This is a genomic window from Ruegeria sp. B10 (assembly GCF_056539825.1).
Map to the genome: position 1 here is coordinate 57,672 of NZ_JBQFVP010000009.1, position 115,343 is coordinate 173,014.

Genomic DNA, 115,343 nt, shown 5'->3' on the forward strand with positions numbered 1-115,343 from the left:
ACCTCGTTGTGCAGCTGAGCGTTGTGTCGACCAGCAGCACAAATCCACCCGTCGCCCCGGAAAAGGGAGAGATTCATGGGCTGGGCTCGAACCCGACTGGAGATTGGGACGGTCATGCGGGTGAATTGGCCGCCTGGATTGATACTGCTTGGCACTTCCTGCTCCCGCAGACAGGCTGGCGAGCCTGGGATCAGGCCGATGGACAGGTGAAACTGTGGGATGGCAACGCGTGGGTCAACCCTCCGGTTGAGACGTCTAACTTGCCCGGTGTGGGTGTGGCGACAGGCTATGACAGCACCAACCGTCTATCCGTTCGCGGCCCTGCAACGCTGCTGAGCCATGAGGGCGGAGGCCATCAGCTGAAGATCAACAAATCCGGCTCTGGCGAAACCGCGTCGTTGCTGTTTCAGTCCAACTGGACGGGTCATGCCGAGATGGGGCTGTCGGGGAGCACCGGGTTCTCGATCAAGGTGTCACCGGACGGCGGCAGTTGGACAGACGCCCTGCGCCTTGATCCCACAACGGGTATCGCCAGCGGCGCAGCCGTTCAAAACAGCCCAACGGATACCACTAACGGACGTTTAATGCGGGCCGACTATGGGTACGGGCCGGGCAATCTGCTGGGATCGGTGTCGGAAAACGCGGGCTCTCCGACGGGTGCAGTGATCGAACGTGGCAGCACCGCAACGGGCGACTATGTCCGATTCGCCGATGGCACTCAGATTTGCACCACGACCCTGACCGCCACAGGTTGCACCACCAGTGACGGCGCTCTGTTTGCCAGTACTACCGAGACCTGGGCCTTCCCGGTCGCCTTTGCGGCGCCTCCGTCTGTCAGCGGCAGCGGTGGCGGCGCGGGACGGTTCGTCGGGGTCGACGAACCTTCGACCAGCCAAGTCGTTTGCAAGGTTCTTTCCACCACATCAGATACCACAGCCCGCGCGCCATCTCTGACCGCGATTGGACGTTGGTTCTGAGGGAATTGGCCCGGACCTTGGGGTTCGGGCCTCTATTTCGCGCGAAGATCGCCCTGAGATTGTTCAAGAAACCAGGCGTAGGTTTCGCGAATACCGTCCTCAAGCCCGATCGAGGCCGTCCATCCCATATCCGCCAGACGTGACACATCCATCAACTTGCGCAGGGTCCCATCGGGTTTTGAGGTATCCTGCGTGATCCGCCCCTTGAAGCCCGTGACCTGCGCCACCAGCGCCGCAAGCTCGGCAATCGAGATGTCTGACCCGCACCCGACGTTGATATGGCTGAGCATCGGCTGAGTGTTGGCCTCGTAAACGCCACGCGGCAGGTCCAGGACGAACAAAGACGCCTCGGCCATGTCATCCACGTGCAGGAATTCACGACGGGGTTTGCCGGTGCCCCAGATCACGACCTCATCCACTCCATCCCGCTGCGCTTCGTGGAAACGGCGGATCAAGGCGGGCAGCACATGGCTGTTTTCGGGATGGAAATTGTCGCCCGGCCCATAGAGGTTGGTCGGCATGACCGAGCGATAGTCAACACCGTGCTGCCGGTTGTAGCTTTCGCACAGCTTGATCCCGGCGATCTTGGCCACCGCGTAGGGTTCGTTGGTAGGTTCCAAAACACCTGTCAGCAGGGCGTCTTCGCGCATCGGTTGCTCCGCCGCGCGCGGGTAGATACACGAGCTGCCAAGCTGGAGCAGGTGTTTGACTCCGGCCTCAAACGCCTGATGGATTACGTTGCATTCGATCATCAGGTTTTTGTAAATGAAATCAGCCGGGTAGGCATTGTTGGCATGAATACCACCGACTTTGGCCGCAGCCAACACAACCACATCGGGCTTCTCGGCCTGCATAAAGGCGCGCACCGCAGCTTGATCGGTTAAATCCAGTTCGGAATGCGTGCGGGTGAGGAGGCTCAGGGCCTCGCCTGCGGCCTGCCGGTCCTGCAATTTGCGCAGGATGGCACCCCCGACCATGCCGCGGTGCCCTGCTACGTAGATTTTGCGCATGGTTGGGTCCTCAGCCGTTTTCCAAGCTCACGGGCATCTCGTAGCCGTGTTGCTTGAGCAATGCATGGCGCTGCGCTGTTTTGAGATCTTCGCGCACCATCTCTTCGCACATTTCTTGTACCGTTAACTCGGGCACCCAGCCCAGTTTCTGCTTGGCTTTGGACGGATCACCCAGCAGGGTCTCCACCTCAGCCGGGCGGAAGTAACGGGGGTTGATCCGCATCACCACATCTCCGGGCTTCAGCGCCGGAGCGTTGTCGCCTTCGACCGCCTTGACGATCGCAATCTCATCAACGCCTTCGCCGGTGAATTCCAGCGTCACGCCCAGCTCAGCGGCGGACCATTCGATGAACTGACGCACGGAATACTGCACCCCGGTGGCGATCACGAAGTCCTCGGGCGCGTCCTGCTGCAGCATCAGCCACTGCATGCGGACATAATCCTTGGCATGGCCCCAGTCCCGCAGGCTGTCGATATTGCCCATATGCAGGCAATCTTCGAGGCCCTGCGCAATATTCGCCAGACCACGCGTGATCTTACGGGTCACAAAGGTCTCGCCCCGGCGCGGGCTTTCGTGATTGAACAGGATACCGTTGCAGGCATACATCCCGTAGGCCTCACGATAATTCACCGTAATCCAGTAGGAATAAAGCTTGGCCACAGCATAGGGCGAGCGCGGGTGGAACGGCGTGGTCTCGCGTTGAGGTGTTTCCTGCACCAGCCCATAAAGCTCGGACGTGGAGGCCTGATAGAAGCGGCACTTCTCCTCCAGCCCCAGAAACCGGATCGCCTCGAGCAGGCGCAGCGTCCCAATCGCATCCACATCAGCCGTGTATTCGGGGGACTCGAAGCTAACCGCCACATGCGATTGGGCCCCAAGGTTATAGACCTCATCAGGCTGAACCTGCTGGATAATACGCGTCAGGTTGGACGTGTCGCTCAGATCACCATAGTGCAGATGCAGCTTGGGGTTCGGCTCGTGCGGATCCTGATAGATATGGTCGATCCGCTGCGTGTTGAACGACGAGGCACGCCGCTTGATCCCATGCACCTCATAGCCTTTTTCCAACAGGAACTCGGCCAGATACGATCCGTCCTGACCGGTAATGCCTGTGATCAATGCCTTTTTGGTCATAGCTGTGCCTCGTTTCCACAATTGCGTCCGTTTGAAGTCTCAAAAACAGTAAGAGCGTATGGAATGCAACCCAAGGCGACAATCTGGCATTGCACCTGACCACGATTTCTTTGATTGTGCAGGCGCATTTCGGCCTAGACAAAAAGAGGAATTCGAGCTTGCGTATTGCGATGATCGGCACCGGCTATGTGGGTTTGGTGTCAGGAGTGTGTTTTTCGGACTTCGGCCATGATGTGATCTGCGTGGACAAGTCTGAGCAAAAAATCCAGATGCTGCAAGCCGGTGAGGTTCCGATTTATGAGCCGGGGCTGGACACCCTCATGGCCAAGAATGTAGCTGCCGGGCGGCTTAGTTTCACGACCAACCTGCAAGAAGCCGTAGACGGAGCGGATGCGGTTTTCATCGCCGTCGGCACACCGACGCGACGCGGGGACGGTCACGCGGATCTGACCTATGTGATGGCTGCCGCCGAAGAGATCGCCAACGCGCTGACCGGCTATGCGGTGATTGTGACAAAATCCACAGTGCCCGTCGGCACCAATCGCAAGGTGCAGCAGGTCGTCAGTGCTGCAAATCCGAATGCGCAGTTCGATGTGGCCTCGAACCCGGAATTCCTGCGCGAAGGGGCCGCGATTGACGACTTCATGCGCCCTGACCGGGTTGTTGTGGGCGTGGAAAACGACGGCGCTGCCGAGGTGATGGCCGAAATCTACCGTCCGCTTTATCTGCGAGATTTCCCGATCCTGACCACCGATCTGGAAAGCGCCGAGATGATCAAATACGCAGCAAACGCCTTCCTCGCGACCAAGATCACCTTCATCAACGAGATCGCCGGCCTTTGCGAGAAAGTGGGCGCCGACGTCAAGGAGGTGTCGCGAGGGATCGGGTTTGACGGCCGGATTGGCAACAAATTCCTGCATGCGGGGCCCGGCTATGGCGGTTCGTGCTTTCCCAAGGATACCGCCGCTCTGGCCCGGATCGGTCAGGAACACGCGTATCCGATGCAGATTACCGAGACCGTGATCCGCGTCAATGACGGTGTGAAAAAGCGAATGATCGACAAGATCCGCGACGCCTGCGATGACAGCTTCAACCGCAAGACAGTGACCGTGCTGGGCGTGACGTTCAAACCCAACACCGACGATATGCGCGATGCCCCGTCCCTGACCATTATTCCGGCCCTGATCGGCGGTGGGGCCAAAGTTCGCGTGGTCGACCCGCAAGGCCGCGCTGAGGGAGAGGCGCTGCTGCCCGGCGTGGATTGGTGTGATGACCCATACGCGGCGGCCAAAGATGCCGACGTCGTTGTTCTTCTGACCGAATGGAACGAGTTTCGCGCCCTGAACCTAACCGAACTTGGCGGCGCGATGAAGACGCCGCGCATGGTGGATCTGCGCAACGTCTACTCTCAGGACAGTGTCGAAAAAGCGGGTTTTGAAACCTATGTGGGGGTCGGGCGTTAACCGCCCGTCTTACCCTGAATAGAGAGGAACCGACCCGTCTGCCCCTTCCGCCAGTGCTTTGCTCTGATCCCGCCGTACTTGCTCATACGTTGCTAATGCATCGGATGAGAACAATTCTGTAGGTGCTTGAACCGGCACGAAATTGCTGTGTTTGTCCGAGCCCCTTGCCAGAAGCGCATAGTCCCGATCCGCCACCAATTGTTGCGCGCCTGGGCTGAGATAGCGGATGGCCAGTCCGATCCGCCGGTCCTCGGACTGGTTCGGCCCTGAACCATGGATCGTCAGCCCGTGATGCAGCGACATCTGACCGGGCGCGAGCTCGATATGGGTCTTGTCGGTCTCGGCAACCTCGACAGCCACCTCTTGCCCGCGGGACAACAGGTTCGTTTCCGAATATGTATCGGTATGCGGCAAGATCGGGTTCTTGTGGCTGGCGCGCACGAAATCCATACACCCGCTACGCTCTGTCGCGGAGGACAGAGCGATCCAGGCCGTGACCTGATCCGGCGTTTCCCCCATGCCCCAATAGGTCAAATCTTGATGCATACCTACCGTTTGAACTGTGTTTGCCTCCTTGATGAAAAACTCGGCCGACCAGATCATGATATCAGGGCCCAGAACGCCCTCGATCACATCCAGAACGCGTGGATCCTGCGCGATCCGCGTCGCCAGTGGCATGACCAGATGCGCATTGACCCTTTTGTAGGTGTTCAAAGGCAAGGGCAGATCCGCATCCAGCCAGTCGCTCTCAATCTGTTCCAACTCGGTCCGGAAACCAGCAGCCTCGGCTTCGGAAAAGACGGAGAGGGGAAAGAGATAGCCATCCTCCCAATACTGGTTGAATTGTTGTTGCGTTAACGTTGTCGCCATGGGGTCACCTATTCGCTCTATGCGCAAAGGGTATCCGCGAGGAGACACGGGTCAAAACCAAACCTCTTGCCTGTCAGGGTAAGTCTAACTTAGCCTGCGCTACATGTTGCCTCGCATCCCATCCCTCAACTGGCTACGCGTGTTCGAAGCAGCCGCACGCACGGAGAGCTTTTCCCGCGCAGCATCGCAGCTGAACATGTCGCCAGCCGCCGTCAGCCAACAGATAAAGGCGCTTGAGACCCGGCTGGGCACGCCTCTGTTTCACCGCCATGCCCATGCAGTCACGCTGACGGAAGCAGGACGTGCCTATCTGCCCTCAGTCCAGCAATCGCTGCTGATGCTGGAAACAGCCACCACCGGGTTGTTCGGTGAGACGCGGGAACAGAGGCTATACGTTCAGTCGGTTTTGTTGTTTGCCCATGGTGTTTTAGCTAAAGGCCTCCCCGCGTTTCAGACCGCGCAGCCTCAGATCAGTCTTTCGCTGACCACCGGCAATGCGAATTCGGATTTCATCAATCAGTTCACAGATCTACAGATCGTGTTTGGCAATCCCGCGCTGTTTGGCACTGAAGGAGATGAACTGTTGCACGAGGTTCTGTTTCCCGTCGCTCCGCCTGAGGTTGCTGCACAGATCCGTACCCCGCAGGACCTACTGCAATTCACCCTGATCGAAGTATCGACCCACCGTGCCAGCTGGCTCTATTGGTTCGAAGCGCTGCGTCTGCCGGCAGGGCAGGCCCGGTTCTTCTTTGCTGACAACTCGATCATGGCGGCCGAGCTGTCCGCCAGCGGGCTTGGGGTCGCACTGGCCCGCGCGCCCGCATCCGACCGTATTATGGAGGGCTCAGGACTGGTGCCTTGCCTACCCGACCTGCAGGTCAGCGGGCAAGAGGCCTATCACCTGATCTATCCCTCTCGTACAGATTTGCGCCGGCCGGCCCGCCTGTTTCGCGACTGGCTGCTGGACTACAGCGCCGCCGTCCAAACGCGGTAACGCCCCTGACCGGTGACTTCGCGGACCAAACCGCGGCGGGTAAAGCGATCGATGTTGCGCTGTACTGCAGCGCGCGAGGCCTGGGTCAGTTCTTCGGCAAGCGGGGCGGATACCATGGGCCAGGCCCGCAGAGCGTCAATCAGCAAAGGCGGCGTTCGACCGCTGAGGTCGGTTGTTGCCTCCTTCGCCCGCGCCTCCCACGCATTGATCCGGTCCAGATGCAATAAAGCCGCGAGCGCAGCCTGTCCGGCCCCCAGAATCCAGGCAGACAGTTTTTCCTGGGGTGTCCCGACACCACGCAGCGCGCCCGGCCCGGACAGGGCTAACGGCATGAAAAGCGCCCCGCCCCGCCCCATCGAAGCCGCATGCCGCGCGGCAATGACAGCCGCTTCCGTATCCTGACCGGGGCCTTGAGAGACAGCACGCCATGCATGAAAGGCAATCGCGGCTTGCGTGACGGGGTGCAGCTCCTCGACACTGCGCATCACGTCCGACAGGTCTGCAATGGCCTCCGGCACCTCTTCGATCCCTTGCGCCATCCGGTCCAGAAAGGCGGTCAGCCCGGCCTCCCAGCCATCATGGGAAGGTGCCGCACCTGATGACAGGCGGCGCACCGCCCAACCTGCCCGATACAGGGACTGCACATCATCACCGGTCGCGCCGATCCGCAGACTCGTCCAAAGCGCCAAACGTTCGACACTGATCCGGTCACCGGTCCACCAGCCCAGATCGGATACATCCAGCAAGGCCAGACGATGGGTCCACCCTTCCGGCCCCGCCCGCAGCCGCTCATCCAGCGCGCCAAAGGTCACCGCCAAATCCGCAAGCTCATACGACAACCCGGATTGCGCGGCCTGCCACTCTCTGGGATCGAACAATTGCCGCTGATCTGCCCGAGGACCTGGGGTAAGGAAATCATCCTGTGGCGCGTCTTCCTCTGGCGGGAGAAACCACAGATCCTCCTCATCCTCGGGGTCACCATCATAGATGCTGCGCGGCCCGAGAGCTTCGGCCTCATCATCAGGTTCGGATGTGACAGGTTTGGGCTTCATACCCGCATTCTTCGGCTATTTCCGACCACTCACAAGGGGTTTTCCATTTGGATCACTAGCTTTCCCGACTTGTATTGGAAAATTCGACCAAATGGGCGCGCAACCAAGCCCGGTCGCTGATCTAAACCTTAAGGCAGACTTATCCCTGACAGCCGCCCATCGCCCACCGGCGTAGGTTGACCTTTAAACCACCGCCGAACGGGTGCTGCTTGGCCACGTTGCCTGCCGCTGGACGTTTGACATAGGTCTGAGCCTGATCGCACAGAGCCTCATGCGTCCACTGGTGGCAACTCGAACAATTCTGATCTTTCCACAACTCATCCGGCAGCCCATCAATCGGCGGGAACTGAGGCGAGCCTGCAACTAGCTCCTCGATCGACTTGCCCCGGACATGGGTGTTGCCGAACGTCAGGATGGATTTCATGGTGACCGCTGCCCCGGCGTCGATGCTGCCTGAATTCTGCGCCTCTGGCGCCTCGACATTGGCTTCGGCTTTGCGAGTCACGGTCTCGCTTTCCAACTGCAGGGCCGCCAGACGCTCGACCGCCTGATCGGCAAATGCGCCACTGGGAAAGCTGTGCAGGTAAACCTCATAGGAATGGATCGAATCGTCGACCTGCGCCAATTCATACATCAAACGGTCCGTCTCGGTCGCTTCCGGAGCCTCTTGCGATGGCGTTGGCGTGGGCAGAGTTCCAAAGGACTCGGCCAAAATCGTTTGCAACAGATCATTGGCCTGCGATGCATGAACACTGTCTGGATAGGCCCGCTGAAACAGCATGATCTTCACCGGGTCACGGCTGTTCACGGCTTCCTGCCACTGTTCTTCTTCGGTTTGTTCCGGTTTCGCGATTAGTGTTTCATTCGCGCGCGCAAAGGCGAAATCCTGCGTCAGGGACGAGGTATCCCAAGGCGTTTGCAACCCACGCGTTTCGCTGAGAACATCAACACGGACCTTCTTGAACAATTGCTCGATCGCCATGCCGGGCGTGTCGATATGCTGCGCAAGGCTCAGCGTGAACGGGCTGTTGCCGGTTTCGCCGTCCAGCGCAACGCCGCCGGGATCGGTGGCATAGGCGAGAAAAGTGCCGGTCGGAGCTTTCATCTCGGCCAGACCGTTGTCATCCATATCTGCCAGATCCTCGAACGGGTTGTTCCGGCAGGCATCCAGAATGACGATATTCGTTTTGTTGTTGGCCGAGGCCATCTGATGCAGAACCGAACGGGCCTCAACCGCCATCAGATCCAGATCGGCCGGATCGGACAGCGAAACATCCACGGGCAACAGGTAGTTCGATCCGAAAGACTGAACCCCGTGACCCGCATAATAAAACAGGCCCACGGCGGTTTCGCCGCCCTTGCGCAGATCTCGCCCGAACTGGGCAATCGCGCGTTTCATCTCGATCTGGGTGCTGTCGGACAGATGCCGCACCTCGAACCCGAGCGCGGTCAGCTTCTCCGCCATCAGCCGCGCATCGTTGATTGGATTGTCTAGGGCCGAGACCGAACCATAGTCGGAGTTTCCAACCACCAGCGCGATTCGCGGCTCGGCCCAAGCCGAACCGGTCCAGAGCATAGCGATCATCGCAATAAGGGTTCTAAGTACGCGTTGCACCTTTGGTTCTTTGCCTTTTTCTGGTCTCATGGTCCGTGACCCCTTGGGCACCACTCAGCCCCGAAATATTCTGATATTGTTTTTTGGCTTTCTTATGGCCGTGGCCTGAAATATCCCAATTAAAGTATCAAGACTAGGAAGAGGTTCACACATGCCGCGTTTAAACTTGGTGCGAAATGCTTTTGCTATGACGGCACTGGTATTTGCAAACACGGCGTGGGGTCAAAGCGCCGATCCTTTTGAGCATGGCTGGAAATTGGACTCCGAAGCCTCGGAGCTGCAGTTTCTGTCGGTCAAGAAGAACGCGATTGCCGAAAACAGCGGTTTTGCAACCCTGACGGGCGTTATCAGCCCTGAAGGTGGCGCCGATATTCGGGTTCAGATGGACAGCGTTGATACCAAGATTGACCTGCGCAATGTGCGCATGCGGTTCCTGTTTTTCGAGACCTTCAACTTCCCCGAGGCTGTGATCACAGCCCAATTGCCGCCCGAGCAGCTGGTTGATCTGCACCAGGCCCGGCACAAGATCATCGACCTGCCCTATAGCCTGTCGCTGCATGGGGTGACAAAAGACAGCGTGGCGCAGGTGGCCATCACTCTGGTCGACAATGACCGGGTGGCCGTGGCGAATACGACGCCAATTGCGATTGCCCTGCCCGACTTCAACCTTGAGGAAGGACGCGGCAAGCTCGAAGAGGCCGCCGGTGTAGATATCCTGCCCTTCGGCTTTGTCAGTTTTGGCTTCGTTTTCGACCGCGCCCAACCCGGCACGCCGCCTCAGCTTGAGGTCGCCTCGGCGACACCGGGGGCTGCTGCGCTGGAAACCAAAGGTGATCTGGATCGTGAGGCCTGTGAGGGGCGGATGGAGATCCTGTCGCGGACCGGCAATATCTACTTCAACTCGGGCAGTGCGCGGCTGACCAATGACTCGATCCCGCTGCTGAGCAATCTGCATGACATTGTCGACCGTTGCCCGGACCTGAAGATCGAGATCGGCGGACACACGGATAGCGATGGCTCGGATGAGGCTAACCGCGTTCTCAGTGAACGTCGTGCGCAGGCGGTCAACACCTATCTGGTCGATCAGGGGATCGCGCCCGAACGTCTATTGACGGTTGGTTATGGTGAAAGCCGCCCGGTTGTGTCGAATGACACCGCAGACGGCAAACGCCGCAACCGGCGGATTGAGTTTGTGCCGGTAAACTAGACTCAGTTCTCGGCCAGAATGATCGGGTCGAACCCACCACTGCGCCATTGCCGCAGGGCCGAAATGAAATTCGGCCCCGGCACACCGTCGATGGTGCTGTTGTAATAGCCTGCCTTTTGCAACAGCCGTTGAACCTCCATCAGGGTATCGCGCGACCATTGGTCTGAGGCGAGGGACAGCTGATCGAGGATCGCTCCGTTATCCTCAGCAGCGCCGCGCAGAAGCATGCGCGCGGCCTCCAACGGATCACGAGGCACGCCGCGCCCTTCGTCCAGAAGGATCGCGGCCGCGAGATAGCCCTGATATTCGCCATCACGCGCAGCTTTCTGGAAGTAGCCCAATGCCTGTTCGGGCTCACCTGCGGCACCATCTTGCGCCAGCACCCCAAGATTGAACGTCGCCTTGGCCGACCCACCGTCAGCGGCTTGCTGCAAAAGCGCGACGGCGCGCGCATCGTCTTTGGGAACGATCTGGCCTTCAAACAGGGTGACGGCGAGGTTGATCATGGCATCCGCGCTGCCCCCTGCCGCCGCGCGCTCGTACAAGTCCAGCGCTGCACCCATATCCTGAGGGACGCCGGTGCCGCTTTCATGCAGTTGCGCCAAAGACACCATCGCCCGCAAATCCCCTTCGGCAGCAGCCTGTTTGTAGAGGGTCACTGCACGCTCCACATCCCCCGCAGCAATCGTCGCGCGCGCCAGTAGCGCCACATAGTGCGACAGATCCGGTGACTGGGCTGCCGCCGCGCTGCACGCCTGAATGGCCGTCAGCGCATTTTCCTGCAACCGGCTGAAAGGAACGCCCGTGATGCTGGCCGTGCGGTCGCGGGGATGGGTCGCGAGGCGTTCGCAAATGCCGCCCGGTGTGCTGTCCTCGGGTCGTGGGATCGAGGCGATCAGCCGCTGCGCTTGCGCGGCGTGGCTGCCATCGGGGTATTGTTCAAGATAGAATTCCAGCAGAGGCCGCATCCGGCTGCGTTGAGCCAGTTTCCAAAGACGTTCGGCCTGTTCGTCCTGGTCTTCGACGCTCAGCGCGCGGGTCTGGGTGCCGCCCTGCCCGGCCTCATCCAGAAACGCAAAAACCTCAGTGGCATGCGCGCCCTGTGGGTAGCGGTCGATATAGAGCTGCATCAGTGAGGCATCCTGCGCATTGGCCGCAACCTGCCACAGTAAGGTCTCCTCAGAAGCTGTCACCGGGCTGTTGTCAAACCGGAACTGCCGCGTCAGCGAAGAGTTGTCCCACGGGATCTGCCGCCCCCCGGTCGACGCCAGAACATCCTTGCGGACCGAGATCAGCAGGTCCGAGATATCCTGACCGGGCGTGTAAATATGGCTCAGCAGCGCTTCGGTGAAAAAACTGTTCCGCCCGGTGCCATCGAAGGCCACGTTGTCCGGCTGCGTGGCGTAGGCGAACAGAAAATCCGCCGCGCTGCCGACGCGGGCCAACCCTTCGTCAACGCTCAGCACCCCGTCTTCGAAAGGGTTGTCGCGGCAGGCGTCCAGAAACACCAGACGAATACCGTCGGAACGTTCCATCCGAGAAACGAACTCCTCCATCGCCACGGTCTGCTCCGGAATATCCGCGGCACTGGTCAGGTTGGCATCGACCGGAACCAGATAGTTACGCCCGTCTACCTGAAAGCCGTGCCCGGCGTAAAACAGCAAAGAGACATCGGAATCCGCAGCCGTCGCGCCATAGGATTCGGCCAAAGACAGCATCTCATCCCGAGTCAGATCTGTACCCAGGAACACGTCGAACCCCAGCCCCTCAAGCGCGATGGCCAGATCCGAGGCATCGTTGATCGGATTGTCGAGCACCCCGACGGTCTGGTAATCCGAGTTCCCGATGATTAGCGCCACACGTTTGTCTGCCAGCGCCGCAACAGCGCTGAACAGGGTCAAAAGCATGGCCGCGCAAAGACGGATCAGGAACATGGGCGCAGAGCCTCCATGGGGTTAAAGACCGATGGCGCGCGACAGGCCAATCTCGGCCTGACCAACCGCTGCCACGATTGTATCTACCTGCTGGTTCTGGATACTGACAAGCTCGGGGTCGGTTGCTCGTATCAATGTGATCGCCTTGCGGATTTCGCGCTGCGCCTGACGGATTTGACGGCGGGCTTCCTGCACTGCCTCGCGGCGGATCGTCTCCCGCTCCTCAGCGGTGGTGGCAAGTGCCAGACGACGGTTCGCATCCTCGCCCGCTGCGCGAATACCAGCACTAGCACCTCGGATGATATCGCCAACGGATTCCAGACCCGGCGGCAAACCCTGAACGATCGCATCGAGGTCCGAGGCGTATTCGTCCATCGCATCGGCAATACAGGCCAGATAGGCGCTGACATTGTTGCCCTGTTCCGCACAGGAAGAGATTACCTCGTCAAAGTCCTGCGACGCATTCTCGACCGTGCCTAGCGCCGCTTCTGCTTCGGTTGTCGTTGTGGTCGTAGTGCCACCGCCGCCACCTCCGCCGCCGGTGATGGTTGTATCCACGGTCGGGGTGATTTCAATGGTTGGGGTCGGCGGGGTCGGAATGACAGTGTTCCCGATGATTGCCGTGCCAGGCAGCGCGGAAACGGTATAGAACACCTCCGAGATACTCAGGAGGGAACTTGTATCCACGGTATAAGTCGTGGTCCCATTTTCGGTGCTGGCAAACGTCAAAGTCTCAAAGATCGGCGACGTATCCAGCGAGTCACCCGACGGCCCGAACCGAAAGACAGACGGGCCACCAGAAATTGTACCCGTTCCTGTCGTCGTTTCAGCCTCTCCTTCGGGGATGAGAAGCGTGTCAGGCACCACGAACAGGACCGGCGAGGTCGTGTAGTGCAACGGGTTTGTCCCGCCTTCTGACCCGCTCGCTCCAGGCGCCCACGTGTTGGTAAAGTCCCAACCTTGAGCCGACGCAAGGTTAAAGAACCCAACGGTATCCTGAAGCTGCGCTGTGGTGAGTGCTGTTCCCCCGGCGCTGGTGGCCAGACCAGAGGTATCGGTATTCCAGAAGGAACCTGACACAGATCCAGAGTTTGAACCGACTAACCCACCAAGTGTGGGTGTATTGGGGCCGGAAAAACTGGCACCGCCCGTTGAATAGCTTCGGGCAACTGTGCCGCCATTGTTGAAGCCTACGAGGCCTCCGAGCGTCGCCGAGTCTCCGGGCGCCGAACTCTGGTTGGTACCTGAGACACTTCCGGTTGCATAGGAATCCTGAACAAGGCCGTTGTTGTCACCCACCAGACCACCAACGGAAAAATCACCAGCCGTAGAACCACTGACGGTTCCTGTAGCGTGAGACCGAGTTATTGTTCCGTTGTTTTCGCCGACCAAACCGCCCGCGACAACCAAGTTGGCCTCGGTCGTGGCCACGGTCACACTGGCTGTCGAAAAACTGTCTGTGATTGTGCCATCGTTGAAACCAACAAGACCACCGGCCTGTTCGTCACTACTGCTAAAGCTACCGGATACCGAAACGCCGGAAATCGTGCCGCCATTTGTTCCCGCCAAGATACCACCGCCCCCAGAGGAAACGCTGGCCCCGTTGATGCGCAGGTTTTGAACATTGCCATCAAGATTGTTGAACAGGCCACCGAACGAACTGGTCGAAATGGTGAGGCCGTTTATCGAAAAGCCGTTGCCTTCAAGTGTGCCACCCGCAAAGTCGATTGGATCGAACGAACTGAGTGGCGCGGCACTGATAGAATTTGCCAGGGCGTAGTTGTTGCCGTCCGAGATGCCTTGAAGGCCAAACACATCCGTCAGCAGAAATGGCGACCCGGCAGCACCCGTGCCACCTAGCGCACGGGTGAATGTTGCGCCAGACGCAATGTCAAGCGTTCCCGCTGAGAAACTTGGGAGCGTGGAACTTACCTGTGACCAGGCGCCATTCGTAAGTGTAAAGGTGTCGACGTTGATTGTACCTCCTGCGCCGGTACCAATCGTTGTGGCGGCGTTCAGTTCCAGCTCGCCGCTTGTCGCGGTGATCGCAGCGTTGATCGTGATCGAATCATTGGCAAGCAGTGTCAACCGAGAGCCGTTGCCCCACGTGATCGGATCGTCGACGGTGATCGTGCCAACTTGTGAATCATCGCCACCAAGGTCGATAGGGTCTCCATCCGGCTGCAGAGTGCCACTTCCCGCAGTCGTCAGAGTGACGTTACCGAAGCCAAGGTTCGTTTCAATTGTACCCGGCGTGACCGAACCCGGACCCGTTGCCGTGTCAGACACCGTAATGTTCGTGGGGTCCAGCAGCAGCGTGCCATACGCACCAAACGGTGCCCGCGTATCGGTCAGGCCATCGTAATTCAGGGCCAGTTTGCCCGACACTTCGACGAAACCGCCATCTCCGGCCAGATCGCCCCCACGGGCCGAGTTGAAGCCCGAGAACGATGTGTAGTCATCCGACCAGACGACTATCAGACCGCCATCGCCCTGATCTCCGCCATTGGCGCTGATTACCGTTGCGCTGTCGACCAGCGTGGTGCTTGCCCGCTGCAGATCACCGCCCCCTTGCAGGTCACCACCAACGCGGATCTCTCCGCCATTTCCAGTGCCCGCACCGTCTGCGCTCAGAGCCGCACCTGCCAATTCGATGGCTTCACCGGTAATCGTGATCGACCCACCGTTCTGATCTCGAGCCACCGGGCGCGGAGAGGCCTCGACCAATGTCACCCGCGCCGAGGTATCAATGCGGCCCGAAACCTGCACGGCCCCGCCGCTGCCGCCCAGAACAACTGCTCCGGACACACCACCGACCGAGCGCGCCTCGATCACTCCAGACATATTCACGACCCGACGCGCCGCATCACGAGCGCTGGCAGCCTTGAGGTGAACGACTCCGCCATCCGCCTCGATCCGGCCCGAATTGGTGACCAGAGCCTCCATCGCGGCGTCATCGCTGTTCGAGGGAACTGCAACCTGTAGAAACCCATCACCGGACACGTCGAGCGTGACTTGCTCACCTGCGCCAAGTCCCACTTTGCCCATTGGCACACGGATCACACCCGAGTTTGACACTTTGCCGCCGATCAGGGCCGCATAACCGCCGGGGACAACCTGAATCGTACCGGCGTTCTCGACCCCGGCCGAGGCCCCGTTGCCGTTATAGTGATAGCGGCCGTTCAGAAAGTCATCGTCCGAGATGTTCAGGGTCGAGGCCACAAATCCCCCAGTATTCACATGGCCATTCGGACCGATGAAAATGCCGTTCGGGTTGACCAGATGCACCTGCCCGTTGGCGTTCAGCTGACCGTGGATCTGACTGGTCGTATTGCCTGTGACCCGGTTCAGGATCACGCTTTGCGCTCCCGGCTGATTGATATTCACGGTCGAGCCGGAGCCAATCGAAAACCCGTTCCAATTCACGATGGCCGCATTCGACCCCTGCGTGATGTTCAACTGATTTCCGCTGGGTTGGCTGATCGCGACATCACCCGCAGCCACCGTCCCTCCGGTCGGGAGGGATTGCGCCAGCGCGGTCGTGCCCCATAGCACGGCCGAGGCCGACAGAAGAATGCGGCGTGAGACTGTCATGGCTGCGCTACCTTCAGAAGCGGCGGCTGGCAGTGATACTGAACCGGTTTCCATCTTCCCCGAGGTCATCACGTTCCCCCCTCCCATATTCCACTCGTACTGACCCGGACCGATAGGTCGAGTCCTCAATCGTAAACACATCAAAGCCCAGACCGTAGGCATATGCCCGGGTTGTGCCTTGTTCCAGAACAGTGGGTTGTTCTAAACCTAACACGCCGTAAGCCCCAAAAACATAGGGCTTGAAAAGGATCGGAAAGCCGGCCACTTGCGTCTGTTGTGACCGGCCAAGCTCGGCCCGGGCGACCCAGCCGTCATCTCCGCGCAGGTCGCCCGCGTCGAAGGTCGATAGCTCACTGGAGCTGGCAATACTGAACTGTTCCGAGGTCACCAGCGGATCGCCAAAGCTGGATTGAATCCGGCCATTCACGTTCACGGACCAATTGGCATTCAACGGGCGCTGGTACTGCGCCGACAGAACAAGCTTGGTGAATTGCGCGCTGGCGCCTTGCCGTGACAAGGGCGTATCCCCCGCCCCGACCGAGGTGCTGGCTCCGAACGCATCCAACCCGCGCGACAGAACAGCCCCGGCAGACAGAAACGCGCCATTGTCATAGGTCCAGCTTGCATCCAGCGTTGCCCGCAAGACACTGAGATCGTCATCATAAACCGGTAGCGACCCTGAGCTGGCAATCAAATCCTGCGAGTCGCTGATCCGGTCCAGGATCAGTTGCGACGACAGATTGTGACGCCGTGTGCGCACCCAAGGATAGTAGAGACGCAGGGAAAATCGCTCGAATTTGCTGGTATTTGGCACCAGCTCCGCATCCGGTTGCGCCTCACTCAGCGTGTATTCGGCGTTGAACGTCATCCCATCGTAACCGATCGGAAAAACCGTCCCCGCCGCCGCAATTCGGTACTGCGCATCGCTTGAGAAGAACCGTTTGGGCGAACCGCCGAAGCGGAAATAGAAGGTCTCTCCCATCTCCAGCGCGCCGTTGACCTCAAGGCCGAGGTTCAGGTTTCCCGGCCCAAGCTCATCCGACAGCGTATTGTCAAAGCCGTAAGAGCCGGTGATCTCTTTAAACTCACCATCCAGCGTCAAAATGGTACCGCCCCGCGCATCGCCCGCCGACAGGGTCGAGGCCAGTCGCACGCCAAACGTATCTCCGGCCAGCAGTAGCGCACGTTCGATCTGTTGCAGTTTGATGCCCCTTTTGCCGATCAGAGGTTTGGTAATCATCACCACCCGCTCACGCGCCTGCTGAGGCACTTTCTCGGCATCAATGCGTTCGATGAACCCGTCAATAACGACGATGCGCAACGTGCCCCCATCGCGCAGGGTCTGCTGCGGCAGGACCACTCGGCTAAGCACAAAACCAGCGTTGGTATAGGCGCTTTCCAATCGGTTGGTGGCGGCGAAAATCTCGGACACGGCTACGCGCTTGCCGGTCAGGCGCTCAATGAAAGCCGTATTTGCCGCCTCCATCTGAGGCAGACCATCTTCGATCCGCACCTGACCAACGGTCACAAACAGCCTGTCTGCGCCTTCGGGCACCGGCGCGCCCGGATCGCGCGCTACGGTCACAGGCCCGGTGCTGCGTTGGTTCTGAGGCTGAAAGGTGGAAGGGGCAAGGTTCGACGCGCTTTGCGCCTGCGCCACCGTGGAAAACACAGTCGACGCGATCGCGACGCAGGAAGCCAAAACCAGAAAACGACAGATCCGCGTCATGCCAGAAAAACACCCTTTACCCGTACCGGCCCGAACCAATGAGCCAGAAACGTATCGAGGAAATCCCATCGAAGGGACCATGGCAAGGTCGTTCTCAACATTCCGCAGCCCCCTTTGGAATAGATAACACTTTATTTACTTTGCACCCCAACGCGTCTGTGACGGACTTCACAAACCGCAAGAGAAGCGCAGTCAGAGCATCCCGGCCTCAAGCCACTCTTCGATCTTGTTACGGCTGACCTCGAAATGCATGGAGTCCTCACGGCCCCAGGCTGCACCCCATACCCAGCCTTCCTCGCGGAAGAAATCGGCCAGAATAGTCAGACCCAACTGGGTTTTTCCGTCGCCCAGCGTATCCAGAACACCGTCGATATTCAGGTCGACCGCAAGACCGTAAGCATGGGCCGAAGCCGAAGACGTCGCCCCGCGAATACGGCGCACACACAACGAACCGGCCGTATTGATACGCGCATAAAGGTCGGGGTCGGTGCGTTGAATGTTATCGAATACAGCCCGCAGTGAATCAACCGCAGGTTTTAGCATCCGCACCCGAACCGGCCCGACCTCTTCCAGCACCAATAGCTCCTCAAGCCGCGGGTTGGTCATCGACTGACATTCATCCGTCAGATCCTCGCGCGGCAGGCCGAATGTTTCGCGCAAGAAGGACGACCCGGCCAAGTCCAGCTCCCGGTTCACCTTGTTGCGGTTGGCGATCAGGACGACCTGCGCATAGGCGTCAATGATCTCATTGGGTGACGAGCGGTCAAACCCATAGTCATCCGCCGCCGAATTGTCTTGCGGGACGATCCCGGCACCATTCTGGGTGCGTGACACCTCAAGCGAAAGCCGTTCGACCTGTTCGCGCATATCATCCAGCTGCTGGCTGAGCATCTCAATCTCGATCCGGGCGCCTGAGTCGATGGCGGGACCTTCGAAATTCTCGTCAAGTGGGACGACCAAAGGAAAGACGTACCAGATGATCGGAGCCAGTATGATGGCCACTCCCAGAATGATCGCCGGAACGATGCGCATTTGCCTGATGTTTCCTGTATTCTGCCACCTTATAAGATGAACTTAAAAGGCTGGACGCGTGATGTCACGCTATTGACCTAAAAATGTCCAGCGCTTGTGTGACATTCTTCATTGTCGGTCGTCTGGTGGGGGGCTAATCTTCCCCTCAAACACGGAAAGGTTAGGGTTATGTCCGCATTTGCATCATGGAAGTTCATCGGGACCTCGGCATTCGCCGTCCTGTGTACCGCTCAGTTTGCTCTGGCGCAGTCAGGCGAGTTGACGGCAGACGAAATCACCGACGCGTTCAACAAGCAGAAGACGCGCGGCCTTGTCATCGTGCCGTCGAATTCCGGCGAAACGGCTGAGGCCGAAGCTGAAACCACCGTCGCCGCTGCACCGACGGAATACCAGCCGGTCGCAAGCGAGGATCAGGTCAATATCCAGATCCGTTTCGATTTCGCCTCTGCCGCGCTGCGTGAGGATGAAAAGCCCAAGCTTTCGTCGCTGTGTCAAGCGATGAAGAACGTGGATGTGAACGTCTTCCAAATCATCGGCCATACCGACAGTGCAGGCTCCGCCGAATACAACCAGAACCTGTCGCTGCTGCGCGCCAAAGAGGTCAAGCGCTTCCTCGTCGGAGATTGCGGTATCTCGGAACAGCGGCTTGAGGTACTGGGCGTGGGCGAAGCCGAACCTCTGAACAAGGACAATCCGCGCGCCGACGAAAACCGTCGCGTTGAATTCCAGGCCCTCGGCTGATTACACCACCACTCTAACTAAACCGAGGACAGCATGACGGACTCCCGCGCAGGCGACCTGTTTCAGCCGGGCGATCTGGTGAACAATACCTATCGGATCGAAGCGATACTTGGGCGGGGCGGTACTTCTGACGTTTATCGAGCCCGCTCCGAGATTTCGGGGCGGCTTGCCGCTTTGAAGGTTCTGAAAGCGGAGTTTTCCAGCAATGATGACTATCTGGTCCTGCTGACCCGCGAAGAAGAAATCCGCGACATCCGCCACGACGCGGTTGTCCGCTATTCTGAAAACAACCGAACCGCCGACGGGCATGTCTATCTGGTGATGGATTATGTGGACGGGCCGGGCCTCGACCAGAAACTCAAGGCTGGGCCTATGTCGGCGGGCGACGTGCTGACTGTGTGCAAACGGGTCTGCGAGGGGCTTGAGGCCGCACATGCCCGCAACATCGTCCACCGTGATCTAAGCCCTGACAATATCATCCTGCGCGATGGCGACCCGGCGCAGGCCGTTATCATTGATTTCGGCATCGCCAAGGACACAAACCCCGGGGCCGAAACAATTGTAGGCGGTGAGTTTGCCGGGAAATACGCCTATGCCGCGCCGGAGCAGCTTTCGGGCAAAACCGATCAGCGCACCGACATCTATTCATTGGGTGCCTTGCTGCTGGCCAATTTCCGGGGGCAAAAAGCCGATGCCGGGCGCAACCTGCTGGAAGTGGTCGAAAACAAGAAAGAGCCGCTGAACACTCAGGACGTACCGGAACCGCTGAAGTCGATCCTCGACAAGATGACGGCTCCGAACCCGGACGATCGGTATCAGAGCGCCGGAGATGTCCTCCGCGCTCTGGCGGCGGCCCGGAATGGATCGGCCGCGTCTCATGACGATCTGGACGATGCGACCGTGATCGCTCCGCGCGCGGCTCCCGCAACCGCACCATCCGCCGCCCCGGTTGCGAAACCGGACCCGAAACCCAAGGCCACCCCTGCTAAAGCTGAGCCTGCTAAATCCTCGCGCGGAGGCGTAGTTGCCGCAGTTGGCGTGCTTGCGGTCGTTGGCATTGGCGCAGGCGGATATTTCGGCGGTCTGTTTGACAGCTTCCTTGCACCGCAATACCCGACCGTATCGCCCTATACTCTGGTGGCAGATAAACGACCCGGTCAGGCTCCGCGTGCCGTAGGCTTTGTTCCGTCCGAGACCGTGCGGGACGCCATGACCGGCGAGATCACATCCGAAGGGGGCGACGTTGATCTCACATTGGCCTCGGGCGACATTTCCGACACCTGGGGAACAGCGGTGACTGGCGTCATCGACGCCGCCATGGATCTGGACGAGTGGCATTTCGTGGTCGAAGGCAATGAGGCCCGGCTGACCGGACAAACCACCAATCAGGCCCTGCATGCCGAGCTAGAGCAGCTCTACTCCGCCGGTCTGCCCGACGGGCTACAAGGCACCGCAGATATCGAGTTGGAATCGCTGTTCCTGTCCGCAGATGAGGTCCGACCCATCCTGTCCGGCCTAGCTGATTGCGGCGCGTTAAAACTGATCGACGCACCCAGCACGGGCTACGGCCCCGAAACACCGATCAAGGTTGACGGAACGCTGGCCTCAAGGGACAGTTTGGTCGGGTTGGACACCGCGCTGACAGCCCTCGCTGGTTCACGCCCTATCGATCTTGAGCAGGTCACGCTGCTGAACCCGACCCTGTGTCTGATCGAGAATTTCCTGCCCTCGGCACCTACCAGTGATATCTCCATCGCGTTCTTCAACGGAGAGCAAGGCAACGCCCCCAATCCGACCGGCGACTTCATTGTCGGGCAAAACCCGGTCATTGATGTCGACCTGCCCGATGATGTTCAGGATGGGTACCTGTCCGTCTCGGTCTTGGATGTGTCAGGCAATGTGTTCCACTTGCTGCCCAACGTCACCCGCCAAGACAACGATATCGCCTCTCTGCGCGACGGAGAGTCCGGGCCGATCTCCGTCCGTGTGGCCTATTCGATTGATGAAAGCCAAGACAATGGCGGCATCGCCTTTAAGGTCGATGACACCGCGTTGGGGAAAAGCAAGGTGATCGTTCTGCATACCGACAATCAACTGTTCAGTACCATACGCCCAACCGCGGAATCCGCTGCAGGTTATGCCGAGGCCCTGCGCGAGCAGGACCGCAATGTTGAAACGCAAATTCTATCTCTGGACAGCCGCATTCTGACAACGCTGGAGCAATAGGCTCCGGCGGCGTTCCTGCGTCAAAATGTGAAGTTAAAGGATGTCGACGACAATCACGGTAATGTTGTCGGCCCCGCCTCCATCCAGCGCGACCTGTATCAAGTGATCCGAGACGGTCTCGATCGGCATATCCGACAGTGCTTTTTCCAGCATCGGGAAGGTCGCGTATTTACTAAGGCCGTCTGAGCAGATCAGAAAACGATCGCCCGACTGCACTTCGCCACGGACTTTGTCCAATTCAAGAACATCCCCAACGCCCACGGCCCGTGTGATCGCATTGGATTGAGGGTGCTGCTCTGCCTCGTCCCAACTCATCTGACCGGCCAGAACCAGATCCGCCACGACCGAGTGATCGGTGCTAAGCATCTGGATCTTGCCCTCACGCAGCAGATAAATACGGCTATCCCCAGCCCAAAGCCCGACAAAGTGCCCATTGGCCAGCATCATGCACGCAACCGTCGTACCAATCGTGCCGCCACCTCGGGCATCTGCCTCTTGTCGGATCACGGCATGGGCGCGCTGGATTGCGTCCCGCAATGCGGTCAACCTATCTGCTGGGGCCAAACCGGGCGGGATTGCGGCAACCATATCCGCGACCAATCGACTGGCATAGTCTCCCGCGTCATGCCCGCCCATCCCATCAGCCACCAACCAGAGGCTTTCCTCGGGCAGCGCTAGCACCGCGTCTTCGTTGACCTTACGCCTTAGGCCCACATGGCTGCGTGCACTGTACCGAACGCGGTGACTTGAATTCATATTGGTCGTGCCTCGGTCCACAATGCGGCGTGTAAGTTGAACAAGCCTTGCATGTTTGCCCCATCCGGTAAACCTTCGCAGATCATCATTCGGGGGACGCCGCCGATTTCAGTGCTCCAAACGCTTGGGGTGCGATATCTTTGCGACATCAAGCCCGCCGCCAGATCAGGCAACAAGCTGTCGGAGACTTCCCCGCGGGTCAGCACCATCGTGTTCCCATGCGCGCGCACAGGCGCCGTCGGTTGCTGCGTTGGGGCTGGCAAAGCGGCCAGACCTTCGGCCAGCTTGTCGCGGGTCATGTCGTCTTCGAGCGCGGCAAGCGCCAGATCTTCAAGCTGTCGGTAGACCTCAGCCGCCCGGAAATGCGCCAACGCGGCGGACCCTTCGTTCGAGACCCCCGCGACCAGGGTCAAAGGAAACCGCCGTCCGACCCGATCCACCGAAGGCATCAAAACCCCCAGCATTTTCTGCGGGCCAGCCAGCCCCGGCGAAAGGCAAAACCGCCAGATCGGAGCAGACATGTAGTGGGAATCCCATGCCTCACCCAAAGCTTCTGACGCAGCCAACATGCTGCGCTGAATCCACTCATCCCACGGCTGTACAAACGCCTGCGACACCCCAAGTCGGAAGAAGTCTCCGACCGAGGGCATCTTGCCGAATGCACCAAACCCGCCAGTCTGCATCAGAACGACTTGGGGCAGCTGAATTTCTGCAGCGCGGGCAAAGCGAAGGGGTTGATGACCGAACCTGACTGCAACTGAAAGATTGCGATGCGCCCACCGACATTGAAGATCACCTTCTTGCGATCAGACACATTGGTGCGCCTTACCTCGGCCGCGTCCAGCAGGCGGAACCAAGCCCAGGGGCCGTCCTTGGACAGAACGCTTTCGATATTGCGCTTTTCCGGCTCAAAACTGACGCGCGCCAGCCCAACCGATCCCGGCCATGTCACCGCAAGGGGTGAGGGCAAACCGCCGCGATGTTTGAACTCCAGCACTTGGCCATCAATCTCAAGCTTGACGCCTTTGGCCTTGGGATCCAGCGCCTCGGGCATGATCTGGAACTGGATTTGCGGCTGCGGACCTGCAGCAAAGAAAGCCTCCTTGATCTCGGCTGCGTTCTGGAACTGGGTCAGAACCGCCTGACTGATGCCCAGATCGGTCGCATTGACCCCGGACTTCCACGACCATGGACGCGTGCGCATATCAACATGTTTGGCGAGGTTTTCATTGAAGAACGAGTCGATCAGACCTTGCGGGCCGAACAACTTGCCAAAGTCACCCATCGCGACATCCGCGCCCGAGCGGCGGTTGAACGGATAGCGATCCCCGACGACCTGCTCGCAGAACGGCAGAACCGTCGATTGCCACCGCGCGTTGATGGACGAGCGGGTGCTATCCGAGGTGATCCCGGACGAGCCGTCGATGATCTGCAGGGCCCAGCGTTCCATCGGGCCGGGAATACGGGCGGCCTCTTGCTGGAACTGCTGCAGAGCCTGCCCGGTTTCGCCACCCGAGACTCCGCTGAACGACATTTTGTTCAGCTCCTGATATACGCTTGTCAGCGACCCCATCAGCATGTCCAGTTGCGAAGGTTGCCCCTCTTGCCGCTCAACCAATTGATGCAACCAATCGAAGCGGTCCTCGACATACTGCCCCGGCTCTTGCACGGGTTCGCCGGCATTGACACCACTGGTTTTGGCCAAGGCTTCCAACAGGATCTGTGTCTGCGCTGAGGTGGCCGACTGCAACTCAATCGCGGCGGCCCCGGAAACGCCTTCGCTGATCGCATCGTTGCCCGAGAGAATTGACCGGTTTTCGGTCAATTTCGTCTCATCCGAGATCGAATTCAGGACATTCACGATAGGCGAAGTCGGACCTGACAGCACATTGGTGACCTCAACCGCGTGGCTGAGGCTTTCCATCGGCACGATGTCGATATCGCCCAGCATCGCATCATAGCGGGCGATGTAGTCGTTGTAGTAGAGGTCAAGAACATCACGGCTGAGGGCAGCAAGAGCCTGCTCGGTCTGTTCAGCCTCACCTCGGGGTCCCAGAACCCAGCTTTCCTTCTGCACGCGTTTGGCGACGCCAATCGCCTCACCAAGGAAGACGTTATTGAAGCCATTATAGGTGAAAATACCTTCAATCCCGTCGTTCAGAGGTTTCCCGGAGGACCGCACCAGAACGCGACCAACAGCGGGGCCGCCCACTTCGGTGATGCGCCACTCCGGCAGCGCTGTGGCCGCGGGGCTGGAGACGATGCCGTTATAGACACGCTGCGCCAGTGGGAGTTCCGACAGGATACCCTGAATCTGATCCACCATCGGACCATTCAGGGCGATCTCTTGCATCGGTTGGCTCAGCATGGCGTCGAGGTGATCGTTCAGATCCGCACGGAATTCCTCACGCGATGGGCCGGGGAAGGACACGCTCCAATCAATGTTCATCCATTCCTTGACCAAATCCTGGTTCATCGGCCCCTGCAGACCCAGCATCAGATAGACCTTCAGCGCCTCATAGAGCACATCAGGGTTATTGATGTTGGCGCTCATCTGCTCTTCCAGACGCAGCAGAAGACGCGGCAACAGGCGCTGGTTCAACGCCGCGCGATAGGTTTGCGCCGCCTGTGTGCCGATAACGTCGCCCTGATAGAGACCGTAGGTAAGACGTGTTTCAGGTTCAGGATCCGACAGCGTCGGGTTGGCCGGCAGGTCGCGCAGCGTGTTCAACGCTTGCACGACCGGAACCAGATCGGTGTCGCCAACGGGGCTGGGCGGCAAGGTGGCGGCGGCGGCCTGATAGGCCGAGACACCCTCCTGCGCCTCGGCTATCAGGTCGGTATTGCCCATGAAGCTGCGCACCAGCAAAGCCCCGACCGTGACGGCGGCAATGACAGTCGCGGCAATCGAGGCCCATTTGGTGATCTTGTAGCGCTTTTCCACCTTGTCATCGGCGCTGACCAGACCAGCCTCGCGGAAGATCACCTGATCGAACAGGCGCGTCAGGAAATAGGAGCGACCCGACCCCTGCCCCGAGCCGATAGCCTGACGACCGATCCCAAAGGTCCGCGCCATGCCCAGCATCAAACGGTCAATCGGCGTGCCTTCCTGCGTGCCGGAGGTGAAATACACCCCGCGCAGCATGTGGCGATGCTGATAGCGGCTGTCCTGAAACACCTCGGTCAGAAACTCGTGTGCGACTTTGCGTACCGAGGCGACCTGCATCGGGAAACCCGCAATTAGCGCCCGACGCTGCGGGTCTGTCTCGGTCTGCATCCGCTCCAAGGACTGCGAATTCAGACGACCCAGAAGTAGGGCGAACTCCTCATCAAAAGCCGCAACCGGAGATTGCTCGCTGCGCGATTTGTCCAGTGGCAGAGTAAAGCCCCAGACCTGCTCGCGGTCTTCTTTGCCCAGATTGTCGTGGAATTCGGCAAAACCTGCGATTAGGTCGGCCTTGGTGAACAGAATATAAACCGGGAACCGCACGCCCAATTTTTCGCGCAACTCTTCCAGCCTGCGACGGACGGCTTTGGCGTGTTCCTTTTGCGTGACCTCATCCTGCAAAGACAGGTCAGACAGCGAAATCGCAATCATCGCACCATTGATCGGCTGCCTTTTGCGGTATTTCTTGAGCAGGTTCAGGAACCCGATCCAGGCCGCATTGTCGACCTCGGCGTCGCTTTCCTGCGTGGTGTAGCGCCCGGCTGTGTCTATCAAAACGGCGTTCTCGGTGAACCACCAGTCACAGTTCCGCGTACCGCCGACACCGCCAATCGCAGTCTTGCCTAGCTCATCGGCCAGCGGGAAGTTCAGGCCCGAGTTCACAATCGCTGTCGTTTTACCAGCCCCCGGAGGGCCGATCATGACGTACCAGGGCAGCTCATTCAGATGGCGCCGCCCGTTCTTGGACTTGCGCAAAGCCGCCATCGCGGTTTTCAGTTTGCCACGCAGCTCGGAAATCTCGCTGTCGATCATATCGCCGCCATCGGCGACGGATTCAGTGATCTCTTCCGTCAGTTTCTTTTCGCGACGTCGACGCAGCAAGAAAATGGTTAGACCGATCAGGAAGAAGACCAGATAGATCACCCCGCACCAGATTAGGCGAGTTCCGACCCCGTCCAGTGGCCGCCACTCATCCGAGCCGATCCACGGGCCGAAATAGTACAGACACCCAGCCAGTACCGTCGCCGTGAAGAACAGCACGGTGTAGATCGACATGAAAACATATCTTAAAACGCGGCGGATCATCAGTTCTCCTCCTGAACCAGCAGGACTTCGATCCGGCGGTTCGTGGCCCGGCCTTCGCGGGTCGAGTTGTCGGCAATCGGTTCGCTATCGGCGCGGCCTTCGGCGCTTAGGCGGTCGGGATCGGAAATCTCACCCGCCATCTGGTTCATCACTGATTTAGCCCGTGCCAGAGACAGAGCGAGGTTGGACGGAAAGCGCGATGAGCGGATCGGCACATTGTCTGAGTGTCCTGTCACGATGACCCCTCCGGGTTCGCCGTCCAACGCAACAGCCACGCGGCGCACCGGCTCCTTGAATTTGTCCTGCAGATGATCCGAACCCGACCCGAACATGCCAGATCCCTTGATCCGGATAATCAGCGTGTTGCCCTTCTCAAAAACCTCAACCAGCCCTTCGTCGATCTCGGGCTGGAGGAAAGCAACGACCTTTTCGACCTGCGGCTGGGCTTGCGGCGGTGGCGGCGGTGGCGGCGGCGCGCGGCGCTGCAGCTCTGTCACCCGGCCAGCATCAATCACCGACATTTGTCCCACAAGGTTTTCCGTCTTGTTGGACAGCAGATAAGACAACCCGCCAAATTCGACCAGCAGCAGCAGCGCGGTCACCCCAACAGCGATCCAGACCGGCTTCCAAAGGCTGAGTGCGCGGTAGGGTTTGTCGACCCCTTCCCAATGCGGGGCGAGGTCACGTTCCACGTCACCTCGTTGAGCGCGAATGATCCGCGCCAGACCCTGACGGATCTGCATGTGCTTGTCCGCGCCGCCCTGTTCAACGCGCAAACGCCCCTCGAACCCAAGCGAAAGGCACATGTAGACGAACTCCAGAAGCTCAATATTGTTGGCCGGGTCCTGTTCGAGACGTGCCAGCAGGTCATAGAAGCGGTCACCGCCGACGGTCTCTCGATGGAAGGTGCCGACCAGCGACTGGGTCGCCCAACTGGATTGGCCACCCCACGGTGTATTCAAAACAACGTCGTCCAAAGTCGCGCACAAAGCATAGCGTGCGATCTTAACGGTCTGTGCCGCAATGCCTGCCTGCAAAGCGGCATTTTCAAACGCGCGCACCTCGGCCACAACGCTTTGGCGCAGCTTGTCCGGATCCATATGCTGCGCGCGATTGCGAATACGGCTGATCAACGAAAACAGCGATGCCGCGCAGGCGTTCAGCCGGTTCATACCCGTAGTCGCAACCTCTTCTCCGCCCGACGCAGGCCGGGATTGGGGCGTCTGGGATTGAGGCACACCATAGCCGGCGCCGCCCGGCGCAGGTTGCCCCACGGGCTCGGGCTGTGGCGCTTGCATCGGATCCGGGTATCCGGCCGGTTGCTGCGGAGCCGGTTGTTGCGGCATTCCACCCGCCTGACGTCGCCCACCGGGATTGGGGCGAATGACCGTCTTGTCGGTGTCGTCCGGTTCGGCAAATGGATCTTTGTCGGACATTCTTTGACCTGTTCCCCTAAGGCTTCCGCGTCACGAGTGTGACCCACATATCAAGCCCTATCAAATTGTTTTGGCACCGCCAGTGATCACGTTCACTCTTATTGGTTGCGGATCGCCCACAGCTCCATCTCAAGTCCCGGATATTGCCCCGATACATGAACCGCGATCCCACCCGAGGTGGTCATCTTGCCCCAGTATGGGCTGGCGGCATCCAGTTCGAAATAGACGACACCGGAGTGATATGGAATCTGCCGCGGGGCAACCGGCAACGGGCGCAAAGTGATACCGGGAAGCGCCGAGTTCACTAACTGACGGATTTCCTCAACCGGTCCGGTTTTGGCTTGCCCGGCGAAATGACGGCGTACGTCCTCAGCCGGGATATCCGCATTCACGGCCAGCACGAAACCGGCGTTGCCGATAAGCTTGCGGTCGGCAATCACGCCCACGCTGATGCCATATTTCCGCGCCTCCAGCGGGATTGAGACCGCTGTCTGCTCCAACACGGAACTCAGATACTGTCGCAGGGTCCGAATGACTGGCGCAAACGAGGCGGTCAGGTCGTCATGCTGGTAGGCCGGGAATTGCACGGCCTCTTTCTCGGTACTCATGAAGGTCGCCAGCTCACCGGCGAGCGCGGCGCAGACACGGTAGACATGTTCGGGATGCACGTTTTCGATATTGGCGAAATGGCGCACCAAGGGCAGGTTGCGGTTGATGGTCATCAACAGCAGGAAGTCCGAAATCTCGGCAGCCCCTTTGGCTGGCCCGCCATCCGAAAGACGCCCTGCCAAGGCCTGCATGCGGTGCGACAGCATCCCCTCAAGCTCATTCATGAAACCCGCCAACGCTGCAGCGGCGCGCACGTCCAGCACCGATGGGATGAAGCCGCGATCCAGAATGATCTCTTTGTCCGGACGCACTTCGATGATCTTGGCAATCGGGATCGCCAATTTATCCGCCAAATCATCCACTTCCAGCGCGAACTGCAAGCGAAGTTTGCCTACACCCAACGTGACAGGCTTTTTCTGCTGGCTCATCACATCGGTGATTTCCTGCTCGGCCGGGCGCAGACGGCTGACCGATTGCTCAGCCCCGCTCAGATCCACCTCTGAGGCACCCTGCCGCCGCTGCGGAACCGTCAGGTAAACCACACAATCCTTGATCGTCTCGGGCACTTCCAGCGCAGGCGGGTGATCTTCGGCCTGCGGCACGCGAAATACCTGTCCGTCCGGCGTCAGCCCCGAGCAGGATTTCAAGGCAAACTGACCGACCTTGAGCACTTCATCATCGATCTCTAACGCACTGACACCCCAAGCATAAGGCGTGACCCGGCGAGCGAGACCAGCCACCAGCGCCTCGGTATACCGATCCGCCTGCTGGAAGTGATGGGGCTGCAAAAACAACCCTTCGGTCCAAAGCACCTTGCTGTCCCAGGACAATGGCTGCCCTCCCTTGTTCTTGCCGCCCGCGATGGGGCGTTACTTCAGCTTTTCCAGCTGTTCTTTATACGCGCGCGCGAATTCCCGGCTGAAGAGATCGTGAAAGTCATTCTCTGCCTGATCCGAGATATCGGCATACATCTTCTCGTAAACTTCCCAGTATTGGGCCTTTTTACCTTTAAAAAGTGACCCAAGTTTGCCGGAACCTTCAATTTTTCCTGCCAGCACCTCGGGGTCCAGCCGGGCCAGAACGCCCTTGAGAGCGGCCTCCATGCCCGTGACCATCGCGACCTCATGCGCCTTGATATCGTTCAGCGCCTGTTCGGTCGCCTCTTCCGAGGCTAGGTAGCCTTTAACACGCGGCTTGACCAATGCCTCAATCGCCTGTTCGGGGCTGATCGAGAACTTCAACGGGTTGTTGCCGCCAGCATTGATCATGGTCTGTTCGATACGGAACTCGGACTTGATCGATGTGCGGGTCATCAGGATTTCCCGCAAACCAGTGATCATCACCCGCAACACACGGCCCATACGGCCCATTGTGGCAGGCAGATCAGCGTCGTCGATGCGCAGATCGTCGACCTCCAACGCCTCCAGCAAGGCACGGGCAGCGGATTGATCGCCACCGCTGGTCGGAACGGGATTCTCTGCCTCAACCGGTTCGGGGGGCGGAGCTACCTCGGCCTGCCCGCCCGGCTTTGGCTTGATCGGAGGCGGCGCGGTGGGTTCCGGACGCGCCGGTTCAGGCGCGGCAAATGGGTCCGAGGCAGAGCCGCCCGAGGGCGAAAGCAGATCATCGTCCCAGTCATCAGGGATCAGGTTCGCTCCGCCTGCGGAGGGTGCGGTAAACGCGTCGCTGGCCGAGGGGTTATGCATCGCATCGCTTGCGCCCATATCCGCATGCACATCCTTGGGCTTTGCAAAGAACGGATCGTCATCCTCCAAGGGCGGCAGCAGTTCATCCATCGGGTCGGGCGTGGAAATCTGCCCGGGCCCTTTGGCTTCACCGCCCAAAAGATCATCAAGAAAATCCCCGCCTGGAGCGGCATCGTCCAGCAACGCCATCGGATCCGGCGCGTTCTGGGACATACCCGGAGACACCCCCGCCTGTTGCGCAGGCTGGGGGATCGATTCTTCGAAACTGGGCAGGTCCGCCCCAATTTCGACAACCATCTCGTACCCACCCGCAACCAGCACGTCGCCATTGTTGAGCGGCGTCGGTGTCCGGCCTAGAGGTATTTTCGAGTAGTTCAGAAAAGTTCCGTTCGTCGACAGATCAACAATCACCACGTTTCCATTGTGATCTTCAATCACGAAATGGCTTTTGCTAAGCGTCTTTTCAGGGTCAGGCAGAACCAAGTCATTGGCCGGCCCACGCCCCACGGTCAAAGAGCCCCCCTGCATCGAGACCGGGCGCCCGTCGCCCGGCACCACGCCGGTGGATTGGAATTTCAAAGTGACCGTCATTCGTTTGTCTTCATCCTCCGACCAGTACGGTAAACTCGCCCTTGATGATCGGACCACCACAAGCGCAGGTATCCGTTACACGGGCGGCAGGCAGCTTGCCGATCAGGACGGTGGCCGAACCCTTGATGATCGGGTGCGGAAATGCCGGTGTCGCCATATCTGACAGACGCGCCGCGGGCAGTTTACCCACCAGAACCGTCGTACAGCAGGGCGGCATGATCGGCATCGGCACCGGAGCTGGCGGTGGCGGGGCTGGCGGAGGAGCAGGCAGCGTACACGCATGCAAATCCAAGATTCGTGCTTGCGGGAATCCCATGCTTACTCCTCTTTCTCAGCGCTGGCGTTCTCGCGGTCCAGCTTACCATTTCCACCCCGAGCAATATCGACCCCACGGTCAATCAGCAACTGCACGTAGGAGTCAAAATCCTCTTCATGTTTGTCCATTGCAACAACATTCATCGCAAAGGCCACAACTTCGGCCGCACCGAGAGGGGCCGGAACGTTGGCCAGATCACCCGAACCCAAGGTTCCGTCCGAGTATAACACGCCCATGGCGCAATTTACCGTCTCATCGTCTGGTTCGGCGAGATCAATCGTCGCGCCCGCCTTGTCGCGGTTTTCAGGCGTAGGGCGAAACACCCATTCCTCAGACGCCGCCAGTGCGGGCGTGTTGTTGTCCGGGGCCTCACCGATATAGTCGCGCGCGGCCAGACAAGACCACCACACGCGCTCTCGGGCAGGCAAGGCCACCCCCAGAAGGCGTAGGATATCGATCACTGCGCCTTTCTCTTCCAATTCAGTCAACACCACATCCAAAGGCGCACTGGCCGGGGCCTCTAGCTTGACGCTCAGGCGGGCATTGGCATCGGCCAGCATGCGCGCAGCGGGCATCTGGGGCGTTTTGGTCATTCCGGAAAAACGGTCTGTCATCGCGTCGCCCCCTTAGTTGATCATTGTCAGGCCGCCCTTGAGGGTCAGCATGGCGTCACCGTTGACCGTCGTCATCGGACTTTTTGCATCCAACTTGGCATTGGCCTGGACTTTGATCATCGTGCTCTTGATCGTAATGCTTGTCGGGTCCAGTTTGATCGATGAGCCACCAACCTTCAATTCGATCGACTTCATTGCGGTCATTGTGATCTTGCCCATTTTGGCATCGACCTGAATGTCACCCATCTTGACCGTCGTGGATTTGTCGCCTTCCTTGATCGTCTCGGCGTGATTGCCTGTGACGGTGCGGGTGGACTTGCCCTCGATAGTCTCGGTCTGGTCAGTCTTGATGCTGACCGTCTGGTTACCCTTCTCGATGGTGAAAGTATGGTCACCTTCCTTGATCGTCTCATCCACGTTCTTCTTGACCACTTGGCTGAGGCAGCCGTCACCGCCATTGCCACCCTTGTCCAGCTTGTCATAGCCAATGGTAATCGTGGACATATTCTTGACCAGCTTCTCGTGATCCTTCTGCGCTTGAAAGCGCACCAGTTCGGCGTCTTTCTTGTCCTCGAACATCAGTTCGTTGAACGTCTCGGCGCTGCCCTGTTTCGAGGACCGCGTCTTGATCCCTGTTTGCGTCTGGTTTGCGGGCAAGGCATAGGGTGGCATGGTGTCGGCATTGTAGAGCATGCCTGTGCAGATCGGCCGATCCGGATCACCCTCTTCGAACTGGATGACAACTTCCTGCCCAATCCGGGGGATGCTGACCATACCCCAGTTCTTACCCGACCAAGGGGTGACAACCCGCACCCAGCAGGTGGTCTTTTCGTCCTTCTTGCCTTCGCGGTCCCAATGGAACTGAACCTTGATGCGACCATATTTGTCGGTCCAGATTTCCTCACCGGCCTTGCCGGTCACAATGGCTGTGTGCAGACCCGAGATTTCGGGCCACGGGATCGTGCGCAGCGATTTGAATTCGGTTTTGCCGGGCTGGGCCTCAAACTCGACCATGAACATCTCATTGCTGTCCTCCGGAAACTCCAGCGCACCGGTGTCCAGATCCTTATCGTTCTTGGCAAATCCATAACCTTCGGTGGTCTGAAGAAAGTACCGCGCCTTGGTGATCAGGTATTCCGCGTTCTCGGCCTTGTCGGGATGATCCTTCAGCGTGAACTTGCGCCCGGTTTCCAGCGCCCGGACCGAGGCCCGCCCGCGCCGCCGGTCGAACAGAGCATCCTCGGCCGTCATCCGCACCTTGGCCAGCGTATTGCCCGGCCCGGTTTCCTTGTAGTGGCCTGGAATATCGTAAAGCTCAAGTTTGTCCTTGAACCCGTGCTTTGCGCCGGTCGGCGTTTTGGCCCGCGCATCCAGCGATGCCTTGGGCTTTTCGAAATCAAAATCGCCTAGCGAGACAACTCCGGGCCGGATCGTCTCGGACGCGGCCCATTCGGTGACCGAGTCACCAAGACGTTGGCTGTAGTCATCCCCGCCTCGGAATTCGACCTTTGCGTCACCGGCAATCGGCGTATGCGCGTTTGGTCCGTCGCACATGACCAGCGTCTCATTCTTGTCTTTGGCATTTGTGTAGTCGAAATAGTAGTAGATGCCCTCTTCCTGCATCAGGCGCGAGATAAAGTCGAAATCCGTTTCGCGATATTGCACGCAATATTCGCGCTGCTGGTAAGTGGCGCGCAGGCTTTTTCTGAAATCCGTAAGCCCGTATTCACCGAAAATCTTTTCGATGATCTGCACGGCGGTCATTTCCTGAAAGATGCGACTGTCGGTGGTCTGCGTCAGCAGCCAGAACCAAGGGCGCAATTCGGCCAGAAACTGTACATAGCCATCGCGCAGCGCCAGCCGCTCCACCCTCACGATCGTGCCAGTGAATTTACGCTCGGCCCCGTCAGCAGCCAGATGGATGGTCATCACCTTGCCCAGTAGCTTGTCCAACGCAATCGTCGTCTTTTCCGACAGGAATTCGACCTGAATTTCGGTCAGTTTTCCCAGTTCTTCCGAGACGACGGCCCGCCTGATGACAAGATCATCCTCACCATAGCTATACGACCCCGTTATCCGAAGCGGCCACTCTTTACTTTGCAGACTCTCAGCCATTTACCGTTCCTTCCAATTCTCGTTCACCGCGCCGTCACAAATCGTTCAGCAGTGCAGCAAGTTCGGGGTCCATATCTTCATCATCACTATCGTCACCGTCATCATCGTCGCCAAATGACGCAAGCAGATCGTCAAGATCGCCGCTGTCGTCATCTCCAAGGTCCAGATCGAGGTCGAAATCATCGTCGTCGCCCGTGTCGAGGTCCAGATCCAAATCCCGATCGTCATCCTCATCAGCCTCTGGCGCAGCAGGCACATCTGGCGACGGAGCAGGCGCGGGCATACCGGACCACGGGCCCAGAATCTCCTGCCCGGCAACCGAGTTGAACGAGCCAAGCCGGATTTCATCGCGGCCTTTGACAGACAGAACAGGCATATAGCCGCGCTGGACCGAGTGTTCGTGCTTTGCCAGCGTGATATTGCGTTCCGTACACGGCAGCGCCACCTGATCGCCGTAGCGGTCATTGACGAAATGGTACGGTATACCACCCAGGCTCATGACCGAGCCCAAATTCATCGCTTTGCCATTTTGCTTGAAGGACCGCGCCAACAAGATCGTCACCAGAACCGCCGGATTGGCCCAAAGCATACCACGCAGGCCTTCAGACTCGGTGAATTCCTCAAAATCGAACTCATAGATCGGCTCGGACTTCGCTCCGTAAGGCCGCCGCAGCAAGAACCTGGGCGACGCCAAACCAACATGCCCGGCTTCGGGCATCGCGCGCAGAGTATCCCAGGCTTCGACTACTAGCGGGTGGCGATCCTCGAGCTTAACATCCAGATAGGCCGGGGTGATTGCACTGACGAACGGCGCATCCACATGGGCTGCGACGCGGCCAATACGGCCCAGCAGTTCCGCATGTGGTGGTGTTTCCTCAAAGGTATAGAGCCCGATCAGCGCCGAATATCCGCCACGCCCGTTTTCTTCGTCCAGCGGCTCTTCGGTCAGCAACCGAACCAGACCGGTTTTCGCCAGATCTTCCTCGGCGGCCAAATCTGCCGCGATCTCTTCAGCCGAGACGTCATACAAAACCACGTCTAGCGTATCATCATCCTCGACGCTGCGCGCAATCAGATCGAGACTGCGCCACTGTGCTTCGACGGATTGGAACTCTGGGTGATGCAGAACCATGCGCATGGCTGCGCTCAGCGCCTCATCCACGGCCTTTTGCATCGCCTGCACATCGGGGCTGGGCAGTTTGCGAATATGCGGGCCGACCACGCGTTTCAGCAAGTCATCAACGGGTGAGGCCTGCGCCAGCTCTCCCGACGTATCACCAATCAGCTTCTGAAAATCGCTGAGCTTCAGGTCAGCACGAACTGTGTTACCGCCCGAGGATTTGCGTGGCGGCACAACCGCCTGCCCGAACTCTTCCCCCCAACCGATCAGCTGTTTGGCGGCGTGATCTGCAGTCCCACCCGCGCTCAGCTGGCTTTTCAGACCCGAGAGGCCATCGAACAGCTCGACCTTTTCATAGAGTTCGTCGGGATGCAGATCGTCCAGCTCTTTCAGTTTCACTTCGATCCCGGCCCCGTCCTTGCCGATCGGCAGCACGAGATCAGTTGCGAACCCCTCGATCACCTCTTCGACCGTATCGGGATCCAGAATGATCGGCTTACGTGCGGCCAAGGCGTCGCCGGTCTCGATTTGCCCACGCGCCGCGCGGCCCGAGAAATCGCCAAAGATCGCGATCCGGAACCGGGTGCGCTTCAGCCGTTCCGGGTCAGGTCGATCTGCGCTCATGCGGCCAAATGCCAATTGCGGCTCGTCGTTCAGATCCGCGGTTTCGCCTGACGCGTCATCCGCATCGAGGTCACCCAGCAGAGCGTCCAGATCATCTGTTGTTTCGTCAGAGGATGCCTCGCTATTCTCATCCGCGCCCAAATCGTTGAGCAGATCATCAAGGTCGTCTGAACCAGTTTCATCGTCTCCAAGGTCCGCCAATAGAGCGTCCAGATCGTCCGCTGCACCCTCCTCAGCCGGGCTGTCCTCGTCTGACCCTAGGTCGTTCAGCAAGGCGTCCAGATCATCCCCAACGGCATCCTCATCCTCAACATCATCGCCAAGGTCCGCCAGCAGCGAATCCAGATCATCTGTATCCACATCTTCGGTCTCATCACCGCCTTCAAGATCACCCAGCAAGGCGTCAAGATCGTCCGCGCCGGTATTTTCATCCTCTACATCGTCGCCAAGGTCCGCCAGAAGGGCATCGACATCATCTGTATCCGCATCTTCTGTCTCATCGTCGCCTTCAAGATCACCCAGCAAGGCATCCAAATCGTCTGAAGCGGCGTCACTGCCCGGCTCGGATTCCAGCGCATCCAAATCGTCAGACGCATCATCTGACGTCTCTTCGAGATCACCCAGCAGATCTTCCAGGTCATCGGCCACTTCATCCGTCGGTGCAGATGTATCCTCATCCGACCCGAGGTCATTCAAAAGATCATCTAGATCGCCGTCAGGCTCTTCGGCCAAATCTGCAAGAACGTTTTCTACGTCGGCTTCGTCGACCTCATCAGCTTCGGGTTCCACCAAATCCCCGAGGATGTCATCCAGAACATCCTCCTCTGGCTGTGCCTCGTCAGCAGAATCCGCCAGATCGGCAAGCAAATCATCTAGGTCGGACGATTCTGCCTCTGGATCAGGTTGATCGTCACTGGCCAGATCACCAAGAATGTCCTCCAACGAATCCGCCTCATCCGTGCGGTCCGGTTCGGGCACCGAGGCGAGTATGTCGTCCGCAGCAGGCTCATCAGCTTCATCGGGAGCCTTCTCCGCCAGATCATCCAGCAAACCATCCAGATCCACGTCCTCGGCCAACTCCTCAGGGGCAGTGTCGGCGAGGTCTGACAAAATGTCCGAATGATCTTCTTCGGCCTCTTCATCTGCATCCGGAAGCGATGAAAGCGCCGCATCCAGTGCGCCGTCCTCTTCCGTCTCCTCCAGCTCCAGATCGGCCAGTTCAGAGAGGATATCATCGCTCTGATCCGTCTCAGACGCGGCCTCAACCTCGGGTACTGAGGCGAGGACATCGCCGAGCGTGTCCTCTTCGACCTCAATGTCCAGGGCAGCATCTGCAAGGTCCGACAGGATGTCATCGGACCCATCAACCTCATCCGCGACATCAGTTTCCGGCAGAGACGCGAGGGCATCGGACACAGAGCTGTCTTCGACCTCTTCCGTTTCCAGATCGCTGAGGTCAGACAAAATATCCGAGGTCACATCCTCAACCTCGGTCGCCTCAGGCGCAGCATCGGCCAGAGCGGCAAGAACATCCGTGGAGTCTTCCGACACGTCGGGCAGCTCAACCTCTGGAACAGAAGACAGAGCATCCGCGACCGACGTATCCTCGGGCTCATCATCAGGCTCAGAACTGGCCAGATCGGACAAGATATCATCGGCCGCGTCCTCTTCCGCCGTAATCTCGACATCTGGCAGGCTGGACAGGATGTCATCTGCGGCGGTGTCTTCAACCTCATCCGCTGGTGCGGCGTCGGCCAACTCCGCGAGAATATCGCCTGACGTGTCGGCTACCTCAGTAACCTCGGTTTCAGGCAGCGAAGACAAAGCGTCCGTGAGAGAGGTATCCTGAGCCGTTTCCTCGGGTGCGGAGGCCGCCAAATTGGACAGGACATCTGCGCTGTCATCTACAGGCGCCTCGGGTTCAACCGAGCTGGGCAAAGAGGACAAAGCATCTGCGACGGTTGTATCTTCAGGTGCGTCTTCGGGAGCTTCAGCCGCCAGATCGGACAAGATGTCAGCCGATTGATCCTGTTCCTCGGCGGTCTCAACCTCGGGCAAGGACGCAAGCGCATCCTCCACCGAATTGTCGGCTGCGGCATCTTCGGGCATCATATCCCGCAAGGCGTCCAACGTGGCCTCATTGTCCTGCTCGGGGAGCGAACTGCCCGCAAGGGCACCCAGAAGGGCCGGATCGGCCAGCACTTTTTCGATCAGTGTCTCGGCCCCAGTCTTCCCATCCATATAGGCCATCAAGGTCGACAATTGCGTGCGGGCCTCAAGCAGTTTGCGCAGAGGCTCGATTTTTGACGCGATCTGGGCCGGGGTGAAATCAGCCATCTTCTCGAATGTCAGATCGACGGCCAGATTACCCTCGCCCGTCAGCGTATTGGGCACGGCAAATTCAACGCGCGGGGCCATGGCCTTCATACGGTCGTCGAAATTGTCGACATCAATTTCAAGGAATTTACGATCCGAGACTGCGGGCGTTTCGACCGTTGACTTGCCGGAGAGATCGCTCATCACGCCCATGACAAAGGGCAGTTGAACCTTTTTCTCGGCCCCATAAAGCTCCACATCATATTCAATCTGAACGCGCGGAGCCCGATTGCGGGCGATGAATTTCTGAGAGCTGTCAGCCATCGGTTTGACCTTTCAACTCGGCTACTTCGCGCCGCAGGGCGCGAACCTCGACCAGCAGTTCCTTCACGCGATCATCTACGATATCAGTCTCACTGCGCACCAGTTCTCGCAGGTGCGAGAACTCTTCAACCGACTCGTCCTCCACTGCGGATTGCATGGTGTTGACCAGCAGACCGATGAACAGGTTCAGAACCGAGAAGGCAGTGATAACGATGAAGGGTACGAAGAAGATCCAGGCGGTGGGATGAACCTCCATCACTGGGCGGACGATGCCCATCGACCAGCTTTCCAGCGTCATGATCTGGAACAGGGAATAGAGCGATTTGCCCAAGGATCCGAACCATTCCGGGAAATCCGGGCCGTACATCAGAGTCGCCATGACGGCAAAAACGTAGAACACGATTGAGATCATGATGATTACCGCGCCCATACCTGGTAGCGCGTCCAGCAAGGCCTGGACCACCGCCCGCATCTGCGGGATGACCGATAGCAAACGCATCGCCCGGATGACCCGCAACCCACGCAGCGCGGACAGCCCGTCGCGGTTGGGCAGCAATCCCAGCGTAACAACAACAAGGTCAAAGATGTTCCAGGCGTTGTTGAAGAAGCTGAACCGGTAAGCATAGAATTTCATCAACAGCTCGGCCACGAAAATGCCCAGCACGATCTTGTCGATCACAACCAGGGTCGGGCCAATACTCGATTGAACCGAAGGAGAGGTTGATAGCCCCAGCGTGATCGCGTTGAAAATGATCACACCAAGAATGGTGTTGGTTACAGCCTTACGCTCGACAAGCTCGCGCACGGTGTCGCGGAGCGTTTCGCTCTTCTCGATACCGGGTTCCACCAACACCTCCTGTTGCTTTGGGTGTCGGGCACGGCGATCCGCACCCGAAGATTTACGTGTTTAACCAACGACGTCGCTGATTCCGTCCACCAGTTTGTAGACCCCTTTGACCGAGGTAAACATTGTCTTGGTCTCTTTCAGAACCGTCATCTTGTCCAGCTTCTTCAGCTTGTCCATAATCGTGGTGTCATCCACTTTCAGACCGTTGCCTTCCATCAGGGCCTCCATCTCGGCCAGGAACTTCTGACGTTCCTCGAGCTTGGCGGCCATGGCGCTGGCCTCACGCTTGACGGCCATGCATTCAGCCCCCAGCTTGACGCCCTCTTTCAGGGTTTTCTGCGACTTCGCAGCCTTCATTAGCTTGTCAGCGGCCTTGCCCAGATCATCGACCTTGTGGCGCGTCTTCGTCGTATGCTCACGATAGAGCGCGCGCTTCTTGTTCGAGTCCTTTTGATAGACCTGATAGCCCTTGATCGCGAAATCCGCGATTTCCTTGGCGATCTTCTTGGCATCGCGGCCCTTGGTGACCTCATCTCCCATGGCGAGCGCCTTGGCGGTCAGCTTCTTGATTGCTTCCATCGGTTTCTTGACCGAGATACCGGACGTATCGGTAATCCCCTGCCGCTCAGCCGCCTGCATGATCGAGGTGCCACGCAGCTTTATATATTTCTGGATGGCGCCTTCCAGATCCTTGCGCAGCTTTTCTTCGCCCTTCAACTGCTGCTGAACCTCTTTGCCAAGATCGTAGACCTGTTTGACAATGGTCTTGTAGGCCATGACATCCGCGCCTGAGGTCGCCACCAGCCGCGTGACAGCCGTGCCGATCTTGATCACACCGGCAGTCACCTTCAGCGTCGTCTTGACCCGTGCTTCTTTCAGCAGTTTGTCCTTGTTCGCCTCAACCTTGATCTGCTTTTCGATCGCCACCTGGGCGGCTCCTTCGGCCGACCGCAAGGCGCTCTTGATCATCTGGTTGGTGGCCTGGATCATCTTCTCAGCTTCGGCCTGAGATTTCTGACCCGGCGTCTTCATCAGCTCGGCGACTTTCTTGTCGAGCTTGACCGCCTCCTGACTGATCACCGTCTCATAGCGCTCCAGCTCTTTCATACCGGCTGCTTCAAGACGTTTCAGCGTGGTCGACGGCACCGGACCTTTGGCCGTGACTTCGAATTTGACGTCAACGCGGTAGCTGGGGATCTCAATATACTGAAGCTTGGGCTTCGACCGGATGAGATCGACCACGTAAAACTTGTGAGGTGTAACTGTCTGCTTTGCCATTTTTTTCGCGCCTATATTCCGTTTCGTTCCTGCCGGATGAGGTCGGCGCCACGTAGCTTTGGGCCACGGGCGCCGCCCCGCCGCTTAGCCGATCGCTTCTTCCAGCTGATCCTTGCCTTCCGAGGCAATGTCGTTGAACAGCCCAAGCGCCGTGTTGACCGTATCAAGCGTGCTCGACGCTTCCTTGAAACCAACCCCGGCATTTGCACCCGCCAGCGTCAGGTTGACGACAACCGGGAATACCTTGTCGAAGATCTGCGCGTATTTCGGATTGCTCGAATTCAGCGCATCCAGCATCTTCTTGAGGTTCGGCGCGTTCTTATCCGCGTCCGAGACCCGCTTCATCATATCCGAACACCCATCCAGACCCTTCTGCAGCGAGGCACGGGCTTTCTTGAGCTTGTCCAGATACTTACCGGCCTTCTTCGCATCAGCCTGTTTCATCGCTTTCTCAAGCTTGTCGCATTCCTGCAGACCTTTCATGATCGCCTGAGACAGTTTGCGCCCACCAACTTCAAGCCCGGCGACTTTGTTTTGCCACAGGCCATAGTTCTTGTCGCATTTCGGCAGAGTGGCCAGGAACGGCGTATCGGTGCCCAAGATGCCCTTTAGGACTGAGGCACCAACCTCGGCACCGCCTTGAACCTGCTTTTTGGCCTCGCCTTCCGCGGTGCGATACCGTTTGAGCAGCGTATCGAGATCGCCTTTAAGGTTCTTTTCGACCTTCTCGGCCTCTTGCGCGGCGTCCTTGATCTTATCGGCCAGTTGCGCAACGCCACGCACCAGAGAGACGATCCCCAAGGCCAGCGACGCACCACCAGTTGCGGCCGCACCGGCCACACCTGCCGCCCCACCAACAACGCCCAATGCGCCAATCGCAATGTCGAAGCCGGTTTTGACCTTGTAGTCCTTGTACTGCTGCTTGCGCTTCACAAAGGCCAGCCAGCGTTTAGTCGGGATCGATTCATAGTGCTTTTTGGCGCCGTTCATGATGGTCGCCAACTTGTCGTCGAAACCCTTGATCAACGCCGCGCGTTTCTTTGCATCACTGGCCTTCTTGAACGCCGCATCCGTCGCCATCAGCTCTTTGGCGATCAAGGCAACCAGCTTGTCGGTCACCGCATTGGCGTCATCCACCATTTGCTGCGGCGTGACATAGTCGCCTTCATCTTCCAGAACATCCAAAAGATCATCGTTCAGCTTCAACTGGAACGCATAACCCTTCAGCTCTTTTAGCCAATCGGGCTTGTATTTCTTGGTAATCTCGGTGCCCAGGTCCTTCTTCCAGATGACAACCGACTTACCCAGTTTCTGCTTGGGCGCATCGGTCGAGGCCGACTTGGCCCGAGCCGCTGCGTCCTTTTTCTTTTCCTCGAGTTCCTTTTCTTTCTTGTCGATGATCTTGGGGTACTTTTTCAGGACCGTCACAGTATCCGAGTGCTTGCTTCCTGCGAGCTTCACAGCCTCGGCCACCTTACGCTTGACGTTGGACAAGGCTTTCAAAGTCTTGTCCCAATCCATCTGATCTTCGGCGACCTGGTATGCTTTCAAAGCATCGCCCAGGCCAGTTTTCTTCATCAGCTTCGGTTTGTTCTTGGACCACCATTTCTGATCCAGTTCCGGTGTCATAGTCGCCTTCATAAAGTGTCCCCTTTCTCGGTCAGACGCATCATGCGTTGCGCTCAATCAAACCCGTAAGTGAAGTCCCCGTCTGTGACGTCGATCACGACTTTGGAAACTTCTTCGCCCTCCATCATTCTTTTTAGGAATTCTGCCGATATATCAGGCAGCATTGTATTGGTCACGATCGCGTCGATCATACGACCACCGCTGTCCAGCTCCTGACAACGATTGACGATCTCGTCCACCACGGCGTCGGTGTATTCGAATGGTACACCATGAGCAGATTCGACGCGCTTTTTGATTCGCCCAAGTTGTAGCTTTGTAATCTCGCCCAGCATCTCGGGGCTGAGCGGATAATAGGGAATCGTCACCAAACGACCCAACAGCGCTGGTGGGAACACCTTCAGCAGCGGATCGCGCAGCGCCTTGGCCATGCCTTCGGGATCGGGCATCAGATCCGGGTCCGCGCACATATCCATGATCATCTCAGTGCCGACATTCGAGGTCAGCAAGATCAGCGTGTTCTTAAAGTCGATCACGCGGCCCTCACCATCCTCCATGACGCCCTTGTCAAAGACCTGAAAGAATATCTCATGCACGTCCGGATGGGCTTTTTCGACCTCATCCAGCAGCACGACGGAGTATGGCTTGCGCCGCACCGCTTCGGTCAGCACACCACCTTCGCCGTAGCCGACATAGCCCGGAGGGGCGCCTTTCAGGCTGCTGACGGTGTGGGCCTCTTGGTATTCCGACATGTTGATGGTGATGACGTTCTGTTCGCCACCATACAGAACCTCGGCCAACGCCAGAGCAGTTTCGGTTTTGCCGACGCCGCTGGTGCCCGCCAGCATGAAAACACCGATGGGCTTGTTGGGGTTGTCGAGCCCCGCGCGGCTGGTCTGAACCCGCTTGGCGATCATCTTCATCGCGTGGTCCTGACCGATGACCCGTTTGGCCAAACGTTCTTCGAGGTTCAGAATGGTTTCGATTTCGTCCTTGACCATGCGACCGACCGGGATGCCGGTCCAGTCGCCGACCACGCTGGCCACGGCCTGATGGTCGACGATCGGCAGGATCAGCGGGCTATCGCCTTGCAACTCTTCCAATTCGGCGTTCTTGGCCTTCAAGTCTGCCAGCAAAGCGGCGCGGTCGATGGATTGTGCCTCGGTCTCCGGTGCTTCCTCGGTCGCGGCTTCGCCTTCGACGGTACCGGTACCTTCGACCTCTTGCCCGCCTGCGCGCAGCTTGGCCCGCAAGTCGAGAATTTCTTCGACGACCTTCTTCTCGGCCTCCCACCGCCCGGTGAGTTCCTGCAGCCGCGCCTCTTCGGCCTCTTTCGCGGCATTCACGGCCTCGCGTCGGTCCGCGACGTCATAGCCTGCCGTCTCATCGCGTTCGATGATCTCCAACTCTGTCGTCAGCGCCTCAATCCGGCGTTGGCTGTCATCGACCTCGGCAGGAACCGCATGCTGAGACACTGCAACCCGTGCACAAGCCGTATCCAACAAGCTGACCGACTTATCCGGCAACTGCCGCGCTGGAATGTAACGCGCGGACAGGGTTACTGCGGCCTCGATCCCTTCGTCCAAAACCTGCACGCGGTGGTGTTTTTCAAGCATCGAGGCGATACCGCGCATCATCAAAACCGCCTTTGGGATGTCGGGTTCCTCGACATGCACGACCTGGAAGCGCCGGGTCAGGGCCGGGTCTTTTTCGATGTATTTCTTGTATTCCGCCCAGGTGGTTGCGCCGATCGTACGCAGCGTGCCACGCGCCAGCGCCGGTTTCAGTAGGTTGGCCGCGTCGCCGGTTCCGGCAGCGCCACCTGCCCCGACCAGAGTGTGCGTTTCATCGACAAACATCACAATCGGCGTCGGGCTGGCCTGCACTTCGTCAATCACCTGACGCAGACGGTTTTCGAACTCCCCCTTCATGGACGCACCCGCCTGCAACAAGCCCACATCCAGCACCAGCAGGCGCACATCCTTCAGCGCCGGTGGCACATCACCACGCGCGATCCGCAGGGCAAAGCCTTCGACCACGGCGGTCTTACCCACTCCGGCCTCACCCGTCAGGATCGGGTTGTTCTGGCGACGGCGCATCAGAACGTCAACGATCTGACGGATTTCCTCATCACGACCCACTATGGGATCAATCTCACCATTGCGGGCCTGTTCGGTCAGGTCGGTGCAGAACTGTTCCAGCGCCTCGCCCTTGCCCATCGCGCCGGGGGCCATTGCGCCACTGGCCTCGCCGGGTTCTGCGCCACCGCCCACGTTCGAGCCGTCCTGCGCGCCCAGCGTATCCTCGGGCGAGCCGTCGGTGGCCTCACCAAAACTGTCGGCCAGATCATCGGCACCGATCTTGGCCAGTTCCGGCGACATGCTGGCCAGAATGTTCCGCAGCGCAGGCGTCTTGAGCATGCCGAGGATCAGATAGCCCGTCCGCACCTTGCTGTCGGAATACAGCAACGAGCCCCAAACCCAACCACGCTCCATCGCGTCCATCAGATGATCGGACAGGTCCGAGATCGAGGACGCCCCACGCGGCAGCATATCCAAGCTGCGCGTCAGTTCCGATGCGATCTTGCCGGGATCCAGATCATAGTGCTGGATAATCCGGTGAATGTCGCTGTCCTGGCCGTTCAGTATCTGATGCAGCCAGTGTTGGATTTCGACATACGGATTGCCCCGCATCTTGCAGAACACGGTGGCCCCTTCGATGGCCTGATAGCCCAGCTTGTTCAGCTTGCCGAACAGCGATACGCGGCTGATTTCCGTCATCTTCAATACCTCTCGTTATGGGCCAGTTCTTCGGCCTCGAATTCTTGTGATACATATCCGGGATACAGGATCAGATCGTCCGCATCCGGGCGGTTCTGGTCAGGATCATCGCGAGTTCTTATCCAGCTGGTATGACCCAGCTGCGTCGTTCCACCCAGCGAGGCGCGCGGCACCTCATCACCGGCCAGCACCAGGTTGACCTCCCAATCCAAGGTGTCACCGGCATAGGTGCGGATGATCGCCTCCATCCGTTCCTGAGAAACGCCGCCGGGCAGCAGGCGTTTGTAGTCTTCCAGCGACAGTGGCCCGATTCGAATGCGGAACTTGGCCGCGCGCGACCAGACGCGGTTGCCGATGCTGGTGGATTGCCCCAATCGCGCGGGAGAGCCGAGCTGCCATGTGTCGTCCGGCTCCAGCTCTAGCCACGAGCCGACGAACTGCTGCACGTGCGCTTCGACCCCGAAATAGTCCGACAGGATCGCGATTAAGCCTTCGACCGTTTTCGTCCCTGACCCGAGATGCCCCGCAAAGAAACGGCGCAGCATGTCTGGCATCGCATCGCGGTCGCTATAGTCCGCACCCTTGAATCCAGCCAGCGCCGCCACGCGCTGTTCAAACGGATCATCGCCCCGGTCAAAACTGGGGGCAGGCTCTGCCGCGGCCCAGGCGCGATAGAGCAGGCTCATCATCCGGTGAGTCAGCATATCGGCAAAGGCCACAAAGGTCGGGTCACGGTGGTTGCGCTGTCGGTCGCGGGCGAACTCAGTCAGGTGAAGAGGCAGAGGGCCTTGCGGACCAAAAAAGCCAAAGAACAGATTGTTGAGCTTGCCCGGCGCGCCGTCGGTCGCCGGTTCAAACCGCGTCAGCGTGTTGGGCGGAAAGGCCAGTGAGACATCCTGCCCCAAACGCACGCGATCCTCGCGCGGGCGACGCGATTCACCCAGGCGCGGCGCATCCGCATAATGCGCTTCGATCACCCGTAACGCCTGAAAGACGTGATGCCTTTCAGGATCAGCCGCCAGCGCGGCAAGCAGGCTCAGATGATCCTGCCCAGTCCGGCCGCTGGTCGCCATCTGGCAATCTCTCCTCGTCGTTCGGTTTTTAGCACGGTTTCCGTGAAGCTGTTGATCGTGGTGTATTTGCGGAAGAACCGCTCGAGCACCGCGCCCAGCACATAGACGCTGGTGCCTTCGTAGAAACTTTCGTCGAAGCCCAGCGTGATCTCTAACCCGCGCACCGCCGTGCTGAGGACCTCGTCGCTCATCCGGCGCACGATGGGGCGGCTGGAGACCGAGACGACGCCCTCAAGCTGTTTCTCGGTCACGCGGTTGCCAAGCGGGGCATAGATACCGAGCAGTTCGCGTAAAGCGCCCGCCCCGCCTTCTTTCCCGTCGCCCGCAATGGACAGATAATTGAGGCTGAGATGGCTGATCAGCTTCCACGCAGCATCACCCTGAGCCAAGGTCGCATGTGGGCGCGTGGGTGTCACCGGCGTCCGGATTGTCTTGACCGGACCACCGTCCGGAAGATGAAAGACGTCATCTCCGCCTGCGGCCAGCAAGAGGGGCAAATCGCGGTTGGAGCACAGCGCCTCAACCGCCAATTGCTCCAACGATCCGGGATAAGGCGCCTGCGCCCGGTCAACCAAAGTCAGGTAAACCTCAGACCCCAGATACGAGGTCCGCACGCCCCGCAGCCGTTCCTTTTCATTACGCTGCCGCATCCGGCGTTTGATCGTGTAATAAGCCGAGTGATTGTCGCCCGCAGCCGTCAGGTCAGTGTCGCTATAGAAAGGGCGGAAAGGAATATCCCCCTCTTCATCCGATTGAATACCGGTGACGCGTTCAATCCCAAATATTTCATAGTCGAGACCCGCAGTGCGGTTCGGAACGACATGATGCTGCGTGTCCATTTGGGTGATATGCACCCGGTCGCAGCGGCGGTGGAACAGGTTCACCGCAGGCACCGCGTTCAGGGCAAAGGCCGCAGGGGTCACGGCTGGGGCGACATCGCGCATCCCGTCCTGCAACAGAATGTAAATATCTACATCCGTACCTGCCGATTTCTCAAGCGCGGGCCGCAAGCCGGTCAGTTCCACAAACAGAAACCGTTCCGGCATCGCAAAGTATTCCTGCAGCAGGCGATAGCCGTCGAAGGACTGGCGCGGGGTTGGCAACAGGGCCTCATCCGCGTCAAACCCTTTGGGCACGACATCCGCAGTCGTCAGCCGGGTGGTCCAGTCCGCACGGCGGTTAGTCGAACGCCCCGTCAGCCCAACACATTGGGTGGCCAGCAACTCATGCAGCGCCCAGGCCTTTCCGCTTTGGGTGTCCAGATGCAGCACGAGGCTGTCCATACCCAGCTCGGCCATCGGCTCGCCGTCGGTACGGTTCAAACGCAGGCGAATACCGGCGCGCGCGTCGGTGTCGCGCGCCACCCCGGCAGCCACCAGCTCTCCCCGGCCGTCAATGTACTCGGCTTCGGTGATTTCAATCGGCCAGAGGGTCAGGTCAGAAGAGGTGGTGAACTCACACGCAGTTTGTTCGCCCTCGGCCAGGCGCGCGCGCAAAGTGGTGCCGCGCGGGATTGGGTAGCCTTCTTTCAGCGCCGCGTTGCCGATGTCGGGCTCCATCTGCGCCACCATCATCGACGGTGTCGGGGCCAGGTAATGCGGATAGACAATCTCGAGCAGGTTCGAGGTGAAGGTCGGGAACTGCATGTCCAGTTCCAGCTGAACCCGAGCCGCCAGAAATGCGCTGCCTTCCAGCAGACGTTCGACATAAGGGTCGACAACCTCGATCCCTTCCATCCCTAGGCGCGAGGCGATCTTGGGGTAGGCATTAGCAAACTCGGCCCCCATTTCGCGCAGGAAGGCCAGTTCAGTTTCGTAGTGTTTCAGCAGACGTGTATCCATCGCGCCTAGCTCCGCTCGATCGAGACTTCGCCGGTGGTCACGTCGACCCGGCTGCGCAGATACAATTCCAAAGGCATGGGCTGCGCCCACATCACGGCGCGGATGTCATAATCCACATGCATCTCGCCCGATTGCTTTTCCGAGCGAAGCTCGACCGCGACCGACCCTTTCACGATCCGAGGTTCAAACACCTCGATGGAGTCCGCGATGGATTTCTGAATGCGCTGGGCCTGTCGCAAGGTTGAGAACGAGCCCGAAGTCTGGCGGATGCCATAGTTCAGGACAGACTTGGAGGCGTAAGGATAGACGTCCTCATCAATCAGATCGGATTGATCGGTGGTGTTGAGCAACATGGACAGATCGCGCTGAATGATCTCGCGCAGGCGCCCGACGTCAATCACGCGGGAATCCCGCCCCTCTTTCAACTGATCCGGCGCGTCATCTGTCAACCGATCCAGAAGCGAGGGTTGCAGGCGTTCGGCAAGAGTCTTCTCAGCCATCTCCTGCCGTTTCCCCGGCCCCGGCCGCCACGTCCAGAACCAGTTCGCGAATGTCCAGAAGCGCGATGTCGGACTTATCTGTCGTCAGCAAACGCTGGCCCAACCCGACAAAGGTTTCGCCGCCGGCATCGACCCAAGTGGTCGCCCGCGCCAGACGGGCGGCATCATCGCCCTGCTCGGTCGAACCGGCATAGCGAGTTGGGATCAGGGCGGCGAGTTCCCCTCCGCTGGCAACAGTCAGCGTGCAGGCTGTCCAGACCGCGTCACGCAGGTCGCTGGGCGGCTCGATGTCGACCCGCACGATCTGGGAAAACGGCAGCCAGAAATAGCGGCCATTCACGATTACTTCGAGGACCGGCCCCAGCCGCATATCGGCATCGGCGATCCATTCGAACGCTTCACCATTGACCGTGCCGGATGTCGCAGGCGCAGCGTCGAACGCTTTTGCGCGCAGTTCGGCGGCCTGGTCGAAATGCCCGCCAGCCGTCAGTTTCTGTGCCTCGATCAAATGGGCCAGCCACTCTTCTGGCTCGCCAAAAATCATTGGGGTCTTTTCCCCGGCAAAGACTTTTTCACGGTAGACCTCACAAATGATGGCCTCACGGTAGGTTTTGGCCATCATCGTGGCCGCTTCATCCATCTCCGCGCTCAGTTTCAACTGGGTGATCGCGCGTTTCCAGTCGCCCATCACACAGAGCAGCTGAAACAGAAAAATCCGCAGCTTGGCGTCTGCGGGATTGGCACGGACTTTATCTTGCAGAGTGGCCAATGTGGCCGCCAGATCGCCTGATTTAAGATGCTCTTCCGGCGTCATGTAACCCTCGCGCAGTCAGGATGGAAAAAGTGCAAAAGCCCCGGTGGCACATGCCACCGGGACCTGTAGTCGTTTGAAACCTTAGCTAACGTCGCCAGTTTCCAGGTTCCACAGGAACTCGTTGCAGTCGCTGAGCTTGCCGGTTTTGAAGTCGGCGATCTTGTACTTAACTGAGATGCCGCGATACGCGACGGTCCAGGTTTCCGACGGGATCGAATCTTCGCCGCCATCTACCGAGTAGCTGTCCACGATTGCGTCACGCAGCTTGATGATCAGATAAGGCTCCATGCCTTTCTTTTCGTCATCGCCAGACCGGCACATATGGATGAGCATTTCCGAGTTCGACTTGCCCGACGCAACATAAGTCATGATCTTGGCAGACGCTTTGCTGAGCTCGGTGTTCAGGGTCACTTTGCCGAAATTCGCGTTGGCATAGCCGCGCTGTGTGGTACCCATGTCGGACATGTCCAGCGTCCGCTCAACCTCCCACGAGATCGACTTAACCGCGATCCAATCTTTGTGCTGCTTTTCCCGTGCTTCGCCCGGGAAGTCCATCTGTACAAATACGTTTTCCATTTTAGCCTTCCTCTTTTCTAGTTTCTAAACCCGGTTTACCGGAGGGTCGTGACGGCGGCAGTGAAACACATCACATGCCGCCAATTTTTTTTGACCTTTATCCAGCTTTTTCGGACGGAAGTTTCGATACGAGACGCAGAGAGACCGACAGGCCTTCCAGCTGATAGTGCGGGCGCAGGAAGAATTTGGACGTGTAGTAGCCTGGATTGCCTTCGACATCTTCCACAACCACCTCGGCCGAGGCCAAAGGCTTACGTGCTTTTTCTGCTTCGGCCGAGATATCGGCGTTGAAGTCCACGTACTGGTTGATCCAGCCCTGCAGCCAAGATTCCATATCCTGACGGCTTTTGAACGAGCCAACTTTGTCACGCACCATGCATTTCAAGTAATGCGCGAATCGGCAGGTCGCGAACAGATAGGGCAAGCGCGCAGCCAGGTTGGCGTTAGCGGTTGCATCCGCATCATCATATTCCGCCGGCTTGTGCAGCGATTGCGCGCCGATGAAGGTCGCCGAATCGCTATTCTTGCGGTGGATCAGAGGCATCATGCCGTTCTTGGCCAGTTCCGCCTCGCGACGGTCCGAAATCGCGATCTCGGTCGGGCACTTCATGTCCACGCCGCCATCGTCGGTTGGGAAGGTATGCGCGGGCAGGCCCTCGACCGTGCCACCGCTTTCCACGCCGCGAATACGCGAGCACCAGCCATATTCCTTGAAGGACCGGTTGATGTTCACCGCCATGCCATAGGCCGCGTTAACCCAGTTATACTTGTCACTGGCTGCACCGCTGGTGTCTTCTTCAAACGCGAATTCCTCGACTGGTTCGGTTTTCGAGCCATAAGGCAGACGACCCAAGAAGCGCGGCATTGCCAGACCGACATATTTCGCATCTTCACTGTCGCGCAGCGACCGCCATGCGGCATATTCCGGTGTCTGGAAGATCTTGGTCAGATCACGCGGGTTGGCCAGTTCCGACCAGCTGTCCATCTGGAACAGGCTGGGCTTGGCCCCGGTGATCAGCGGTGCATGCGCGGCAGCGGCGATCTTGGACATCTCGCCCAGCAGCTCAATATCCTGCGGGCTGTGGTCGAAGTGATAATCCGCTACCAGCGAGCCATAGGGCTCACCACCAAACTGACCGAACTCTTCTTCATAGAGCTTTTTGAAGATGGGCGACTGATCCCATGCAGTTCCTTTGAACTTGCGCAGGGTCTTGTGCATGTCCTTCTTCGAGATGTTCATCACGCGGATTTTCAACATCTCGTCGGTTTCGGTGTTGTTCACCAGATAGTGCAGACCACGCCACGCGCTTTCCATCTGCTGGAAATCTTCGTGATGCAGGATCAGGTTGACCTGTTCGGTCAGTTTCTTGTCGATCTCGGCAATGATCCCTTCGATCGAACGCAAAGCGTCGTCCGAGATCAGGCCGGTATTGGCCAGCGCCTGTTCGGCCAGCGTCTTGACTGCGCTTTCAACAGCGGTTTTCGCCTGATCCGACTTGGGGCGGAACTCTTTCGTCAGCAGAGCCTCGAATTCCGAGGATCCAAACGCGGTTGCGCCTTCGGCGGCTTCTACCTTGGCTTCTTCTTCGGCCATCTTTTACTCCTCCTCGGCGGCGTCAGCGCCGGGTTTGGGCTGGGCCGCCAATGTCTTCAGCAGCGACGGGTCCTGCATGATCTTCGAAATCAGATCCTCGGCCCCGGTTTTACCATCCATATAAGTCATCAGGTTGGACAGCTGGGTGCGCGCATCCAGCAGCTCCTTGAGCGGCTCAACCTTCGCGGCAATCGCGGCGGGGCTGAAATCGTCCATGCTCTCGAACGTGATATCGACGGCCAGATTGCCTTCACCCGTCAAGGTGTTCGGCACGGTAAAGGCCGCGCGCGGCGCCATCGACTTCATCCGGTCGTCGAAATTGTCGACGTCAATTTCCAGGAACTTGCGGTCGGCCACGGCGGGCTGCTCGACCTCGGATTTCCCGGCAAGGTCGCTCATGACGCCCATGACAAAGGGCAACTGGACCTTCTTTTCGGCACCATAGAGTTCAACATCATATTCGATCTGAACTCTCGGAGCCCTGTTCCGGGCTATAAATTTTTGTGAACTGTCAGCCATCTGATGCTCCTCGATTCATCCATCAGTGTTTCTTTTCAATCCGGTGTTCGGCTTGCGCCCAAACGGATCAATAATCGTCATCGTCGTCTTCTTTTATGCCGCCGATCTGGCGCACCTCATCCAGACCTTCTTTTGCCATATCTTCGATAATTGTCAGAAAATCGGCATTCACAAGGCGCTTGGCACGCTCAAGCAAAATTGGCAGCGGGCTGGAGGGCTCGCACCGGGCATAATAATCCATGATGCGTTCCAACATACGGGTGACATCCTCGGGCGTGTTGATCGCCCCACCGCCGCCACCGCCCGACGCCATCGGCGCGGCCGGGGCACCCGATGGACTGCTTGGGCTGTCATCGTCGCCGGAGTCGACTTCTTCTGCATCACCGACATCGGCATAGCTGGCCAACGCCTGCTTAATGCTTTTCAACGCATCAGACAGAGGCGTCAGATCCGGACCTTCGCCTGGAGTTTTGTCGCTGAATACAGCGTCGATTGCCTCGACATCGTCCAGAGCCGCGGACGCCGCATCGGCATTGGCCTCCAACACCTCGTCATCGGTGTCTTTGAACGCGGCCGCAACCCCGGTCGCATCCGGCGCGTCGTCCAGATCTGCGGGCATATTGATGCGACCCTCTGCGACATCCAAATGGCGCAGGGTCATCCGCCCGAACATGCGGCTGTCTGTCAAAGCGGTCCGACGCAAGGCGCGTACCATCCGATCGGACGAGGCCAGACCGCGCACCGCATTTATGCGCATAGTGGCATCGCCGTCGTCTTCATCCAGCTCGGGGTGGCATGTGTCCCAATTGTCTTCCAGCAGGGATTTCACATAGCCCACGGCCGAAGCAAAGGCGGGAAGGCCTTTGGTGTGCAAAACAGCCTCAGCGAGATAGATGGCGGCGCGAAGGTCATGGCTTTTGTCCATGACGGCCAAGGCCTTTTCTTCGACATCGCGCCAGTCCTGTTCTTCGGCCGCGACGACCTCATCGCCCATCTGACGCTCTTCGCCCGGCTGAGCCGCGATCTCTAGGTCCGTAAAGGCCGGATCGTATTCCAGATTTTCTCCGCTGGGGGGTTCGTCGTCTCTGGGCTCCAGATAAGATGAAAGGTCCATTTTATTCCCAATACCGTCCTGTTCGATCGCAGCTTGTTGTTCTTGTTGAATCGCTTACAGCAGCACCTGTGATCTTGTGTATGAATTAGTTCACATGATGGCGAAACTCGCAAATACTTCCAGTTTCCTCTGCGGTTTGTGTGGTTAATCGGTCGCAATGCACAGACCAGGTTGAGATCAATATACACATTTTCCTGACCCGCCGTACCGTTTGTTTACGCTAGGGCAAGGTCATTGCTCCACCGCGAGCGCGCCCCATTGCAGAAAAATCTTCCCGCACGCGCCCTCTTTCTGCAATGTTCAGGGCTAAGACCCATGACGAAAAACACTGGATGTGGGTTCAACGACCGGCAACAGAGGTAGGAAGATGAGAAAATCCCTTTTCGGCGCAGTTGCATTGACACTGATGGCCGCAACCGCGCAGGCCGATGAGGGCCGCCTTGGCATCGAGCTGAACAAATTCGAACCGGCCGACAACGGCGGATGCCGCGCCTTCTTCCTGTTTCGGAACCAGACCGACAATAGTTTCGAAGAATTCGAGATGTCGCTGGCCATCCTCGACAACAATGGCGTGATCGACCGGCTGCTATCCATCGACGCGGCCCCCCTGCCCGTTCAACGCACCGTGCTGAAACTGTTCGAAATCCCTGAGATCGAATGCACCAATATCTCAGAGGTGCTGTTGCATGACCTGCCGGCCTGCAAGCCTCAGAACGCCGAGCCTCTGGATTGCTTCCCCCTGCTGGCGCTGGGCAGCAAGACCTCAGCCAATCTGGCGCAATAGATCATGTTCGGGCTCGAGACACTGGGCGCAGGAGGCCCAATCATCGCAATCCTTGGCGCGTTGTCGCTGCTTTCGGTCACTTTGATCGTCATCAAGGCGATGCAACTGGCCCCAGTTCGATCCGGCGGAGGCGCGAGGGACACAGCACTGGTGCAGTGGTCCAAGGGCGACAAGCAGGCGGCGCTGGCAGCCGTCGCTGCGGGGAAATCTCCGGCTGATCGCGTCTGCGCCTATGCCATGCAAGCGCTGAACGATGGGTTCAAGGGGCCCGCCTTGATGGCCGAGCTTACACGTCGCGGCAATCAGGAATTCGCTGCCATGAACACATGGATTCGTGTGCTGGAGCTGATCGCGATGATCTCACCCCTGCTTGGCCTGTTGGGGACCGTGACCGGTATGATCCAGTCGTTTCAGGAGCTGGAGCTGGCGCAAGGCGCGGCCAATGCCTCGGTCCTTGCGGGCGGGATTTGGCAGGCCTTGCTGACCACCGCCGCCGGTCTGTTGGTCGCTATCCCCGCCGCTGTTGGCGCATCGCTGCTATCGGGCCGCGCAGAAGCGGGCGCTCAGGCGATCGAGAACGCGGTCGGGCAGTTGATGGTGATCGAGGAACGCGGCACGCAGTAAGGGATCACACATGTCCGCCGAGCTTAGCCTGAACAGACGCAGACCGACACGGCCCCTGATCTCACTGGTGCCGATGATCGACGTGATGCTTATCCTGCTGGTGTTCTTTATGGTGACCTCGACCTATCTGAACCTCGACATGATCCCGGCCTTGGCTCAATCGGATCGCCCCGCATCCTCCGGCACCTCGGGCGAACCCGCCAGCGCCGTGGTGATCCGTATCGGAGGCGACGGAGCGCCCTATTACCGCGGGCAAGCGCTGACCTCTGAGGAGCTTGAGGCGCTGTTGTCCGACAGAATAGCGCAGGCCCCAGCAACTCCGTTCATCGTACTGCCCACAGGTAGCGCCCGCATGCAGGCGCTGGTTACCGTCATGGACGTGGTCACCCGCGCAGGCGCAACCAACATGCGTGTGGTCCGGCTGGAGGCACGACCATGAGGATCACTCGTCCCGCCCCACGCCATCACCCCGAAACCATCATCGCCCTGATAGACGTTGTCTTCTTCCTACTGGTCTTCTTCATGCTCATCGGACGCATGGACGCCACCGCGCCGTTCGACGTGACCCCGCCGGTGTCGCAATCCGGAGCTGATATGCCAGCTGGTGGATTGACTCTGTCGGTCAGCGCTGATGGCCAATTGGCCCTGGACGGAACAGAGCTTTCGGCGGATCAGATCGCGCAATCGGTCGAGGGGGCGCTGTCCGAACAGCCCGACCTGCTGCTCCGCATCAACGCCCATCAGGATGCCGCCTTGCGTGAGGTATTGCCCTTAATCGCCACGTTCGAGGCGATGGGCGCGCGGGATGTGGTGCTGGTCGTTACACCTCCGGGTCCGGTCCGGTGACGCGCACTCCGCTGATATGGGGCGTCGCGCTGTTCTGCTCGGTCACAATTCACGCCGTGGCTGCGGTCGTTCTGCTTTGGTCTACTGAGCCTGAACCCGTGATCGAGCAGCCTGTACCGGAAACACGGATGCAGCTTTCCGCGCATCAGGTCAAACAAAGCACCGCCGCGCAAGCGCAGCCGGATGCAGAGGCGACCTCAACCGAAGAAACAAGCGGCGCGCGATTGGCGCAGGGCGCTATTGCACAATCCTCGGCCCCAGAGATTGCCGCGAATGCTCTAAGCCTCGCGGCCAGCGACGAGGTGGCCAACCAAACGCAGCCTCTGGTGGCCGTTCCAGACAAGCCGCAACCCGTCGTTGCCAAACAGACGGTTGCCGCGACTCTGGCCTCGGCCGAGTTGCCGACGACCACCCTGTCATCCAACCATACGCAGTCGGATTCAGTGGCGTTGACACAGCCGTCCTTCGATGCCGCTCAGGCCGTGCAGACGCGGCCCGTCGCTTTGACCCAAACCCAACCGGATGTCCCAAGGGCTAAGGCGGCTGATGTGTTTTCGGCAACCGGCGATTCCCCGATTGATCCCGTAAGCCTCGCCGCCTTTCAAAGCTTTACGCGCCCCGAAGATGCGGGCCAGTCGGCTGAGGACCTGCGTGATGGTATTGACGGTCTGCTGGCCCAGGTACCGTGCTCACGCCTTCAGGTGCAGTTCCGCCCAGAAACAAATACCCTCGAACTGGTCGGTCACATCCCGGAAAACGGCCTGCGGGGGCCTGTCCTGTCGGCGCTTCAGGCGCAAATGGGGGCCAATATTCAGGTCACTGACAATCTGCTGATCCTTCCCCGACCCCAATGCGGCGCGCTCAGTGGGATTGTCGATGTTGGCTTGCCACAATCGACAGACCAAATCACCAACCCCCTGTTGGTGGGCGATGATATTCACACGCGGGAGTTTCGCTACGCCTCAGGTCAGCAACTGGTGCTTGATCTGACCGGAGCCGACTACGACGCCTTTATCTACGTCGACTATTTCGACGCCGACGGTCAAGTCATACACCTCAGCCCAAACGCATCGGTCCCGCTCGCCAGAACACCCGCCAAGTCTGCATTCAAAATTGGCGCTGAGAAACAAGGCGACCCCGGCCTTTTTATCACCATCGGCCCTCCATACGGACAAGAAATCGCGGTGGCCTTCGCGGCGTCGACCCCCCTCTTTGACGAGGAAAGACCCTTGATCGAACCGGCAGGACCTTACCTTGAGTTCCTCAAAGATCGAGTCGCCGGCGCCCGCGCCAACGACCCGGAATTCAAGGGCGAGTGGGTCTATTTTTTCATAACCACGTCCGAATAGGCCAGCCACGGACTACCAATCGACTCTTTCATAGGCCTCCGTCTCAATGCTCGTGATCTCGGAGTGTGATGGCGAGATCACGTCTTCATTTAGAACATCGTCAGCTTCGTCATGCGCGGCTTCCGAAGAATCTGCATCCCAAGATACTACATCCCCGTTGTGCGAGGCACTCGCGAAGAACGCGAATTCATCCGGCGCATCGAGTTTCGTAAGCGCATCAACATCACCAACATCCATCGAAAACGCGGTTGTCGATGTCACCGGCGCGCCGTTAAAGCCGGTATCCGAGATCACGATCTGGCCATCAATTGCGCCCTCAAACCCCGGGGGCGGCGAGATTTCAAGATAGCCGATATCCCAGCCGCTCACATCAACCGGCCCTCCATCCGACATCACCGCCGCCTCAGCACCGACGATTAGGCTGTTGGCTGGCAACCCCGCAATTGCCACATCCGCCTGATCGCTGGCACCCGTCAGGTCAATGCCAAGCGCCAAGGTCTCATTTTCCTCAATCGCCAACCCCGGATCCGCCTGGACTAGGGCACGGCCCTCGGTATCAGGGCCATCCCATTCCAGTTTTAGCCCCGCATGCCCGTAGTTTTCGAAATACCTGACCTCGATATCATGGATGCCGGGGGCGAGCTCGATCTGACCGGCTCGGGTCCTATAGGCGTGGAGACCATCATTCTCGATCACCTCGACACCATTGACGAATAATACGACGCCATCATCCCCTCCGGCAAAGAACGTGTATGTGCCGCCTTCTTCGACTGAAAAGCGCCCCTCCAAGCGGGCGCCGAATGTGTCTTTTGATCCGCCTTCCCAAAACGAGTCAGCGCTGTTTTTATAGTTAATTTCAGACACGATCTCCTGATGCGTCGGGTCGGCGCTCCAATCAATGTCGTCCAATTTCGACAGCCTACTTTCCACGTCGAAGTAACTGGCCTGAAATCCACCACTCACTTGCGCAGTCGGGGCAAAAACCTGTGCCGGATGAACCTCGAGTGACACTGTCTGGACAGCGTCTTGGCTACCACCGAATTCGGTTGGTGTTGAGGAACGTATCGCCACATCAATAAGGCCCGAAAAATCGAATGGAGGTTGTATGATCAGCAAATGCCCCTGCCAGCCGCCCAGTTCCACGGTGCCGTCTGCACCAGTGGCATGAGTCTGACCGTCCACTTCAATCTGCGTTCCGGGCGGCAATCCATCCAAGGAAAACAGGGTATCATGGCCAATTTCCAAAGCTGCTGTGTCAATATCGAAGGCCAGCGGAGTCCCCGCTACAACCTGCGCCTGAGCGACATCTGGTGCAGAAACAAGCTGCTGACCGTCGAGGCCGGGGCCATCCCACTCCAGTTTCAGACCAGCTTCGCCCGAGTTCTCAAAATAGCGAACCTCGATTGCATGCGCTCCGGGCTCAAGATCAATCTGGCCCGACCGTGTTTGATATCCATGTGAATCGTCCTCGTTGATGACCGGTACACCATCAACAAAAAGCACCGCACCTTCGTCCGCACCGAGATGGAAGGTGAATGTCCCGCCCTCAGAAACCTGTACCGTCCCGGTGATCTCGACGCCGAATGTATTTCGCGACTCATCTTCCCAAAAAGACCCGCGACTGACTTCGTGGTTAATCTCCGTCGTAACCTCTTGATGCGTGACGGGCGCGTCCCAGTTCACATCCTCAAGTCGCGATACGTTGTGGTCGGCCTCGAAATATTTGGCGTGAAACCCGGTGCTGATCGACATATCGGGCCTGTCTGCAACAGAGATCGAAAGTGTCTCGGTCGTGCTTAGCCCGCCTTCGTCGATGACAGTCACGTCAATGGTCAAGGCCTCAGCCTCACTGCGATCAAGCGCAACATTTGGTTTCAGACGCAACTGCCCCTCGATCACTTCAAACCTATCGTCTGAGACTTCGACCCGGTGAGTGTCACCGTGATCAGGATCGTCGAACCGGACCTGACCAATCACGGCACCCGCGACATGTTCAGCCACGGTCAACTGCGCTTCGGTCAGAGTGATATTGTCGACCAATGCGCCATAAGAGTCATTCTGGTCTTCGGCCTCACGCAGGTCCAGCTTGTCTTGCCCTGTACCGACAACCTGTAGTTGGAACGTCTCCCAATACGACGATTTGGGATCAAGTTCTGCAACCAGAGTGTCGTTCCAATACACCTCAACCGTATCGGTGCCATTCGCAAGGCGCTCGCGCAGGTCGAGGCCCAGATCATAGAGCTGCCCCTCTTGCGTCTGCACAACCTGAGAGATGCTATCCATGCCCCAGCCATGGTCCATCTCCATTACCTGATCACCGTCCGAGGCCTGCAGCCCTCCTAGGCGGTCCCAAATCTCGATCCCGTTGGCATCGGTCCAGGCACCGGATTGATCATCGTCAAACCCCCTCCACCGGCCCTGTGCAAGCTCGAATTCCTCAAAGCTGCCGTTCCGGATCAGGTTTTCTGTTCCGTTTTGAACAGTCAGATCAATCGGCGCTTCGTTGATATCCTGAACCGATATCGAGAAGGTTTCGGTGACGCTCAAACCTCCGGCGTCGGTCGCTTTGATACTGATTTCAATGTGATTTTCACCCTCGTGGTTCAACGAGGCACCCGGTCGCAAGCGCAATTGCCCGTACGAGATTTCAAAGCGTTCATCCGAGATCTCAAAACGGTGGGTGTCATTCAGATCAGGATCCACGACGGAAATGTTTCCGACCGTCGCCCCCATCGCGTTTTCGGCTAGGGTTGTGTTGTCCAAAGACACAGTTTCCGGGCCTTCGTTCACATCTGCAACGTCGATTGTGAAACGCTCAGTCAAGCTCAACCCGCCCTCATCCGTAGCGGTGACGTCCACCTCTACGCTGCTTGCGTCTTCATGGTCGAGCGCAACGCCGGGTTTCAATCGCAACTGACCGTCGAGGATTTCGAATCGAGGATCAGACACCTCAAACTGATTCGGCCCTTCCGAATCCGGATCAAACACCGTAATGGTCCCGACCACCGCGCCTTCATCGTTCTCTGTGAGGCTTGAGCCGTCAAGCATGACATCCTTGGGAGCTTGGTTTTGGTCTTCCAGTGGCTGAGAGGGCGAGGCCGCAGGAATTGTCGGAGGGGTGGGCGCGTTCGGCTCGACCGCTGGCATAACCTCAGGCAATTCGACCGATACATCGGAAGTAGGAAGTGGTCCGACAGTTGTGTCCGCAGAAGAGACCATCCCTTGGTAGCCCGATTGCCCACTTTCGCCAGATGGGTTCGTATTTAAGGGCGACCCAGCCCGTGCGACAACGCTTTGCGGTACGCTTGCTTTGCCTGTTTCAACACCTTCTTCAACTACCGTTTTCTCAGCGAAATTGACACCAGCCGAAGGTGCTCCGCCACTGGTCTGAGCTTCATCCAGCACCCCTTGCGCCTGTTCGCCGGTATGCAGAGTACTCCTGGTCGGGTCCTCAGCCGAACTTGCAGGTGCCCGTGAAAGATGTTCTGCAATATCCTGCTTTTCGCTTTGCGCAAACTTCGCGGAATTCGCTTGAAAATTCAGATTGATGTCCGGCTTTTTCATCGCAAAACCCCGATTTACCTACTGACGATTCCCAAAAACCAGTAGCACGCGGAGCTTTCTCGAAAGTTACTGAAATACATGCAATTTTTTCTAAATTCAGCGCATCACGCAACCTGATGTTTACACGTTCTTAAAAGCCTCGACCCCAGAACTTGGGGACAAATGAACGGGCGTGAACACATGAAAGCGAACAAAGCAGTCAAGCGCAGAACAAGGCTGCGGATGGGTATTTCGCTACTGGCGGCGTCGCTTTCCCTGAACATCTTGTCCCTTCTGGCGCCAATCACCATTCTGCTGATCTTCGACCGCATCATCCCCTTTCAGTCGACCGAGACACTGCGCATCCTGACCTGGGCACTGGTGATCGGGGCTGGGCTTGAGTTTTTGTTGCGTTGGGCGCGTTCTATTCTATTGACGACAGCAGCCGAAGAGAGTGCCGTCGCCCACAAGCGCCGGTTCCTTGAACAGGTGTTGAACGCAAACCCAATCCACTTCTCCCAAAACACCGCCAGCACCTATTTTGACCGCTACATGGCGATCAGCCAACTGCGAGAACACCAATCAGGTCAGAGTCAGACGCTCGCCATTGATCTGCCATTTACCATCCTGTTCGCCCTCATGATCGGCTTGATCGATGGGTGGTTGGCTCTGGTCCCGGTTGCCGCGTTCTGTATCGTTTTACTGTTTGCGAGCGTGATGAAACACCTGCAATGGTCCCTGTTCGAGCGTCGCAAGGCGCTGGATACCCGTCGCTATGCGTTCCTTTCGTCCCTGCTGTCCAGCCTGTCCACGGTCAAAGCCAATCGGATGGAGCCTCAGATGGCCCGAAGGTTTGAGTTGCTGGAGGACCAGACCGTAGAAGTCAGCCGCAAGCTGATCCTCTTCTCGGGTTTTGCACAGAGTTTTGGCACCGTTTTCGGGCAGATCATGGTTGCCGCAATGGGCTTACTGGGGGCTTATCTCGTCATCCAGAACGTGATCGGGATTGCCGAATTGGCGGCCTGTATGCTTTTGAATGGTCGTATCATTCAGCCGTTGACCAAGATCATGGCGATATGGGTCCAGTCAGAAAGCGTCGCTTTGTCCCGGCGGAAACTGCGCGAAATGGACAGTATCTCTCAGCAACCGCCAGGCTGGATCGGGCACAAAAAGCTCAAAGGTGATCTGCGGGTCGAAGGACTATGCCTGTCACACCCGCAAAACAAAGAGACCGCTAGTCGCCCCGTGATTTTTCACGTGCCAGCTGGCACTGGAATACTGATAGAGGCGGAAGAAAGCTGGATGGTCGACGCCCTCTTTGCGACCATTCTGGGCAACCAAGAGCCCAATGCTGGCTCGTGCCTGATAGATGAGGCTGCAACAACTGAAAGGCCCGCCCTTGTTGGTCGGGGCGGGATAGTGGCGCTGGAGCGCGATCCTGCGATCCTTTCAGCAACCTTGCTGGACAATCTGACCGCGTTTGGCGACGCCGAAACGGCTGAACATGCCAAACAGATCGCTGCCACGCTTGGTTTGGAGCAGCGTGTTCACCGGCTACCGGAAGGCTACAATACCCAGCTGGGCAAGGGTTCGAGTTTTGAAAGCGATCCGGTCAACCGACAGCTGATCGCGCTGACCCGAACCCTTGCGTTGCGCCCTCGGATACTGCTGATGAATGAACCCTCGTCTGTTCTTGACGCGCCAGACCGCCAGGCTTTGGCCACTTGTTTGAAAACGCTTTCACCGCGCCCCACTTTGTTGACCGCAAGCCCCGACCCCCGGATGCGCCAGCTGACAGATCAATTCGCTCAACTGGGCAACCCCCGGACCTCCGATCTGCTTCAATGGCAAGAGGATTCTCTCAGGGACACTGATGAAGCGTGCCGCATTAAGAGAGGTGCCGCATGACCACTTTGACGATTGAAAAAACCACTCAGCTTTTCCAATCGCTACTGCAGGCAAGTGGTTGGAAACATGACCGAGACAGCCTGATCGAAGCGTTTCCACACTTTTCCCAACGCTTGCAGCCGGGGGATATCAAACAAACCCTGGAAAACCTCGGAATACCATTCGCACAAGTCAGGTGTCGGATGCACAAAATCGCCGCCTCTGACTGCCCGGCCTTGGTCGTACCCGATCATGGGCCAGCCTTTCTCGCGCTGGACAGAAAAGGCGCGCATGTGCTGGTTGACGATTCAAAGGCGGAAAATCCACGGTTCCAAAAGCTTACCCGTCATCGGTGCACCCTATTTCGGATCGACCGTTTTGCCTTTAACCGAACCACTAAAACGCAGATCACCGTATCACAGGCCTTTCGCGACCTCCGCCCGATCCTGCCGGGTCTTTTGTTTGTCTCCATGCTCAGCAACATTTTGGGCCTTTTCACCCCGCTGCTCATCATGGCCGTATACGACCGGATCATCCCGTCGGGATCTGTTGACATGCTGCTGTCACTGGCCGTTGGGGTCGCCGTCATCGCGGCGACGGACATGGGCTTTCGCCACATGCGCACGCGCGCGCTGACATATATTGGCTGGCGCGGCGAACAAAAGCTGATGACAGCCTTGTTCCGAAAACTGATGTCCCTGCCACTGGGCCAAATGCAAAGCTCAGGCGTGAACCAACACCTTTCCCGGTTCCGCCAGTTCGAGGCCCTCCGAGAGATGTTTACCGGGCAAATGATTACCACGCTTCTGGACCTGCCGTTCGCCGTACTGTTCCTCGCCGTTCTGCTCTATCTTGCGCCAAGCGTTGGGCTTTGGACACTTGGGCTGGCAGCGGCTTTGGTGATAGTGGGATTGATCACGATCCCACGTCAAAAACAGCTCGAAAGGAAAGCCGCACAGGACGCCTCACTCAGCCAGCTGGCAGTACAAGACGCAATCGTCCATCAAGGCGCCTTCACAAATCTCGGCATGCAAACGCCTTGGCTCCAACGCTGCATGCCTTTGATCGAAACCAGTGAGGAAAGCACAAAGCACGCTCGGCAATTTCAAGCACTTGCGCAGTCATTGGGGCAAACACTTGCGGCCCTGGCCACAACCGGTGCAATTATATTGTGCGCCCATGCCGCGATGTCCGGAGCTTTGAGTTTTGGCGCTCTGATCGCCTCAATCGCGTTGGTGTCAAAGATCTTCGGTCCCCTTCAGGCGCTGTATACCGGATTTCCGCAGCTTATGTCTTTCCAAGCCAGCCGCGAGCAGGCAGACCGGGTGCTGTCCCTGCCACAAGAGATGGAGCTTGGCCTCGGCTGGTCCCACCAAAAAGCGCTGAACGGTTCCATCTCGTTTTCCTCGGTGACACATCGCCCGGACCCACTTCGCCCACCGATCCTGTCGCAAATCAGTATGGCATTTAATCCTGGTGAAGTCGTGGTCATGCTCAGCAGCGACACGGCCGCTCGGACTGCTGTTCTGGATCTGATCGATGGTCTGGCATCCCCGATTGGGGGAACGATCGAACATGACGGTATCGATATCCGCCAAATCGCACGGGACGAGTCGCGTAAATCGGTCACCTACGCGACTTACCAGAAATCACTGTTCTATGGCACAGTTGCGCAGAATTTCCGTTTGGCCGCGCCGTCCATTTCCGACATGGAAATTCAAGCCTCGCTGGATCGGATGGGCTTACGACAAGGGCACAGTATGCTGCCAGACGGTGTGCAGACGCGCCTTTCCGATGAAGCCCTTTCGCAAATGCCAGATGAGATTTTGAAATCTCTCACCCTCGCACGTAGCATGGCACGACCAGCCTCGGTCTACCTGTTCTCGGAACCGACAAACGGACTGAACGACACCCGCCGTCAAGCGTTCAAAACATGGGTCAAGGATAAGGCCGGGGGCCACACTGTGATCATCGCGACCGCAGATCGTTCGTTTCTGAACATTGCCGATCGATTCATCTATCTCAACGCGGGCCAGGTTGCTGTGAACGACACCGGAGAAGTCGGGCGCAAGAAGATGTGGGCCGCCCTGAAAACGCTTGGAGCTTGAAGATGGTTTTCCGAACACATTCCGCAAACCGAGAAGGACTGCTTGACCGCAGCGCTCGACGAAAGCGTGCCCGCGCGCCTCGGTTCGCGGCGTTTCTCGCGCTAGCTATCACCGGTTTTCTTGCCAGTCTGATCGCTTTGTCATGGCGGACCGATGTCCCACAGATCACGCGCGCGCCGGGCACCATCGTTCCCATGGGCCACTATGTTCAGATTGAAACCATGGAAGGCGGGATTGTCCGTTCAGTCCATGTGCAGGACGGTCAAACTGTGGAAATCGGTGATGTTCTTGTCCAGTTGCACCACCCGGAACTGACACAAGAGATGGAGGTCCTGTCCGCGCAAGCCTCCTCTGTCGCGCGGGATCTAGGAAATGCACAGGCCGTGCTTGCCATGCTTGAAGGCGATGCTCCGCAGAGGTCCACCCAGATACAAACGCTTAGAAATTCAGGTCTGACGACGGCTGCAGCCCGTATTGAACTATTCCTGGAAAGCCAGAAGGTTCAGCGCGTTTCGATTGAGCAGCAAACCAAGACACTGCGAATTCTTGAAGACGCCGCAGCGTTCGCGCGCCAAAGGGTGACAAAGAAAGAGCAGGTTCTGGACCGCTACGCGAAGCTGCAGTCGCAGGGTCTGAAATCACTCAGTGATTTTCTGGAAGAAGAAGACGAAGTCGACGCCATGCGCGCCGCTGCCGAGGACGCCCGTGTCCGAGTCGCCGAGGTACGAAACGCTTTGACCCTTGCAAAAGCGGCCCTTGCGGAAGAGGCCCTGACACTGAGAGAGGACGTGCTAACCCGCATCAACGCGCTGGAACATGAACATCATCAGGTGCAGACCTCACGGAAACTTGTGGAAACTAGGCTTGCCGACCTGCGCATGATCGCTCCGGTGCGTGGAGTGATCCAGTCGGTGGCCTCACCTAATCCGGGAGAGGTTATTGCCCCCGGCGAAACGCTTTATGAACTGCTTCCGACCCGGCAAAACCTGATGGTCGAGGCCCGCATTCCCAACTCCGAGGTGGGGCATGTGGCCCTGGAACACTCGGTGGCGATCAGCGTCGATACGTTCGATGCCCGCCGCTATGGTAAGGTCGAGGCACGATTGCAGTCGGTGCATCCTCTGCCCATGACAGACGAACAAACTGGCGAGACCTATTTCCGGGCCTCGTTCGTTCTGGCCGGCTCGACAATCGGCACCGGTGCGTTCAACCGTCCACTGCAGGCGGGTATGACCGTTGTGGCCGAAATGACAACGGGTGAGCAGACGCTTCTCAGCTATCTGTTGAAACCGGTCCAATTGACTTTGGAGCGGGCCTTCAATGAAAGGTAAGGCGCTCTAGCGCTTGTGACCTTTCCATCCCAACAGGCTGAAACAGGCAAACAGGATTGCCGCGACGCACACAATTGACGGCCCTGCAGGTGTGTCGAACACGTAAGCAGCCCGCAAACCGGCTACGGCGGAAACCGCCCCGATGGCCGCGGCGATCAAGGCCATGGATTCGGGCGATCGGGCAAGGCTGCGCGCTGCGGCGGCAGGAATGATCAGCAAGGCTGCGATCAGAAGAACGCCCACGACCTTGATTGCCACCGCGACGGTCACCGCAAGAGACAAGGTCAGGATCAATTGCTCGCGCTTTGGGTCATAGCCGCTGGCGTAGGCCAGCTCTTCGTTCAGGGTCGCAGTTAATAGCTGCGACCAGCGCCATCCGATCAGGGCAACGACCAGTGCTGCACCGCCCCAGATCACGGCGAGATCCGTGCGCGAAACGGCCAGAATATCGCCGAAAAGGTAGGCCATCAGGTCAATGCGGACACCTGAAAGGAATGACACTGCGACGAGGCCAAAGGCCAGTGCAGAATGGGCCAGAACGCCCAATAGTGTGTCCATTGCGTATCCCCGCCCGGACAGCAAAGTAACCGTCAACGCCATCAGCAGAGCTACGGCCAATGCGCCCGCGAAAATAGACATCTGGAAGGTTAGCGACAGCGCAACGCCCAGAATGGCCGCATGCGCGGTTGCGTCGCCGAAATAGGCCATTCGGCGCCAGACCACGAAACATCCTAGCGGAGCCGCCGCAAAAGCCACACCAATCCCGGCCAAAGTCGCGCGGGTCATAAAATCATCCAGCATTATTCTGCAGCGTCCTGAGAGCTATGATCGTGGTCGTGATGATGATCGTGGTCATGCCGATATAGCGCCAGCGCTCCTCCGGTCCCTGTCCCAAACAAGGCGCGATACTCAGGGGCTGAGGCCACAACGGCAGGCGATCCTTCGCAGCAAATATGACCGTTCAGGCAGATCACCCGGTCCGAGGCGCTCATGACCACGTGCAATTCGTGGCTGATCATCAAAATGGCGCAGCCGGTCTCGCGGCGCACGGTTTCAATTTGCCGGTAAAAGGCCGCTGAACCCGGTTGATCCAGACCTTGCGTCGCTTCGTCCAGCAAAAGGATATCCGGGTGGTTAATCAAGGCACGCGCCAGCAGCACGCGCTGAAATTGCCCGCCGGACAATTGAGTCATCTGTTGCTTCAACAGATCGGGAACGCCTGCTTCCTCAAGCGCCTCGGCACAGCGGGCGCGGCTGACGTGATTGGTCAGGCGCATAAAGCGCTCGACTGAAATGGGAAGGGTCGGATCGATATGCAGCTTCTGCGGAACGTAACCGATCCGCAGGCCCTGTTTACGTGTAATGCGCCCCTTTGCAGGTTTGATGGCCCCGATAATTGCGCGCAACAAACTTGTTTTGCCGGACCCGTTCGGCCCGACAATTGTCACGATCTCACCGGGTTCGATGATCATATGGACATGGCGCAGCACGGTATTGGCCCCGTAGCTCACGCTCAGGTCTTCAACGGTGACAAGGGACATTGCTAGGCCTTTTCGGTGCAGTCAGAGCAGAGACCTTCGGCTTCTACTACAGTACGTTCGATTTCAAAACCCACGGCGCGGGCGGCATCGCCAAGGGCCCCGCTATCGACGGCCGAGGAAGCTTCGGCCACCGCGTCGCACCCGCGGCAGATCATGAAGACAGGTGAATGCGTCGCCCCCGGATGGGCGCAGGCCACAAAAGCGTTCAGGCGTTCGATCTTATGGACAAACCCGTTTTCGACCAGAAAATCCAAGGCGCGATAGGCCACGGGCGGCTGCGAGCCGAACCCCTCATCCCGTAGGCGATCAAGGATGGCATAGGCACCAAGTGCCCTGTGTTCCTGCAACAGCATTTCCAGCACCTTGTGGCGCACAGGCGTCAGGCGTAGCCCCTCGGCTTTGCACTTTGCCTCGGCCATGGCAAGGCCGGTTTCCACGCAGGACACGTGGTCATGATCATGGAACCCCACCGGCGCAGCTTCGCTGGTCGAGTTCTGTTGCCTCTGACTTGTCATGTTATCTTATATCATATATGCCGCGATTAAATGTTATAAAATCACACAGAGGGTCCAATGTCCAGAAACCTCCTTTCCATTTCGATCACCGCTACATTGCTGGGCGGAACCGCCATGGCCGACGCCCCGAACGTTGCCGTTGACATTGCCCCGGTGCATTCGCTTGTGGCCCGTGTGATGGACGGCGTGGGTGAACCCAGCCTTATCGTTCAGCCGGGCGCCTCGCCTCATGAATATAACCTGCGCCCGTCCGAAGCGGCGGCTCTGCAAGAGGCTGATCTGGTCTTTTGGATCGGCGAAGATCTTACGCCATGGATGGAAAACGCTGTCGAAACGCTCGCTGGAGGCGCGGCTGTAACAACGTTGCTGGAGGCGGACGGAACCACTCTGCTGGACTTCCGCGAGGACGCGCTGTTCGAAGCGCATGATCACGGCGATGACGAGGATCATGAAGATCACGGTCATGAAGATCATGGCGATGATCACAAAGACGAACATGCGCATGATGATCATGACGATCACAAAGATGAACACGCGCATGACGATCACGACGACCACAAAGACGAACACGCCCATGATGATCACGACGATCACAAGGATGAACATGGTCACGATGATCACGACCATGACAAGGAAGATGAACACGCGCATGACGACCATGGCCATGAAGAGCACGCAGACCACGATGATCATGACGACCACGAAGGTCACGCGCATGGCGAACACGATCCGCATGCCTGGTTGTCGCCTGCAAACGCCAGCACATGGCTGAATGTGATCGCTGCTCAACTCTCGGCTGCTGACCCTGAAAATGCGGGCGAGTATTTTAAGAACGCAGCCGCTGCGCGCGCCGAGATGGAAGCGCTGTCAGCCGAGATCGCGGAAACGCTGGCCCTGGTAAAAGGTGGTAGCTTCATCGTGTTCCACGACGCTTATCAGTATTTCGAAAATGACTTCGACTTCCCGGCATCCGGTGCGATCTCGATCAGCGATGCATCCGATCCTAGCCCTGCACGCATTGCCGAAATTCAGGGACGCATCAAAGAAGAAGGGATTGATTGCGTTCTGTCCGAGCCGCAATTCAACCCCGGCCTGATCGCAACAGTCATGGAAGGGTCCGAGGCCAATACCGCCGTGATCGACCCGCTTGGCGCCGAACTTGAGCCCGGCGCGGCGCTCTATCCCCAACTTCTGCGCAATATGGCGAACACATTGGCTGAGTGCCTCTAAGGCACGCCAACGCCCGGCCGGATCAACGGCCGGGCATCGAGCTCAAGCAATGGGGCAGACCGTTTCAGGAAATCTTGCCCCAATGCGTTGGCCCTCTTCCCCTCTGCCAAAACGCTGTCTAAGAAGTCCTTCCGACCCAGTATCAGGAGGCCCCCCTTGGACCGTATCGCCCGCACAATCGCCACCGAAATCAACGCGCGCGCGGATCAGGTCTCGGCCGCCGTTCGGTTGCTGGATGAAGGCGCGACCGTGCCCTTTGTGGCCCGCTATCGCAAAGAGGCGACGGGCGGACTGGACGATACGCAGCTTCGAACCCTCTCCGACCGGCTGACTTATCTGCGAGAGCTGGAGGCGCGGCGGCAGACGATCCTGACGTCGATCAAGGATCAGGGCAAACTGTCGGATGATCTGGCAAAATCCATCGCCGGAGCCGAGACCAAGGCGCAGCTGGAAGATATCTACCTGCCCTACAAACCCAAGCGGCGCACCAAGGCGATGATCGCCCGCGAAAACGGGCTGGAGCCACTGGCCGACGCCATTCTGGCCGACCGCAATGCCGACCCGGAAGTCCTTGCTCAGGGCTATCTGTCCGAGGCTGTCGAAACGACCAAGGACGCCTTGAACGGCGCCCGTGACATCGTGACCGAGCGGCTGACGGAAAACGCCCTTCTGCTGGGTGAACTGCGCAATTTCATGCAGCAAGAGGCGCTTTTGTCGTCAAAACTCGTTGAGGGCAAAGAGAAAGAGGGCGCGAAGTTCAGCGACTACTTTGACCATTCTGAGCTTTGGTCCACCGCCCCCTCGCACCGCGCGCTGGCCATGTTGCGGGCCTCGAAAGAGGGGATCGTCACGCTGGATATCGCCCCTGAACCTGAGGTCGGCGCGGCGCGGGCTGAGGCAATTGTTGCCTCGCATCTACAAACTCGTGGCGATGGCCTCGGCGACAAATGGCTGCGCAAGGTTGCGGGCTGGACCTGGCGGGTCAAGCTGTCGCTTTCCATGATGGTTGAGCTGATGGCAGATCTGCGCAGCCGCGCGCAGGATGAGGCGATTCAGGTGTTCTCGCGCAACCTCAAGGATGTTCTGTTTGCGGCCCCGGCGGGCGCACGTCCCACGCTGGGTCTGGATCCGGGCATTCGAACCGGCGTCAAGGCCGCCGTGGTGGATGCCACTGGCAAGGTTGTGGCAACGGATACGCTCTATCCGTTTCAGCCGAAAAACGATCTGCGGGGGGCGCAGGCGGCGATCTTGAACCTAATCTCGGCCCATCAGATCGAGCTGATCGCCATCGGCAATGGCACCGCCAGCCGTGAAACCGAAAGGATGGTCGCCGACACGCTCGGCCTGCTGCCCAAATCGGTCAAAGCTCCCACCAAAACCGTCGTGTCCGAGGCTGGGGCCTCGGTCTATTCCGCGTCGGAGCTGGCCGCGCGAGAGTTCCCGGATTTGGATGTATCCCTGCGCGGTGCGGTCTCGATCGCACGCCGTTTGCAAGACCCATTGGCCGAGTTGGTGAAGATCGAACCGAAATCCATCGGGGTCGGGCAATACCAGCACGACGTGGACCAGCATCGCCTGTCCCAGTCGCTTGCCTCGGTCATCGAGGATGTGGTGAACGCGGTCGGTGTCGACCTGAACACCGCCTCGGCCCCACTGCTGTCGCATGTGTCGGGCCTTGGCCTCGGTTTGGCCGAGGCCATCGTCCAGCACCGCGACTACAATGGCGCTTTCCAGTCTCGCAAAGACTTGCTGAAGGTCGACCGCCTTGGCCCACGCGCCTTTGAACAATGCGCAGGATTTCTACGCATCCGGGAAGGAGAGGAGCCGCTGGATGCCTCATCGGTTCACCCCGAAGCTTATGACGTCGCCCGCCGCGTGGTCGCTGCCTGCGGCCGGGATATCCGGCAGATCATGGGACATGACGGGGCGCTGAAGGGCTTGCGGGCTGAACAATTCGCCAATGAGACCTTTGGCCTGCCCACCGTGCGCGATATCTTTGCCGAGCTTGAAAAACCGGGTCGTGACCCGCGACCCAGTTTTGTCACAGCGTCGTTCCGGGACGGCATTGAGGAGATCACCGACCTCAAACCCGGCATGCTGCTGGAGGGGACGGTGACCAATGTGGCCGCCTTCGGGGCCTTCGTGGATATCGGCGTTCATCAGGATGGGCTGGTCCATGTCAGCCAACTAGCGGACCGGTTCGTCAAGGACCCGCATGAGGTGGTCAAAACCGGTCAGGTCGTGAAGGTACGCGTTGTCGAGGTTGACGTCCCCCGCAAACGGATTGGCCTGACCATGCGCAAAGATGGCGGTGCGCAGCAACGGCGCGGGCCGCGCTAGGCTCAGCCGTTCTGGTAGTAAAAGGACAGTTTGCGGCTGACCCCATCGGGTGGCGGCGGGAACGGTGCGGCCCCCCTGACCTGCTCCTTCGCAGCCCGATCCACCTGGTCCGAGCCCGAGCTAGTGATGACCTCGACCCACGCCAATGAACCATCCGGGTCGATCTGAAAGAACACCTGCGCATAACCACGAACCGAGGCGTAAACCTGAGGCGCGCGGTTCAGATGAACCAGAACTTGCCCGGCATAGTTGGTCGTGTTGGAATTTCCCGGCCCTCGCCCGCCGGACTGGTTGCCCCGGTCATTGCGGGTGAAGGCATCAATCCCTTCGCGCTGATAGGCCGCCAGTGGGGATTCAATGGTTTGTTCTGGGAATTTCAGGTTGTCGAAGTTGCGCGCGCCGGGCAGAGTCGGCTGGACCTCGTCCGAGGGCGTCCGATTGGGCAAGCGCGGTCGAAGAGAGGTTGCGACCGCCTGTTCGGTTCCTTCGCTGTCCTCCACGGGGTCTGCTTCGTCTGGCACAGGCTCTACTGCGATTTCCGGCTCAACCGCGTCTTGTTCCAACGGCACAGGCGCGACCTCGACGGGCGGCAACGCGGCCAGTTGCTCAGCCTCCGGCGTTTCGACCGGCTCGACCGGCTCTGCGGCACTGGCTTGCGGGATTTCCACAACATCTGATGGCTCAGCCAAAGGGGTTGCGTCGACCTCATCACTTGCTGCCGTTTGCGTCTCGGACTGGTCAACGGATTCGGTCACTTCCGGCTCTGGCACCTCGGCCTGACCGCCGTTGGAGGGGCCGGTATCTGGCGCGAAAGCCTGCTCTTGCGGATCGGGCGAAGCAACCAAAGCTTCGGTTGTCGGAATCTCCGCCTCTTCAGGTTCGGGCGTGGTTTCGACCGGAGGTTCAGGCACCACCGCTTCTTCTGGCTCAATCGGTTCGGGTACCTGTTCGGCCAAATCCTCAAAGGCCGTGCCGAGGGTCACCGCATCTTCGTCATCGCCGACAACGCTTGGCGAATGGGTCAAGCTGGTTGTGGTCATGCTCAGCCCCAGAACGTGCAGCAGCAGCGAAACCAGAACGGCCACAGCGGCGATGATGGCCGAGGTTCGGATCATTCGATCGCCTGCTGCGTGACCAGAAAAACCGATTTCGCCCCTGCACGCCGCAGCGCACCTGTCACCTCTATCAGACGCGGGCCCGAGGCCGCGCGATCCGGTACGATGCGGACCTCTTCGCCCTCATGATCCGCCATGTAGGTCTCGGCGTCCGTGGCCTGCCCACGAAAGCTGAGCGATCCGTCTGCATGCAGGACCAGCGCATCCGGCGGCTCACGCCCCTCCAGTTCTGCGGTATCGACCAGCTCAAGGTCGGGATCCAAAGGGGGGGCCACGGTACCGGCGATCAGGAAGAAGACCAGCATCAGGAACACCACATTGATCAGCGGGATCGTGGAGTCGCGTCTGCGGCGTTGCGGTGTCTGACGGATCATCGGCCTACTCCAACACCGTTACGGTCAACCCGTCCCGGCCTCGCAGAGGGACCAATACATCGACAAGACGTTGCGCCGAGGTATCGGCGTCGAGGCTGATCAGAACCTGCCCGGTTTCAACTTGCGTCAGCAGATCATCCAACGTGATCGAGGCCCCGTTCAGAACCAAGCGATCCGGGCCAAGCTGCAGGAACACTCTGTCCGCCGGTGCCGAGCCCGTGCCACTGCCAGCAGCGGCCTGCGTTAATTCGATCTCGGAAAATCGCGAGAATGTGGATGAGAGCATGAAGAACAGCAGCAACAGAAAGATGACGTCGATTAACGGCGTCATCGACAAAGGGCGTCTGACAAAGGGCGCCGTGTTACGCATGTTCGGGGGCGGCGGTGCTCTGGGTCCGTGCCCCGGAGACTGTTTGCAGCGCGTGACCGGGCACCAGAATCGTCCGAAGCGCTTTGTCCGCAAAGACCCGCTCACGCGATGTGCGGCTTTCCAACCAGGACAGAACCATCGAGGTCGGCATCGCCACCGCAAGACCTACAGCCGTTGTCACAAGGGCGACCCAGATACCACCGGCCAGCAGCGACGGGTCCACCGAGGAACCGGCGGTTTGCAGGCTCTGGAACGCGTTGATCATGCCAAGCACTGTTCCAAACAAGCCAAGCAGCGGGGCAAGCTGCGCCACCGTGTCCAGCAGTCGAAAGCCGCGCTCCAACCCGGCAAGGGCAAGACCGGCTTCGGCATCGAGACGGTCATCCACGCCGGGGACGTCCACTCCATCCATCGCGGCGCCAACGATCGGAGCAAGGTAGCTGCTGCTGTCGTTCAATCGCGTGCGCGCCGCGGCGCGATCTCCTGCGTCCCAGGCAGCCAGAGCTTCGGACAGGACCCTATGGCGACCAACACCACAAGCCGCGAACTGCCACAGTTTATACAGCGTGACCGAAAGAGTCAGAACCGACATCACGATCAAGATGCCGACGACCGGCCCGCCAAGCGCCAGAATTTCACGCAAAGTGCCCAAGAAGTTCATCCCAAAAGCTCCACTTTGACCCGGCTGCTGAGGCTGAGCATATCGCGACAAATAGTGCTATCCGCATCGTCGACCACGCAGGTATTTGCACCGTTGATCAAGGCGCGGCCTACTTGCGCGCAATCCCTTCCCGGCAGATCAAACTGCCGCACGCGCGGGCGATCCGCCGGAAGATCTCGGAAATCGAACAGGGACAGGCTGACTACTCCGCCTTCAATGTCGAAAATCACGGTCTCGAACACGGCCTTGTCGATTGAGACTCCAGTTCCGTTCTGCACCAGAAAGGTCAGTCGGCAGGCGTTGCCCACATTCTGCGCTGTGTTCAATTCGACGGACAGCGCCTCAGACGGTGCGCTTTCTGATTGCGCCCAACTTACGGCTGGCAACACGGCCGCGAACAATGCCGCAAAAGCGGTGCGATGAAACGACATGGACGGGCTCCTGCTGTTTTCTTGCCATTTGAGACCTCATACCCGAGGCTGCGAACAGGTAAAAGGGCCGCTCAGCCTGTCGTCAATCAACGGGTGGTCCCAAGTTGGTGAGGATCATGTCGTCTGCCAAGGGGTTTGGTGGCGTTTTAAACACAGCAACACGGCATGAATTCTTGAAAATCAGCAATATTGACGCTATATACCGTCAAAGAAACAGGATTGGAGGGCAGCATGCAGATTGCTCAATTCGCCGAAGGAGGGCTGTTTGAGCCTCGGAAAATCGCGGCGGCTCTGCGTACATCCGCCGAAGAGGTCGCCTTGACCGTGGGGTTGGGCAAGGATGCCCTGCAACGCCGCACGCGCATTCAATCCGACAAGACCCAACGTCGCCTGCGCGAATTGGTCGAGGTTCTCAACAAGGTGCAACCGCGTTTTGGCTCGGATCTGATCGCCTATGCCTGGTATCGCTCGGAACCCCTGCCCGGCTTTGACGGGCGTACCGCCATGCAGCTGGTTCAGGAGGGCAAGGCGCAGCAGGTGTTGGAGTACATTGATGCCGTCGATGCCGGTGTCTATGCCTGATGCCGCTTGACGAGGGCTGGTATCGCGGGCCGCTTTTTCGCGCATTAAACCCGGTCTACGCCCGCGAGCCCCTGTCGGGTCGTGGAGCAGAGAAGTATGGTGGTCGGTTCAACGCGAAGGGAACACCTGCGCTCTACACGGCGCTGGACCCGGCCACGGCCCTGCGTGAGGCCAATCAGGTCGGGGATTTGCAGCCGACAATACTGGTGTCTTACCACGCGTATCTGGGCCCGCTCTTCGACACCCGAGACGAGGCCGCCTTGGCCCAATACGAAATGACCGCGCCCGCGCTGGCCGATCCCGGTTGGCGATCGGCCATGCTGGACCGACGCGCTGTCCCGACGCAAGACCTGGCCGCGCAATTGATCAAGGACGGTTTTGCCGGTTTGCTGGTACGCAGCTTTGCACCTGGGACGACACCGGCGAACCTCAACCTCGTCCTCTGGCGGTGGAACGGGTCGGATACGCGGCTGACTGTTGTGGACGACGAGGATCGACTGGGCAGGCTATAGAACTCCAATCTGTCTGTGCAGTCCAAAACCCATGCGCTAAGGTGACGGTATGACTCGGTTCCGATTTTTGCTGGTTTGCATAATGTCCTGTCTGGTTCTGGCGACAGGCTCGGCCCGGGCGGCTGATCGTGTGGCCTTGCTGATCGGCAATTCCGACTACCGCGCCCCGGATATGGCCTTGCGCAACCCAGTCAACGATGTCGAGGCTTTGGGCGTAGCGCTACGCGAGCTTGGCTTTGCCGTGACCGAGGCCACTGATCAGAACGCAGCCTCGATGGATCGGGCCGTCCACGCCTTTGGGAAAGCGGCGCAAGGCGCTGAAATGGCTGTCTTCTTTTACGCCGGTCACGGGGTTCAGATCGGCGGTCAGAACCACCTGATCGGCACCGAATTCTCGGGCAGTGACCTGACCGCCTTAAGCCGAAGTTCGATCACCATCGACCGCGTGCGCGATGTTCTTGCCAAGGCCGGGCCGGATGTCGGCATCCTTCTGCTCGACGCTTGTCGCAATAACCCGTTCTCGGACAAAGGGATCGTCGAACAGGGCCTCGTCCGCATCCGGGGCGGTGCAGGTTTGCTGATCGCCTATGCCACTGACCCCGGCAACGTGGCATATGACGGGCTGGGCGACAACAGTATCTTCACCTCGAGCCTGCTGGATCATATTGCAACGCCCGATCTGGATGTACGGCTGATGCTCGGTCGGGTGCGTCAGCAAGTGGTTCTGGATACCGAAGGCCGCCAGATCCCATGGGTCGAAGAATCCGTTCTGGATGAACATAGTTTTGCGCCGGGTTTGTCCTCGGCCAGTCCCACAGACGCTTTTGAGGCCGATATGGCCCATTGGCGAAGCATTTCCGCAAGCAGCGATCAATCTGACTTCAAGGACTATCTGCAAACCTATCCCGACGGCCTGTTCGCCGCTTTCGCGCGTGACCGGATTGAGCTGCTGAGGAACACCGCAACCGCCCCAGCCGCGCCGATCAGTGCAACGCTGGCTGCTGCGGAACCCGATAAGCTGGCCGCAGCCCTTTCCACCCTTGGGCTGATGCCAGATGGGCCAAGCCGGAACCTGGAACCGGCCCTCGATCAGTATCGCCGTCGCTTGCCGCTGCAGGAAACCGCAACGCCAGAGCGTCTGTTTGAAGACGCCGCCGAAGTCTCGGTCTTTCTGGCCGCCACGACATTGCAGAGCCTGCGCACAGATATCGTTGCACTGCGCAGTGTCGAACGCACTCTGGCTGTTGCTGAAAACGCCTTGGGCCAGATCGAAGAGATCGCCCGTTCGGATCCTGCCGCGCTGCCGGTGCTACAACAGGCCCGCAATGATATCTACGACATCTATCGCTCACGCGGTGTCATTCTAAGGCGGCTGGATCAAAGCCGCAGTTACTACGATGAACTTTTGACCCGCGCCGTGGTGTTCTTTCCATCCGAGCCAGGTGCAGATTTCTTTGACGCTGCGGCAACTTCGCGTAACCTCGGGCAAGCCCACGCGCGCCTGAGCGAGGATGCCGCATTGTTTCTGCGCCATGTGGCGCAGGCAGAAGATAGTAAAAAAGGGAGTTATCAATGGCTGGCAGATCTTATTCCACCCGGCTGATCGCCGCCGTGTTAGGGGCATCTTTGGCCCTATCCGCTTGCGGTGGCGGCAGCGAGCCGGAAACGCTGAGATCCGTAGGCGCTGGATCAAGCCAGGCCGAGGCCGATCTGGCGAAACAAGCCGCAGCATTGCAAAAGACGATCCTGCAAGGGGCGATTGCAGGTGGTGTAGCGGGGGGCGCGATCGGCTTTGGGCTGGGCGGTTCTGACGACGTAGGCACAGGCGTCGCCCTCGGATTGGGTGCTGGCGCTCTGGCAGGCACCTATGTGGCCTATGTGCAGCGCAGCTATGCCGGGCGCGAAAGACGGCTGCGTCAGATCAAATCCGATCTGGACCGCAACGCCGCCGAAATGCAGACCACGTTGAACGTGATGAACGAAGTTCTGGTGGCTCAAAAGGCTGAGTTGGACGCACTGAACGCTCGCGCCGCAGCGGGAACCGTTGATCAGGCCGAGTTGCAACGAGAACTGACCGAGGCCAATGGCAATCTGAAACAGATGGAGCTGGCCATTGACGGGGCAACCAAACGGCAGGCGGAATTTGCTGAGGCGCGCAGCCTGACGATCAAGCGCCGCCAAACCACCTCGCCCATTGACGGTGATCTGCAGGCTCTGTCCAACCAGATTTCGCAGATGCGCGGAATCGCCAGCGATCTGGCGTCGTCGCTGTGACAGGGCCGAATATGATCACGCGCATTGCTCTGCCTTGTCTTCTGTTGGCCGCCTGCCAAACCACCACGGACCCGGCGGACGGAGGGTTCTTCGCCGGTGTATCCGGCATCGCGACCGGGGCCTATGATGACCGGATCGAAGCCGCCGAGGGCGATGTGGCGACAGCTCAGGCCCGCAACGACGCATTGGCCGCGCAGATCAGGTCCTCGGAATCGGAACTATCGCAGCTGAAATTGAAAATCCTGCAACAGCGCGATGCAATTGGCGGCGGAGACCCCGCCACAGCCGCCAGAATCGACAGGGTGCTGAATGCAAAGCCCCAAGGCACCACTGCCGAGGCACAATTGCAGGCCCTACAGCGCAGCATTTCCGAGGCCCGAGCACTAAGCGCGGATTTGGCGCGGTTGTCAGGATAAGCCCTGCTAGCCCAGGTCAGGTTTTTACGTCGCTGAAAAGCCGCGATGTCGCAAATGCGCTAGCAGTGACGTAAAAACCGCCCGAGAATTCCTTATGACTTGTCAGTGCTTCCCAACTCGTATGGATCGCCGGGCCACCGGCTGCAACTTGGTGGCACCGCGTCGGTAACAGGCCGAACGGGCGCTATGCCCAAACTGTTACAGACGACAACGGACCCCTCCATGACAACTGCTCTGCGCCTCGCCATAGATATTGGCGGCACGTTTACCGATACCGTCCTCGTTTCAGGCAATGAGACGATACTGGCTTCGACCAAAACCCTGACCACTCACCAAAATCCGGCCGAAGGCGCAATGGAAGGGGCGCTGCGCGTTATGCAAAGCGCGGGACGGTCCCTGGCCGAGGTGACCGGCTTCGTCCACGGCACGACACTGGCCACCAACGCTCTGATCGAGCGGCGCGGGGCCACCGTGGCGACCATCGCCACTGAAGGCTTCCGCGATATCCTCGAAATCGCCTACGAACGGCGCTATTCGCAGTATGATATCAATCTGGAAAAACCCGATCTGCTTGTCCCGCGTGAACGCTCTCTGACCGTTCGCGAGCGAATGTCAGCGACCGGTGAGGTTCTGATCAAACTGGAAGACGGCGCTATTGAAGCGCTTGTGGCTGAAATCGACGCTAGCGGAGCGGATGCGGTTGCGATCTGCCTCATGCATTCCTACGCGAACCCCACGCATGAACGTCGGCTGCGCGATGCTCTTGCCGAACGACGCCCCGATCTGACCGTGTCGATCTCATCCGATGTCAGCCCCGAGGCGCGCGAGTTTGACCGGCTCTGCACCACGGTTGCCAACGCTTATATCCAACCCCTGATGGAGACATATCTGACCCGCTTCGTGAAAAAGTTCGAAGCCGAAGGGGTCAACTGCCCAATCCTGATGATGACCGCAGGTGGCGGGATGTGTACCGTCCAGACGGCTATGCGTTTCCCGATCCGGCTGGTCGAAAGTGGCCCTGCCGGAGGGGCAATTCTCGCCGCGCACATCGCCGCTCGGGCCGGGTTGGATCAGGTTTTGTCCTTCGACATGGGTGGCACGACTGCCAAGCTCTGCCTGATCGACAACGCCCGACCCCAAACCTCGCGGCAGTTCGAAATCGCACGGGCCGCGCGGTTCATCAAAGGTTCGGGCATGCCGGTGCGTATCCCTGTGATCGAGATGATCGAAATCGGCGCCGGCGGAGGTTCCATCGCCGGGGTGGACCGGTTGGGCCGCCTGACGGTGGGGCCAAAATCGGCGGGCTCAGAACCCGGCCCGGTGGCCTTTGGGCGCGGCGGGACCGAGCCGACCGTGACCGACAGCGATATCACTTTGGGCTACATCGCGCCCGACACATTTGCCGAAGGCTTCATCAAGATCGACCCCAAGGCGTCAAACGATGCGTTGCAACACGTAATCGGCACGGCGCTTGAAACCGACGCGACAGGGGCCGCTGATGGGGTCAGCCGCATCGTAGATGAAAGCATGGCCAGCGCAGGGCGGATGCACGCGGTGGAGTCGGGCAAAGACCTCGGGCCACGCACCATGATCGCTTTTGGCGGCAACGGCCCGCTACATGCCAGCCGCGTGGCTCGATCTGCGGGCGTTAACCGCATCGTGGTGCCTCCAAATCCCGGTGTTGGCTCAGCCGTGGGCTTTCTATTCGCACCCGTGTCGTTTGAGATCGTGCGCTCGTACTATTCTCTACTAGGTACGTTGGATTTCACGGCGATCAACGGCCTTTTTGACGATATGATCGCCGAGGCCAGCGCCGTTGTTGCCCAAGGTGCCGGAGATGCACCGACCGAAATCCGACGCTCAGCCTTCATGCGCTACAGCGGTCAGGGGCATGAGATTGAGATTCCGCTGCCGGACCGCGCACTTACCCCTGAAGACCTCGCCTCGCTGACAGAGGCGTTTGAATCCGAGTACCGCAAACAATTCTCGCGCCCTGTGCCGGGCATGCAGATCGAGATTTTGAACTGGGCTGTACAGGTCGCGACCCCGGACGCTGCCGTTCCTGAACTGCTTGCCACGCCGGCGGTGACCACGATGACGCCTTCAGAAACCCGACCCATCATTTGTGATGTAGACGGGCAGAGGAAACAGGCTGGTTTTGTGGCCCGCGCCAATCTCAACCCCGGCGACCACATCTGCGGCCCCGCGTTGATCCATGAGCCACAAACGACGACACTCGTCTCAGCCGATTTCTCGGCCCATGTGGACGCCATCGGAAACCTCGTCCTGATCCGCGACCAGAAAGGAGGCACGCATTGACCCCTGCCCGACTACAAGTAATGTGGAACCGGCTGCTGGCGGTTGTCGAGGAACAGGGCCAGACCTTGATCCGCGCGGCTTTCAGCCCGATTGTACGCGAATGCGGCGACATTTCTGCCGGGATTTTCGACGCAAACGGCCGGATGCTGGCGCAGGCCGTGACCGGGACGCCGGGCCATATCAACACCATGGCCGAAGCCGTTCAGCACCTGCGCGCCGCCTTCCCGGTTCAAACGATGAAACCCGGCGACATCTATATGACGAACGATCCATGGCTCGCCTCGGGTCACTTGAACGACTTCCTGCTGATGATGCCTGCGTTCAAGGATGGCAAGGTCGTCGGCTTCACCTCCTGCACCTCGCATCTGGTTGACCTGGGCGGGCTTGGAATGGGGCCTGAGGGCTCGGACATATACGACGAGGGCCTGCTGATCCCGCCCTGCAAACTGGTCGAGGAAGGCACGCCGAACGCCCTTCTACTTGACATCATCCGCGCCAATAGCCGTGAACCGGTGGCGAATGAGGGCGATATCTACGCCCTGATCGCCTGCTGCGAGGCTGGGGTGAACCGGTTGGTGTCGATGATGGAGGAATTCGACATAGACGATCTGGACGCACTGGGGGCCTACATCATCGAGACCTCGCGCCGGGGCACCTTGGCCGCCATCGCCGAGGTACCTGCTGGCGTCTACAAGAACATCCTGAAGATGGACGGCTATGAGAATGAGCTGGAACTGCACGCCACCCTGACCGTCAGCGCCGACGGGATGCATGTGGATTTCACCGGCACATCCGGCTGTTCCCGCAAGGGCATCAACGTGCCACTGAACTATGCCACTGCCTATACCGTTTTTGCCCTGCGCTGCATTGTCGGTTCGGACATTCCCAACAATGCAGGCTCACTGGAGCCGTTCACTGTCGATGGCCCCAAGAGCTGTATCCTGAACGCACAGCGCCCTGTGCCCGTCGCGATGCGCCATACGCTGGGTCAGGTGACCCCTGATTTGGTTCTGGGCTGCCTGCATCAGGCCCTGCCCGAACAGGTCCCCGCCGAGGGCGCATCCTGCATGTTCGATCTGCCCATGCGCCACGCACCCGAGGTCGCCCGTTACGGAGGGCGCGAATTCGCGGTTGAGCCTGTGCATAACGGCGGCACGGGCGCGCGGCCTCATGCGGACGGGTTATCGGCAACGGCCTACCCTTCGGGCGTGTTCGGCAGCCAGGTAGAGATCACCGAAAGCGTCGCCCCCGTCACGATCTGGCGGCGCGAGCTTCGGCCAGACTCGGGCGGTGCGGGCAAGTACCGCGGCGGGTTGGGGCAAAGGATCGAGATGACCTCGGCCAACGGAGCGCCCTTCATCGTCTTCCTCTCGGTCGAGCGGCTGAAATTCCCCGCGCTTGGTCGGATGGGTGGCCAACCCGGAGCACCCGGGCGCATCCGGTTCCGCGACAGCGACACTGACATCCCCGGCAAGGGCGAGCTGAGGGTGGAAGACGGCGATTACCTTATCTTTGAAACCCCCGGAGGAGGAGGCTTCGGCGATCCGACAGACAGGCACCCAGAGGCGCTGGCACTGGATCTCAAGCGCGGTCTGCTCAGCGCCGAAGGGGCCAAAGCATACGGAGATGGCTCATGATCCGGCCCGTCCCTCATGTTGGTGCCCTGGCCGCCTATGCACTGGCCGATCTTGGCGGTCCTCAGACGATTTCACTGGCCCAGAACGAAAGCGCTTTTCCCGCCAGCCCAGCCGCCATTGCAGCCGGACAGGCCGCGATGGCAAACATGCCACTCTATCCTGATCCGGAATGGCCGGACCTGCGTTTGGCGATAGCCGAAGCGCATGGGCTGGACCCGAGCAACATCCTTTGCGGCGCGGGATCGATGGAGCTGATCGGTTGCCTGATCCGCGCCTATGCCGAGCAAGGGGACCGCGTGCTGGGCACCGACTACGGCTACGCGTTTGTCGCCTCGGCAGCCGCGCAGGTGCAGGCGGATTATGTCAAGGCGCGCGAGGTCGATTTGACTGTTTCGGTGAATGACATCCTGAGCGCAGTCACTACAAAAACCCGCATCGTCTTCGTCTGCAATCCCGGCAATCCGACCGGAACGGTTATCCCGAACGCTGAGATTGTGCGCCTGCGGACCAGCCTTCCCAAGAACGTTCTGCTGGTCGTCGATCAAGCCTACGCCGAGTTCTCGGATGCCGAACATGATCCGGCAGAGATATTCGCTATGATTCAGCGCGGCGATACGTTCATCACCCGGACGTTTTCCAAAGCCTATGGGCTGGCGGGCGCTCGGGTCGGGTGGGCCTATGCTCCGCCCGAGATTGGAGCAGAGCTGCGCAAGCTGTTGAACCCAAACAATGTCTCGATCCCCTCGCAGGCAGCGGCTGCTGCGGCGATGCGAGATCAGGCGCATATGCGAGAGGTTGTGGCAAAAACTGCCGAAATCCGTGATGCGTTCATCGAAGATTGTCGCTCTATGGGGTTAACCGTCCCGCAAAGCCACACAAATTTCGCCTTGCTGCGTTTTGCCTCAGTCGATCAAGCGCAGCGGGCCGATGCCGCTTTGCGCGCAGAAAACTTGCTGATGCGCGGGATGGGCGGCTATGGCCTAGGCGATTGCCTCCGCGCCACGATTTGCACACCAGACGTGATGAACCGCGCCCGCGATGTGTTGGAAGGAGTTCTGAAATGACCGAGACCCGAACTGCGGCCAAGATCGGCGTTCTGGTGCCTTTCACCAACACAAATCTAGAGCCGGATCTTGCGTTGATGCGCCCGCCCAACACCACGCTGCATTTTCAGCGCATGGGTGGGTATGACGTGGACGAAATCCCCGGCTCGGATCAGATGGCCGGTTTGGGCGCGTCGGATATCAGCCATGATTTGCGGATGATCTCCGGCGTGCGGCCCGACATCGTTCTGTACGGCTGCACCTCGGCCACGCTGACCCACGGCCCATCTTTCGACGCAGAGTTGGCCGAGCAGATCAAATCCGGTGCCAATGCCAAATCAGTCACAGCCGCTAGTGCTCTGATCGCGGGCATTCAGGCGTTTGGGGCCCGCAAAGTCGGTTTTTCGTCGCCCTATCTGGGCGAGATCAATACGCAGGCCATCGCGTTCATGGCCCAAAATGGGGTCGAAACGGTCAAATGCGCCGATGTGGGCCGGGAACTGGGCAACTACGGTCAGGGAGAATTGACCCCGGACGAAGTCTTCGACCTCGCCTGCCAGGCCGACCACCCGCAGGCCGAGGCGATTGTTCTGAGTTGCACCGATATGCGGTCCGTCGAGGCCATCGAACTGATTGAATCCACGCTAGACAAACCCGTTGTAACGTCCAACCAGGCGATGATGTTCTGCTTGCTGCGCGAACTCGGGCTACCACGGCATCAGGGGTTACCGGGGCGATTGTTCGACTGTATTTGAGGGGCTAGGACCCGCACGGAGCGTCATAGATCAACGCGCCAAGATCCGAGAAAGCCGATGCCGGATCTCTCAGCCCCAGAACGGCGTCGCGTATGGCGGACGCCCTTGTTTCGCCGAGCGAGGGTGTTGCGAACTCCATGAATTTCGCGACCACTTCGGCCTGATCCATAGGAGCCTCGGGGCCGCCGCGCGCATGAACGTCGCCCGTCTCCAGCACCCGCCCGTCGTGCAAACGGATCGTGACATCGGCAATACGACACTCGGGGAAGCGGGCCGAGTGCCGCTCGTCTTCGGCAACGGAAATACGCTCCAACAAAGAGGCCACCAAAGGATCGGAAAGACCCGCGCCCGATATATGCTCAACCCCGATCCTCCCATAGGCCATCATCACTGCCACCGCGAATGGCAGCGAATACTGTGCCTTTGAGGTGTCGTCTGGCATGCCCTGAAACAAACAGGCGCTCTCGCGGAAGGTATTGACCTGCACCGAGTCGATATCTTCATGGCTCAGGTCATGGTCGCGCATGAGCTGACGGACAGCGTCGATCGCAGCGTGTGCCCAACGGCAGATCGGGTAAGGTTTCACATATTGATGCTGCATCTGCCAGAACTGGCCAAGGTCCTGCCAATGGATCGTGACCTCTTCGGCTTCGATTGTGATCGCCGGCGCGCCGGTAAAGCCTTTCTCGGCCAAAACCGCCGCAGACACACCGACCAAAGCCCCCCAGCCCGAGCCATCATGCAACATTGTGGGGTTCGCGATCTCGCGCATCATCTGGCTGCGGGGGCCGTGATATTCGGCAATGCCCATGGCCTGCCGCAAATGATCCGCACTCAACCTACGCATTCGAGCCGCAACGGCGACGACGCCCAAGGCGTTCCATGCCCCCGATGTGTGATAGTCACTGACCGTTTTATGCAGAGAAATCCCGGCCCGCCCGGCGACCTCATATCCGATGGTGACAGCGGTCAGAGCTTCGGGGCCCGAGAAATCCGGAACCGTATCAGCCAGCGCGCAAAGCGCCGGAACGACCACTACACCGATATGCCCTTTGGTCGGGTTGTAACCGTCATGCCCGTCCAGATTGTCAGTCTGCGTCGCAGCGGCATAGGCAGACCCGGCAGCACTGACCCGGCGGCCATCAAACAACATCCGCGCGCTGAGCGCCGGATCACCTGCCCCATAGAGCGCAAAAGCGGTTTCTCGGGCGATTGACCCCGCCGCCATAGGACCCGATGCAATCGTAATGCCCAACGTGTCGAGTAGCATCAACGCGGCTGCGTTCAGCGTCGCATCGGGAATATCCTCGGGTGTTAAACCAAGGGTGAAATCAGCAACTCTTTGGAAGGTATCTGTCACGGCCTGCTCCTAGCTCAACACCTCTCGAGGCAGGTTAGGAGGTTTCGAAGGGGATGGCACGAAAACAATTGAGAGCAGACGGTCCAGAGTCTTAGTGCCGGACCGCCCCATGTTTAAGGTCAGAGGGTTACTGCCCCATCGGATCAACCAGCTTGTTCAACACACGGTCTTTCGTGACCTGACCGATGATCGCCCCGTTCTCGATCACGCCAACCGGTGCGTTGTTCTGGTCAAAACCCTGAATGACGTCGCGAATATCCGTATCCGCATCGATAGAGCGGTCCGGCGTGCCGGTTGCAGGCTCCATCACATCCCGCGCGCGCAAAACGCCCAGAGGGTTCATATGCGCAACGAAATCGGCCACGTATTCGTCTTCGGGATTCGAGTAGATCTCGGACGGGGTGCCGCATTGCACGATGCGACCGCCCTCCATGATGGCGATGCGATTGCCGATCTTGAAGGCCTCATCAAGGTCATGGGACACGAAGATGATCGTGCGTTTCAGCTTTTCCTGAAGGCGCAGCAGTTCATCCTGCAGCTTGGTCCGGATCAGCGGATCGAGGGCCGAGAACGGCTCATCCATCAGCAGGATCGGTGCTTGGGTGGAAAAGGCGCGGGCCAGACCGACGCGTTGTTGCATACCGCCCGACAGCTCTCCGACCTTACGATCCGCCCAGTCGGACAGACCGACCAGAGCAAGTTGCTCATCGGTGCGCTGCAACCTCTCAGTGCGGGACATGCCAGACAGCTCCAGCCCCAGCCAGACGTTTTCGCGCACCGTGCGCCACGGCAGCAGGCCGAATTGCTGGAACACCATCGCAATATGGTTCTGGCGCATCAGGCGCAGGGTACGGGCGTCGGCGTTGGTGACATCAACCATCTCCGACCCGTCCGAGACCCGAACCGCGCCGCGGATCACCGGGTTCAACCCGTTCACCGCCCGCAATAACGTGGATTTGCCCGAACCGGACAGCCCCATCAGCACTAGCGTTTCGCCCTCATGCACGGTGAGCGAGCAATTGTGGACTCCCAGCACCTGCCCGCAGGCTTCTTTCACCGTTGCGCGGTCTTTGCCTTCGTCCATGAAGGGCAACGCGCTTTTGGGGTCGTTGCCGAACGCGATTGAAACATTGTCAAATTCAACTGCGGTCATGGATCAATGCTCCACTCTGAGGACGCGATCTAGGATGATCGCCACAACAACGATGACAAAGCCGGATTCGAAACCAAGGGCCGTGTTCACCTGATTGAGCGCCCGCACGACCGGCACACCCAAGCCGTCAGCGCCAACAAGAGCGGCGATCACAACCATCGACAGCGACAGCATGATGGTCTGGTTCAGCCCTGTCATGATCTGCGGCAGCGCGTAAGGCAGTTCAACCTTCCACAGAGTTTGGGATTTGGTCGCGCCAAAGGCCTCAGCCGCCTCAAGCAGCGGGGTCGGCGTCGAGGACACACCCAGATGGGTCAGGCGGATCGGAGCGGGCAACACGAAGATCACGGTTGCGATCAGACCCGGCACCATGCCGATACCAAAGAATACGATCGCGGGGATCAGGTAGACGAAGGTCGGCAGGGTTTGCATCAGGTCCAGCACCGGCCGCATCGCCACGTAAAGCTTGGGCCTATGCGCCGCCGCGATGCCAATAGGCACGCCAATCGCCATACAGACCAGACAGGAAGATAGTACCAGAGTCAGGCTTTCCGTCGTTTCTTCCCAATATCCCTGATTGAGAATGAACAGAAATCCCAGCGCCACAAACAGGCAAACCTTCCAATTCCGCTGCAACAGCCACGTGATGCCCACGAAGACGCCTACAACGATCAAGGGGTGCGGGGTTTGCAACACCCACAATATGCCATCAATCAGCGCCTCAAGAACCCAGGACAACCAATCGAAAAATGGCTCCCCTATCTCTTGGAGCCATTCAAAAACCGCTCGGGCCGTCTTGCCGACGGGTATCTTGTTGTCGGTCAGCCAATCCATCTGTCTGCCTTTCAGAGTATTCCGGGCCTGAGATCAGGCCACAAAAAAGCCCTCCGCCACAGACACGCGGCGAAGGGCGTTAAAGGTTATTGACCCAGAGCTGCGCTTACTGCGGCGACGGCGTCACCACCGTCACGGGTCGTTACGCCATCCAGCCATGGGGTATAGGCATCCGGGTTAGCTTTCAGCCATGCGCTGGCTGCGTCCGCCGGGTCTTCGCCACCATCCAGAATCGCGGCCATGATCTCGTTTTCCATCGCAAGCGAGAATTCCAGGTTGTTCAGAAGCGCGCCAACATTCGGGCATTCTTCTGCATAGCCTTTGCGGGTGTTGGTGAACACGGTCGCGCCGCCGAAGTTGGGGCCAAAGAACTCATCGCCACCCGTCAGGTAGGACATCTCGAAATTGGCGTTCATCGGGTGCGGTTCCCAGCCCAGGAACACGATCGGATCGCCCTTGCGCGAGGCGCGGTCCACCTGCGCCAGCATGCCTTGCTCCGAGCTTTCTGCGACCTCAAAACCAGAGAGGCCAAACGAATCGCCATCGATCATGGATTGAATCAGGCGGTTGCCGTCATTGCCCGGCTCGATTCCGAAGATTTTGCCGTCCAGAGCGTCGGAGTGCGCTGAAATATCAGCGAAATCCTTGATGCCCAACTCGGCGGCAGCCGCGTTGACGGCCAGCGTGTACTTGGCGCCTTCCAGGTTCGCGCGCACGGTTTCAACCGTTCCCGCCTCGCGATACGGCGCGATATCGCCTTCCATGGTCGGCATCCAGTTGCCCAGGAACACGTCGATATCGCCTTCGGCCATCGAGGTGTAAGTCACTGGAACGGAAAGGATCTTGATCTCGGTATCGTAGCCCAACGCGTCAAGAATTGTTGTCGTTGCGGCAGTGGTCGCAGTGATATCGGTCCAACCGACATCCGAGAATACGACCTCGTCGCAATTGGCCAATGCCGCCCCGGCAGATGCCAGAATGGCAAGGGTTGAAATGGTTGTTAGGGCTTTCACTGGAGCCTCCCTGTTTTTTTGATTGACTGGTTAGTTAGGAAAAATAAATGACACATAGTCAAGTCTAATTGTTCACATGCAGCCGGATTCAGGCAACAGTTTCTGTCGCGCGCTGAACAATTCATGGATTACGTGGCATGGATTTCAGTTTGGCTGGGTGCGGTTTGTGTCGCAGGTTTGAGTTGCTGACGCCCCGTGGGGCAGGCGTGTCCTAATTCAATATGACACGAGCATGCAATCCGTTAGCAGGCCTCCCAAGGAACCGTTGGGCGCAGCTACTTAGGTGTTGCGGCCCCATCAAAGACGGAGCCGCCGAGAGGGTTCAGACCCCAAATTTGCTTACTTGCCTTTCCACACAGGATCACGCTTTTCCGCGAACGCGCGCGCGCCTTCCAGCTGGTCCTCACTGGCATAGAGAGTATCGACGGTACGCAGCTGCCGTTTGGTAATACGGTTCATGGCGTCCTGGAACTTGCTGTCTTCGGCATCGCGAACGACCTCTTTGATCGCGGCATAGACCAGCGGCGGGCCCGAGGCCAACAGGCGGGCCAGCTCCCACGCGCGATCCATCAGCTGATCCGCGGCCACGATTTCATTCACCAAACCCCAGCGGTTGGCTTCCTTCGCGTCGAACCAGCGGCCCGTCAGCAGCAGCTCCATCGCGATGTGATACGGGATGCGCTTAGGTAGTTTAACGCTGGCCGCATCCGCGACGGTGCCCGAGCGGATCTCCGGCAGGGCAAAACTCGCATGGTCTGACGCGAGGATCATGTCGGCGGACAGCGCAAGCTCTAACCCTCCGCCACAGGCAATGCCGTTTACAGCTGCGATGACGGGTTTGTTCATGTCACGCAATTCCTGCAGACCGCCAAATCCGCCAACGCCATAGTCCCCGTCGACCGCATCGCCATCGGCTGCGGCTTTCAGGTCCCAGCCGGGACAAAAGAACTTCTCGCCCGCACCTGTCAGGATCGCGACGCGCAGGTCCGGGTCGTCGCGGAACTCGGCAAAGACGTCGCCCATGATGCGGCTGGTGGCCAGATCAATGGCATTGGCCTTGGGCCGGTCCAATGTGACCTCAAGGATCGCTCCGTCACGGCGGGTTTTGATCGGGTCCATATCTCAGGCCTTTCTGATGAGGGCATCCACAGCCACCGCCTTATCGGGCGTGCAGAGGAGCGGGTTAATTTCGACCTCGCCAAGCGTGTCCGCGTTTTGCATGACATAGGCCTGAACGGCCTCAACAGCGGCCACGATGGCATCCATATCAGCCGCCGGTTGACCGCGATAGCCTGCCAGAAGCGGTGCAATCTTCAATTTACCCAAGGCGTTGCGGATGTCATCAGCAGAACTGGGCACCAGCAAGGAGGCGGTATCGCGCAGCACTTCGGTCAACACGCCGCCCGCGCCCAGGGTCAGGACAAACCCATGCGCCGGATCGCGCACCACGCCCACAAGAAGCTCGGCCACTGTTCCGGTGATCATCTCTTCGATCAGAATTTCAGGGGTTCCGATATCTGCGGCGACATCGGCCACGTCTTCGGCAAGAACACCCAATCGCACGGCCGCGTGTTCCGACTTATGAGCCAGCCCCACGCCCTTGACCGCAAAGGGCGCGTCCATACCCTGAGCGGCAGCGCGCGCCTGGTCGGCACCTGCGACTGTGCGGTTCTGCGGGATGCGCATTCCACACTCGGCCAGAACGCGTTTGGAATCGCCTTCGGTGAGAGTCCGATTGGCCTCGGCCGTTCCGGGCAGAGTGACCGGTGTGTCTGAAGGAGCTGTGATCTGGCCCGCCGCTTCGGTTGCGGCAAGAGCTTCGCGCAGCCCCATGAAGGGCACCACGCCGCCGTCCATAAGCTCTTGCGCTACATCTTCGGGTATCAACTCGGTTAAAGTCGCGGCAACAGCAAATCGCGCACCGGTCTCCGCACGCACTTTCATTGCCGCACGCGAGGCATAGGCCCAGTCGCTCGCGTCCGTGGTTGGATAGTCGAGAATCGAGAACGTCAAGTCTATGTCGTCGCCCGTCATCCCAGCCCAGGCCTTCGCCATTGCCGCTTCATCCCGCCAGATATAAGTGTGGTAGTCCAGCGGGTTATTCAGCGCCACCATCGGCCCAAGAGCTTCACGCAGGTGGGCTTTCTGACCGTCGCTCAGGCGCGGGAAGGTCAACCCGGTCCCAACGGCCATGTCCGCGATCAGGCTCGCCTCCCCCCCGGAACAGCTGATCGAGGCTATGTTGCTGCCCGGAAGCGGGCCATAGCAATGCAGCAGTTTCAGTGTTTCCAGAAAATCGGGCAAGGCGGATAGGCGTGGAATGCCGAGCCGCTCCAAAAGGGCCTGCGCACCCGCGTCGCTTCCGGCCAGAGAGGCGGTATGCGACACGGTTGCGGCCTGAGCCTGCTCGGACGCACCGACCTTGAGCGCCACCAGAGGGATGCCTTTGGAATAGGCCTTCTGGGCCAGAGCCTCCCATTCGCGGATGTCCTTGAAGCCTTCGATATGCAGGCCTACAGCCGTAACGCGCGGATCTTCCAGCAAGGCGGATGCAATTTGTGCCTGACTGGTCTGCGCCATGTTCCCGCAGGTCACCATATAGGCGATGGGCAGCGCGCGTTTCTGCATGGTCAAGTTGATCGAGATGTTCGAGCTTTGCGTTAGGATCGCAACGCCGGACTCGACCGGCTTGGCCCCGTGCTGGTCGGGCCACAGCAAAGCCCCATCCAACGCGTTAATGAAACCATAGCAATTGGGTCCCAGAATGGGCATGTCGCCCGCAGCTGCGACCAGTTGTGCTTGCAGATCGCCCCCTGTGTCATCCTCGGCCACGGCCTCGGAAAAGCCTGACGCAAAACATACAGCACCGCCGGCGCCGGTGGCAGAAAGGGTGCGAACCGCCTCAATCGTGGCATGGCGGTTGATGCCAATGAAAACGGCATCTGGCGGTGCTGGCAGGTCTTCGAGACTGGCATAGGCCCTATGGCCAGCGATCTCGGTCGCTTTGGGATGAACAGGCCAGATCTGACCCGCATAGCCCATGCGTTCAGATTGCAGAATGACCTGCTGACACCAAGCACCACCGCCGATCACGGCGATGGATTTCGGGCGCAAAAGCCGGGTGAGGTCTTTGGTCATCGTCAGGCGCCCAATGGACGCAGAAGATCACGGCTGATGATATGGCGCTGGATTTCGCTGGTGCCATCCCAGATCCGCTCAACCCGCGCATCGCGCCAGAAACGCTCAATTGGGAAGTCGTCCATCAGACCCATGCCGCCATAGATTTGCAACGTCGTGTCGGTGACCCGCGCCAACATTTCCGAAGCATAGAGCTTGGCCGAGGCAATCTCGCGGTTCGAGGGCAGGTTTTCGTCCAAGCGCCACGCAGCCGACAGAGTTAACCAGTCCGCGGCATCAATCTCGGTGATCATGTCGGCGATTTGGAACCCAATGCCCTGGAATTTGCCGATGGGCTGGCCGAACTGCTTGCGCTCGGCAGCATAGTTCAGCGCATAGTCGAAACAGCGCCGCGCTCGACCCACCGAGAATGCCGCAACCGTCAAACGGGTCGCATAGAGCCACTCGTTCATGACCGCGAAACCACCATCGACCTCGCCCAGAACCTGAGCGTCCGGCAGGCGGCAATTGTCGAAGTAGAGGATGTAGTTCTTGTAGCCCTTGTGGCTGACCGAGTTATACCCCTCGCGCACCTCAAACCCGGGCGTTCCGCGATCCACCAAGAAGGTTGTGATCCGCTTTTTTGGCCCTTTTGGTGTTTCATCCACACCGGTCGCAATGAAGACGATGAAGAAATCCGCGTGTTCTGCGCCGGAAATAAAGTGTTTGGAGCCGTTGATGACCCAATCGCCTCCATCCTTTACAGCCTGACATTTCATCCCGCGCACGTCCGACCCCGCATCCGGTTCGGTCATCGCAAGCGCATCCATCCTTTCGCCACGCACAGCAGGCAGCAGATAGCGTTCGCGCTGTTCATTATTGCAGGCCATCAGAATGTTCTGCGGACGACCGAAGAAATGGGTCAAAGCCATCGAGCCACGACCCAGCTCGCGCTCGACCAGCGTAAAGTCGAGATGCGAAAGGCCTGCGCCGCCAACCTCTTCGGGGAAGTTGCAGGCATAAAAACCCAGATTGATGCATTTCTGTTTGATCTCTTCGCCCAGCTCATGCGGCACCTGACCGGTGCGTTCGACCTCGGCCTCATGTGGGTAGATTTCGTTTTCGACAAAGCTGCGGACTGTCGAGACGATCATGTCCTGTTCTTCGGTGAGACCAAACTGCATGGCGCGATATCCTTGGATAGGTGATTGACGCAGGAAACGAGATTCCTCATGGTCGCGGCATGCAGTTTTCGCCGCTGATCATGCAAAGTTGGTAAAATTTTGAGTCACAGATTTAACATTCTGCTGTTCGATGGATTCTCGAACCACTGCCTCGCCAACATGGTCGAGCCTCTGCGGGCGGCCAACACTCTGTCCCGGCAGTCTTTGTATGAGTGGCGGTTCTGTTCCGTTGACGGAGAACCCGTCCACAGCTCCAGCGGGCTTGCGGTGACGCCGGATGTCGCCTTGACCGACCACAGAGGGGATGTTCTGGTCGTGATGCCCTCCTACGGGTTCTTGCAATTGGGCACGCCCCGTACCCTACGCGCCCTGTTGGCGGCTGCAAAAAGGCACGCACAGGTGGCCGGGCTGGATACCGGCAGCTGGTTGATGGCGCAGGCCGGGTTGTTGGATGGGCAGCGCGCGACCATTCACTGGGATGAGCTTTCCCGATTTGAAGAAGCCTTTCCAGCCGTAGACGTCGTACAAGAGCGTTATGTCATTGATGGCGCTCGTCTGACCTGTTCCGGGGCGATGGCGGCGTTTGATCTTGCACTGGCGCTTATCCGCACGGATCACGGCCCGCTGTTATCGATGGAGGTCGCCCATCTGTTTATGAGCCGTGGCCGGAGCGACCACTATGCCTTGCCGATGCAAACCGAAGACACTCTGGTGAATCGCGCACTGGCCATCATGCAAGCAAACCTTGAAACACCGCTGTCGATCACGCAGGTCGCGCGCAAAGCGGGCTGCACTCAGAAACGGCTGGAAATGCGCGTTCAGGCGGACCTGAAAACTACACCGCAAGCGCTCTATCGTCGGTTGCGTCTGAACCTTGCGCGCAGGCTGACTGAAGAGACCGAGCAATCCATCGCCGAGATCGCCAGCCGGTCGGGCTACGAGAACGCCAGCGCGATGACCCGTGCTTTCAAGGCCGAGTTCGGGCAGACCCCCTCGGCCTTCCGCAACAGGGTGTAGAGGGACAGCGCCGCCCCAAGACGGCGCTGCTCTTTTGTCAGGCGTTTAACGCGACAGAACGCGCAGGCGACTTTCGAATTCACCGCGATCCACGTAGCAGCCGTGCAGGTGACGGTGGCCTGTATTGGGATCGAAAGCCGACCGCCCATGCAGCACGCGGCGATTGTCAAAGACTACCATTTCGCCGCCCTTCAACTTGAGCTGAAGCAGGTATTTGGGGTCGCGCGTCATCGCCATGAACTTCTGATAGGCGCGGTAGTAGCGCGGCATGAGAGCGGGCTCGATATCAAGGAAATCCGCCAGATGCGCGTTGAAGCAGATCTCTATCACGTCGCCGTTTTCATCGCAGGTGATGACCCGTTTGCGCGAGCGGATATCCGTTTCTCCATCATGGAACCGGAACGGGATCGAGGTGTCGCACAGGGCGTCAAAGGCATCGGGATCTTCCAGTTTCAGGTCCTCTGCCACCGCATAGCCATCACAGAACAGCGACTCACCGCCCTCAGCCTCGTTGGCGAGACAGTGCAGGAACTGGAACCCCGGAGGCAGTTCCTGATTGGTCAGGTCGGTGTGCAGCGGCAGCGCAACCGGCGTGTAGGCTAGGTTATTCGGGTTGGGTTTGGATTTGACCTCGAAGGTCAGTCCAAAATTGGTCTCGCGCAAAAAGCCGATCCGGCGCGCGACATCCATGCCAGCCTCGGTGCTGTCGGCCAGATGGTCCACGATGCTCAGCCCGTATTGACGCGCGGCGATCAGCCAGTCCTTCAAAGCACTGTCTTGTGTCAGCACCCCATCGGCGTTCGCGCGGGGAATACCGGCGGGCGAAAGTTCGGCCCGCCATGTGACAAAACCGGTATCGGCCGGATCGAAAGCAGGTTGCCCCGGGCGGCGATCGCGCAGCCTGTCCAGATCAAAACCGGTGGGCGCCTGATCTTTGGCCCAAACAACATGCAGGCTGTTGTCGGACTGGAAGGCCTGCACGGGTTTGATATCCAGCGCAATGGCGGTGAGGTCGGTCAGGCGCTCCAGCGTCTGTGGGTGGAACCCAGCGGGGTCGTTTTCGCGTAGCCAGATGAATGGGAAATCCCCGGTCATATGGTCGGGCCAAGTGATACGCACATGTGTTTCGGCCAGTTCAACCTGAACCGGTTTCGAGAGAGTTTGAGTTGTCATGTTAGTCTTTCGCGTTGAGTTGAAATTTGGGTTCAATCTCAGCGCGGGGATGGGGGCGGCCACCAATCATAGGCCTTCCTGTAGGGATGCCCGGGTCGGCGGCCCAACGTCGCTGGTATTTCTAAGCTGGATGGCATGCGAAGGTCTGTTTTGGGGGACTATCTCTTTGCGAAGGCTTAAATTGTTTTGCGTCGCAGTCAAACGGAAAACGCGCCGGAAAATGTAGAACCTACGGCAATCTTCAACCCTGCTGTTTTGCTGAGCAAACCCTGCGGCACAAAGGTGTGAAAAGATTGACGCGCCGCCCGAAATACAGAACGGTGTCACAAAATCCGACGCCCCGACCCTTGTGACCTACCGGCGCGACAAACCAGACTCAGCAGAGAGACAAGATCATGCCCCAGACTGCAGACACAAACCGCCGCATCGTTTTGAACGAACGCCCAAAGGGTGAACCCGATGACAATACTCTGCGGCTGGAGACAACGGATATCCCTACTGCGGGTGCAGGAGAGATGCTGGTCCGCACCTGCTACTTGTCACTGGACCCGTATATGCGCGGGCGGATGAATGACGCAAAATCCTATGCCGAGCCTGTGGCGATTGGCGGGGTTATGACCGGACAGGTCGTGGGACAGGTTGTGACATCGAACCTCGATGGATTCGAGACGGGCGACTACGTACTGTCTGGCAGTGGCTGGCAGGACTATGCCATCTCGGACGGGACCGAGGTCATAAACATGGGCAAAGCGCCGCAAAACCCGTCCTGGGCGTTGGGTATTCTTGGCATGCCCGGCTACACCGCCTATGCCGGATTGCTACAGATCGGTGAGCCCGAGCCCAGAGAAACGGTGGTCGTTGCTGCCGCTTCCGGCCCGGTCGGAGCAACCGTCGGGCAAATCGCCAAGATCAAAGGGTGCCGGGTCGTAGGCGTTGCGGGCGGAGCCGAAAAATGCGCGCATGTGGTGGAAAATCTGGGTTTCGACGCCTGTATCGACCACAAGGCCGCCGATTTCGCTGATCAATTGCGGGCCGCCTGCCCGGATGGGATTGATGTCTACTTCGAAAATGTTGGCGGCAAGGTGCTTTACGGCGTCCTGCCCCTGTTGAACGCTTTTGCGCGCATCCCGATCTGCGGCGTGGTCTCGTGGTACAACCTGCCTGGCTTGCCGGACGGCCCGGATATGGGGCCTGCGATCATGGGCACGCTGCTACGGATGAAAGTGAAAGCGCAGGGATTCATCATCTTCGACAGCTTTCCGGCGTCGCTTTACAAGGAGTTTGTCCGGGAAATGACCGGCTGGATTCAGGACGGATCGGTTAAATATCGCGAACACATGGTCGAAGGGCTAGAGGCCGCGCCCGAAGCACTCAACCAGCTGCTGCGCGGTGAGAATTTCGGCAAGATGGTGGTGAATGTCGGGGCCTGATTGCCCCGGCTAACATCCAGTTGGCACCCCACTCCGAACTAGAAATGACAGTCGCCGCACCGATCTGCGGCGACTGCTCTTCTTCAAGCCGTTTCAAGCCCACCAATCGCAGCGAGCGCGCTGACGATTTCGGGCACGCCTTGCCGTTGACGCAGTGAGGCGAACAAAAACGGTCGGCCTTTGCGCATGCGTGTGGCGTCTTCCTGCATCACCTCAAGTGACGCGCCCACATGCGGGGCGAGATCGGTTTTGTTGATGATCAACAGATCCGATTTCGTGATCGCAGGTCCACCCTTGCGCGGGATTTCTTCGCCCGCAGCCACATCAATCACGTAGAGCGTTACATCTGCCAGTTCAGGGCTGAACGTCGCCGACAGGTTATCGCCGCCGCTTTCGATCAGCACGACGTCAATCTCCGGGTGGCGCGACTGCATTTCGGCCACAGCCGCAAGGTTGATTGAGGCGTCCTCACGGATCGCGGTATGGGGGCAACCACCGGTTTCAACACCGATGATCCGGTCTTGAGGCAGGATCTGCATCCGCATCAGCGCATCTGCGTCCTCTTGGGTGTAGATGTCGTTGGTGATCACGCCTACCGAACAGACATCGCGCAACGCTTCAGACAGCGCGGCGGTCAGGGTGGTTTTGCCCGCGCCGACGGGGCCTCCGATGCCGACACGAAGGGGGCCGTTCGTACTGCTCATGTTCGGAAAATCCTTGAATACTGTGTTTCATGCTTCATTGCCGCGATATCCGGCAGGAACGCCGTCGAACTCAAATCCTCCAGACCCGCGTCCTGCGCCTTTGCGGCAATCGTTGCGCAGAGGGGCGTCAGGTCCCGTATCAGCCGCTGCGCATCGGTTTGGCCTAAGGGCACAAGGCGCGTCGCGCAAGCGGCCAGATTGCTTAGAAACGCCTGCAGGAACATCTCGGTCACCAATGGCAACGGTAAGTTCTGCAATCGTGCCGCACGCCCTACCGCCACCGGATAGGTCAGGTGCTGCAACTCCAAGCCCCAGACATCCCCGGTCACGGCTCCAAACGCCTGTCCGAGCAAACTGGTTTCCATCAACCGCTCAGATGAGGCGCTGAACGCGCGGGCTGTGGCGTCGATGTCAGTCAAATCGACCGGGGTTTCGGCGGCGTAAGCCGCCCCCAGAAAAAGCGCGTCGTTCCAGCCAGAGCCGTGTTCCAGCACGTCCGACACCCAGGCGCCAGTGTCCTGAGGGCTGGCAACCGAACCGAGTTCAATCGCGGCCTCCAACCCATGAGAATAGGCAAATCCACCGACCGGGTAGGCCGGAGACAACCACTGCACCAAGGTCAGGATATCGGAGTTAGTGGGCGTGTCCATGTGTCCTGCCATGACCATAAGCGCCGCCTTCGGGGGTGAAGGGCTCAACGACCTCTTGGATTTCCGCCCCCAGTTTCAGCAGCATATCTCGAATGACATGATCGCGTTGGATCAGGAGCCGGTCGGCTTCGATCTGACAGGGCGTGTGGCGATTACCAATATGCCACGCAAGGTGCAGCAGATTGTCCCCGCTGATTTCCAGCAACTCTTCCGGTGCGGCGATGATTTCAATCTCGCGCCCATCCTCCAGCACCAGAACCCCGCCATGGTCGAGGGATTTCGTATGCGCCAGATCGACCAAAAAGGACTCACCATCATCGGTGGCCAGCATTTTGCGGCGCAGGAAACGCCCGTCATAGTCCAGCGAGACCTGAGCATGCGCCGGATCGTGGTGGTGATCGTGATAGATACGGGCGGTTTTGATCGCAGTGGTCATCGTGGCCTCCTTTTCAAATCAGAACATGAAATAGCGCTGCGCCATCGGCAGCACTTCGGCAGGTTGACAGGTGAGCAGCTCCCCATCGGCTCGGACCTCATAAGTTTCCGGGTCAACCTCGATCTGGGGCGTTGCATCATTCAGCAGCAAATCCTGCTTGCCGATATCGCGCGTGTTGCGCACGGCGACGGTTTGTTTCGCCAGCCCCAGTGTATCACCGATCCCGCCCGCTTGCGCGGCCTCCGAGACAAATGTGATCGCTGAGTTTTCAACCGACCGGCCGTAAGCTCCGAACATGGGGCGGCTATAGACCGGCTGCGGCGTTGGGATCGAGGCGTTCGGGTCGCCCATCTGCGCGCAGGCGATGGTGCCACCCAACAAGACCATCTCGGGCTTCACCCCGAAGAAAGCCGGGTTCCACAGGACCAGATCGGCGCGTTTGCCTTCCTCAATGCTGCCGATCTGATGGCTCAGGCCATGTGCAATCGCCGGGTTGATGGTGTATTTTGCGATATAACGACGGACCCGTAAGTTGTCATTGTGACCTGTTTCCTCGGGCAGGCGGCCGCGTTGTTTCTTCATCTTGTCGGCGGTCTGCCATGTTCGGATCAGAACTTCTCCGACCCGACCCATGGCCTGACTGTCCGAGGCGATGATACTGAAAGCGCCCATGTCGTGGAGGATGTCCTCGGCCGCAATCGTCTCGCGCCGGATACGGCTTTCGGCAAAGGCCACGTCCTCGGGGATTGATTTGTCGAGGTGGTGGCACACCATCAGCATATCCAAATGCTCTTCGACAGTGTTCACGGTGAAGGGGCGCGTGGGGTTGGTCGAAGACGGCAGAACGTGGTTTTCGCCGCAGATCTTGATGATATCGGGGGCGTGGCCACCGCCTGCGCCCTCGGTGTGAAAGGCGTGGATCGTGCGGCCTTTCATTGCGCCCACGGTGTTCTCGACAAAACCGGATTCGTTCAGCGTGTCGGTATGGATCATGACTTGCACATCCATCGCGTCGGCCACCGAGAGGCAGCAATCGATGGCGGCGGGGGTCGTGCCCCAATCCTCATGCAGTTTCAGAGCGCAGGCACCTGCGTTGACCTGCTCCTCCAGCGCAGCAGGCAGAGAGGCATTTCCCTTGCCAGCAAAGGCCAGGTTCATCGGAAACGCATCTGCTGCCTGCAACATCCGCCCAATATGCCAAGGACCCGGTGTGCAGGTGGTGGCCAGAGTGCCATGCGCAGGGCCCGTCCCGCCGCCCAGCATGGTGGTCAGGCCGGAATGCAACGCATCCTCGATCTGTTGCGGGCAGATAAAGTGGATGTGACTGTCAAAGCCCCCAGCGGTCAGAATACGCCCCTCGCCCGCAATGGCCTCGGTGCCGGGGCCGATGATGATATCGACGCCGGGCTGGGTATCGGGGTTCCCGGCCTTGCCGATTTTGGCGATGCGCCCGTCCTTCAGACCCACATCCGCCTTGTAGATACCCGAGTGATCCACGATCAACGCATTGGTGATGACCGTATCCACGGCCCCCTCCGCCCGAGTGGCCTGAGATTGCCCCATCCCATCGCGGATCACCTTGCCGCCGCCGAACTTGACCTCTTCGCCGTAGAGCAGCGCATTGTCGCCCGTCCCCCCGGTGGCGGCAGCGCCCGCGCGTTCGGCGGTCAGGTCGCGTTCGACCTCGATCACCAGATCGGTATCGGCCAGCCGCAATTTGTCGCCGGTGGTCGGGCCGAACATGGCAGCATAGTCAGAACGTTTTATTGTTGCTGGCATCAGAGCGACCCCATGACCTTTTGATTGAACCCATAGACCTTACGCGCGCCTCCGATCGGGATCAGCGACACCTCACGCGCTTGACCGGGCTCGAACCGAACAGCGGTGCCCGGGGCGATGTCCAGGCGCAACCCGTGTGCCGCTGCACGGTCGAAGTCGAGCGCTGGGTTGGTTTCGGCAAAATGATAGTGCGAGCCGACCTGAACCGGGCGGTCGCCGGTATTGGCGACCATCAGTGTGATTGCCTTGGCACTTGCGTTCAGGGTGATCTCACCCTCGGCCGGGAACAGCTCTCCGGGGATCATTTGTTCAACTTTACCATCAGCGCGATTGCGGCCAGTGCGACAACCACCAGACCAACGCCAAGGGTCGCGTAGTCTATGCCGTGCGCATGGATATGCGTATCGGTGTGCGCTGCAGCAGGGCCAGCAACGATCAGGGCGGGGAAAAGCATACGGTTCATATCTTGGTTCCTTTGTCAGCGAATGGGGTTGTGGACGGTCACAAGCTTGGTGCCGTCGGGAAAGGTGGCTTCGACCTGAACCTCGTGGATCATCTCGGGCACACCCTCCATGCATTGATCGCGGGTGATCACTTCGGCTCCGGCCTGCATCATGTCAGCCACAGAACGACCGTCGCGCGCACCTTCGACCACAGCGTCGGTGATCAGGGCGATGGCCTCGGGATGGTTCAGCCTGACCCCTCGGGCAAGGCGTTTGCGGGCAACTTCGGCGGCCATGGCGACCATCAGTTTGTCTTTTTCGCGGGGAGTCAGGTTCATCTCAGATCATCCAGCATCGGGGAAGAGTGTTGTTGTTGAGTTGCCGCAGAACCGGCATCAGCGCACGGCGCAGGGCAAAGCTGTTTTCGGCCAGCATCCGGATCACCAGCAGATCGCCATGTATCAGCGTTGCACCTGCCGTTTCGGGCAGCATCTGGCGCACCGTGTCCAACTGACCCTCGGCCGAGCTGCAGGCAAAGACGACCAGCGCCATTGCACCCGCTCCGTCTGCGATATGGGGCTTCGCGAGATGGGCGTGCAGGTCGCCGGAAAATCGCATTGTATCCAAGAACAGAGGGGCTCCACCGCGCCGAATTTCGATCCGGTCTCGCAAACGGATATCCGTCAGGGTTTCGCCCATCGCCGCGCGCCCAAAGACTAAAGGCTCGACCATCAGCAGAGTCGCGTCCGGCTCCATTTCGACCAATAGCCGACGATCCAGAGCACTGCCGTTGAACAGGATTGTCTCTTGCGGCATCCAGTTCATGCGAGCACCGGGCGCGACGGTCAGGTGATTGACGACCTGACCATAGGGGCCGGGCTGCGCCTTGTAAGCGCGCTCACACGCCTGCGTCGTCATCGTCAGCGTGGTGCCTTCACCCGCTGTTCCGGAAAACCGAAACGCATCCCCACCGGTGACGCCACCCGCTGTATTCAGCAGAACCGCGTCCAGCGCGTGCGATTCTGCGCGCGGGAACAAGCACTTAAAAGAACCAGATTGGCGGAATACGTCCAGAACCGACCGCCTGCCCAACGGTTTGGTGCTGATAGACACGGCCCCCTTAGCACGGGGAGGGGTTTTGTCCGTGATGGGCGTTATATGGGCAAGTTGCGTAATTGGGCACCCCCGAGGCGTCAGTTCATGCCCTGTGTTTCGTGTCTGGGATGGCGGAAAACCATTCTTGGGTGTCGCAATCGACCACAAAACCGATGCAGGTGACCAAATTTTTGGCACACACTCAGGCAATGGATTAAAAATTAATCAGATGCGGCTGATTTTTGCATTTACCTGACCGACAGGTTGCCAAGATTGCCGCGATGCAGAAACCGTATGGGTGCTCGTCGGGGGAAACATCTCGAAGGGTGTGTGACGGCTGCGCGAATTGGACCTCGAACACAACCGCCACACGATAACGCAACAACAGTTGCGGGGATCAGGTAGAAGAGAAACGCGCCTTTGTGCAAGCCCTCTCTCCCGGCCCCGCCCAGGAGGATTACATGAAATCGCTCAAATCCACGCTCGCCGGATCACTGGTATTTGCTGCCATGGCCACCGCCGCACTGTCGGCTGAAGACACGATCAAGGTTGGCGTGCTGCATTCGCTGTCCGGCACGATGGCAATCTCAGAAACCACGCTGAAAGACACGATGCTGATGCTGATCGACCAGCAAAACGCGAAGGGCGGCCTGCTGGGCAAGCAGCTTGAGGCGGTTGTAGTCGACCCGGCTTCGGACTGGCCGCTATTTGCTGAAAAAGCGCGCGAGCTGCTGACCGTGCATGAAGTGGACGTGATCTTTGGCAACTGGACCTCGGTCAGCCGGAAATCGGTTCTGCCGGTCATCGAAGAACTGAACGGCCTGCTGTTCTACCCGGTTCAGTATGAAGGCGAAGAATCCTCGAAAAACGTCTTTTACACCGGTGCCGCGCCGAACCAGCAGGCAATCCCTGCAACCGACTATTTTCTGGAGGAACTGGGGGGCGAGAAATTCGCTCTGCTCGGCACAGACTATGTCTACCCCAGGACCACCAACAATATTCTGGAAAGCTACCTGAAGGGCAAAGGCATCGCGGACGAAGATATCTTCGTCAACTACACCCCCTTTGGTCATTCTGACTGGTCCAAGATCGTGGCGGACGTAGTCGCGCTGGGTGCAGATGGTAAGAAAGTCGGCGTGATCTCGACCATCAATGGCGACGCGAACATTGGCTTCTACAAAGAGCTGGCGGCTGCGGGCGTTTCGGCGGATGACATCCCGGTCGTAGCCTTCTCGGTCGGTGAGGAAGAACTCTCGGGTCTGGATACCACCAACCTGGTCGGTCACCTGGCCGCGTGGAACTATTTCCAGTCGGCAGATACCGATGTGAACGCCGAATTCGTCGAAACATGGAAAGCAACCATGGGTGAAGACCGCGTGACCAATGACCCGATGGAGGCGCATTACATCGGCTTCAACATGTGGGTAAACGCCGCGACCGAAGCCGGATCGACCGAGGTCGACGCTGTACGCTCGGCCATGTACGGGCAGGAATTCCCGAACCTGACCGGTGGCACTGCAGTGATGCTGCCGAACCACCACCTGGCCAAGCCGGTTCTGATCGGTGAGATTCAGGAAGATGGCCAGTTCGATATCATCAGCGAAACCGACGTCGTTCCGGGCGATGCATGGACCGACTTCCTGCCAGAATCGGCGGTTCTAATCTCGGATTGGAAAGAGCTGGGCTGCGGTATGTACAACACCGAGACCAAGACCTGCGTTCAGACCCTGTCGAACTACTAACCTTCTAGCAAGGCGGGTATCATCGCCCGCTTTGCCCTAAAGACACCTCGGGTTTCACCACATGTTACGACTATTCCTTGCGGGCCTCGCAATCCTATGCGCCTGTCTGACGGCCAATGCGCAAGAGAGCGGTTTGCAACCGATCCTGCAAGAGCATCAGGAGATCATCGCCAAAAGCTCGCGCAAGACGATTGGGCCTGCGATTGATGCGATTGCCTCCAGCGGTCTACCGCAAGCGCAGGTGATGCTTGAGACATGGGCCGCCAAAGATGTGTGGATGCGCAAGTCGGATGGCCTGTTCTTTGCAGGTAAGAAGGCCGAGGGGCGGTCGTACGAGCTGACCGATTTCGACACCGGAGAAGTCGTTGGCACGTATCAAAAATCCGATCTGAAACAGTTGAAACCCAATAGCGGCATTCGCGCGATGATCGGGACGGCTTTGGTTCAGTTCCAACTGACCGACCCGGATCGTGCGAAACGTCTGGCCGCCTTGACGTCTATCCAACGCGATCCCGAAGGCGCTCTGCTGGAGCCGCTGCGCGCCTCAATTGAGGACGAGCCCGATGCCGATCTGAAAGCGCAGAAGCAACGTCTCGAGCGGTTGCTGACCATCGGCTACGACGAAGATACCGCAGCACGTGTGGCTGCGATTGAAGACATGTCCGACGATCTGGGTGTGGACGTCCGCGCGGCTCTGAACCCTTTGGTCGTGACGAATCGACATACGGGCACAGATCTGCCCTCTGATGCGAATATCGCCGCCATTCTAGATCCCGGATCAGAAGCCCTGTCGCGGGATGAGGCATATGATCTGTTGGTTGCCAATGAACTTGCCGCACCGCGTACATCGCCCGACGACATACGCGCCGCACTGGCCGCCAATATCGACGGAGGCCGCGTGGGGGGCATTCCTGTCGCGCAGCTGAACTCTGACACCACGCGTGCTCAGGCTTACGCTGTTTTAGCCGAAGCCGGCCTCGTGCCTGCTTTGATCACCGAGGCCGACATCGATTCTGCGTTGGAAACGCATGTCTTCTTTGAGATCTATGCCGAACCCTCACCCGAAATCACAACCGCAGTCGAAAAGGCGCTGGAACAGATCGAGCTGAAGGTCGGTTTGAACCAGACGCTCGATCTGACGCTGGATGCGATCTCACTGGCGTCGATCTATTTCCTCGCCGCCATCGGACTGGCCATCACCTTCGGCGTGATGGGTGTGATCAACATGGCCCACGGTGAGTTCATCATGATGGGCGCATACACCGGCTACGTGGTGCAGCAGTTCATCCCCGACCATACGCTCTCAATCATCGTCGCCATCCCGATGGCCTTTGCCGTCACCTTCGCCATGGGCGTCGCGATGGAGCGGCTGGTGATCCGCTGGCTCTACGCCCGCCCGCTAGAGACTCTGCTGGCGACGTTCGGCATCTCTATCGCTTTGCAACAGCTGGCCAAGAACATCTTCGGTACGCAGGCCCGACCGCTGACCGCGCCCGGCTGGCTGGACGGGGCATGGGTGCTGAACGATGTGGTATCGATCAGCTATATCCGCATCGCGATCTTCGTGCTGGCGATGATCTTTCTAGGACTGTTCCTTTACATCATGAAACGCACCCGGTTGGGGCTTGAGATGCGCGCGGTGACGCAGAACCCACGCATGGCGGCGTCAATGGGGATCAATCCGGGGCGGGTGAATATGCTGACCTTTGGGCTCGGTTCCGGCATCGCAGGGATAGCCGGGGTTGCGATTGGTCTGTTCGCCAAAGTGACGTCCGATCTGGGCAGCGACTATATCGTGCAAAGCTTCATGACTGTGGTCGTGGGCGGCGTCGGTAACATCTGGGGTGCGCTGGCCGGGGCCGGGATGATCGGCTTCCTGCAGAAGGGGATCGAGTGGATGAACCCGTCGAACACCCTCGCGGCACAAACCTACATGATCATCTTCATCATCATTTTCATCCAATTCCGGCCAAGGGGCATTATCGCCCTCAAAGGCCGCGCGGCAGGGGATTGAGCCATGGAACACAGCTTTGTCGCCAAGAACCCCTCCGTACTGGTCTTTCTGGCCATCCTGTCCCTGTTCACATTGGGCGTGACCGTCCTGTCCGAAGGGTTCGGGATCGGTGTGATCTCAACCAGCTTCGTCAAGACGCTGGGCAAGACCCTGTGCCTTTGCCTTATTGCCGTGGCGATGGATCTGGTTTGGGGCTTTACCGGTATCCTCTCGCTGGGCCATTTCGCCTTCTTCGGGCTAGGAGGCTACATGATCGGCATGTGGCTGATGTACGAACGCACCCGCCTGATCGTGGTCGAGTCTCTGTCACAGGCCGAAATCCCCCCTACCCCGTCCGAGGTCGTAGACGCCATCGGAACGCAGATATTCGGCGTGGTCGGATCATCGGATTTCCCGCTGATCTGGGCCTTTTCCCATAGCCTGACCCTGCAACTGATTCTGGTCGTTTTGGTGCCCGGACTTCTGGCGCTGATCTTCGGATGGCTGGCCTTCCGCAGCCGGGTGACGGGGGTATACCTGTCGATCCTGACACAAGCGATGACTTTGGCGTTGGCACTGTACCTGTTCCAGAACGACAGCGGATTGCGCGGCAATAATGGCCTATCGGGCTTGCAGAACCTGCCGGGTGTGACCGCCTCGCAGGACGTGGTGTCGATCTGGTTCCTCTGGGCCTCGGCACTGGCCCTTGGGCTGGGATATATGCTGGCGGCGTGGGTCGTATCGGGCAAGTTCGGATCGGTCATCCGCGGCATCCGCGACAACGAGGCGCGAGTGCGGTTCCTTGGCTATTCTGTCGAGGTCTACAAGCTGGCCGTCTTCACCCTGACCGCCTGTATCGCCGCCATCGCGGGCGCGCTCTACTACCCTCAAGCTGGGATCATCAACCCCGAGGAAATGGCCCCCATCGCTTCGATCTATCTGGCCGTTTGGGTCGCCATTGGTGGGCGTGGTCGCCTGTATGGTGCGGTGATCGGGGCGGCTTTCGTCAGCCTGCTCAGCACATGGTTCACCGGCGGACAGGCGCCGGACATCCCACTGGGGTTCTACACAATCAAATGGGTCGACTGGTGGCAGGTGCTGCTGGGCGTCTCCTTCGTACTGGTAACTCTGTTCGCACCAAAGGGTATCGGTGGCCTGTTCGACCTCTGGACCAACCGCCGCGCGCCGCAGCGCCACGGTGCGCCGCTTGGACCCGACGACAGCGCCCTGCGCGAAAAGGAGGCAACGGAATGAGCACTCTGCTAGAGGTCAGCGGCGTTTCAGTCACCTTCGACGGGTTCCGAGCCATCAACAATCTCTCCTTCCAGATCGGTGAGGCCGAACTGCGCGCAGTGATTGGCCCGAACGGGGCTGGAAAGACGACCTTTATGGACATCGTCACCGGCAAGACGCGACCAGACGAAGGCCGCGTGATCTGGGGCGAGAAATCCGTTTCATTGCTGCGGATGAGCGAGGCGAAAATCGCGCAGGCCGGTGTCGGCCGGAAATTCCAAAAACCTACCGTGTTCGAGGACCAAAGCGTTAGAGAAAACCTCCTGATGGCCCTCAAGAACAAACGCGGTTGGCTGGGCGTCCTATTTTATCGGCCCTCACCAGACGATCTGGAGAAGGTCGAGGAACTGGCCGATGAGATCGGCCTGAAGGACGAACTCGACCGCAAATCCGGTGAGCTGAGCCACGGGCAGAAACAATGGCTTGAGATCGGGATGCTGCTGGCGCAGGAACCGCGCCTTCTGCTGGTTGACGAGCCTGCCGCCGGGATGACCCCGCAGGAGCGTGAACACACGACCGACCTGCTGGTACAAGCCGCCAAGACCCGCGCCGTTGTGGTCGTCGAACATGACATGGAATTCGTACGCCGCCTGAATTGCAAGGTCACCGTCCTGCATGAAGGATCGGTTCTGGCCGAGGGGTCCCTGGACCATGTGACATCAAATCAGGACGTCATCGACGTCTATCTGGGGCGTTGAGCGATGCTGAAACTGAACGATCTGACCCTGCACTATGGCCATTCACAAATCCTTAACGGTATCTCGATGGAGGCCGAGAGGGGTGAGGTGACCTGCGTGATGGGCACAAATGGGGTCGGCAAGACCAGCCTGATCAAGGCGATCTCGGGCACCCATCCCCGCTCTGGCGGGTCGCTGACACTGGACGGCGAAGACCTCGGCCCGCTGCCTGCGCATCAGATGGCCTGGAAAGGTGTCGCTTATGTCCCGCAAGGGCGTGAGATTTTTCCGCTTCTGACTGTGCGCGAGAACCTCGAAACCGGGTTCGCCTGCCTTCCTGCGGCTGAACACTTCGTGCCGGATGAGATCTTTGACCTGTTCCCGGTTCTGGCCCAGATGCAGCATCGGCGCGGCGGAGATCTGTCCGGCGGCCAGCAACAACAACTTGCTATTGCCCGGGCATTGATCACGAAACCCCGGCTTTTACTGCTGGACGAACCTACCGAGGGCATTCAGCCCAACATCATCCAGCAGATCGGCGAAGTGATCCGCCACCTGCGCGATCAGGGCCAGATGGCGATCCTGCTGGTCGAGCAGTATTTCGACTTTGCCTACGACCTCGCCGACCGGTTCGTCGTCCTGCGTCGCGGAGAAATCCTGCTGGAAGGCCGCAAGCAGGATGTGTCACGGGATCAAGTCCTTCAAGGCGTCTCGGTCTGACCGAGACGTCGCTTGTCAATTACCGCTGTTGCGACGTTCCAGCCGCTCAAGGTTGACCACGGTCGAAAGCATAAGCCGGTCGTGGCTCCAGCCGTCGGTCTGGCGCAAACTGGCCGAGCCCCAAGCCAGGACAATCGCAAAGATCAGGCTGAAAGACAGGACCATCGCATGCAGCGGATGCCCCCCTTTGGGTCCGTCCGCCAAAGCGATTATGCGTTGTCTCAGCACCCGCTTCGCCTTGTTCCCATTGACCAGCGCAACATTCAGAACCTGCGGACGCTCGCGGGTGACAGTGCGGGCGCAATAGTCCAGCAGGCATTTGGCATAGTCCACCGTATCCAGTCTGCGTCTGGCAACAATGGCCTGATCGCAACCAAGCTCGCGCAGCCGCTCAAACTGATAGCGCAGGATGTGATAGGCCGGATTCCAGAAAAACAGCGGGCGCAGAAACTCCAGCACCAGCTCCCATTCGACGTCACCGCCGCGAACATGCTGGAACTCATGGGCAATCGCGAACCGCAATTCGTGGCGATCATTCAGCAGGTTGCTGGGCAGGATTACGTGACGACGGCGCAGACCCCGCACGGCAAAGGGAACTTTGATGTGATCCGACAGACGGACATCCACTTTGGCTGAGCGTTTCCATAGGAAACTGTCCAGGACCGTCTGACGAATTTGCAGCGCAGCCCAGATCACGCGGATGACCAGCATGGCCGAGACCAATGCCAAAGCCGCAAGAGCGGCGATCGCCCAGACGGAGCTACCATCCAAAGCAGCTTCGACCCAGCGCTGGCGCGTGTTCAGCAGCGTCTCAAACTGGGTTGCAGGCAGCGCGATCTCACCCCTCAGATAGGCCGCAACGGCGACGTCGCCGATGGCCATCGGCTGACCTGGCCAGATGAATTCGAACAAATGCGCCACCCCAAAGGCCAGCACGGGGCTGAGCATAAGGCAAAGCACCAGCGCCCTAAGCAGGCGAAACTGATCGGAAAAGGACAGTCGCATCGAGGTTCGAGACAGGACAAATCGGGCTGCGAACCACAACGCGACCGATAGGATCAGAACAAAATTCAGTTCGAGATAGGCATCGAGAACCGGCTTAACCGCTGTCATTTTGCAGTCTCCTTTCTACCAATGCCCGAATATCCTCAAGATCCGCCTCGCTCAGACCCGCATCATCCACCAAGCGCGCAACCAGCGAGGCTGGTGTGTTGTCAAACAACGTCCGCGAAAGGTTCTGAAGCGAGCGGGCCTGATACCGATCCTTGTCCAGAAGCGGTCTGTAGATCAGGGTCTTTCCGTCCTTACGGCTTTCGACAAAACCTTTTTCGTCGAGAATACGCAGGATCGTTGCACCTGAAGTATAGGCCAGATTCCGTTCCGGTGGCAGGCGGTCCAATACATCACGCACCGAGCCTTCCCCTAGGGCCCAGAGTTCGTTCATGAACTCCAGTTCAACCTCGGTCAGCAGATTTGTCGTCTTTTTCTTTCGCATTGCTCTTGGTGTCGTCATGATTGGTGTGCCTGTCAGACAAGCATCCTTTCGTGTTTTGTCAAAGCCTAAACTTTCCAGAAAACGAAGAAACCCCAACCGATGGACAGAAACAGCGGTGTCCAGACCGGTTGACCCACGAAACCGAGCCAGGCCAGAAAGATATAGGCCGAGCCAAGCAGCGTGATGAACAGGCGGTCGCCCAGCGTTGTGGTCAGACCCAGCACGCCTTTGCGTTCAATGCCATCGCGGAATTTGAACCCTTCCAGCACGCCGATAAGTGCAATGGCCGAGAAGATGCCGACGAACAAAGCCAGCGTGGCTGGCGTCCAAGCCATCCAGAAATCAGGCCACAGCGGATCGGTCCACGAAAAGCCTTTTTCCTCTTGCTGGCCGACGCTGCCCCAACCCGCCTGCTGGGCAAATGCCGCAGAGGGCAGGAAGGGAAGGATGATAAGAAGTTTGCGCATATCGAACCTCATACACGTCCCATCGCGAAACCACGCGCGATGTAGTTGCGGACAAACCAGATGACGATGGCGCCGGGGATGATGGTCAGGGTTCCGGCGGCTGCCAGCAGACCCAGCTCATACCCCGCGCTGGAGGCGGTACGGGTCATCACGGCGGCGATGGGCTTGGCCTCAACCGCGGTGAGCGTTTTGGCCAACAGCATCTCGACCCACGAGAACATGAAGCAGAAGAAGGCTGCAACACCCACACCCGCTTTGATGTTAGGCAGGAAGATCGTCACGAAGAAACGCGGGAAGGAATAGCCGTCGACATAGGCGGTCTCATCCAGCTCTTTCGGGATACCCCGCATGAACCCCTCCAAAATCCACACCGCCAACGGCACGTTGAACAGCGTATGCGCCAAAGCCACGGCCAGGTGAGTGTCAAACAGACCGATCGAGGAATAGAGCTGGAAGAACGGCAGCGCGAACACAGCCGCCGGGGCCATCCGGTTGGTCAGCAGCCAGAAGAACAGCTGCTTATCGCCCAGAAACCGATAGCGTGAGAACGCATAGGCCGCAGGCAAGGCCACACAGACCGACAGCACCGTGTTGATCGTCACATAGATGATCGAGTTGATATAGCCCCAATACCACGTCGGATCGGTGAGGATGGTGGTGTAGTTCTCCAACGTGAAAGTCTGGGGGAACAGGGAAAAGCCCGACAGGATCTCGTTCGTGGTCTTGAACGACATCGCCACCAGCCAATAGATCGGCAGCATCAGGAACGCGATATAGAGGATCGGGATAAGAGACCGCTTCTTCATTGCGCGTCATCCTTTGTCATCAGAGTGTAGAAGACCCAGCTGACCAGCAGCGTGATAGCGAAGTAGATCAAGCTCATCGCGGCTGCAGGGCCAAGGTCGAACTGTCCCAGCGCGATCTTCACAAGGTCGATCGACAACAGGGTGGTTGAGTTGCCGGGGCCACCGCCGGTCAGAACGAAGGGCTCGGTATAGATGTTGAAACTGTCCATGAAGCGCAGCAGAACGGCGATGGTCAGAACGGTTTTCATCTTGGGCAACTGGATATAGCGGAACACCGACCATGGGCTGGCACCGTCAATCTTGGCCGCCTGATAGTAGGCATCGGGGATCGACACGAGGCCTGCATAGCACAGCAGCACAACCAGCGACGTCCAGTGCCAGACATCCATGACAACGACAGTGATCCAAGCCGACAGAGGCTGTTGCGTCATGTCATAGTTGATGCCCAGAACATCATTCAGGAAGTAGCCCAACAGGCCGATCTTGGGCAGGGTGAAGATGTTCCACATGGAGCCGACCACGTTCCACGGAATCAACATCGGCAGGGCCATCAGGACCAGACAGACCGGCACCCAGAAGCCTTTGCGCGGCATCGACAGGGCGACGATGATGCCCAAAGGCACCTCGATCAGAAGGATCAGGAAGGTGAACAGGAACTGCCGTCCCAGCGCGGCCTGAAAGCGATCCGAGCGCAGGATTTGCTCGAACCAGCCAAGCCCTTCCCAGAAGAACTGGTTGTTGCCGAAGGTTTCCTGCACCGAGTAGTTGACCACCGTCATCATCGGCACCAGCGCGTTGAACGCGACCAGTGCCAGCACCGGCAGGACAAAGAACCATGCTTTTTGGTTTTCGGTTCTCATCAGCTGCGCTCCTCGGTTGCGATCCAGCCGTCGCGGTAAACGCGGGATTGTTCTGGTTTGAATTGCAGGAAGACCTCTGAGCCCGGTTCAGGCACAGAGTGTTCGGTTACAGCCTTGAGGGCCGTATTGCCGACCATCGCGCTGACCACATAGTGGCGGCCGATATCGGACACTTTGGTTACATGCGCTGGAATGCCGGTATCGCCGAAGCCCACATATTCCGGGCGGATACCCAGATCGGTGCGTCCTCCGTCGCCATGAGTAGGGCCTTCTAGCACCACTTCATGTCCCTCGAACACGGCCCGGTCGCCTTTGGCCTCGCAGGGCAGAACATTCATGCCGGGGGAGCCGATAAAGTGGCCAACGAAGGTGTGCTGAGGGCGCTCGAACAGCTCAACAGGGGTGCCGATCTGCACAACCTCGCCGTCTTGCATCACGACCACCTCATCCGCGAAGGTCAGCGCCTCGGTCTGGTCGTGGGTCACGTAGATCATTGTTGCCTGCACTTTCTGGTGCAGCTCTTTCAGCTTCGAGCGCAGCTTCCATTTCAGATGCGGGTCAATCACGGTCAGCGGCTCGTCAAACATCACCGCGTTCACATCGTCGCGCACCAGCCCGCGCCCCATCGAGATCTTCTGCTTGTTGTCCGGGCTGAGGCCGCTGGCACGGGTGTTCAGCATGTCCGTGACGTCCAGCATCTCGGCGATCTCATCGACGCGCCGCTTGATTTTGGCAGGGTCGACGCCGCGGTTCTTCAGCGGAAAGGCCAGGTTTTCACCAACGGTCATCGTGTCATAAATCACCGGAAACTGGAAGACCTGCGCAATGTTGCGCTGATCGGGTGGCAGGGCTGTAACATCCTGACCGTCAAACAGAATCTGCCCCTCAGACGGTGTCAACAGCCCCGAGATGATATTCAGCAGAGTGGACTTGCCGCAGCCCGAGGGCCCCAGCAACGCATAGGCCCCACCATCGCGCCACGTGACATCGACTTCTTTCAGCGCATAGTCCTCGGGGCCTTTCGGCGCGGGCATATAGCTGTGTCGCAGATTGGAAAGCTTGATCTGTGCCATGTCAGGCCACCCTTTGGCCGTCTTGGCCGAAATACCGGCAATGCGCCGGGTTCATATAGAAACTGTGATCCTCGCCGACCTGATAGGGGTGAACCCCTGCCGCCAAAGACACCCAGTCATCCGAGCCATGCCGGAAATGCGCGCTGGAATCCGATCCCGACAGTTCGGTCACAATCACGCGGCCTGTTAGCTCCACGTCAGCCTCGGACGTGCGGATTGGAGTGACGCGATGAGGGCGTACGGCGACCATGTATTCGCCATCGGCCATGTTCTGAACCGCCCAGCCGCCGCCGCCAGCAAGCTGCGCCTGTGCGCCGGACACCGTGATGCGCGCCACATTGATCGGGGGGTCCGAGAATACGCGTGCGGCGGCCAGATTTTCGGGATTGCGGTAAATATCAGCCGTCGGGCCGAACTGGGTCACATACCCGTCTTCCATCAATGCGGTATGACCGCCCAGCAAGAGCGCTTCTTCGGGTTCCGAGGTCGCATAGACCACCACGGCGCCACGCCCGGCGAACAGATCGGGCAACTGCTCACGCAGCTCTTCGCGCAGCTTGTAGTCGAGGTTGGCCAGCGGCTCATCCAAGAATACGGCGCGGCTTTCTTTCGCAATTGCACGGGCCAAGGCGGTGCGTTGTTGCTGGCCACCAGACAGTTCGTGCGGGCGGCGATGCAGCATCGGGCGCAGTTGCAGCAGGTCGGCAGCCTCTTCCACGCGCCCTTCGATTTCGGATTTCGCCATCCCGGCAACGCGCAGGGGCGAGGCGATGTTGTCGAAGACGGTCATATGAGGGTAGTTCACGAAGAACTGGTGGACCAGGCTGATCTGCCGCTTCTGCGTGTTCAGCTTTGTCACATCCTGCCCATCCATGAAGACCTTGCCCGAGGCGATCGGGTCCAACCCGGCCATCATCTTGATCAGAGAGGTCTTGCCCGATCCCGTCGCCCCCAGCAGCACATTGAAATGGCCGGTCTGCAGCGTCAGGGATGTGGGTTTGATGTGAATGACGTTCCCGACCCGTTTGGTCGCGTCTTTAAGTTCGATCATGTCCGTGAATTCCGATCCCGCAGCGCGATGCGCTGTCTTGGTCTTGGGATGGGGATGCCGCAATCGGCACCCCCGGTTTCAATCGCTTACTGAGACTGCCAGCGCTGGACCAGTTCGTCATAGTTGACGGTCTGGCCTTGCGGCTTTTCGTTCTCAAGCTTGGCCTTGGGCGAGCCCTCTTTCTCCAGCCAGAAGGCAGGATCCTGCGGCTCGTTCAGACGTGGACCACAGCCGCCGTAGACACCCGCGCTTTCATCCGCGGCCTGCATACGGGCCATGGTGATGTCCATTTCCTCGGCAAGACGATCCATCGCCTCTTGCGGGGTGAAGGCGCCCGAGTTCACGTCACCGATCTGCTGCCACCAGATTTGGGCCAGCTTCGGATAATCCGGAACGTTGATGCCGGTCGGCGACCATGCCACACGGTCAGGTGAGCGGTAGAACTCGACCAGACCACCCAGCTTGGGTGCGCGTTCGGTGAACGACTCGTGGTTGACCGAGCTGTCGCGGATGAAGGTCAGACCCACATGGGACTTCTTCACGTCAACAGTCTTCGACGTCACGAACTGAGCATAGAGCCAAGCCGCCTGGGCACGATCCTCGGGGGTCGATTTAAGGAACGTCCAGGAGCCCACGTCTTGGTAGCCGACCTTCTGGCCTTCTTCCCAATAGGGGCCGTGCGGGCTGGGCGCCATCCGCCACAGCGGCGTGCCTTCGTCGTCCACAGTGTTGTTGCCTTCGGACTTCGGCTTCACCATGTCAGCGGTAAAGGCGGTGTACCAGAAGATCTGCTGGGCCACGTTGCCTTGGCTAAGCGCTGGCAGCGACTGGTAGAAGTCATAAGACGCCGCACCTGGAGGAGCGTATGCCCGCAGCCACTCATCCCACTTGCGGATCGCATAGACCGCAGCCGGACCGTTGGCCGCACCACCGCGCGAGACGGAGGCCCCGACAGGGTTACAGGTGCCCGCTTCCATGCGGATGCCCCATTCGTCAACGGGGATACCGTTCGGCTCACCTACGTCACCGGCACCGGCCATCGACAGCCACGCGTCGGTCATACGCCAGCCAAGGTCAGGCGCGCGTTTGCCGTAGTCCATGTGACCGTAGATTGTCACACCGTCGATCTCTTTCACGTCGTTGGTGAAAAACTCGGCAATGTCTTCGTAAGCGGACCAGTTGACCGGAACGCCAAGGTCATAGCCGTACTTTTCCTTGAACGCGGCCTTGTTGGCCTCGTCATCGAACCAGTCCTTGCGGAACCAATAGAGGTTCGCGAACTGCTGGTCGGGCAGCTGATACAGCTTGCCATCCGGACCGGTGGTGAACTGAATGCCCATAAAGTCATCCAGATCAAGCGTCGGCGAGGTCGTCGCCGCCCATTCGCCCGCCATCATGTCGGTCAGCGGATAGGCCAGTTGCAGGCGCGAGTGCGTGCCGATCAGGTCACTGTCATTGACGTAACCGTCATAGAGGTTCCGGCCCGTCTGCAGTTGGGTCTGAACGGCCTGAACCACTTCGCCCTCGCCGAGGATCTGGTGGTTGACCTTGATCCCGGTGATCTCTTCGAACGCCTTCGTCAGCACCTCGGACTCGTATGAGTGCGTTGGAATGCCTTCCGACAGAACGTTGATTTCCATGCCGGCATAAGGCTGTGCAGCTTCGATAAACCACTTCATCTCGCCCATCTGTTCGTCTTTCGACAGAGTCGATGGCTGGAATTCGTCGTCGATCCAACGTTGTGCTGCGGCTTCGTCGGCCCAAACGGGACCGTGCCCCGCAATGACGGCAGCCGCCGCCACTGCGGAAAGTAGATGTCTCCGCATCTGTTTCCTCCCAAAAACTATGGATTCCGGCGCGAACCGGATGGCAACCAACATCAGCGATTTACCGCGCATCTGTCAAACTAAATTTTTAGTAATTGACGAGAGGGCGGAAAAATTTTGGCTTATACATTGTTATTATTCAATTTTCCCAACCGAGTGTCGTGCCGCGTTTTCAGAACCTTGGCGGCAAAAGACCGGATTGGAACCAGGTCACAAAGCTGACAATCGAGAAAACAGGCAATCCCGTCGCACTTTGGATATCGGCTGCATAGGGGCACATATTGGTGCATTCCAGAACGATTGCGCCCAGCTCAGGATGGTTCTCTTGCAGCCGCAGAGCCGCCTCGACATTGTCAGCGCGCGCCTTTTCGACGTCCAGAGCCTCCTCATTCCCGAGAATCGCGCGCGTGAATTCCTGCCCTCCTTCTGTCGTCCCGATCGGCGT

At 59.0% G+C, this 115,343-nt stretch carries 97 protein-coding genes and 1 pseudogene (2 of these 98 cut by a window edge); 32 read left to right on the forward strand and 66 right to left on the reverse strand.

Going from position 1 to position 115,343, the window contains the following annotated elements:
• Window positions 1-977, forward strand: partial view of a DUF2793 domain-containing protein gene (locus ACR0J4_RS13710; protein ID WP_170549513.1) — the 3' portion only. The gene continues 94 nt to the left of window position 1, outside the view; 977 of the gene's 1,071 nt are visible here — the last part of the coding sequence; its start codon lies beyond the left edge, outside the window; it ends in the stop codon at window positions 975-977.
• 32 nt (window positions 978-1,009) lie between these two features.
• Here ACR0J4_RS13710 and fcl read toward each other — a convergent pair whose 3' ends face one another.
• Window positions 1,010-1,987: a GDP-L-fucose synthase gene (gene fcl, locus ACR0J4_RS13715; protein ID WP_170643336.1), complete on the reverse strand. Its 978-nt coding sequence runs from the start codon at window positions 1,985-1,987 to the stop codon at window positions 1,010-1,012.
• A 10-nt stretch (window positions 1,988-1,997) separates the two neighbouring features.
• On the reverse strand, window positions 1,998-3,122 hold the full coding sequence (gene gmd / locus ACR0J4_RS13720; protein WP_170549507.1) for a GDP-mannose 4,6-dehydratase: 1,125 nt from the start codon (window positions 3,120-3,122) through the stop codon (window positions 1,998-2,000).
• A 158-nt stretch (window positions 3,123-3,280) separates the two neighbouring features.
• Between gmd and ACR0J4_RS13725 the strand changes: the two genes are divergently transcribed.
• Complete coding sequence (locus ACR0J4_RS13725; RefSeq protein WP_170549504.1) at window positions 3,281-4,585, forward strand: UDP-glucose dehydrogenase family protein; 1,305 nt, start codon at window positions 3,281-3,283, stop codon at window positions 4,583-4,585.
• 9 nt (window positions 4,586-4,594) lie between these two features.
• On the opposite strand, the gene ACR0J4_RS13730 is transcribed toward ACR0J4_RS13725, so the two are convergent.
• Window positions 4,595-5,455 (reverse strand): phytanoyl-CoA dioxygenase family protein, encoded by an 861-nt coding sequence (locus ACR0J4_RS13730; protein ID WP_170643335.1) that lies wholly within the window; start codon window positions 5,453-5,455, stop codon window positions 4,595-4,597.
• 103 nt (window positions 5,456-5,558) lie between these two features.
• Here ACR0J4_RS13730 and ACR0J4_RS13735 point away from each other — a divergent pair, with 103 nt between their 5' ends.
• Complete coding sequence (locus ACR0J4_RS13735) at window positions 5,559-6,449, forward strand: LysR family transcriptional regulator (protein ID WP_170643334.1); 891 nt, start codon at window positions 5,559-5,561, stop codon at window positions 6,447-6,449.
• Here ACR0J4_RS13735 and ACR0J4_RS13740 read toward each other — a convergent pair.
• Entirely contained in the window at window positions 6,422-7,501 is a 1,080-nt protein-coding gene (locus ACR0J4_RS13740) for a helix-turn-helix domain-containing protein (protein WP_170643333.1), read from the reverse strand. The genes ACR0J4_RS13735 and ACR0J4_RS13740 overlap by 28 nt on opposite strands.
• Window positions 7,502-7,640: 139 nt before the next feature.
• Window positions 7,641-9,146, reverse strand: coding sequence for a caspase family protein (locus ACR0J4_RS13745; protein WP_170643332.1), 1,506 nt, complete (start codon window positions 9,144-9,146; stop codon window positions 7,641-7,643).
• Between the two features lie 121 nt (window positions 9,147-9,267).
• Here ACR0J4_RS13745 and ACR0J4_RS13750 point away from each other — a divergent pair, with 121 nt between their 5' ends.
• Window positions 9,268-10,323 (forward strand): OmpA family protein, encoded by a 1,056-nt coding sequence (locus ACR0J4_RS13750; RefSeq protein WP_170549489.1) that lies wholly within the window; start codon window positions 9,268-9,270, stop codon window positions 10,321-10,323.
• 2 nt (window positions 10,324-10,325) lie between these two features.
• On the opposite strand, the gene ACR0J4_RS13755 is transcribed toward ACR0J4_RS13750, so the two are convergent.
• The 4 genes from ACR0J4_RS13755 to ACR0J4_RS13770 form a co-directional block, all read right to left on the reverse strand.
• On the reverse strand, window positions 10,326-12,257 hold the full coding sequence (locus ACR0J4_RS13755) for a caspase family protein (protein WP_170643331.1): 1,932 nt from the start codon (window positions 12,255-12,257) through the stop codon (window positions 10,326-10,328).
• A gap of 21 nt (window positions 12,258-12,278) precedes the next feature.
• The gene (locus ACR0J4_RS13760; protein WP_170643330.1) at window positions 12,279-15,851 is read right to left on the reverse strand and encodes a two-partner secretion domain-containing protein; all 3,573 of its coding nucleotides are present in this window, start codon (window positions 15,849-15,851) and stop codon (window positions 12,279-12,281) included.
• A gap of 13 nt (window positions 15,852-15,864) precedes the next feature.
• Entirely contained in the window at window positions 15,865-17,580 is a 1,716-nt protein-coding gene (locus ACR0J4_RS13765; protein ID WP_170549480.1) for a ShlB/FhaC/HecB family hemolysin secretion/activation protein, read from the reverse strand.
• A 192-nt stretch (window positions 17,581-17,772) separates the two neighbouring features.
• Window positions 17,773-18,612, reverse strand: a complete 840-nt coding sequence (locus ACR0J4_RS13770; RefSeq protein ID WP_170549477.1) for a M15 family metallopeptidase — start codon at window positions 18,610-18,612, stop codon at window positions 17,773-17,775.
• Window positions 18,613-18,780: 168 nt separating this feature from the next.
• Between ACR0J4_RS13770 and ACR0J4_RS13775 the strand changes: the two genes are divergently transcribed.
• Both ACR0J4_RS13775 and ACR0J4_RS13780 read left to right on the forward strand, forming a co-directional pair.
• A complete protein-coding gene (locus tag ACR0J4_RS13775) occupies window positions 18,781-19,353 on the forward strand; it encodes an OmpA family protein (RefSeq protein WP_170639701.1) in 573 nt (190 codons plus the stop codon).
• Between the two features lie 33 nt (window positions 19,354-19,386).
• Entirely contained in the window at window positions 19,387-21,579 is a 2,193-nt protein-coding gene (locus ACR0J4_RS13780; RefSeq protein ID WP_170643329.1) for a serine/threonine protein kinase, read from the forward strand.
• A 33-nt stretch (window positions 21,580-21,612) separates the two neighbouring features.
• On the opposite strand, the gene ACR0J4_RS13785 is transcribed toward ACR0J4_RS13780, so the two are convergent.
• The 23 genes and pseudogenes from ACR0J4_RS13785 to tssA all read right to left on the reverse strand — a co-directional run bounded on the left by ACR0J4_RS13785 (window position 21,613) and on the right by tssA (window position 52,920).
• Window positions 21,613-22,335 (reverse strand): protein phosphatase 2C domain-containing protein, encoded by a 723-nt coding sequence (locus ACR0J4_RS13785; protein ID WP_170643328.1) that lies wholly within the window; start codon window positions 22,333-22,335, stop codon window positions 21,613-21,615.
• On the reverse strand, window positions 22,332-23,018 hold the full coding sequence (gene tagF, locus ACR0J4_RS13790; RefSeq protein WP_170643327.1) for a type VI secretion system-associated protein TagF: 687 nt from the start codon (window positions 23,016-23,018) through the stop codon (window positions 22,332-22,334). Before tagF ends, ACR0J4_RS13785 begins: the two co-directional genes overlap by 4 nt.
• Complete coding sequence (tssM, locus tag ACR0J4_RS13795) at window positions 23,018-26,587, reverse strand: type VI secretion system membrane subunit TssM (protein ID WP_170643326.1); 3,570 nt, start codon at window positions 26,585-26,587, stop codon at window positions 23,018-23,020. The genes tagF and tssM overlap by 1 nt, the downstream gene beginning before the upstream one ends.
• Window positions 26,587-28,023 carry a type IVB secretion system protein IcmH/DotU gene (icmH, locus tag ACR0J4_RS13800; RefSeq protein WP_170643325.1) on the reverse strand — a complete coding sequence of 479 codons (1,437 nt, stop codon included), beginning with the start codon at window positions 28,021-28,023 and terminating at the stop codon, window positions 26,587-26,589. Before icmH ends, tssM begins: the two co-directional genes overlap by 1 nt.
• Window positions 28,024-28,121: 98 nt before the next feature.
• Window positions 28,122-29,462, reverse strand: a complete 1,341-nt coding sequence (gene tssK / locus ACR0J4_RS13805) for a type VI secretion system baseplate subunit TssK (RefSeq protein ID WP_170378397.1) — start codon at window positions 29,460-29,462, stop codon at window positions 28,122-28,124.
• A gap of 39 nt (window positions 29,463-29,501) precedes the next feature.
• Entirely contained in the window at window positions 29,502-30,929 is a 1,428-nt protein-coding gene (tagH, locus tag ACR0J4_RS13810) for a type VI secretion system-associated FHA domain protein TagH (protein ID WP_170643324.1), read from the reverse strand.
• A 10-nt stretch (window positions 30,930-30,939) separates the two neighbouring features.
• Window positions 30,940-31,245, reverse strand: coding sequence for a PAAR domain-containing protein (locus ACR0J4_RS13815; RefSeq protein WP_170467447.1), 306 nt, complete (start codon window positions 31,243-31,245; stop codon window positions 30,940-30,942).
• A gap of 2 nt (window positions 31,246-31,247) precedes the next feature.
• Window positions 31,248-31,859 carry a DUF6931 family protein gene (locus ACR0J4_RS13820; RefSeq protein ID WP_170378403.1) on the reverse strand — a complete coding sequence of 204 codons (612 nt, stop codon included), beginning with the start codon at window positions 31,857-31,859 and terminating at the stop codon, window positions 31,248-31,250.
• A gap of 12 nt (window positions 31,860-31,871) precedes the next feature.
• Window positions 31,872-33,974, reverse strand: a complete 2,103-nt coding sequence (locus tag ACR0J4_RS13825) for a type VI secretion system tip protein TssI/VgrG (RefSeq protein ID WP_170643323.1) — start codon at window positions 33,972-33,974, stop codon at window positions 31,872-31,874.
• A gap of 34 nt (window positions 33,975-34,008) precedes the next feature.
• Window positions 34,009-37,830 carry a type VI secretion system contractile sheath domain-containing protein gene (locus tag ACR0J4_RS13830; RefSeq protein ID WP_480668710.1) on the reverse strand — a complete coding sequence of 1,274 codons (3,822 nt, stop codon included), beginning with the start codon at window positions 37,828-37,830 and terminating at the stop codon, window positions 34,009-34,011.
• A 27-nt stretch (window positions 37,831-37,857) separates the two neighbouring features.
• Window positions 37,858-38,358, reverse strand: a pseudogene (gene tssB, locus ACR0J4_RS13835) (type VI secretion system contractile sheath small subunit); the annotation flags it as partial.
• Window positions 38,351-39,208 (reverse strand): ion transporter, encoded by an 858-nt coding sequence (locus ACR0J4_RS13840; protein ID WP_170643369.1) that lies wholly within the window; start codon window positions 39,206-39,208, stop codon window positions 38,351-38,353. The pseudogene tssB (ACR0J4_RS13835) and the gene ACR0J4_RS13840, both read right to left, overlap by 8 nt.
• Before the next feature lie 57 nt (window positions 39,209-39,265).
• Entirely contained in the window at window positions 39,266-40,483 is a 1,218-nt protein-coding gene (locus ACR0J4_RS13845; protein WP_170643321.1) for a hypothetical protein, read from the reverse strand.
• Between the two features lie 84 nt (window positions 40,484-40,567).
• Window positions 40,568-42,124 carry a hypothetical protein gene (locus ACR0J4_RS13850; protein WP_170643320.1) on the reverse strand — a complete coding sequence of 519 codons (1,557 nt, stop codon included), beginning with the start codon at window positions 42,122-42,124 and terminating at the stop codon, window positions 40,568-40,570.
• A 41-nt stretch (window positions 42,125-42,165) separates the two neighbouring features.
• A complete protein-coding gene (tssH, locus tag ACR0J4_RS13855) occupies window positions 42,166-44,889 on the reverse strand; it encodes a type VI secretion system ATPase TssH (RefSeq protein ID WP_170643319.1) in 2,724 nt (907 codons plus the stop codon).
• A 2-nt stretch (window positions 44,890-44,891) separates the two neighbouring features.
• Complete coding sequence (gene tssG, locus ACR0J4_RS13860) at window positions 44,892-45,962, reverse strand: type VI secretion system baseplate subunit TssG (protein ID WP_170643318.1); 1,071 nt, start codon at window positions 45,960-45,962, stop codon at window positions 44,892-44,894.
• Window positions 45,926-47,803: a type VI secretion system baseplate subunit TssF gene (tssF, locus tag ACR0J4_RS13865; protein WP_170643317.1), complete on the reverse strand. Its 1,878-nt coding sequence runs from the start codon at window positions 47,801-47,803 to the stop codon at window positions 45,926-45,928. Before tssF ends, tssG begins: the two co-directional genes overlap by 37 nt.
• A 5-nt stretch (window positions 47,804-47,808) precedes the next feature.
• On the reverse strand, window positions 47,809-48,303 hold the full coding sequence (gene tssE / locus ACR0J4_RS13870) for a type VI secretion system baseplate subunit TssE (protein WP_170378426.1): 495 nt from the start codon (window positions 48,301-48,303) through the stop codon (window positions 47,809-47,811).
• Window positions 48,296-49,117: a type VI secretion system accessory protein TagJ gene (locus ACR0J4_RS13875; protein ID WP_170643316.1), complete on the reverse strand. Its 822-nt coding sequence runs from the start codon at window positions 49,115-49,117 to the stop codon at window positions 48,296-48,298. The genes tssE and ACR0J4_RS13875 overlap by 8 nt, the downstream gene beginning before the upstream one ends.
• Before the next feature lie 81 nt (window positions 49,118-49,198).
• Window positions 49,199-49,693 carry an Hcp family type VI secretion system effector gene (locus ACR0J4_RS13880; RefSeq protein WP_170378430.1) on the reverse strand — a complete coding sequence of 165 codons (495 nt, stop codon included), beginning with the start codon at window positions 49,691-49,693 and terminating at the stop codon, window positions 49,199-49,201.
• 97 nt (window positions 49,694-49,790) lie between these two features.
• Window positions 49,791-51,287, reverse strand: a complete 1,497-nt coding sequence (gene tssC / locus ACR0J4_RS13885) for a type VI secretion system contractile sheath large subunit (protein WP_170643315.1) — start codon at window positions 51,285-51,287, stop codon at window positions 49,791-49,793.
• A 3-nt stretch (window positions 51,288-51,290) separates the two neighbouring features.
• Window positions 51,291-51,806, reverse strand: a complete 516-nt coding sequence (tssB, locus tag ACR0J4_RS13890; RefSeq protein WP_170378441.1) for a type VI secretion system contractile sheath small subunit — start codon at window positions 51,804-51,806, stop codon at window positions 51,291-51,293.
• A gap of 67 nt (window positions 51,807-51,873) precedes the next feature.
• Window positions 51,874-52,920, reverse strand: coding sequence for a type VI secretion system protein TssA (gene tssA / locus ACR0J4_RS13895; RefSeq protein ID WP_170643314.1), 1,047 nt, complete (start codon window positions 52,918-52,920; stop codon window positions 51,874-51,876).
• Window positions 52,921-53,287: 367 nt separating this feature from the next.
• Between tssA and ACR0J4_RS13900 the strand changes: the two genes are divergently transcribed.
• From ACR0J4_RS13900 to ACR0J4_RS13920, 5 genes are read left to right on the forward strand one after another with little or no spacing between them, the layout of a single operon-like run.
• On the forward strand, window positions 53,288-53,704 hold the full coding sequence (locus tag ACR0J4_RS13900; RefSeq protein WP_170643313.1) for a hypothetical protein: 417 nt from the start codon (window positions 53,288-53,290) through the stop codon (window positions 53,702-53,704).
• 3 nt (window positions 53,705-53,707) lie between these two features.
• Entirely contained in the window at window positions 53,708-54,328 is a 621-nt protein-coding gene (locus ACR0J4_RS13905) for a MotA/TolQ/ExbB proton channel family protein (RefSeq protein ID WP_170643312.1), read from the forward strand.
• A gap of 10 nt (window positions 54,329-54,338) precedes the next feature.
• On the forward strand, window positions 54,339-54,767 hold the full coding sequence (locus ACR0J4_RS13910) for an ExbD/TolR family protein (protein WP_170643311.1): 429 nt from the start codon (window positions 54,339-54,341) through the stop codon (window positions 54,765-54,767).
• Window positions 54,764-55,174 carry an ExbD/TolR family protein gene (locus tag ACR0J4_RS13915; RefSeq protein ID WP_170643310.1) on the forward strand — a complete coding sequence of 137 codons (411 nt, stop codon included), beginning with the start codon at window positions 54,764-54,766 and terminating at the stop codon, window positions 55,172-55,174. The genes ACR0J4_RS13910 and ACR0J4_RS13915 overlap by 4 nt, the downstream gene beginning before the upstream one ends.
• Window positions 55,171-56,523, forward strand: coding sequence for a DUF4384 domain-containing protein (locus ACR0J4_RS13920; RefSeq protein WP_170643309.1), 1,353 nt, complete (start codon window positions 55,171-55,173; stop codon window positions 56,521-56,523). Before ACR0J4_RS13915 ends, ACR0J4_RS13920 begins: the two co-directional genes overlap by 4 nt.
• Window positions 56,524-56,535: 12 nt before the next feature.
• On the opposite strand, the gene ACR0J4_RS13925 is transcribed toward ACR0J4_RS13920, so the two are convergent.
• A complete protein-coding gene (locus ACR0J4_RS13925) occupies window positions 56,536-60,087 on the reverse strand; it encodes a PA14 domain-containing protein (protein ID WP_170643308.1) in 3,552 nt (1,183 codons plus the stop codon).
• A gap of 180 nt (window positions 60,088-60,267) precedes the next feature.
• On the opposite strand from ACR0J4_RS13925, the gene ACR0J4_RS13930 reads away from it, so the two are divergent.
• The 3 genes from ACR0J4_RS13930 to ACR0J4_RS13940 are packed head-to-tail and all read left to right on the forward strand — an operon-like array spanning window position 60,268 to window position 65,392.
• A complete protein-coding gene (locus tag ACR0J4_RS13930) occupies window positions 60,268-61,974 on the forward strand; it encodes an ABC transporter transmembrane domain-containing protein (RefSeq protein WP_170643307.1) in 1,707 nt (568 codons plus the stop codon).
• Window positions 61,971-64,061 (forward strand): ABC transporter transmembrane domain-containing protein, encoded by a 2,091-nt coding sequence (locus ACR0J4_RS13935; RefSeq protein WP_170643306.1) that lies wholly within the window; start codon window positions 61,971-61,973, stop codon window positions 64,059-64,061. The genes ACR0J4_RS13930 and ACR0J4_RS13935 overlap by 4 nt, the downstream gene beginning before the upstream one ends.
• A gap of 2 nt (window positions 64,062-64,063) precedes the next feature.
• On the forward strand, window positions 64,064-65,392 hold the full coding sequence (locus ACR0J4_RS13940) for an HlyD family type I secretion periplasmic adaptor subunit (protein ID WP_170643305.1): 1,329 nt from the start codon (window positions 64,064-64,066) through the stop codon (window positions 65,390-65,392).
• A gap of 6 nt (window positions 65,393-65,398) precedes the next feature.
• On the opposite strand, the gene ACR0J4_RS13945 is transcribed toward ACR0J4_RS13940, so the two are convergent.
• Genes ACR0J4_RS13945 through ACR0J4_RS13955 form a run of 3 tightly spaced genes read right to left on the reverse strand, consistent with a single transcriptional unit; the run spans window position 65,399 to window position 67,448 of the window.
• The gene (locus ACR0J4_RS13945) at window positions 65,399-66,193 is read right to left on the reverse strand and encodes an iron chelate uptake ABC transporter family permease subunit (protein ID WP_170643304.1); all 795 of its coding nucleotides are present in this window, start codon (window positions 66,191-66,193) and stop codon (window positions 65,399-65,401) included.
• On the reverse strand, window positions 66,193-66,933 hold the full coding sequence (locus ACR0J4_RS13950; protein WP_170643303.1) for a metal ABC transporter ATP-binding protein: 741 nt from the start codon (window positions 66,931-66,933) through the stop codon (window positions 66,193-66,195). Before ACR0J4_RS13950 ends, ACR0J4_RS13945 begins: the two co-directional genes overlap by 1 nt.
• Window positions 66,934-66,935: 2 nt before the next feature.
• Entirely contained in the window at window positions 66,936-67,448 is a 513-nt protein-coding gene (locus ACR0J4_RS13955; protein ID WP_170643302.1) for a transcriptional repressor, read from the reverse strand.
• A gap of 57 nt (window positions 67,449-67,505) precedes the next feature.
• Between ACR0J4_RS13955 and ACR0J4_RS13960 the strand changes: the two genes are divergently transcribed.
• Complete coding sequence (locus tag ACR0J4_RS13960) at window positions 67,506-68,678, forward strand: metal ABC transporter solute-binding protein, Zn/Mn family (protein ID WP_170643301.1); 1,173 nt, start codon at window positions 67,506-67,508, stop codon at window positions 68,676-68,678.
• A 156-nt stretch (window positions 68,679-68,834) separates the two neighbouring features.
• Window positions 68,835-71,018: a Tex family protein gene (locus tag ACR0J4_RS13965; protein ID WP_170643300.1), complete on the forward strand. Its 2,184-nt coding sequence runs from the start codon at window positions 68,835-68,837 to the stop codon at window positions 71,016-71,018.
• 2 nt (window positions 71,019-71,020) lie between these two features.
• Here ACR0J4_RS13965 and ACR0J4_RS13970 read toward each other — a convergent pair whose 3' ends face one another.
• From ACR0J4_RS13970 to ACR0J4_RS13990, 5 genes are read right to left on the reverse strand one after another with little or no spacing between them, the layout of a single operon-like run.
• Window positions 71,021-72,133, reverse strand: a complete 1,113-nt coding sequence (locus ACR0J4_RS13970) for a TonB family protein (protein WP_170643299.1) — start codon at window positions 72,131-72,133, stop codon at window positions 71,021-71,023.
• Complete coding sequence (locus tag ACR0J4_RS13975) at window positions 72,130-72,507, reverse strand: ExbD/TolR family protein (protein ID WP_170488189.1); 378 nt, start codon at window positions 72,505-72,507, stop codon at window positions 72,130-72,132. Before ACR0J4_RS13975 ends, ACR0J4_RS13970 begins: the two co-directional genes overlap by 4 nt.
• A gap of 4 nt (window positions 72,508-72,511) precedes the next feature.
• Window positions 72,512-72,877 carry an ExbD/TolR family protein gene (locus ACR0J4_RS13980; RefSeq protein ID WP_480668702.1) on the reverse strand — a complete coding sequence of 122 codons (366 nt, stop codon included), beginning with the start codon at window positions 72,875-72,877 and terminating at the stop codon, window positions 72,512-72,514.
• Complete coding sequence (locus tag ACR0J4_RS13985) at window positions 72,870-73,538, reverse strand: MotA/TolQ/ExbB proton channel family protein (RefSeq protein ID WP_170643297.1); 669 nt, start codon at window positions 73,536-73,538, stop codon at window positions 72,870-72,872. The genes ACR0J4_RS13980 and ACR0J4_RS13985 overlap by 8 nt, the downstream gene beginning before the upstream one ends.
• Window positions 73,535-73,969, reverse strand: coding sequence for a hypothetical protein (locus ACR0J4_RS13990; RefSeq protein WP_170643296.1), 435 nt, complete (start codon window positions 73,967-73,969; stop codon window positions 73,535-73,537). Before ACR0J4_RS13990 ends, ACR0J4_RS13985 begins: the two co-directional genes overlap by 4 nt.
• A 231-nt stretch (window positions 73,970-74,200) precedes the next feature.
• On the opposite strand from ACR0J4_RS13990, the gene ACR0J4_RS13995 reads away from it, so the two are divergent.
• The 9 genes from ACR0J4_RS13995 to ACR0J4_RS14035 all read left to right on the forward strand — a co-directional run bounded on the left by ACR0J4_RS13995 (window position 74,201) and on the right by ACR0J4_RS14035 (window position 83,507).
• Complete coding sequence (locus ACR0J4_RS13995; RefSeq protein ID WP_170378480.1) at window positions 74,201-74,551, forward strand: MbcA/ParS/Xre antitoxin family protein; 351 nt, start codon at window positions 74,201-74,203, stop codon at window positions 74,549-74,551.
• Window positions 74,551-75,063, forward strand: coding sequence for an RES family NAD+ phosphorylase (locus tag ACR0J4_RS14000; RefSeq protein ID WP_170643295.1), 513 nt, complete (start codon window positions 74,551-74,553; stop codon window positions 75,061-75,063). Before ACR0J4_RS13995 ends, ACR0J4_RS14000 begins: the two co-directional genes overlap by 1 nt.
• A 49-nt stretch (window positions 75,064-75,112) precedes the next feature.
• Entirely contained in the window at window positions 75,113-76,666 is a 1,554-nt protein-coding gene (locus tag ACR0J4_RS14005) for a caspase family protein (protein WP_170643294.1), read from the forward strand.
• Complete coding sequence (locus ACR0J4_RS14010; protein WP_170643293.1) at window positions 76,636-77,337, forward strand: hypothetical protein; 702 nt, start codon at window positions 76,636-76,638, stop codon at window positions 77,335-77,337. Before ACR0J4_RS14005 ends, ACR0J4_RS14010 begins: the two co-directional genes overlap by 31 nt.
• Window positions 77,338-77,348: 11 nt before the next feature.
• A complete protein-coding gene (locus tag ACR0J4_RS14015) occupies window positions 77,349-77,753 on the forward strand; it encodes a hypothetical protein (RefSeq protein ID WP_170643292.1) in 405 nt (134 codons plus the stop codon).
• A 222-nt stretch (window positions 77,754-77,975) separates the two neighbouring features.
• Window positions 77,976-80,072: a hydantoinase/oxoprolinase family protein gene (locus ACR0J4_RS14020; protein WP_170643291.1), complete on the forward strand. Its 2,097-nt coding sequence runs from the start codon at window positions 77,976-77,978 to the stop codon at window positions 80,070-80,072.
• A complete protein-coding gene (locus ACR0J4_RS14025; RefSeq protein WP_480668703.1) occupies window positions 80,069-81,709 on the forward strand; it encodes a hydantoinase B/oxoprolinase family protein in 1,641 nt (546 codons plus the stop codon). The genes ACR0J4_RS14020 and ACR0J4_RS14025 overlap by 4 nt, the downstream gene beginning before the upstream one ends.
• Window positions 81,706-82,773, forward strand: coding sequence for an aminotransferase class I/II-fold pyridoxal phosphate-dependent enzyme (locus ACR0J4_RS14030; RefSeq protein ID WP_170643290.1), 1,068 nt, complete (start codon window positions 81,706-81,708; stop codon window positions 82,771-82,773). Before ACR0J4_RS14025 ends, ACR0J4_RS14030 begins: the two co-directional genes overlap by 4 nt.
• Window positions 82,770-83,507, forward strand: a complete 738-nt coding sequence (locus ACR0J4_RS14035; RefSeq protein WP_170643289.1) for an aspartate racemase/maleate isomerase family protein — start codon at window positions 82,770-82,772, stop codon at window positions 83,505-83,507. The genes ACR0J4_RS14030 and ACR0J4_RS14035 overlap by 4 nt, the downstream gene beginning before the upstream one ends.
• Window positions 83,508-83,511: 4 nt before the next feature.
• On the opposite strand, the gene ACR0J4_RS14040 is transcribed toward ACR0J4_RS14035, so the two are convergent.
• The 7 genes from ACR0J4_RS14040 to ACR0J4_RS14070 all read right to left on the reverse strand — a co-directional run bounded on the left by ACR0J4_RS14040 (window position 83,512) and on the right by ACR0J4_RS14070 (window position 92,168).
• Entirely contained in the window at window positions 83,512-84,867 is a 1,356-nt protein-coding gene (locus ACR0J4_RS14040) for an MmgE/PrpD family protein (RefSeq protein ID WP_170643288.1), read from the reverse strand.
• 127 nt (window positions 84,868-84,994) lie between these two features.
• Window positions 84,995-86,020, reverse strand: a complete 1,026-nt coding sequence (gene choV / locus ACR0J4_RS14045; RefSeq protein WP_170643287.1) for a choline ABC transporter ATP-binding protein — start codon at window positions 86,018-86,020, stop codon at window positions 84,995-84,997.
• Window positions 86,021-86,023: 3 nt separating this feature from the next.
• On the reverse strand, window positions 86,024-86,854 hold the full coding sequence (gene choW / locus ACR0J4_RS14050; protein WP_170378502.1) for a choline ABC transporter permease subunit: 831 nt from the start codon (window positions 86,852-86,854) through the stop codon (window positions 86,024-86,026).
• Between the two features lie 86 nt (window positions 86,855-86,940).
• Entirely contained in the window at window positions 86,941-87,867 is a 927-nt protein-coding gene (gene choX / locus ACR0J4_RS14055) for a choline ABC transporter substrate-binding protein (protein WP_170643286.1), read from the reverse strand.
• A gap of 339 nt (window positions 87,868-88,206) precedes the next feature.
• Window positions 88,207-88,986, reverse strand: coding sequence for a carnitinyl-CoA dehydratase (locus tag ACR0J4_RS14060; protein WP_170549340.1), 780 nt, complete (start codon window positions 88,984-88,986; stop codon window positions 88,207-88,209).
• A 3-nt stretch (window positions 88,987-88,989) separates the two neighbouring features.
• Window positions 88,990-91,005: an acetate--CoA ligase family protein gene (locus ACR0J4_RS14065; RefSeq protein WP_170643285.1), complete on the reverse strand. Its 2,016-nt coding sequence runs from the start codon at window positions 91,003-91,005 to the stop codon at window positions 88,990-88,992.
• A gap of 2 nt (window positions 91,006-91,007) precedes the next feature.
• Complete coding sequence (locus ACR0J4_RS14070; RefSeq protein WP_170643284.1) at window positions 91,008-92,168, reverse strand: acyl-CoA dehydrogenase family protein; 1,161 nt, start codon at window positions 92,166-92,168, stop codon at window positions 91,008-91,010.
• Window positions 92,169-92,267: 99 nt separating this feature from the next.
• On the opposite strand from ACR0J4_RS14070, the gene ACR0J4_RS14075 reads away from it, so the two are divergent.
• Window positions 92,268-93,185, forward strand: a complete 918-nt coding sequence (locus ACR0J4_RS14075; protein WP_480668704.1) for a GlxA family transcriptional regulator — start codon at window positions 92,268-92,270, stop codon at window positions 93,183-93,185.
• Window positions 93,186-93,230: 45 nt separating this feature from the next.
• Here ACR0J4_RS14075 and ACR0J4_RS14080 read toward each other — a convergent pair whose 3' ends face one another.
• Window positions 93,231-94,358 carry a TauD/TfdA family dioxygenase gene (locus tag ACR0J4_RS14080; RefSeq protein WP_170643283.1) on the reverse strand — a complete coding sequence of 376 codons (1,128 nt, stop codon included), beginning with the start codon at window positions 94,356-94,358 and terminating at the stop codon, window positions 93,231-93,233.
• A 395-nt stretch (window positions 94,359-94,753) separates the two neighbouring features.
• Between ACR0J4_RS14080 and ACR0J4_RS14085 the strand changes: the two genes are divergently transcribed.
• Complete coding sequence (locus ACR0J4_RS14085; RefSeq protein WP_170643282.1) at window positions 94,754-95,788, forward strand: MDR family NADP-dependent oxidoreductase; 1,035 nt, start codon at window positions 94,754-94,756, stop codon at window positions 95,786-95,788.
• Window positions 95,789-95,871: 83 nt separating this feature from the next.
• Here the strand turns inward: ACR0J4_RS14085 and ureG are convergent, their stop codons facing one another.
• From ureG to ACR0J4_RS14125, 8 genes are read right to left on the reverse strand one after another with little or no spacing between them, the layout of a single operon-like run.
• Window positions 95,872-96,492, reverse strand: a complete 621-nt coding sequence (gene ureG, locus ACR0J4_RS14090) for an urease accessory protein UreG (RefSeq protein ID WP_170643281.1) — start codon at window positions 96,490-96,492, stop codon at window positions 95,872-95,874.
• Entirely contained in the window at window positions 96,489-97,142 is a 654-nt protein-coding gene (locus ACR0J4_RS14095) for an urease accessory UreF family protein (protein WP_170643280.1), read from the reverse strand. Before ACR0J4_RS14095 ends, ureG begins: the two co-directional genes overlap by 4 nt.
• Window positions 97,126-97,578 (reverse strand): urease accessory protein UreE, encoded by a 453-nt coding sequence (gene ureE, locus ACR0J4_RS14100; RefSeq protein ID WP_170378524.1) that lies wholly within the window; start codon window positions 97,576-97,578, stop codon window positions 97,126-97,128. Before ureE ends, ACR0J4_RS14095 begins: the two co-directional genes overlap by 17 nt.
• Window positions 97,579-97,596: 18 nt before the next feature.
• Window positions 97,597-99,357: an urease subunit alpha gene (ureC, locus tag ACR0J4_RS14105; RefSeq protein WP_170643279.1), complete on the reverse strand. Its 1,761-nt coding sequence runs from the start codon at window positions 99,355-99,357 to the stop codon at window positions 97,597-97,599.
• The gene (locus tag ACR0J4_RS14110) at window positions 99,357-99,662 is read right to left on the reverse strand and encodes an urease subunit beta (protein ID WP_170643278.1); all 306 of its coding nucleotides are present in this window, start codon (window positions 99,660-99,662) and stop codon (window positions 99,357-99,359) included. The genes ureC and ACR0J4_RS14110 overlap by 1 nt, the downstream gene beginning before the upstream one ends.
• Complete coding sequence (locus tag ACR0J4_RS14115; RefSeq protein ID WP_170643277.1) at window positions 99,659-99,820, reverse strand: hypothetical protein; 162 nt, start codon at window positions 99,818-99,820, stop codon at window positions 99,659-99,661. Before ACR0J4_RS14115 ends, ACR0J4_RS14110 begins: the two co-directional genes overlap by 4 nt.
• A 15-nt stretch (window positions 99,821-99,835) precedes the next feature.
• Window positions 99,836-100,138: an urease subunit gamma gene (locus ACR0J4_RS14120; protein WP_170378531.1), complete on the reverse strand. Its 303-nt coding sequence runs from the start codon at window positions 100,136-100,138 to the stop codon at window positions 99,836-99,838.
• 1 nt (window position 100,139) lies between these two features.
• On the reverse strand, window positions 100,140-100,838 hold the full coding sequence (locus ACR0J4_RS14125; protein ID WP_480668705.1) for an urease accessory protein UreD: 699 nt from the start codon (window positions 100,836-100,838) through the stop codon (window positions 100,140-100,142).
• Window positions 100,839-101,356: 518 nt separating this feature from the next.
• On the opposite strand from ACR0J4_RS14125, the gene urtA reads away from it, so the two are divergent.
• The 5 genes from urtA (at window position 101,357) to urtE (ending at window position 107,320) form a co-directional block, all read left to right on the forward strand.
• Complete coding sequence (gene urtA / locus ACR0J4_RS14130) at window positions 101,357-102,637, forward strand: urea ABC transporter substrate-binding protein (protein WP_170747383.1); 1,281 nt, start codon at window positions 101,357-101,359, stop codon at window positions 102,635-102,637.
• A gap of 61 nt (window positions 102,638-102,698) precedes the next feature.
• Window positions 102,699-104,651, forward strand: coding sequence for an urea ABC transporter permease subunit UrtB (urtB, locus tag ACR0J4_RS14135; RefSeq protein WP_170643274.1), 1,953 nt, complete (start codon window positions 102,699-102,701; stop codon window positions 104,649-104,651).
• A gap of 3 nt (window positions 104,652-104,654) precedes the next feature.
• On the forward strand, window positions 104,655-105,884 hold the full coding sequence (gene urtC / locus ACR0J4_RS14140) for an urea ABC transporter permease subunit UrtC (protein WP_170643273.1): 1,230 nt from the start codon (window positions 104,655-104,657) through the stop codon (window positions 105,882-105,884).
• Window positions 105,881-106,621: an urea ABC transporter ATP-binding protein UrtD gene (urtD, locus tag ACR0J4_RS14145; RefSeq protein ID WP_170549284.1), complete on the forward strand. Its 741-nt coding sequence runs from the start codon at window positions 105,881-105,883 to the stop codon at window positions 106,619-106,621. The genes urtC and urtD overlap by 4 nt, the downstream gene beginning before the upstream one ends.
• Window positions 106,622-106,624: 3 nt before the next feature.
• Window positions 106,625-107,320 (forward strand): urea ABC transporter ATP-binding subunit UrtE, encoded by a 696-nt coding sequence (urtE, locus tag ACR0J4_RS14150; protein WP_170643272.1) that lies wholly within the window; start codon window positions 106,625-106,627, stop codon window positions 107,318-107,320.
• 15 nt (window positions 107,321-107,335) lie between these two features.
• On the opposite strand, the gene ACR0J4_RS14155 is transcribed toward urtE, so the two are convergent.
• The 9 genes from ACR0J4_RS14155 to ACR0J4_RS14195 all read right to left on the reverse strand — a co-directional run.
• Window positions 107,336-108,433, reverse strand: coding sequence for a M56 family metallopeptidase (locus tag ACR0J4_RS14155; RefSeq protein ID WP_170747384.1), 1,098 nt, complete (start codon window positions 108,431-108,433; stop codon window positions 107,336-107,338).
• Entirely contained in the window at window positions 108,420-108,815 is a 396-nt protein-coding gene (locus ACR0J4_RS14160; RefSeq protein ID WP_170643270.1) for a BlaI/MecI/CopY family transcriptional regulator, read from the reverse strand. Before ACR0J4_RS14160 ends, ACR0J4_RS14155 begins: the two co-directional genes overlap by 14 nt.
• Window positions 108,816-108,880: 65 nt before the next feature.
• A complete protein-coding gene (locus ACR0J4_RS14165) occupies window positions 108,881-109,282 on the reverse strand; it encodes a DUF2160 domain-containing protein (protein WP_170378549.1) in 402 nt (133 codons plus the stop codon).
• 8 nt (window positions 109,283-109,290) lie between these two features.
• The gene (locus ACR0J4_RS14170; RefSeq protein ID WP_170378551.1) at window positions 109,291-110,088 is read right to left on the reverse strand and encodes a carbohydrate ABC transporter permease; all 798 of its coding nucleotides are present in this window, start codon (window positions 110,086-110,088) and stop codon (window positions 109,291-109,293) included.
• Complete coding sequence (locus ACR0J4_RS14175; RefSeq protein ID WP_085807799.1) at window positions 110,085-110,948, reverse strand: carbohydrate ABC transporter permease; 864 nt, start codon at window positions 110,946-110,948, stop codon at window positions 110,085-110,087. Before ACR0J4_RS14175 ends, ACR0J4_RS14170 begins: the two co-directional genes overlap by 4 nt.
• Window positions 110,948-112,021 (reverse strand): ABC transporter ATP-binding protein, encoded by a 1,074-nt coding sequence (locus ACR0J4_RS14180; protein WP_170526928.1) that lies wholly within the window; start codon window positions 112,019-112,021, stop codon window positions 110,948-110,950. Before ACR0J4_RS14180 ends, ACR0J4_RS14175 begins: the two co-directional genes overlap by 1 nt.
• Before the next feature lies 1 nt (window position 112,022).
• Window positions 112,023-113,072, reverse strand: coding sequence for an ABC transporter ATP-binding protein (locus ACR0J4_RS14185; protein WP_170461603.1), 1,050 nt, complete (start codon window positions 113,070-113,072; stop codon window positions 112,023-112,025).
• An 86-nt stretch (window positions 113,073-113,158) separates the two neighbouring features.
• Window positions 113,159-114,898 carry an ABC transporter substrate-binding protein gene (locus ACR0J4_RS14190; protein ID WP_170643269.1) on the reverse strand — a complete coding sequence of 580 codons (1,740 nt, stop codon included), beginning with the start codon at window positions 114,896-114,898 and terminating at the stop codon, window positions 113,159-113,161.
• 172 nt (window positions 114,899-115,070) lie between these two features.
• A protein-coding gene (locus ACR0J4_RS14195) for an aspartate/glutamate racemase family protein (RefSeq protein WP_170643268.1) crosses the window boundary here: on the reverse strand, window positions 115,071-115,343 show its 3' end. 438 nt of this gene lie beyond the right edge of the window; 273 of the gene's 711 nt are visible here — the last part of the coding sequence; its start codon lies off the right edge, out of view — the gene reads right to left on this strand; the stop codon is at window positions 115,071-115,073.

What these genes read in the sequence shown, in the direction of transcription:
- fcl (WP_170643336.1), bottom strand. Translation starts at nt 1,987, where the DNA reads ATGCGCAAAATCTACGTAGCAGGGCACCGCGGCATGGTCGGGGGTGCC.
- gmd (WP_170549507.1), bottom strand. Translation starts at nt 3,122, where the DNA reads ATGACCAAAAAGGCATTGATCACAGGCATTACCGGTCAGGACGGATCG.
- ACR0J4_RS13730 (WP_170643335.1), bottom strand. Translation starts at nt 5,455, where the DNA reads ATGGCGACAACGTTAACGCAACAACAATTCAACCAGTATTGGGAGGAT.
- ACR0J4_RS13735 (WP_170643334.1), top strand. Translation starts at nt 5,559, where the DNA reads ATGTTGCCTCGCATCCCATCCCTCAACTGGCTACGCGTGTTCGAAGCA.
- ACR0J4_RS13740 (WP_170643333.1), bottom strand. Translation starts at nt 7,501, where the DNA reads ATGAAGCCCAAACCTGTCACATCCGAACCTGATGATGAGGCCGAAGCT.
- ACR0J4_RS13745 (WP_170643332.1), bottom strand. Translation starts at nt 9,146, where the DNA reads ATGAGACCAGAAAAAGGCAAAGAACCAAAGGTGCAACGCGTACTTAGA.
- ACR0J4_RS13750 (WP_170549489.1), top strand. Translation starts at nt 9,268, where the DNA reads ATGCCGCGTTTAAACTTGGTGCGAAATGCTTTTGCTATGACGGCACTG.
- ACR0J4_RS13755 (WP_170643331.1), bottom strand. Translation starts at nt 12,257, where the DNA reads ATGTTCCTGATCCGTCTTTGCGCGGCCATGCTTTTGACCCTGTTCAGC.
- ACR0J4_RS13760 (WP_170643330.1), bottom strand. Translation starts at nt 15,851, where the DNA reads ATGACAGTCTCACGCCGCATTCTTCTGTCGGCCTCGGCCGTGCTATGG.
- ACR0J4_RS13765 (WP_170549480.1), bottom strand. Translation starts at nt 17,580, where the DNA reads ATGACGCGGATCTGTCGTTTTCTGGTTTTGGCTTCCTGCGTCGCGATC.
- ACR0J4_RS13770 (WP_170549477.1), bottom strand. Translation starts at nt 18,612, where the DNA reads ATGCGCATCGTTCCGGCGATCATTCTGGGAGTGGCCATCATACTGGCT.
- ACR0J4_RS13775 (WP_170639701.1), top strand. Translation starts at nt 18,781, where the DNA reads ATGTCCGCATTTGCATCATGGAAGTTCATCGGGACCTCGGCATTCGCC.
- ACR0J4_RS13780 (WP_170643329.1), top strand. Translation starts at nt 19,387, where the DNA reads ATGACGGACTCCCGCGCAGGCGACCTGTTTCAGCCGGGCGATCTGGTG.
- ACR0J4_RS13785 (WP_170643328.1), bottom strand. Translation starts at nt 22,335, where the DNA reads ATGAATTCAAGTCACCGCGTTCGGTACAGTGCACGCAGCCATGTGGGC.
- tagF (WP_170643327.1), bottom strand. Translation starts at nt 23,018, where the DNA reads ATGCAGACTGGCGGGTTTGGTGCATTCGGCAAGATGCCCTCGGTCGGA.
- tssM (WP_170643326.1), bottom strand. Translation starts at nt 26,587, where the DNA reads ATGATCCGCCGCGTTTTAAGATATGTTTTCATGTCGATCTACACCGTG.
- icmH (WP_170643325.1), bottom strand. Translation starts at nt 28,023, where the DNA reads ATGTCCGACAAAGATCCATTTGCCGAACCGGACGACACCGACAAGACG.
- tagH (WP_170643324.1), bottom strand. Translation starts at nt 30,929, where the DNA reads ATGACGGTCACTTTGAAATTCCAATCCACCGGCGTGGTGCCGGGCGAC.
- ACR0J4_RS13815 (WP_170467447.1), bottom strand. Translation starts at nt 31,245, where the DNA reads ATGGGATTCCCGCAAGCACGAATCTTGGATTTGCATGCGTGTACGCTG.
- ACR0J4_RS13820 (WP_170378403.1), bottom strand. Translation starts at nt 31,859, where the DNA reads ATGACAGACCGTTTTTCCGGAATGACCAAAACGCCCCAGATGCCCGCT.
- ACR0J4_RS13825 (WP_170643323.1), bottom strand. Translation starts at nt 33,974, where the DNA reads ATGGCTGAGAGTCTGCAAAGTAAAGAGTGGCCGCTTCGGATAACGGGG.
- ACR0J4_RS13830 (WP_480668710.1), bottom strand. Translation starts at nt 37,830, where the DNA reads ATGATGCCCGAAGATGCCGCAGCCGACAATTCGGTGGAGGATGCGCTT.
- ACR0J4_RS13845 (WP_170643321.1), bottom strand. Translation starts at nt 40,483, where the DNA reads ATGGCAAAGCAGACAGTTACACCTCACAAGTTTTACGTGGTCGATCTC.
- ACR0J4_RS13850 (WP_170643320.1), bottom strand. Translation starts at nt 42,124, where the DNA reads ATGAAGGCGACTATGACACCGGAACTGGATCAGAAATGGTGGTCCAAG.
- tssH (WP_170643319.1), bottom strand. Translation starts at nt 44,889, where the DNA reads ATGACGGAAATCAGCCGCGTATCGCTGTTCGGCAAGCTGAACAAGCTG.
- tssG (WP_170643318.1), bottom strand. Translation starts at nt 45,962, where the DNA reads ATGGCGACCAGCGGCCGGACTGGGCAGGATCATCTGAGCCTGCTTGCC.
- tssF (WP_170643317.1), bottom strand. Translation starts at nt 47,803, where the DNA reads ATGGATACACGTCTGCTGAAACACTACGAAACTGAACTGGCCTTCCTG.
- tssE (WP_170378426.1), bottom strand. Translation starts at nt 48,303, where the DNA reads ATGGCTGAGAAGACTCTTGCCGAACGCCTGCAACCCTCGCTTCTGGAT.
- ACR0J4_RS13875 (WP_170643316.1), bottom strand. Translation starts at nt 49,117, where the DNA reads ATGACGCCGGAAGAGCATCTTAAATCAGGCGATCTGGCGGCCACATTG.
- ACR0J4_RS13880 (WP_170378430.1), bottom strand. Translation starts at nt 49,693, where the DNA reads ATGGAAAACGTATTTGTACAGATGGACTTCCCGGGCGAAGCACGGGAA.
- tssC (WP_170643315.1), bottom strand. Translation starts at nt 51,287, where the DNA reads ATGGCCGAAGAAGAAGCCAAGGTAGAAGCCGCCGAAGGCGCAACCGCG.
- tssB (WP_170378441.1), bottom strand. Translation starts at nt 51,806, where the DNA reads ATGGCTGACAGTTCACAAAAATTTATAGCCCGGAACAGGGCTCCGAGA.
- tssA (WP_170643314.1), bottom strand. Translation starts at nt 52,920, where the DNA reads ATGGACCTTTCATCTTATCTGGAGCCCAGAGACGACGAACCCCCCAGC.
- ACR0J4_RS13900 (WP_170643313.1), top strand. Translation starts at nt 53,288, where the DNA reads ATGAGAAAATCCCTTTTCGGCGCAGTTGCATTGACACTGATGGCCGCA.
- ACR0J4_RS13905 (WP_170643312.1), top strand. Translation starts at nt 53,708, where the DNA reads ATGTTCGGGCTCGAGACACTGGGCGCAGGAGGCCCAATCATCGCAATC.
- ACR0J4_RS13910 (WP_170643311.1), top strand. Translation starts at nt 54,339, where the DNA reads ATGTCCGCCGAGCTTAGCCTGAACAGACGCAGACCGACACGGCCCCTG.
- ACR0J4_RS13915 (WP_170643310.1), top strand. Translation starts at nt 54,764, where the DNA reads ATGAGGATCACTCGTCCCGCCCCACGCCATCACCCCGAAACCATCATC.
- ACR0J4_RS13925 (WP_170643308.1), bottom strand. Translation starts at nt 60,087, where the DNA reads ATGAAAAAGCCGGACATCAATCTGAATTTTCAAGCGAATTCCGCGAAG.
- ACR0J4_RS13930 (WP_170643307.1), top strand. Translation starts at nt 60,268, where the DNA reads ATGAAAGCGAACAAAGCAGTCAAGCGCAGAACAAGGCTGCGGATGGGT.
- ACR0J4_RS13935 (WP_170643306.1), top strand. Translation starts at nt 61,971, where the DNA reads ATGACCACTTTGACGATTGAAAAAACCACTCAGCTTTTCCAATCGCTA.
- ACR0J4_RS13940 (WP_170643305.1), top strand. Translation starts at nt 64,064, where the DNA reads ATGGTTTTCCGAACACATTCCGCAAACCGAGAAGGACTGCTTGACCGC.
- ACR0J4_RS13945 (WP_170643304.1), bottom strand. Translation starts at nt 66,193, where the DNA reads ATGCTGGATGATTTTATGACCCGCGCGACTTTGGCCGGGATTGGTGTG.
- ACR0J4_RS13950 (WP_170643303.1), bottom strand. Translation starts at nt 66,933, where the DNA reads ATGTCCCTTGTCACCGTTGAAGACCTGAGCGTGAGCTACGGGGCCAAT.
- ACR0J4_RS13955 (WP_170643302.1), bottom strand. Translation starts at nt 67,448, where the DNA reads ATGACAAGTCAGAGGCAACAGAACTCGACCAGCGAAGCTGCGCCGGTG.
- ACR0J4_RS13960 (WP_170643301.1), top strand. Translation starts at nt 67,506, where the DNA reads ATGTCCAGAAACCTCCTTTCCATTTCGATCACCGCTACATTGCTGGGC.
- ACR0J4_RS13970 (WP_170643299.1), bottom strand. Translation starts at nt 72,133, where the DNA reads ATGATCCGAACCTCGGCCATCATCGCCGCTGTGGCCGTTCTGGTTTCG.
- ACR0J4_RS13975 (WP_170488189.1), bottom strand. Translation starts at nt 72,507, where the DNA reads ATGATCCGTCAGACACCGCAACGCCGCAGACGCGACTCCACGATCCCG.
- ACR0J4_RS13980 (WP_480668702.1), bottom strand. Translation starts at nt 72,877, where the DNA reads ATGCGTAACACGGCGCCCTTTGTCAGACGCCCTTTGTCGATGACGCCG.
- ACR0J4_RS13985 (WP_170643297.1), bottom strand. Translation starts at nt 73,538, where the DNA reads ATGAACTTCTTGGGCACTTTGCGTGAAATTCTGGCGCTTGGCGGGCCG.
- ACR0J4_RS13990 (WP_170643296.1), bottom strand. Translation starts at nt 73,969, where the DNA reads ATGTCGTTTCATCGCACCGCTTTTGCGGCATTGTTCGCGGCCGTGTTG.
- ACR0J4_RS13995 (WP_170378480.1), top strand. Translation starts at nt 74,201, where the DNA reads ATGCAGATTGCTCAATTCGCCGAAGGAGGGCTGTTTGAGCCTCGGAAA.
- ACR0J4_RS14000 (WP_170643295.1), top strand. Translation starts at nt 74,551, where the DNA reads ATGCCGCTTGACGAGGGCTGGTATCGCGGGCCGCTTTTTCGCGCATTA.
- ACR0J4_RS14005 (WP_170643294.1), top strand. Translation starts at nt 75,113, where the DNA reads ATGACTCGGTTCCGATTTTTGCTGGTTTGCATAATGTCCTGTCTGGTT.
- ACR0J4_RS14010 (WP_170643293.1), top strand. Translation starts at nt 76,636, where the DNA reads ATGGCTGGCAGATCTTATTCCACCCGGCTGATCGCCGCCGTGTTAGGG.
- ACR0J4_RS14015 (WP_170643292.1), top strand. Translation starts at nt 77,349, where the DNA reads ATGATCACGCGCATTGCTCTGCCTTGTCTTCTGTTGGCCGCCTGCCAA.
- ACR0J4_RS14020 (WP_170643291.1), top strand. Translation starts at nt 77,976, where the DNA reads ATGACAACTGCTCTGCGCCTCGCCATAGATATTGGCGGCACGTTTACC.
- ACR0J4_RS14030 (WP_170643290.1), top strand. Translation starts at nt 81,706, where the DNA reads ATGATCCGGCCCGTCCCTCATGTTGGTGCCCTGGCCGCCTATGCACTG.
- ACR0J4_RS14035 (WP_170643289.1), top strand. Translation starts at nt 82,770, where the DNA reads ATGACCGAGACCCGAACTGCGGCCAAGATCGGCGTTCTGGTGCCTTTC.
- choV (WP_170643287.1), bottom strand. Translation starts at nt 86,020, where the DNA reads ATGACCGCAGTTGAATTTGACAATGTTTCAATCGCGTTCGGCAACGAC.
- choW (WP_170378502.1), bottom strand. Translation starts at nt 86,854, where the DNA reads ATGGATTGGCTGACCGACAACAAGATACCCGTCGGCAAGACGGCCCGA.
- ACR0J4_RS14060 (WP_170549340.1), bottom strand. Translation starts at nt 88,986, where the DNA reads ATGGACCCGATCAAAACCCGCCGTGACGGAGCGATCCTTGAGGTCACA.
- ACR0J4_RS14065 (WP_170643285.1), bottom strand. Translation starts at nt 91,005, where the DNA reads ATGACCAAAGACCTCACCCGGCTTTTGCGCCCGAAATCCATCGCCGTG.
- ACR0J4_RS14070 (WP_170643284.1), bottom strand. Translation starts at nt 92,168, where the DNA reads ATGCAGTTTGGTCTCACCGAAGAACAGGACATGATCGTCTCGACAGTC.
- ACR0J4_RS14080 (WP_170643283.1), bottom strand. Translation starts at nt 94,358, where the DNA reads ATGACAACTCAAACTCTCTCGAAACCGGTTCAGGTTGAACTGGCCGAA.
- ACR0J4_RS14085 (WP_170643282.1), top strand. Translation starts at nt 94,754, where the DNA reads ATGCCCCAGACTGCAGACACAAACCGCCGCATCGTTTTGAACGAACGC.
- ureG (WP_170643281.1), bottom strand. Translation starts at nt 96,492, where the DNA reads ATGAGCAGTACGAACGGCCCCCTTCGTGTCGGCATCGGAGGCCCCGTC.
- ACR0J4_RS14095 (WP_170643280.1), bottom strand. Translation starts at nt 97,142, where the DNA reads ATGGACACGCCCACTAACTCCGATATCCTGACCTTGGTGCAGTGGTTG.
- ureE (WP_170378524.1), bottom strand. Translation starts at nt 97,578, where the DNA reads ATGACCACTGCGATCAAAACCGCCCGTATCTATCACGATCACCACCAC.
- ureC (WP_170643279.1), bottom strand. Translation starts at nt 99,357, where the DNA reads ATGCCAGCAACAATAAAACGTTCTGACTATGCTGCCATGTTCGGCCCG.
- ACR0J4_RS14110 (WP_170643278.1), bottom strand. Translation starts at nt 99,662, where the DNA reads ATGATCCCCGGAGAGCTGTTCCCGGCCGAGGGTGAGATCACCCTGAAC.
- ACR0J4_RS14115 (WP_170643277.1), bottom strand. Translation starts at nt 99,820, where the DNA reads ATGAACCGTATGCTTTTCCCCGCCCTGATCGTTGCTGGCCCTGCTGCA.
- ACR0J4_RS14120 (WP_170378531.1), bottom strand. Translation starts at nt 100,138, where the DNA reads ATGAACCTGACTCCCCGCGAAAAAGACAAACTGATGGTCGCCATGGCC.
- urtA (WP_170747383.1), top strand. Translation starts at nt 101,357, where the DNA reads ATGAAATCGCTCAAATCCACGCTCGCCGGATCACTGGTATTTGCTGCC.
- urtB (WP_170643274.1), top strand. Translation starts at nt 102,699, where the DNA reads ATGTTACGACTATTCCTTGCGGGCCTCGCAATCCTATGCGCCTGTCTG.
- urtC (WP_170643273.1), top strand. Translation starts at nt 104,655, where the DNA reads ATGGAACACAGCTTTGTCGCCAAGAACCCCTCCGTACTGGTCTTTCTG.
- urtD (WP_170549284.1), top strand. Translation starts at nt 105,881, where the DNA reads ATGAGCACTCTGCTAGAGGTCAGCGGCGTTTCAGTCACCTTCGACGGG.
- urtE (WP_170643272.1), top strand. Translation starts at nt 106,625, where the DNA reads ATGCTGAAACTGAACGATCTGACCCTGCACTATGGCCATTCACAAATC.
- ACR0J4_RS14155 (WP_170747384.1), bottom strand. Translation starts at nt 108,433, where the DNA reads ATGACAGCGGTTAAGCCGGTTCTCGATGCCTATCTCGAACTGAATTTT.
- ACR0J4_RS14160 (WP_170643270.1), bottom strand. Translation starts at nt 108,815, where the DNA reads ATGCGAAAGAAAAAGACGACAAATCTGCTGACCGAGGTTGAACTGGAG.
- ACR0J4_RS14165 (WP_170378549.1), bottom strand. Translation starts at nt 109,282, where the DNA reads ATGCGCAAACTTCTTATCATCCTTCCCTTCCTGCCCTCTGCGGCATTT.
- ACR0J4_RS14170 (WP_170378551.1), bottom strand. Translation starts at nt 110,088, where the DNA reads ATGAAGAAGCGGTCTCTTATCCCGATCCTCTATATCGCGTTCCTGATG.
- ACR0J4_RS14175 (WP_085807799.1), bottom strand. Translation starts at nt 110,948, where the DNA reads ATGAGAACCGAAAACCAAAAAGCATGGTTCTTTGTCCTGCCGGTGCTG.
- ACR0J4_RS14180 (WP_170526928.1), bottom strand. Translation starts at nt 112,021, where the DNA reads ATGGCACAGATCAAGCTTTCCAATCTGCGACACAGCTATATGCCCGCG.
- ACR0J4_RS14185 (WP_170461603.1), bottom strand. Translation starts at nt 113,072, where the DNA reads ATGATCGAACTTAAAGACGCGACCAAACGGGTCGGGAACGTCATTCAC.
- ACR0J4_RS14190 (WP_170643269.1), bottom strand. Translation starts at nt 114,898, where the DNA reads ATGCGGAGACATCTACTTTCCGCAGTGGCGGCGGCTGCCGTCATTGCG.